Source organism: Microbacterium sp. Y547 (genome assembly GCF_057669785.1).
The window spans coordinates 225,118-335,897 of sequence record NZ_JBYHFN010000001.1 but is presented as its reverse complement, the minus strand read 5'-3'; the positions used below and the strand labels follow the sequence as shown (position 1 = coordinate 335,897).

The following is a 110,780-nucleotide window of genomic DNA, read 5'->3' as shown; positions in this document are numbered from 1 at the left end:
CGCGACTGGTCGAGGGCGACCACGATGTCCCACCACCAGAGCGTAAGGACGGTCATCGCAGGCAGCACGGTGAACGCGAACCCCAGGAACCCCCAGCTGCCATCGTCGTCGGCAACGCTGAACTGGCCGTCGATGAACCACAGCGCCGCGAGCAGGAGCGTCACCGCGCACACGAGGCGCAGGCGGATGCCGGGCGGCCATTTGAGCAGCAGGAGGGTCTGGGTCACGGGCACCACCGCCACCATCCACACGCCCGACGTCAGACCGGCGAGAGCGCCGAACGCGATCGCCAGAGCGAGCGCCGGGATCGTACGGCGCCATCTCGTCGGGACAGCCGCCCCCGCGAGGCTCCGATAGTCCAGCAGCGCGGGGATGGTCGAGAGCACCCAAGCGGCACCGGCGAGCCAGACGGCGACCACGGCGGCGGGGCCCGCGAACGGGGTGATCAGCGTGGTCGCGAGCGGGAAGACGATGAGCGTTTCGAAGACCAGGACGCCCACGAACGTGTACCACCAGGTCGCCGTGATCCGCCGTGACATCTGCACCGACATGCGCGCATCCGCCGCCGGATCTGCCTGCATGAACGGGAGGGGATCAGTGATCACCCGTCCACTGTAGGCGGGTGACAAATGTCACGGATGCCGCGTGAGAAGTGTCCGGACATCGATGACAGCACGACACTTCTGGGGCGAGGGGAACCGCGGTGGACTTGATCCATACCGAATCCCCCGTGTCGGAAGGACACCATGACCGTCATCGAATTCTTCCAGGACCTCGTCTCGCGAGTGCCTGAGCTCCTCCAGCCGCTCATCGTCGCCGCCGCCGGCGCCATTCCGTTCATCGAGGGCGAAGGGGCAGCGGCGATCGGGATCGTCGGTGGCATCAACCCGGTCATCGCGGTGATCGCGGCGATCGTCGGCAACTTCGCGTGCGTGCTCGTCCTCGTGCTGCTCAGCTCCGGGGCGCACCGCGCGGTCTCGGGCCGAATCCAGGCGCGCAAGCGCGAGGCGGTGCTCAGCGGCAGCGGCACCACGTCAACCGTCGACCTCGCCGCCGTCACCATCGACGAGCCCGCGACGCCCCGGCATGAGAAGTTCCAGCGTGCCCTCGTGCGCTACGGCGTTCCCGGGGTCAGCCTGCTCGGTCCGCTGCTGCTGCCGACGCAGTTCACGGCGACGCTGCTCGCCGCGGCGGGTGTCGGCAAGGCTCGCATCCTGATCTGGCAGGGGCTCGCCATCATCCTGTGGACGACGGCCATCGCTCTCATCATCACCGGGGTGCTCTCCGCACTCTCCTGAGGGGCTCACCGGGCCCCGGGCGCCGGACACGCGAAAGGCCGGGACGAATCGTCCCGGCCTTTCGCGTGGGGTGGCTTACTTGAAGGCGTCCTTGACGTCTTCGCCGGCCTTCTTCAGGTTCGCTTTCGCCTGGTCCATGTGGCCTTCGGCCTCGAGGTCCTTGTTGTCGGTGGCCTTGCCGACGTTTTCCTTGGCCTTGCCCTTGATGTCTTCGGCCGCATTCGAGATCTTGTCGTCCAGACCCATGATGTCTCCTTCGTGTCGGACAGCGCGGGGATCTCCTCGCGTGTACTTCCATCGCACACCGTCACCGCGGGAGCAGCCAAGGGGTTGACGCTCCCGCACCCGTGTGCAAGCTCGCGCCGCGAGGGTGGGAGTGTAGTCCGGCCCGTCGCGGAGCGCGAGTGTCTGCCCTGCGTCACGGACGGTGCCTAACCTGACGGCATCCACCATCGGAAGGAGATCGGTCATGGCGCGATTCGATAACAAGGTGGCCCTCGTCACAGGCTCGGGTTCGGGTATCGGCAAGGCCGCCGTCGACCTGCTGCTCGCGGACGGGGCGAAAGTCGTCGGAGCCGACCTCCGACCGGGCGATGAGACTGAGAACTACGTTCCCGTCGTCTGCGACGTCACGAAAGAGGCTGACGTCGTGGCGGCGGTGGCGACGGCGGTCGACCGATTCGGACGCCTCGACGTCGCCTTCAATGTGGCCGGGGCGTCGCGCGCGGGGATGATCATCGACCAGTCCGAGGAGGACTGGGACTTCACCGTCGACCTCGTCCTCAAAGGGGTCTTCCTCTCTGTCAAGCACGAGGCGCGGGCGATGACGGGCGGCGGCGCGATCGTCAACGTCGCGAGTCTCAACTCCCACGTGCCGATGTGGTTCGGGGCGGCGTACTCATCGGGCAAGGCCGGAGCCGAGATGCTGACGAAGTCGGCGGCGCTCGAGCTCGCCGGGCGCGGCATCCGGGTCAATGCGGTGCTTCCCGGCCTCGTTGAAACCCCCCTCACGACGGCGCTGACCGAGAACCCCGGACTGATGGAGGACTTCCGCAACAGCATCGTGCTCGCCCGCGCCGCCGACCCGGTCGAGATCGCGAAGCCCATGCTCTTCCTCGCGAGCGACGATGCGTCGTACATCACGGGTACCTCGCTCGTCGTCGACGGCGGGTGGGAGATCACCGGTTACCCGAATCTCGCCAAGCACATGGGTTCCGCGCCCGGCGAGTGACCTGCGCTCGCCCCGCGAGACGGCAGCGGGCGATGCCGTCTCGGCGCAGTGAGCCGCGATCAGCTTGCATAGGCTTGCAGTGACAGAGCGAGAGAGAGGGGCGGACATGAAGCATCCGCAGACCGGTGAGGCCGTCGAAGACAGGGAGCGGCCGTGGCTGTCTGCCTACGCCGACGGGGTGCCCGCCGATATCGCCCCCGTCACCGAGACGCTCGTCGATCTGCTCGATGCATCGGTCGCGCGCTTCGGCAAGCGGGATGCCCTGGAGTACTTCGGTGCCCGGACGACATACGCCCAGCTCGGCGAGCAGGTCGAGCGGGCGGCATCCGGTCTTCGTGAACTGGGAGTGAAAGCCGGCGACCGGGTCGCCCTCGTGCTGCCGAACTGCCCGCAGCACGTCGTGGCGTTCTACGCCGTGCTGCGCTTGGGAGCCATCGTCGTCGAGCACAACCCGCTCTACACGTCGCGTGAGCTGCGCCACCAGTTCGAGGTGCACGGCGCGGTCGCGGCGATCGTGTGGGACAAGGTCGCCGACGTCATCGCCGCGCTGCCCGACGACGCCCGCCCCGCCAACATCGTCGCCGTCCGGCTCACCGACGCGATGCCCCGCAGCAAGCGTCTGGCTCTGCGGCTACCACTGGCTCGAGCGCGCGCATCGCGTGACCGGCTCACGGCACAGCCGACCGCGAAGGGGATCATCCCGTGGACGCGCGTGACGAAGGCGCGGCGGATCTCGCGCCGCGTCCCGCGTCCGCAGCTGGGTGACACCGCTCTGCTCCAGCTCACGAGCGGCACGACGGGTCAGCCGAAGGCGGCGATGCTCTCGCACGCGAACCTGCGTTCCAACGCTGCACAGGGCCGCGCGTGGGTGCCGGGCCTGCGCGAGGGGGAGGAGGTCGTCTACGCCGTCCTGCCCCTGTTCCACGCGTACGGGCTCACGCTGTGTCTCACCTTCGCGATGTCGATCGGGGCGAAGGTCGTGCTCTTTCCGACCTTCGACGTCGACCTCGTCATCGCCGCTGCCCGTCAGTCGCCGCCCACGTTCCTGCCGGCTGTGCCGCCGATCTATGACGCCCTCTCGCGTGCGAGCGCGCAACGCAGGATCGATCTGCGCAGTGTGAGCTTCGCGATCTCGGGCGCCATGAGCCTGCCGGTGCCGACCGTGACGCGCTGGGAGGAAGCATCGGGAGGGCTGCTCGTCGAGGGCTACGGGATGACCGAGACTTCACCCGTCGCGCTCGGCAACCCCATGGGGCCTTCGCGCCGACCGGGGACCGTCGGTGTGCCGTTCCCGAGTACGGTCGTCCGCGTCGTCGACCCGGACGACCCCACGAGCGAGCGACCCCCGGGAGAGCCCGGAGAGCTGCTGATCCGTGGTCCTCAGGTGTTCCAGGGTTATTGGAATCAGCCCACCGAGACGGCGGCGGTCTTGCTGCCGGGTGGTTGGCTGCGGACGGGGGACATCGTGACGATGTCCGAAGACGGGTTCGTCACCGTCGTCGACCGCGTGAAGGAGCTCATCATCACGGGCGGGTTCAACGTCAGTCCGACCGAAGTCGAGCAGGCGCTTCTGCTGCACCCGGACGTCGAGGCTGCGGCGGTCGTCGGTCTGCCGCGCTCCGCCGGCGGAGAAGAAGTCGCGGCCGCGGTCGTGATGAAGCCCGGGACGGTCTTCGACTCTCGCGCACTCCGCGACTTCTGCCGCTCGCACATCACGGCGTACAAAGTGCCCAAGCGCATCGTCGAGGTCGAGGACCTGCCGCGCTCGCAGATCGGCAAGGTGATGCGCCGCGTCGTGCGGGACGACCTGCTCGCGCAGTCCAGCGGCGGCGAGTGAGCCCCGCGTCACATCTCGCCGCTGCGCGCCTCGCCCGCCCCGCCGGTCGCCGACTCCCCGGGGTCCCTCGCGCGGCCCGAGCCGAGCGAGGTCGTCGCGATGAGTCCCAGCACGAGGAAGCCCGCCGCGGACAGGGCGGCTAGGCGCGTACCCTCCGAGAACGCGGCCTTGGCGTCCTCAGCGGCGTCCGCGGTGGCGGGGGACTGCTCCAGCCCGGCGATCGCGCCGCCGGCACTGTCGACGACCGCTGAGACGACCGTGTCGCGCTCCTCGGCGGGCACGCCGCGGTCGTCTAGCTTCGCGTTGAGCAGGCCGGCGGTGCTCGTGAAGAGGATCGTGCCGAGGATCGCGATGCCCAGCGCCGAGCCGACCTGGCGTGACGTGGACTGCGTGCCCGACCCCTGCCCCGACAGCTCGATGGGAACGTCCTGCAGGATCACGCTGGTCAGCTGGGCCGTGGCGAGCCCCACGCCGAAGCCGTAGAGGAACAGGGCGGGCAGCAGCCAGCCCCACGCGGCGTCCGGCGCGATGACGAAGGCCACCCATATGACGCCGATGATCTCGGCGATGATTCCCAGCCGCACGACCCACACGGGCGCGAGGCGTCCGCTGAGACCGGCGGCGAAGCCGCTCGCGAGGAAGGAGCCGAGCGCGAGGGCGACCAGGACGAGGCCGGTCTGCAAAGCGTCGAAACCGAGCACGAACTGCAGCCACAGCGGCAGCGACAGGATGATTCCGAACTCACCGAGCGATACGACGAGGGCGACGATGTTGCCGTTGCGGAAGCTGGGGATGCGGAACAGCGACAGCTCCAGCAGTGCCGGCCTGTCCACCCGCGCGCGGTGGCGGCTCCACAGCAGGAAGCCGGTGAGCGAGACGACGGAGATCGCGAACGCGACCGCCACGGGTGAGATCGCCCACGGCCAGGTGAATGCCCCGATCTCGATCGTGCCGTCGGCCTGCCACCATCCGAGCGTGCGCCCTTCGATGAGGCCGAACACGAGCGTTCCGAACAGCAGCACGGACAGCAGCGCCCCGACGACATCGAGCCCGCGCTGCGCTGTGTCGCGTGATTCACGCACCGTCAGCATCACGCCGACGAAGATGATGATGCCGAGGGGCACATTGATCCCGAACGCCCAGCGCCACGAGAACGCCGTCGTGAGCCAGCCGCCCAGGAGCGGGCCGACCGCGGCCATGCCGCCGATCGTGGAACCCCACACGGCAAAGGCGATCCCGCGCTCGCGGCCACGGAACGTCGCATTGATGATCGACAGCGTGGAGGGCAGGATCATGGCCCCGCCGATGCCCTGCACCAGACGCGAACCGATGAGCAGGCCGGCCGTGGGCGCGAGGGCGGCCAGCACCGAGGACGCCACGAAGAGCACGACGCCGATGAGCATCAGCCGGCGCCTGCCGACGCGGTCGGCCAGGCTTCCGAACAGCAGCAGGAGTGACGCGAAGACGAGGGTGTAGGCCTCTTGCACCCACTGCACCCCGGTCGACGAGAGGTCGAGGTCATCCACGATCGAAGGAATCGCGACGTTCACGATCGTGGAATCCACGATGATCAACGACACGGCGATGCTGATGAAGACGAGGGCGAGCCAGCGGCGACGGGGAGCGTCTGTCATTTCGTCAGCCTATTTAGCTTTCGGTGGAAAATATCGCCGGCTTTCGGATCGCCCGCCACGCGTCGGATCGGGCTCACCGGCTCGCGACCCGGCGGAGAATCGTGGCAGAGTCGACGAGGACCCTGCCCCGACGGAGAGGTGATGTGCAGATGAGCGACGAATCGATGGAGTTCGGCGAGATCGGTGTGTGGAGAGGGGCCCGCGTGCTCGACTCCGAACTCGCGCGCGGCATCGAGAAGCTCGGATACCGCACCCTCTGGGTCGGAGGCTCGCCTGCCGGAGACCTCGAAGACGTCGAAGCGCTCATCGAGGCAACCGAGAGCATCGTGGTCGCCACGGGCGTCGTGAACATCTGGCGTGACGACGCTGCCGAGCTCGCCGCCTCGTACCACCGCATCGAGAAGCGCCACCCCGGCCGGCTCGTGCTGGGGATCGGCAGCGGACACCGCGAGGCCGACGCGGCGCGGACGCGCCCGCTCGCGGCGATGCGCGAATACCTCGACGTCCTGGATGCCGAGGGGGTGCCGGCCCACCGCCGCATCCTCGCCGCCCTGGGCCCCAAGACCCTGCAGCTCGCGGCCGAGAGGTCCCTCGGCGCGCACCCCTACCTCACGACTCCCGCGCACACCCGCTTCGCGCGCGAGGTCATGGGGCCGGACGCCTTCCTCGCGCCCGAGCAGATGTTCGTCGCGGTCGATGGCCCCGAGACCGCACGCAAGATCGCGCGCGGCACGCTGCGCAGCTACCTGCAGATGTCGAACTATGCCGACATCCTCGTGAAGTTCGACTTCGAGCGCGCACAGATCGAGGGTGAGGCCGACGATGCCGTGATCGACGCCCTCACCCCGTGGGGCAGGCCTGAGACGATCGCCTCCGCCGTCCGTGCGCACCTCGACGCGGGGGCCGACCACGTGTGCATCCAGTCTCTGCCCATGCGCGAGAATCCGCTCGACGCCCTCAAGGCGATGGCCGACGCCCTCGGCGTCACGGCGTCGTGATGGAGTTCGCCGGCCGCGTCCCCGAGGACGCCTCCGACCCGCGGCTCAAGCGGGCAGCCATGCTGGAGGGCATGCCGATCCCCGTGATCGTGTTCGCGCCGCAAGCGGCGGTCGACGGCGCCGACATCAGCGTCGGCACGGGCACGGATGCCACGGGGTGCCACACCATGACGGCGAGCGTCACATCGACGCTGTGGCGCAACCCCGATGACAAGGACGACCCCGTCAATCTCGCCGAACTCGACGAGGTGACCCGACGCTCGATCGAAGAGGCGCCGCCGCGGCCCCGGCCTGCCTGGCTGACCGAGCAGATCGAGCGGATGCGGTATCACACGCTCTGGGAGGCGGTTCAGACGACATGGAACCGCGAGGCATCCGAGTTCACGACCGTCGAGTACCTGCTCGTGCAGCACGCCAACCACATCCTGATGAACCGGTTCCGTGAAGAGCACGTCGTCGGGCTGCACGACTGGGACTCAGCCGCGCTGACGTCCGAGCGCGTGATCCGACGCGGCGTCGATGTCGTGATCGACGGCGAGACCGTCGTCGGCGTCGAGATCGACACCGACCCCTTCGTCTACGCGATCGGCGCCGAGCTCGCCGGCGGGGGAGTGCTCACCGCGGTGATCCCGCGCGAGGACCTTCCCTACCTCGACGTCGCGTTCGCGACGCACGTGCCCTAGCGCTCGTCGAGGAAGCGCTGCCAGCCGTCGGCGTCGGCGTGCTCGAAGACGAGGTTCGTCTCGGTGTGCGCGACGGCGGGGTGCCCTGTGAGATACGTCAGCACGAACTCGCGGAGCTCGCCCGCATCGCGCGCGAGCACGTGCAGGAGGAAGTCGTCGGCACCCGCCATGTGGAACAGACGCACGACCCCGGGGAAACCGGTCGCGGCCCGTCGGAACGCCTCGATCTCGGTGCGCGCGTGCTTCACCAGCCGCACGGCGATGAGCGCCTGCACGGTGGCGCCGAGGCGATCGGTGTCGAACTCGACGCGGTACCCGGCGATAACGCCCTGCGACTGCAGGCGCCGCAGCCGCAGCGACACGGTGGACTCGGCGATGCCGAGTTCGGCGGCCAGGGCGGCACCCGATGCGCGGGCGTTCGCGCTCAGCGCGCGCAGCAGCGCGCGGTCGGTGGAATCGAGGTCGAAGGACCGTGACACTGAGGCATCCCCCCTGCTCATTTCTCGCAGAATCTGCGACTGTTCGGTTGATTCTAGGCGAGGCTGCAAGCCAGCTTGAGGATGCCGCGGGAATCTGCTGTTCTGGCCTCATGCATTCCGAGAACCATCGGTGGGAGACCCGTGCTGTGCACGGCGGCACGGCGGGCCTCCGCGAAGCCGGCACCCACGTTCCCTCCATCGACCTGTCCACGACGAACCCGCTTCCCGACGTCGAGGTCGGCGGCCTGTCGTACGAAGAGCTCGCGACCGGTCATGATCTCGGTCCCGGCCGCAGCGCCGTCTACCAGCGACTCTGGCAGCCTGGCGTCGCGCGCTTCGAAGACGCCCTCGCGGGGCTCGAGGGTGCCGAGGGTGCCGTCGCGTTCGCGAGCGGCATGGCCGCGCTGACGGCGTGCCTCATCGCCACGGTCGCAGCCGGCAAGCCCCACGTCGTGGCGGTGCGCCCGCTCTACGGCGGCACCGACCACGTGCTCGAGAGCGGACTGCTCGGCACCGAGGTCACCTGGTCGGCTCCCGGCGACGTGGCCGCGCACATCCGCGACGACACGGGCCTGGTCATCATCGAGACCCCCGCCAACCCGACGCTCGAGCTGCTCGACATCGCGGTCATCGTCGAGGCGGCCGGAGATGTGCCGGTGCTCGTGGACAACACGTTCGCGACCCCTGTGCTGCAGCGGCCCATCGAGCATGGCGCGACCCTCGTGATGCACAGTGCGACGAAGTACCTCGGCGGCCACGGCGACGCCATGGGCGGCGTCGTCGCCGGCCCCACGGCGTGGATCGAGCGGCTCCGCCAAGTGCGGGCGCTGACCGGCGGAATCCTGCACCCGATGGGTGCCTACATGCTGCACCGCGGCCTGCGCACCCTCGCGGTGCGCGTGCGTGCGCAGCAGGAGACAGCTCAGGCCCTCGCCGAGCGCATGAGCGCGCACGACGCCGTCGCCCGCGTCTTCTACCCCGGTCTTCCCGGGCAGGATCCGCAGGGATTGCTCGGGCGCCAGCTCGCCGGGCCCGGCTCGATCATCGCGATCGAGCTCGCGGGCGGCTATGACGCCGCGGCACGCTTCACCGAGGCGTGCGAACTCGTGACGCACGCTGTGTCGCTCGGTGGCGTGGACTCGCTCGTCCAGCACCCCGCGTCGCTCACCCACCGGCCCGTCGTCGGAGACGCGAAGCCCGGTGCGGGCATCGTGCGCCTCGCGATCGGTCTCGAGCACGTCGACGACCTCGCCGATGACCTGCTCGCGGCGCTCGATGCGACGCTCGTCGGCACGCAGGAGATCGTCGACGAGGGGCTCGTGCGACAGGGCTGACCTCTCGCGCAGCATCCGCCTCGAGGGGATGATGGGGGGATGCTGCACATTCCTGACGTGGTCCTCAACGACGGCACCCGCTTACCGGCGCTCGGCCTCGGGACATACACACTCGAGGGCGACGCCGGTGTGGACGCCATGGTGGCCGCGATCGACAGCGGTTACCGGCTGCTCGACACCGCCGTCAACTACGGCAACGAAGAGGCCGTCGGCGCGGCCGCGCGTCGCAGCGGCGTGGATCGCGATGATCTCGTCATCGAGTCGAAGCTGCCCGGTCGCCACCACGGATTCGACGAAGCGATCGCGAGCGTCGAGGGGTCCCTCGCTGCGCTCGGACTCGAGCGGATCGATCTGCACCTCATCCACTGGCCCAACCCGAGTGTCGGCAAGTGGCTCGATACGTGGCGCGGCCTCATCGCGGCACGCGAGCGCGGGCTCGTGCGGTCGATCGGCGTCTCGAATTTCACGATCCCGATGCTCGAGCGGCTCATCGCCGAGACCGGTGTGACGCCGGCGGTCAACCAGATCGAGCTGCACCCCTACTTTCCCCAGGCATCTCTGCGCGCGTTCCACGCCGCCAACGGCATCCGCACCGAGAGCTGGAGCCCGCTCGCGCGAGGCACGGAACTGCTCCACGAACCGGTCATCACCGACATCGCCGCCGCACGCGGTGTCTCACCGACGCAGGTCGTGCTGCGCTGGCACGTCGAGCTCGATTCGACGCCCATCCCGAAATCGAGCGATCCCGACCGTCAGCGTGAGAACGCCGACGTCTTCGGGTTCTCACTAGACGACGCCGAGATCGAGGCGATCTCCGCCCTGGAGCGGGGGCGACTCTGGGGCGGCGACCCCGACACGAACGAAGAGATGTGACTCACGCGTCCGGGAGTGCATCGAGCCACTCCGGGAACGTCTGACGGCCGCGCACGGCGTCGGGTCCGGCCAGCAGCGCGCCGCTGCGCTGGGCGCGGCCCATCGCTCCGGGAAGGCTGAGGGGCGGCATCCACCCCCGGTGCCCGATCGCTCGCGCGTACGCCCGCATCATGTCGGCGAGGCTCTCTTCGCGGGGGCCGCCGAGGTCGGTCGCTCGGCCTGCCGGCGCTGCTTCGGCGCGGCTGACGAGATGCTCGGCCACCTCGCGCGCGGCGATCGGCTGCGTGCGCGCCCGTAGGGCGAACCGCACCGGTCCGATGGCGGCGCGCACGTACAGCTGCGCCGCGAACTCATGGAACTGCGTCGCGCGCTGGATGGTCCACGGCACGGGCCCCGCCTCGACGAGGCGCTCCTGCGTGAGCTTGCCCGCGTAGTAGCCCTCGGGGGCGGCACCGACCCCGACGATGGACAGCGCGATGTGGTGGGCGACGCCCGCGGAGCGCTCGGCGGCGAGCAGCGACCGCGTCGCGCCGGCGAAGAACGAGATCGACTCGTCGGCCTTGAGGGTCGTCACGTTCGATACGTCGATGACCGTGTGGACGCCGGCGAGGACGCGGGCGAGCCCGGCCCCGGAGAGCAGATCCACGCCGCGGCTGCGCGCCAGCACAACGGTGTCATGCCCGCGCTCGCGGGCGACGTCGACGACGTGCGCGCCGGTGAGCCCCGTGCCGCCGGCCACCGCGATCCGCATGCGAGCCCTCGTCTCTTCGCTGCACTGGCGGCCCCAGCTTACGGTCGGGTGCTCTTGCCGAGCACGACGCGTCGTGCGTCGATGCGCGCCCGTGGGCGTGCGTCAGATACGCGCGCCGTCGTCGTCGCGGTTCTCGATGCCGACGCCGCGGCCACGCCACGACTCGTATGCGATGAGCCAGCCGATCGAGACGGCGAAGGCGAGCAGAAGCCCGAGCCACACGTTGCCCCACACCATCCCGAACAGGATGCCGAGCGCAAACACCAGCGCCGTTCCGAAAGCCCATCCTGTGTGGCCGCGCTGCCACCCTGGTCGTCGATTAGCCATGATGCCCAGCCTAGGGGCTCACGTCGATCGTGACCGAGTCAGCGCGCCCGGTGGTCTTCGGGGTGCAGCCGCGGTCCGCGTCGGGGCTCGTTCGCGCCGCTGACCCGAATGAGCCGGATGACCCGCTGCCGCTGCCCCGGCCACGCCGAGAGCAGCTGAAGCATGCCGTCATCGTCGACGCGCCGACCGGTCAGTGCGAAGCCGACCTCGTGGGCGAGGTGGTAGTCGAAGACGCTCACGGCGTCGGGGTCGCCGAAGGCACGGATGCGCGCTTCGGCGCTCGTCCACAGACCGACTCCGCGCACCGCCGTGAAGACGCTGTCCCGCTCTTGGCCCGTCGCCGCCGCCGTTGCGGCCCGGACGAGAGCGTCGCCGCGGCGCGCCGCCTCGACCACGGTGCGCGACTGCGGGGGCTCGAGCCCCGCGCGATGCCACGCCCACGAGGGGATGCGTCTCCACTGCTCGATCGCGGGCGGCGCGAACATCGGCCGTGGCGTCGGTCCGGGGGCGCGCTCGCCGTGCCACGTGACGATGCGCCGCCACGCGCCGAACGCCTGCAGACCCGTGACCTTCTGCTCGAAGATCGCGCTCGCGAGGGCGTCGAAGACGAGATCGGTGCGGCCGAGGCGCAGGCCGGGGTGACGGCGGTGCGCATCGGCGACGAGCGGATGCCGCGCCGCATCGAAGCCGCGGGAGTCATCGCGCGCCCCGCACAGCGCAGGCAGCTGGTCCAGCGCCCACTCGGCGCCCGGGCCCCACGCAGCCCCGCGGACGACTCCGTCGGTCGACTGCCGCAGTGCGAGCGTCGCGACCCCGAGGGGAGTGCGGGTCGCGCGCCAGACGACGTGCCCCGCGGTCGTCATGGCCGGGTCGTTCGCGCCGTGGCGCTGGTGCAGCACCGTGCGGCGCAGATCGAGCGGATGCCCGGGACGGTACTGGGTCTCGAGCGGCCGGGCCGCCAGGTGCGCGGCGGCAGGGAGAGAAGGACGTGGATCGAGTGGGCGAGGCTTCGGCGGGTTCAGGGCGCGCAGCGGCCGATCGGATCGCTGTGCGGCATCTCTCGGCCCGCGCGTGCGCGCATGGATCGCCGAGGAAGTCGTCACGCGTTCACCCTATGTCGGGCGTCTGACACCGGACTCAGAAGCGGTCGGGCGACGGGGTGCCGTGGCCGAAGCGGATGACGACGTCGGCGTGGCGGTCGAAGCGGTAGCCGACGCCGCGCACCGTGCGCACGATGTCCTCGTGCCGTCCGAGCTTCGCGCGCAGACGGCGCACGTGTACGTCGATCGTCCGCTCGCCGGGTGTCTCATCGTCGGTCGCGGCCTGCCACAGCGACGAGACGAGCTCGGCGCGTTCGATCGTACGGCCCTCGCGCAGCACGAGGTATTGCAGCAGCTCGAACTCCTTGAACGTGAACGCGGTCGACTCGCCGTCGATGAGCACGCGCTTGCGCGAGATGTCGACGACGACGCCACCGGGTGCCGCGGTGTCCTCGTCGGGCTCCTCCTGCTTCGTGCGGGCAATGGCCGACGGCTCATGCAGCGCGCGACGGACGACATCGACATCGCGCCCGCCGGCCCCGGCGGGGGCGAGTGCGACGGTCGCGTACGTCTCGGCGGTGGGGGCGAGTTCGGCGAGCGTGCGGCGCAGGGCGTCCACGAGCACGCCGAGCGAGACTCCCGAAGCATCCACCTTCGCCTCGTCGAAGCCGACGTAGAGGGCGAAGCCGCGCGGAGCCGTGCCCTCAGGCAGGTGCCGCTGTGGAGTGGGAACCGCGGGGGATGGGGTGGGCGGAACGATCGCGACGGGTGACGTGACGGCGCGCAGGTGACGGGCGCGTGCGACGGTTGGGCGTTCGAGAAGAGCAGTGTTCGACATGATGATGCGTGTCCTTGCGGAAGCGAACCCCACGCGGGGTTCTGCGTGTGCGGCGAGGCGGCCCGAGAGGGCCGAGTGCGCGGCATCCGGATCAGATCCGAAGCGGCGGGCGACCCGCGGCCGGCGAGTTTCTTCGCGAACGGCGGGGGTCTGCGGCGGTCAGCGCGTCAGCGGCACATTCGACAACACAGAGCAACGCGGCCGGGCATCATCATGCCGGCAGTTCCGTTCGCCTCCAGGGCGGACAGAGAGCGTGCGTTGTCAGACATGCCGCCGATTATGACCGATCGTGTCGCAATGCGTCAAATCGCTCGGCGTGCGGCCCCGCGGCGTGGTCGAATGACGCAGAGTGCGCAGTGCCGAGCCGTCGCCCCCGCGCGGGGATAGCCTGGCCGCATGACTGAGTTGCGCTTCTCGCACGAACCGGATGCTTCGCGGTACACGCTGCACCGCGGCGACGACCTCGTCAGTGTGCTCGACTACAACGACGACGGCCGGTCGGTCGCGATGACGCGGGCGTACACCGTGCCGACGTTCCGTGGGAACGGGTACGCGGCGGTCATCGTCGATCGCGCCGTGACCCTGCTCGAGCAGAGCGCCGATCGCACCGTCATTCCGGTGTGCTGGTACGTCGCTGACTGGTTCGCCGCCAACCCCGACCGCGCCGGGATCGTCGCGCCCCGCCACAGGGCATGACCGTGGACATGGAACATCTCTTCACGGTCGTCGCGGTCGTCTTCGAGGTGATCGGCGCGCTCGCGATGGTGCTCGGATTCGTCATCGCCGTCGTGCTCGGCATCCGCTCGCTCGCCCGTTCTGAAGGGGGCGGGACGGCCTTCCAAGTGCTCCGCACGACACTCGGCTCGGCCATCCTGCTGGGTCTGGAGGTGCTCGTCGCGGCCGATCTGATCCGCACGATCACATCGAAGCCGTCGATCGAGGACGCCCTGATCCTCGGACTCATCGTGCTCATCCGAACGGTGCTCTCGATGTCGATCCAGATCGAGATCGAGGGTGTGTTGCCGTGGCGGCGCGCCCTGCTCACGAGCGGGGGGCGACTGCTCGGCGAAGCCGTCGCGCGCGACCGGGCAGCGGCACAGCAGAGCTCCCGCACGGATGAGACGCCGCGCGCTGCCGGCGCCTAGTCACGCTTGCCCGTCGCTGTCAACGGGGTGCGCGGTGCGCCCGCTGCGCGCGACGCTGGGGGAGACGAAAGGACTCCACGATGGACCGCGATCTTCCCGACGGCGTCGACGACGCCAATCCGTCGCTCGGCCGTGCGCCGATAACCGACGGAGCAGCGAGCGAGCAGAACGCCGCCGCCGAGGGATCGCCCGATCTCGTGGATGACACGTCCGCAGCCGGGGCCGGTCGGCCCGCCGGCGCCCCCGCTCCGCCCGACGACCCTGTCGCGGGCGAGCGTGTGCGCCGCAACGCCGATCCGGACCTCAGCGCGGACCGAGGAGAGGAACCGTGATGAGCACGACGGGCAACGAGTTCGAGCAGCCGGGCATCAACCACCCCGATCGCAAGGATGCCGACGGCGCGGAGGCGACTCCCGCCGACGGCGAGCCGACGCGTGAGGATGTGCCAGCTCAGAACGAGCCGACGCACACTGCGGTCGGCGTCGGGGCCGTTTCCGACGGCACCGACCACCACGGTCAGGACGGCACGCGCGACACCCTCACGGTGGGCGAAGCCCAACGCGAGAGCGGCGCCCTCGGCAGCGAGCAGACCCAGAACCTGCCCGCGATGGACCAGAACAACGCGTCCGACGTCGAAAAGGTGACGGGCATCGTCGCGCAGACCCGGTCCGACGTCTCGCACCTGCCGCGCGAGCGCATCGTCGAGGTGCTGCACCAGCGGCTCGAGCAGGCCGGCATCCCGCTTCCCGATGACGAAGTCGACGAACTCGCGAATCAGATCACGACAGGGGACGCCGGCTCAGGCACGGGCGCGGCGACAGGGTCAACGACCGGCGAAGTCGAGGATCAGTCGCGCTGACGGGGCGGCATCCCGGATCATCGTCTCGTGACCGTGCCCTTCGATCTCGGCGAGCCGGCCGTTCGGAAGCGTGCGAACGACATCGTGACACCATGACTCGGGCGCGACGATGTCGAGCGCGCCCCGGATCACGAGCGTCGGCGCAGCGACGTCGGGAAAGACGTCTTCGGGTCGGTGGCGCAGCATGGCGCGGAATTTGGCACGCAGCCGTGGACCCGCGCGCACGTACTCACGGGCGCCCACCGCGATGACCTTCGGGCTCTCCACGGCGATGTCGCGCGCGAGGCGCCACAGCTGACGCAGCGGGGTCCGGGCGTCGGGATCGCAGGCCGGACCGAGCAGAACGACGCGGTCTACGAGGCTCGGATGCCGGGCCGCGAGCTCGACGGCGATCTGGGCGCCCATGGAATGCCCCGCGACGACCACCGGACCAGCCGAGCGCGCCCGGAGGAATGCCGCGAGCAGGTCGGCAGCGCGCTGCATCGTGAGGACGCGGGGCGGTTCGGGGGCTTCGCCGTAGCCGGGCAGATCGACGCAGATGACGGTTCCCGCCGCGCTCAGGAGTTCGGCGAGATCGCGGAACGCGCTGCGGCCCATGCCGATGCCGTGCACGAGCAGGAAGGCGGGCCCCCCGGTGGAGGTGCCCTCGTGTGTTTCGGCGATGAGCGTCGCGCCGGAGGAGGTGAAAGATTCCACGAACGGCATATGTCGAGCGTAGCCACTTCCGGCTGGGCGCTCACCGAACGCGCCGATCCGCCTCGCGGGCGATGTCGGAGGGGTCGCCTACCGTCGAAACATGCGCATCCTGCACACGTCGGACTGGCACATCGGCCGGTCGTTCCACGGGCACTCGACACTCGAGGCGCTGCGTGGCGTGCTGGCGACCCTGATCGACCAGGTGCGCGAGCACGGCGTCGACGTCATCATCGTCGCGGGCGACGTGTTCGACTCCGCAGTGCCGGCCGCGCCCTGCTATTCGCTCCTCTCCGACACCCTGCGCGATCTCGCCCAGGCGGGGGCCCGCGTCATCGTGACGAGCGGCAACCATGACTCGGCCGCACGCCTCGGTTTCCAGTCCGCGCTGCTGCGCGACGACATCCGCGTCGTCACCGACCCGCTCTCGGTGGGCGAGCCGATCACGATCGACGACGCGCACGGGCCCGTGCACTTCTATGGCATTCCGTATCTCGAGCCCGCGCTCGTGCGCTCCGTGTGGCCCGGCGTCGAGATCCGCTCGCAGGCCCAGGCCGTCGCGCACGCCATGTCGCTCGTCCGCGCCGATCTCGCAGAGCGCGGCGGTCGCTCCGTCGCGATCTCGCACTGCTTCGCGGCGGGGGTCGAGGCGACCCCCGGCGTCGAGCGCGACATCCAGCAGGGCGGGCTCGACGTCGTGCCGCTGTCGACGTTCGACGGCCCGGACTACATGGCTCTCGGCCACATCCACGGGCGCCAGCAGCTGTCCGAGCGCGTGCGCTACGCGGGAGCGCCGCTGCACTACAGCTTCGGCGAACGAGACAAGCCGCGGGGGTCGTGGCTCATCGACCTCGATGCCGACGGACTCGCGGGCGCCGAATGGCTCGCGCTGCCCGTGCCGCGCCGGCTCGTGCGGGTCACAGCGTCGCTTGACGAGCTGCTCAACTCCGACGCGTTCGCGGAGCACGAAGATGCGTGGGTCGACGCGCAGTACACCGATACCGCTCCCCAGCGCGACGTCATGCGGCGCCTGCAGAAGCGCTTTCCGTTCTGCGCGAAGGTGACGCACGCACCGACCGTGCGGCACACCGACGCGCAGCGCACGTACGCGGCGCGCGTGCGCGCCGCCCACAGCGACCACGAACTCATCGACACGTTCCTCGCGCATGTGCGCAACGGCGTCGGGGCGACACCGCGAGAGGCCGAGATCGTGCGAGACGTGCTCGCCGCGCACGCGTCGGCAGTCCCCGCGGCCGAGCGGCCGAAGGTCACGACATGAAGCTGCACCGCATCGAGCTCGAGGGTTTCGGGCCGTTCCGCGATCGGCAGACGGTCGATTTCGACGCGTTCGACACCGACGGATTGTTCCTCATCACGGGTCGCACGGGTGCGGGCAAGTCCAGCATCCTCGACGGTGTCTGCTACGCGCTGTACGGCACGGCGCCCCGGTACGACGGCGGCGACCGGGGGCTGCGCAGCGACTATGCCGAACCCGACGAGGTTACGGCGGTGCGGCTGGAGTTCACGGCGGCCGCCCGACGCTGGCGCGTGACGCGCACTCCCGAGTACGAGCGACCCAAGGCGCGCGGCACAGGCACGACGGTGCAGAAGTCGACCGTCCTGGTCGAAGAGCTCGCCGGCGATCAGTGGCACGGGCGTGCGACGAAGTACCGCGAGGCCGCCGAGATCCTCGACGAGATCCTCGGACTCACCCGCGACCAGTTCCAGCAGGTCATCCTGCTCGCTCAGAACCGGTTCGCCGAGTTCCTCCTCGCCAAGAACGACGAACGACAGGCGCTGTTGCGCACCCTGTTCGGATCACTGCGCTACGAGGAGTACCAGCGCGAGGTCGAGCGCCTGCGTCGCGACGCGCGCGCCGCGCTTCAGGGCGACAGTGCGACGCTGGACGCGCATCTCGCGCACGCCGAGGCACTCGTACGCGACCACGGGCTCGAGGGAGCGGCATCCGAGTCCGATGACGCTGCCGTGCCGCCGACTCTCGAGCGCATCGAGGCGGTGCACCGCGCCGTGCCGCGCGCCCGCTACCGTGCCGACGAATCAGCCCGGCGCCGCGACGACGCGCAGGCGACGCACGACGCCGCTCTCACCGCATACAGCGCGCAGAAGGCCCTTCGCGATCGCCAAGAGCAGCGCCTCGCCGCGCGGCGTGCCCTCGCCGCGCTCGATGAGCGTGCGCCCCAGGTGAGCGACGACCGTGCCCGGCTCGCCCGAGCGGCAGCGGCAGAGGGTCTGCGTCCACTCCTCGCCGCAGCACGACGGGCGGTGGCTGCGGTCGACCGCGCGGTCGCGCACGAAGCAGCGGCGCGGACGGCGTGGGTCGACGCCGATGCAGACGGGGTCGCTGTGCCCGACGACGCCGCCGCGCTCGCCGCTATCGCCGACGCGCTCTCCGGTGACCTCGCGGTATGGGCCTCGGCCGCCGAGCGCGAGACCGCCCTGCCTGAGCTCGCCGACGCCGTGCGTCGCGCAGACTCCGAGATCGAGCGGCTCGACGACGACCTGGCCCGCGCGAGTGAGCGGGGCACGCTTCGCCAGGCGCGTATCGCGCAGCTCGAGCCCGAGATCGAAGCGCTTGAGGCGGCGGCGCCCGCCGTCGATCCGGCGCGCGACGCCCTCGCGACGGTCGCGGCGCAGCTCGAGGCCGCACGCGACGCCGCGCGACTTGCACCACTCGCGCACACGGCCGAGGCCGAGCACCTGGGAGCGATGCAGACGCTCCAGCAGTGCACCTCCGACGTCCGAGCCCTGCTGCAACGCCGCCTCGACGGATACGCCGGCGAGCTCGCCGCCGCTCTCGTCGACGATGCGCCGTGCGCTGTCTGCGGTTCGCTCGAACACCCGCGACCGGCGCGTTCTGACGGTGAGCCCGTCACCGACGAAGCGATCGCCGAAGCCGAAGCCGCTGTCGAACGTGCGACGGCGGCGGCGGCGACCGCTTCCGCTGCCTCCCGAGCGGCGCGCACGGCACACCACGACGCTGTTGCGCGTGCGGGCGGAGTGTCCCTCGATGAGCTCGTGAGCGCCCACGACGCCGCCCGAGCGCTGCTGACCGAGGCCGAAGAAGCCGTGACGGCGATCGCGACGCTGAAGTCCGACCTGCGCGATCTGCGCGCAGCCGAGGCAGCAGCCGTCGCCGAGCGCACCGAGCTGGCGACCCGACTCGCGGCCGCAAAAGAAGACCGCGCCGCGCAGTCCGAGCGACTCGCCGCGGCGACCCAGGCTGTCGCGGCCGCGCGCGGCGACCACCCCTCGGTCGCGGCACGCATCGACGAGGCGAGCCGGGTGCGCGACGCATCCCGCGCCCTCGCCGCAGCGATCGACGACCGTGTGCGCGCCGAGCAGACGGCCGCCGACGCGCAGCGCGATCTCGACGAACGGCTCGCCGAATCGGCGTTCGACGACGCGGCATCCGTCGATGCGGCGCTCCTCGACGCCGGGGCACGGGAACGGCTCGCCTCCGAGCTGCATCGCTACGACGTCGACGTCGCCACCGAGCGCGAACGGCTGCTCGTCCTCGAGACCGAGCTGGCCGGAGCCCCCGACGAACCGGTCGATCTCGCCCCCGCCGCTGAGGCGGCATCCGTCGCACGCGACGCGTGGAACGCCGCCGTCACCGAAGCCGCGCGCGATGCCGAGGTCGCCGCACGGCTCGGCGAGGCTGCTGAGCAGGCGACCCGCGCGCATGCTGCATCGGCCGAGCGCGATGCCGAGCACGAGATCATCGCGGGCCTCGCCGACGCGCTCGCGGGCCGCACCGACACGCGGATGGACCTCGAGACGTTCGTGCTCGCCGCCGAGCTCGAGCAGATCGTCGACGCCGCCAACCTGAGGCTCGACGTCATGTCGTCGGGGCGCTACCGTCTCGAGCACTCCGACGCGGTCGGCCGCCATCGCGCGGCATCCGGACTCGGGCTCGCGGTGTTCGACGCCTACACGGGACAGTCGCGGCCGACGACGTCGCTGTCAGGCGGCGAGACGTTCCTCGCGTCACTCGCGCTCGCGCTCGGCCTCGCCGAGGTCGTGACGGCGCGCAGCGGGGGTGTGCGGCTGGACACCCTCTTCATCGACGAAGGATTCGGGTCGCTCGACGACGAGACGCTCGATCTCGCCATGCGCACGCTCGACGAGCTGCGCCAAGGCGGGCGCACAGTGGGGCTCATCAGTCACGTCGCGGCGATGAAAGAGCAGCTGCCCGCACAGCTGCGGGTCGAGGCGACGCCGCAGGGGCCGAGCGTCATCCTGCAAGAGACCGCGGTTCCGGCGGCATGAACGACCGAGGCGGCACCCGTACACGGGTGCCGCCTCCGATCTGTCTGCCGATCAGCCGGCGAGGTGCGCCTCTGCCGCGGTGATCACGGTGTCGATCAGGCGCGTCGCCTGCTCTTCGGTGAACAGTCCGCCCGTCGCGGCCGAGAACGACGAGATCATCGCGTCGCGCGCGACGTCGCCGCCCATGAGGGTCGTCTCTCCGAGGGTGATGAGGATCTCATCCGAGAAGGCGCCGTCGATCATCTCCTGGGTCACGCCGGGCTGGGCCTCTTGCATGATCTCGGTGAGCACGGGCCGCACCTCGGCGAGGTAGGCGGCTTCGTCCTCGCTCGTGACGACATCGCCGTCATCGGTGTCGCTGTCGGTGTCGGTCGTGTCATCGCCCGGAGCGGGGGCCTCGGTCTCGACCGCGGCCGGCGGCGAGGGCACGAATTCGCTTCCGGCATCCGCCGTCGAAAGACCGACGAGCACGAGTCCCCAGACGAGCGCTCCGACCCAGGCGGCGCCACCGAGGACCGACACGATGATCGCGCCGATTCCCAAGCCCTTGCCGCCCTGCTTCTTGCTGGCCAGGGCGACGATGCCGAGCACCAGCCCGACGAACAGCAGGATGCCGCCGATGATCGTGAGAACGAGGGAAACCCACAGCAGCGGAATGAACGCGATGAGCACGAGCACGAGACCGCCGATCGCCGTGCCCAATGCGGCCCCGGCGAGGCGCCTGGGGCGCGTGTCGGTCGTCGTGGGGGCGTTGCCGTACGCGGGCGGCTGGCCGTAGGCGGGCTGGCCATACGCGGGCTGGCCGTAGGCGGGCTGCTGTCCGTAGGCGGGCGGCTGCCCGTATGCCGCGGCGGGCGGGCCGGAGGGAGCCTGCCCGTAGCCGGCGGGCGGGTAGACCTCGGTCGGCTGCGCGTCGCTCGGGGAATAGTCCGGGTAAGCCTGCGTGGGCGATTCGTCGGAGGCCGGGTGGGTCTCGCCGGGTGAGCGGTCGTCGTCGCCCGTGGGCTGCGACGGGTCGTTGGGGTTCGACATGATTCCTCGATCCGAGTCGTGGTCGTGTGAAATCGCCACCGGATCGCTATCGCGAGCGGAGCAACAGCGCTGGCCTACCTAGGCTAGTCGTTATGAACAAGGGCACAATCTGGACCATCCTCGGCGTCATCGTCGCCGTGGTCATCGCATGGGTGATCGTGAACGTCCTCTTCTCGCTGCTGTGGTTCGTCGGCAAGCTCGTCGTCGTCGCCGTCGTCGCGCTCATCGTCTTCATCGCGCTGCGCGCCGCATTCTCGCGCCGTGACTGATCCGCAGGCCGCAGCGCGCGGGCGGCTTCAGACGCCGTAATCGGCGCGGATCGTGTCGCGCAACTGCACGCTGCAGGCGGCGACGGTCTCTCGCCAGTCGGTGCGGGCGTCGTCCTGTGCACGGTCGGACACGGACTTCAGCACCCGGATCGGCACGCCGAACTGCTGCGCGACCCAGATGTACGCGTACACCTCCATGTCGACGAGGCTCGCTCCGAGCGGGCGGATCGACTCGAGTGCGACCGCGTCATCGACGAACGAGTCGCCGGTCGCGATCGTGAGGCCTTCGCGCTCGAGGTCGACGCGCGTGGGCAGAGAGACGTGCTCGCCGACGATGCCGTCGAAGCTCGCGACATCGTGCTGCACGGCCGAGGTCACCTCGTACACCGTCGACTCGAGGCGCGGGTCGATCGCACCCGCCGTGCCGACCACGACGATCTCGTCGTAGTCGTGCGCATCGAGCGCGCGGGTCAGGGCGAATGTCGCCATCATCTTGCCGGGGCCGGTAACGAGCCGGTCGAAGCCCGGAAGCTCAGCGGGAAAAGCGACGAGTTCGGCGTCCAGGGCCGCGACGAGGAGTTTCACCCGTCCATTGTCCCTCGTCGGGCGACTAGCCTGGACGCGATGTCGACTTCTTCCCCGTCGCAGCCGGCGACCGCCGCGATCCCGCTCTCCTCCGCTGCCCGCTGGCGCGCGTTCTGGATCTGCGTCTCTGTCGCGGCTATCACGATCCTCGACCTGACGAAGGTCAACGTTGCACTCCCGTCGATCGGCGAGGTCCTCGACGCCAACTCCACCGAGCTGCAGCTGGTCGTCTCGGGTTTCGTGCTCACGTTCGGGCTCGCGCTCGTGCCGTTCGGCAGGCTCGGCGACCAGCGCTCTCGTCGCATGCTCTTCGTCATCGGGCTGTCGCTGTACACGTTGACGAGCATCATGTGCGCCCTGGCGCCGAACGCGACGATCCTGCTGATCGCACGGCTCGCCCAGGGAGTTGCCGCCGGCATCCAGATGCCGCAGGTGCTCGGAATGGCGCAAGAGCTCTTCCAGGGCAAGGAGCGCGGCCGCGCCTTCGGGCTCTTCGGCGCGACCATCGGTCTCGCGACGGCCTTCGGCCCGACCCTCGGCGGCTTGCTGATCGCGATCGGCGGCCCTGAGGACGGCTGGCGGCTCACGTTCTGGATGAATGTGCCGCTCTGCCTCATCGCGATCGCCCTCGTGCTGTGGCTGCTGCCGGCTACGCGAACGCGTTCGGCGCGGCGCGTGCGACTCGATCCCGTCGGGCTCGTGCTGTTCGCGGCATCCGTCATCTGCTTCATGTGGCCCTTCCTCTTCACGACGGGCGCCCCCGACGACAACCCTGCGCGCTGGTGGCTGCTCGTCGGCTTCGTGCTGTTCACGGCGGCCTTCATCGCCTGGGAGCGCCGTTATTCGGCGAAGGGTGGCACGCCGCTCGTACCTCTGCCGTTGTTCGGCATCTCCTCCTATCGCAACGGCACCCTGCTGCAGACGGCCTACTTCACAGCGATGCCGGCGATGTTCCTCACGACGACGCTCTTTCTTCAGCTGGGGCTCGGCGTCGAGCCGGTCTACGCCGGCATGGTCTCCATCGGCTTCGCCCTCGCCAGCGCCGTGACGTCGTGGATCGGCGGCAACCTCGTCAATAGGTTCGGTCGCCCCATCGTGCTGTGGGGGCTCGTCGCGATGCTCCTCAGCGCGGGGGGCCTCGTGATCACTGCCCTGTTCGCCGACCCGCTCTTGACGCCGTACATCATGGCCGCCGTCATGATCGTCGGCGGTGCCGGCGGCGGGTTCGTGATCGCCCCCAACCAGACGCTCACGCTCGCCGATGTCCCCGTGTCGCAGGGCGGCGTGGCGGGCTCGGTCGGTCAGCTGGGCCAGCGCATCGGCACGGCGGTCGGCATGGCGGTCGCCCTTTCGCTCTTCTACGCGACGATCTACCGTGAGACAGGGATCCACGATGACCTCGTGGTCTATCAGGACGCCTACGCGTACGCCATGATCTCGATCGCGGTGTTCCTCGGTCTCGCCTTCCTCGTCTCGATCCTCGACCTCACCGACCGCCGCCGCGCGGGCGGACGCGGCCCCGCGCGGCACTGAGGACCGTCGCAGCACCGCGCGAGCCCGACGCCGGCACCGGTCTCTTCGCCCCGCCCGGACGGATGATCATCGTCCCTTCCGAGGGCGGCCCGACGGGGCCAAGATGAGAGAGCGGCGCCGCCGCGCGCGCGCACGACGAAGGGCGCACCGATGGAATCCGTTCTGCTTGACACCCCCGCCGGAATCTCGGCTCGCTTGGGATGGGACCCCCGGATGAGCGAGCACGACCGCAAGCGCGCCCTCGCGAGGGAGCTCGTCGCCGCGCGCCTCGGCGTCGATGAGAAAGACGTCCGCGTCGAGCGTGAGGCGCCCACGACGTTCGGTGTCCACACGCAGCTGTTCGCCGTCGTCGACGGAGAGGAGGTGCCGCTGCGCATCCGCAACGCGAACGTCCGCGCGGCCTCACTGGTCACCGTCTGCGAGCCGGATATCACCGTCGGGATAGACCTGCGCGACGCGCACCCCGATGAGGTCGAGCTCCACACGATGAAGCGGCACTCGCACCTGATCGACGAGTCCGATCTGAACGCACTGCTCGCGCACTGGACGCGCGTGCAGGCTGTCCGCGACGCCGACGCGCGGGGCACGCGCGTCGCGCCGGAGCACGTGCGGCTGAACTGGACACTCACGAAGGGCTGGGTGTCCGACCGTCGGGCCCAGTACGATCTCGTCGACCTCTCGCGCGACGGGTGGATCATCACCCTCGCCTACGCCACCCCCTGAGGATCACCCGCGGGACGGCACGGGCGGCCGAGACCCCGTGCTCAGTCGGCGCGAGCCGAGGCGGGAAGCGCAGCGTCGAGCTCGGCGAGCCACGCGCGCGCGTTGCCGTCCGACGGTGCGCGCCAGTCGCCGCGTGGTGACAGCGACCCCGCGGGCGAGACCTTGGGACCGTTGGGGATCGCGGAGCGCTTGAACTGGGCGAACGCGAAGTACCGCTGCAGGAAGACGCGCAGCCACCGCGCGACGGTCGACAGGTCGTAGGCGTAGCGGTCGGCCTCGGGGAAACCGGGGGGCCATTCCCCGGCGTCCGGGTCCTCCCACGCGTGCGTCGCGAGGAACGCGATCTTCGACGGGCGCATCCCGAACCGCAGCACGTGGAACAGCGCGAAGTCGTGCAGGGCGTACGGCCCGATGCGGTCCTCGGTGGACTGCAGCTTGCCGTCCTGACCCGCCGGTACGAGCTCGGGCGAGATCTCGGTGTCGAGCACGGACTGCAGCACGTCGGCCGCGGCATCGTCGACGCCCTCGCGGTGTGCGATGACCCAGCGGATGACGTGCTGGATGAGGGTCTTCGGCACCCCCGCGTTGACGGCGTAGTGGCTCATCTGGTCGCCGACGCCATACGTCGCCCATCCGAGGGCGAGCTCGGACAGATCGGATGTGCCGATCACCAAGCCGCCGTTCTGGTTCGCGAGGCGAAAGAGGAAATCGGTGCGCACCCCCGCCTGCACGTTCTCGAAGGTCACGTCGTACAGGGGCTCGCCGCCGGCGAACGGATGCCCGATGCCCTGCAGGATCTCGGTGGCGGCGGGGCGGATGTCGATCGTCTCGATGGACGCGCCGATCGCTTCGGCGAGCGCGATGGCGTTGGATTTCGTGTGGTCGCTCGTTGCGAACCCCGGCATCGTGTAGGCGAGGATGTCGCTGCGCGGGCGCCCCATCCGATCCATCGCGCGCGCCACGACGAGGAGAGCATGCGTCGAGTCCAGGCCGCCTGATACCCCGATGACGGGCTTGGGGTCGCCGATCGCGCTCAGCCGCTGGATGAGACCGGAGACCTGGATGTTGAACGCTTCGTAGCAGTCCTGCGCGAGCCGTGCCGGGTCATCCGGCACGAACGGGAACCGGTCGAGCGGCCGCCGCAGCCCGATGTCCTCGTGCGGCGGCTCCAGGAGCGTCTCGATGCGCAGGAACTCCGGCTCGATCGCTGCGCGGTTGTCGTCGAATGTGCCCTGGCGCAGCCGATCCTGCCGCAGCCGGTCGAGGTCGACATCGGCGACACTGCGCCGGGGCCCGTCGGGGAAGCGCTCGGTCTCGGCCAGCAGCATCCCGCTCTCGTAGATCATGGTCTGGCCGTCCCACGAGACGTCGTTCGTGGATTCGCCCGTTCCTGCCGCCGCATACACGTACGCGGCGAGACAGCGCAGCGACTGCGAGAGGCACAGGGCCCGTCGCTCATCGGCGCGCGCGATCGTGATGGGGCTGCCGCTGAGGTTCACGAGCACCGTCGCCCCGGCCAGCGCGGCCTTGGACGACGGCGGAATCGGCACCCACACGTCTTCGCACACTTCGGCGTGCAGCACGAGGCCCGGCACATCCTGCACGTCGAACAGCAGGTTCGTCCCGATCACGGTCTCGATTCCACCGATGCGGATGCCCTCGCCGGACCACGGCTCGCCCGGCGCATACCAGCGGCGCTCGTAGAACTCGCGGTAGGTGGGCAGGTACGACTTCGGTGCGACGCCGAGCACCGCCCCGCGGTGGATGACGACGGCGCAGTTGTAGAGGCGGTTGCGGTGGCGCAGCGGCGCCCCCACGATGATCACGGGCAGAAGATCCTCGGATGCCACGGTGATCCGCTCGATCGCCGCTTCGACGGCGTCGAGCACGGCATCCTGCATCACGAGGTCTTCGATCGCGTAGCCCGTGAGACACAGCTCGGGGAAGACCGCGACGGCGACGGACTCGTCGTGGCACGCGCGGGCTTCGGCCAGCACGGCGTCGGCGTTCGTGTCGGGGTCGGCGATCGCGACGGGGATCGTGCAGGCGGCGACGCGGGCGAAGCCGTGGCGGTAGGCGCTTTCGAACGGCAGGCTCATCGCTCCAGTGTGGCACCGGGCGGGTGGTGTGGCGAAGGTGCGCGGGGCGGTTTGCGCGATGGGGTCGGGGATCGCCGCGGACGCAACGCGCGGCGACCACGGCGTGGGGGCGCCGCAGACCGTGCGCGACGGCCGGTGTCGGAGGGCGCGGTTAGGGTCGTGGAGGAAAGGGAGGCATGCGGTACATCGAGGGTGAGAATCGGATCGTCTGGAGCGCGAGCGATCTGAAGGCGGCGGCCGAATGCGAGTTCGCCTGGGTGCGTGCGATCGACGCGAAGCTCGGGCGGATCGCCGCGGTCGTCGAACCCGAAGATGAGACCCTCAAGCGCGCCGGCCGCCTCGGCACGGCGCACGAGCGGCGCGTGCTCGACGAGTACATCGAGCGGTTCGGCCGTGATCGGGTCATCGAGATCCCCGAGACCCGGTCGACCGATGCCGCGGCTCTTGCGCACGCGGTCGCACTGACCGACGCGGCGCTGGCCTCTGACGCCGCCGTCGTGTACCAGGCCGCCTTCGCGACCGACGAGTTCGTCGGGTTCGCCGACTTTCTCGTGCGCGACCCGTCGGCAGGCTCGGAGTCGGGGGGCGGGGCCTGGATCGTGCAGGACACCAAGCTGGCCCGGCGCGCGCGCGTCACGGCCCTCATGCAGCTCGCCGCCTACGTCGATCAGCTCGATCGCCTCGGTGTGCCGCGCGGCGACCGCGTCGAGCTGCTGCTGGGCGACGGCACGACGAGCACGCACGACATCGACGACCTGCTGCCCGTCTTCCGCCTGCGCCGCGCGCGACTCGCGGCCCTCATCGCCGACCGCCGCATCGAGCTCGGTGCCGCCGGCGACCCGATCCGGTGGGGCGATGACCGCGGTGACCTGCGCGTCGTGGCGTGCGGGCGGTGCGCGACGTGCGACGCCGAGACGACAGCGGCGCGCGACCTGCTGCTCGTCGCGGGTATGCGACCGACCCAGCGCGAACGGCTGCGCACTACCGGCATCCTGACGATCGACGACCTGGCGTCGGCGGGCGAGGTTCCACCGCGCATGAACGCCGACACGTTCCGGATGCTGCAGACCCAGGCCCGTCTGCAGCTCACGAGTCCCGCGGGTGGGGTCGGCGAGGCTCCGAGCGGCGACGCACCGCTCGTGCCGACGTTCGAGGTCGTCCAGCCGAAGGCGATCGCGGCACTGCCGCGCCCCGACGACGGCGACCTGTTCTTCGATTTCGAGGGCGACCCGCTGTACAGCGAAGAAGCCGACGGCGCCGCCCGGCGGTGGGGCCTGGACTACCTCTTCGGCTGGGTCGATGACCAGGAGCGCTACACCGCACTGTGGGCGCACTCGTTCGACGAAGAGAAGCGCGCGCTCGAGACGTTCCTCGACATCATCGCACTGCGCCGCGCGCAGTACCCCGACATGCACATCTACCACTACGCGCCCTACGAGCCGACGCACCTGCTCGCGATGGCTGCGCGGTATGGCGTGCGAGAGGCCGACGTCGACCGCCTGCTGCGAGACGCGGTGTTCGTCGACCTCTATCCGATCGTCCGACGCGCGCTGCGGGTGGGGTCGCGCTCGTATTCGATCAAGAAGCTCGAGCCGCTCTACATGGGCGACGAGGTGCGCACGAGTGACGTGCAGAAGGGCGACGATTCGATCGTCAAATACGTCGAGGCGCGGGATCTGGCCGCCGATGATCCCGCCGCGGCCGCGCAGATCCTCGATGACCTCGCCGACTACAACCGCTACGACTGCGTCTCGACCCGCCGCCTGCGCGACTGGCTCGTCGACCGCGCCCGCGAGGCGGGCCTGCGGCCGACCCCCAACCCCGAGCCCGACGAGTACGTGTACGAGCCGTCGCCCCGCGCTCTCGCGCTGACCCGCCTCGCGGCGGAGCATCCCGACGAGTCAGCCGAAGCCGTCGCGCTGCGCCTGGGCGCGGCGGCGATCGACTACTACCCGCGCGAAGTGAAGTCGTTCTGGGCGACGCACTTCCTGCGGCTGCGCGAACCGGTGTCGCTGTGGGAAGAAACGCGCGACGTCGTCGTGATCGACCCCGACCGGTGCCGTGTCATCGACGACTGGCACGTCGCCGAGAGCGGGCGCGGCGCCGAGCGGCGCATCGTCGAACTGCGCGGCGAGGTCGCGCCGGGTACGCGGCTCAATGTCGGATCGAATCCGTTCGCGCTGTATGAGCTCCCGGCGCCCTATCCGTTCGAGGCGAAGCCCCGCTGGATCCACTCGGCCCGGCCCGTCCGGGTCGTCGAGGTGCTCGATGACGGGGTCGTCGTCGAAGAGACCGCCGTGGACGGCGTCACGTGGAGCGGGCTGCCGCTCGCCCTGACTCCGGCGGCACCGCCGCACGCAGGCAATCAGCAGTCCGCGATCGACGCGTGGGCGGATGCCGTCATCGCGGCGTCGCCCGCGCTGCCCGACGGCCCCGCAACCGACATCCTTCGGCGACGGCCGCCCCGCGTGAGCGGGGGAGCCCTGCCGCTGTCGAACGGAGACGACGTCGAAACGATCGTGCACGCCCTGCAGGCGCTCGATCACAGCGCCCTGTGCGTGCAAGGCCCGCCCGGCACGGGCAAGACGTACGTCGGGTCGCACGTCATCGAGCGGCTCGTGCGCGAGCGCGGCTGGAAGATCGGCGTCGTCGCGCAGTCTCACGCCGTCGTCGAGAACATGCTCGAGCGGATCATCGCGGCCGGGGTCCCCGCCGCGCAGGTGGCCAAGGCGCCCAAGAACGCCGACGCGGAGACCGTCTTCACCGCGATCCGGAAGAACGGTGTCGCGGCGTTCACCGCCGAGAATGCGGCATCCGGATTCGTCGTGGGGGGCACGGCGTGGGACTTCGCGCACGAGGGTCGTATCCCGCGGGGGAGTCTCGATCTGCTCGTGATCGACGAGGCCGGGCAGTTCTCGCTCGCGTCGACGATCGCGGTCTCGCTGGCCGCGCCGCGGCTGCTGCTGCTGGGCGACCCGCAGCAGCTGCCGCAGGTGAGCCAGGGCACGCACCCCGAGCCCGTCGACACGTCGGCGCTCGGGTGGGTGATGGACGGATCCGATGTGATCCCGGCCGAGCTCGGCTACTTCCTCGCGCGCACGCGCCGTATGCGGCCCGAGGTCGCCGCGCCCGTATCGGTGCTGTCGTATGACGGCGAGCTGGCGGCACACCCTGCAACGGCCATGCGCGTGCTCGACGGGGTCGAGCCGGGCCTGCGCCCCGTGCCCGTGCGGCACCGGGGCAATACGACGCAGTCACCCGAAGAGGCCGAGGCCGTCGTCGCGATCGTGCGCGGTCTCATCGGCGGGCAGTGGCACGACATCCGGTTCGAAGAGGGCGATGGGGCGGGCACGTGCGATCCACGCCCGCTCGACCAGCGCGACATCATCGTTGTGACGCCATACAACGCGCAGCAGGTCATGGTCGAAGAAGCGCTCGCCGCGGCGGGCTTCGCCGAGGTGCCCGTAGGCACGGTCGACCGCTTCCAGGGTCAGGAGGCAGCGGTGGCCATCGTGTCGCTCGCCGCCTCGTCGGGGCGCGATGCTCCGCGAGGGGTCGACTTCCTGTTGCTGCGCAACCGGCTCAACGTCGCGATCTCACGCGCCATGCACACGGCCTACCTCGTGCACTCCCCGGAGCTGCTCGACGATCTGCCGCGCACACCCGAGGGCGTGGCCCGGCTGAGCGCCTTCGCGCGGCTCGTCGGCCGGGGCGACGCGTAGACTCGCCGGACACCCGAAATCCGACGGAGGTACCCGTGGCCGACGACGCCCCACGACAGTTCGAGATCGATCTTCCCCCCGAGCAGATCCCCGGATCGTACGCCGATTTCGCGAACGTCTGGCACACGCAGACCGTGTTCGTGATGGACTTCCTGACCCTCGCCCAGCCGCCGCACGAAGAGGTCGATCAGGCGACGGGCGAGCGCCGCACCGTGGTGCCGGCGCGCGTCGTGGGCCGCATCCGGATTCCTCCGGAGCAGGTGTTCGAGCTCGCGAAGGCCCTCACGCAGCAGCTCGAGTTCTGGGAGCAGGAGACGGGCAAGAGCCCGCCGACCGAACCGGCGCGCTGAGTCAGACGGTGCCGTAGAGACGGTCGCCGGCGTCGCCGAGCCCCGGCACGATGTACGCGTGCTCATCGAGTCGCTCATCGACGGCGCCGAGGACGAGCGTGACGTCGCGGCCCCGGACCTGCTTCTCGATCGCTGCGAGCCCTTCGGGCGCGGCGAGGATGCAGATCGCGGTGACGTCCTGCGCGCCGCGGTCGAAGAGGAACTCGATCGCGGCGCCGAGCGACCCGCCCGTCGCGAGCATGGGGTCCAGCACGAAGCACTGGCGGTCGCTGAGATCGTCGGGCAGCCGTTCGGCGTACGTCGCCGGCTCGAGCGTCTCTTCGTTGCGGGCCATCCCGAGGAAGCCCACCTCGGCGGTCGGCAGCAGCTTGACCATGCCCTCGAGCATGCCCAGACCCGCGCGCAGGATCGGCACGACGAGCGGGCGCGGCTCGCCGATCTTGACGCCCGTCGTCGTGGTCACGGGGGTCCGGATCTCGACCGGCTCGACCTGTACGTTCCGCGTCGCCTCATAGGCGAGCAGCGTCACGAGTTCTTCGGTCAGCTGGCGGAACACCGGCGACGGCGTGCGCTCGTCGCGCAGGACCGTGAGCTTGTGCGTGATGAGCGGGTGGTCGGCGACGTGCAAGCGCATAGGGCAAGGGTAGTCGCTGGGGTGGGCCCGCACCGTACGCTCGTGTCGTGACCTTCGACCCGCGAGACACCGCCGCGATGCAGCGCGCCCTCGCGCGTGCGGCCGAGGCCGCCGCGGCGGGCGACGTGCCCGTCGGGGCCGTCGTGACCGATGGCACGGGCACGATCATCGGCGAAGGCCGCAACCTTCGCGAGGCGACGGGCGACCCCACGGCGCACGCCGAGATCGTTGCGCTGCGCGAGGCTGCGGCATCCGTCGGCACCTGGAACCTCGAGGGCTGCACGCTCGTCGTGACCCTCGAGCCGTGTCTCATGTGCGCGGGCGCCGTGCTGCAGTCCCGCATCTCGCGCCTCGTCTTCGGCGCGTGGGACGACAAGGCCGGCGCGGCCGGCTCGATGTACGACGTCGTGCGCGACCGGAGGCTGCCGTATCGCGCCGAAGTGGTCGGGGGCGTCGCCGAAGAGGCGGCATCTGCTCTGCTGCGCTCCTTCTTCGACGCCCGTCGTTGACGTCTGCCGCTCCCGGTATCAGCGGGGGAGGAGAGGGAGCACCTCTTCGCCGAGGAACGCGACGTGGTCGAGGTCGCGCAGGTCCATGAGCTGAAAGTGCACGCGGTCGGCTCCGAGGTCGCGCAGTCGAGCGACGGAGGCGGCGATCTCGTCGGGTCCGCCGACGAAGCCCGCGCGCTCGCGCGCGGCCTGCACGGTGGTGCCCACGTTGGCGGCACGCCGTTCGAGATCGGCGGGCGTCGCGCCGGCGAGAGTCGGCAGCGCGACCGAGAGCTTGAGGGTCGCGGGATCACGCCCGATGCGCTCGCACGCCGCGCGGACTCCGGCGAACTTCTCGGCGACGACGTCGTCGTGCTGGAACCCGATGTTGAACTCGGTCGCGTAACGCGCAGCGATCGCGGGTGTACGGCGCGGTCCTCCTCCGCCGACGATGACCGGCATGCGCTCCTGCACCGGCTTGGGCAGCGCAGGTGCGTCGAGGAGGGTGTAGTGCTCGCCGTCGAACGAGAAGGTCTCGCCGACCGGGGTCTGCCAGAGCCCCGTGATGACGGCGAGTTGCTCCTCGAACGGACCGAACCGCTTCGCCGGGAACGGGATGCCGTAAGCCCGATGCTCCTCTTCGAACCAGCCCGTACCGAGGCCGAACTCGACGCGTCCGCCCGACATGGCGTCGACCTGTGCGACCTGGATCGCGAGAATCGCGGGCACCCGATGCGTCGCCGAGGAGACGAGCGTTCCCAGACGGATCGTGCTCGTCTCACGGGCGAGGCCGGCGAGGGTCGTCCATGCGTCGGTGGGTCCGGGCAGCGGGTCGCCCGCGCCCATCCGCATGTAGTGGTCGGAGCGGAAGAAGGCGTCGAATCCGAGGCGCTCCGCCGCCAGTGCGAAGGCCAGCTGGTCGTCGTACGAGAACCCCTGCTGCGGTTCGGTGAAGATCGTGTACTCCATGCCGCCAGTCTGGCAGGCGGCTCAATCGACCGAGCGGATGACGAAATCCTCGGTCGGGGGATGCGGGTCGGCGCTCGGGCGGTAGACATCGGGCTCGAGGTAGATGACCCGTGCTGCCGGGACCGCCGCCCGGATTCGTTCCTCGACGATGTCGATGTCGTGCGCGGCGTCGGCGAGCGGCTTGTCCGACGGCAGTGCGATCTTGGCCGCCACGAGCAGTTCGTCGGGGCCGAGGTAGAGCGTCTTGATGTGGATGAGCCGCTGCACTTCGGGCCCCGACTCGATCGCGGCCACGATGAGGTCATGGTCGGTCTGCGTCGCCCCTTCGCCCACGAGCAGACTCTTCGTCTCGATGCCGAGGGTGATGGCCACGACGAGCAGGAGCGCGCCGATCATGAGCGTGCCGATCGCATCGAAGACCGGGTTGTGGGTAATGGCGGACAGTCCCACGCCGATCAGCGCGAAGACGAGTCCCGTGAGCGCGGCGATGTCTTCGAGCAGGACGACCGGCAACTCCGGTGCTTTGGCGTGACGCACGAACGCCACCCAGGACTGCCCTTTCGGGCGCACCAGGTTGCTCTCGCGCACGGCGGTGCGCAGCGAGAACGACTCGAGCCCGATCGCGATGACGAGCACGACAAGCGGCACCCAGACGTGGTCGAGTTCGTGCGGGTGGGTGAGTTTGTCGACGCCCTCGTAGATCGAGAACAGTCCGCCGACCGAGAACAGGATGATGGCGACGACGAAGGCGTACACGTACCGCTCGCGCCCGTGCCCGAACGGGTGATCGCGGTCAGCGGCGCGTCGTGCGCGACGGCCGCCGAGCAGGAGCAGCAGCTGATTGCCCGAGTCGGCGACGGAGTGGATCGCCTCAGCGAGCATCGACGCCGAGCCCGAGATGAACCACGCGACGAACTTGGCCACGGCGATGCCGAGGTTGGCCAGGAACGCCGCGATGATCGCCTTCCCGCCTCCGGACGCGCTCATGGCCTGAAGCCTATGCCCGGATGCCCGGCGGTGTCAGTCTGCCGAGCGCAGGATGATCGCCTCGGTGGGCGGTGCGGGATTGGCGGGGGCCCCGACGTAGCCGATGCGTCGCAGCAGCGCGTGGCGGAACTCCGCCGGGCGCTCGAGATGCAGCGCGTGCCCGATTCCCTCGAGACCGATCTCGGTGACATCTCCGCCGGCCTGGGCGTATGCGCCCAGCACGTCGCGCGTCTGTGCCACCATCTCCTGGGCCGGGGCGACGTCTTCTCCGGGCCAGTCCGCGACGATGCCGAGCTGGCCGAGGTAATTGATGTCCGAGAACGAGGCGTCCGAGATGATCGCATCCGCCGTACCGTGGATCCACAGGATGGGCGGCTTCTTCGCGAGATCGACGATCCCCGACACATTGAAGTGCTTCGGCGCCATCGCGTTGAGGACGCCCAGCGGACCCGCCGCGAACCCGGGCCAATTCTCACTCGGCACGCTGTCGCCCGGGTAGTTGCCCTCGGCCGTCGACGTCGTCAGCATCGATTCGACCCAGACGTCCTCGTGCTCGCTGCGGTAGTCAGCAGAGACATAGCTCGAGCGGAACACGGTGCGCGGCGAGGTCTGAGCCTCGTCGCTGCGGTCGCCCTCGGCGAGCCGTCGGATGAAGTCGGCGCTGGCGACGCCGGCACCGGTGCCCGCGTCGTCGGCGGTGAGGTGCGACCCGTCGCGGCGCGTGCCTCCGAACCCGTAGGGCGAGACGGGCGACTGCAGCGTGAGGCTCAGCGCGGGGTGGTCGAGTGCGTACTGCATCACGACGCCGCCTCCCATGCCCCAGCCGACGAAGTGGGCCGTGGGGATTCCGAGCACCTCGAGGGTCGCGCGAAGGTCGTCGCTGAAGTCGCGCACGCCGCGCGTCGCGTCGACGGGGGCGTGCTCCGTGCCGCCGAAGCCGCGTAGATCGATCGCGATGACGCGCAGGTCGCTCGGCAGGTCCTGCATGATCTCCTGCCAGAACAGGCTCGACGAGACGTTGCCATGCACGAAGACCACGGTCTGATCGGGGGGAGTGCTCGCGCTGTCTCCCGCGCGTTCGAGAATCTGCACGTCGAGTCTCGGCGTTTCGATGACGCGTGAGGTGATGCCGTCGAAGAGGGTCATGAGCGTGCCTCCGGAGTACTGACCGCGCGGAGGCGTCGCGGCCCCCGTCGTGCTTCGACTATATCCGGCGGCGGGGTGCCATCCGGGGCTCGAGAGGCGGCATCCGGATGAGGTTCATAGGATGGCGGAATGGCTTCCGATACGACCGTCCTCCCGCCCATCGCGATCCTCGGCGCCGGCTCGATGGGCGGTGCGATCCTGCAGGGTGTCGCGCGCTCGGGGCTCGCTGCGGAGGTCGTCGCGACCAACCGCACCGCCGAGAAGGCCGCTGACCTCGCCGGTCTCGACGGGGTGACGAGCATCGCGCTCGCCGAGCAGCCGACGGGGAACACGGATGCCGCGGCAGCAGCCGACATCGTCTTGGTGGGCGTCAAGCCCGTCATGGTCCCCGATCTGCTGCGCGAGATCGCTCCGTCTCTGCGCCCCGGCACGATCGTGGTGAGTCTTGCGGCGGGCGTCACGATCGCGACGTTCGAGGCGATCCTCGGCCCGTCGATCCCCGTGCTGCGATCGATGCCGAACACGCCCGCCGTCGTCGGACAGGCCGTGACGGGGCTCGCCGCGGGCAGGACAGCCTCGCCCGCCGACGTCGCGATCGTGCGCCGCCTGTTCGAGACGTGCGGCGCGGTGATCGAGGTCGCCGAATCGCAGATCGATGCGCTCTCGACCATTTCGGGGTCGGGCCCGGCCTATGTGTTCCTGCTCATCGAGGAGCTGACCAAGGCCGCGCGTGGCAAGGGGTTCGACGAGGGCCAGGCGCGCCTGATGGCCGAGCAGACCTTCATCGGGGCAGCCGCACTGCTGGCGGCATCCGGTGAAGATCCCGCCGAGCTGCGTCGTCGGGTCACGAGCCCCAACGGCACGACCGAGCGAGCCATCGGCGTCCTGCAGGCCGCGCGTCTGGACGTCATCTTCGAGACGGCGACCGATGCCGCCCTCGCCCGCGCCCGCGAACTCGCCGCTGGAGCGTAGCGGAGGCCGCCCCGGTCAGCGGTCGAGCGACGCGAAGCGCTCGATGTCGGAGTTCGTCCCCGAGACGATGACGAGGTCGTGGTTGGTCACGACGGTGTCGGCCTCGGCGTAGTGGAAGGGCTTGCCGGGGCTCTTCACGCCCACAACCGTCACCCGGTACTTCGTGCGCACGCCCGATTCGCTCAGTGCGACGCCGCGGATGAGCTTCGGCGGATACATCTTCGCCAGGGCGAAGTCGTCGTCGAAGCGGATGAAGTCGAGCATCCGCCCGCTCACGAGGTGTGCGACGCGCTCGCCGGCCTCGCGCTCGGGGTACACGACGTGATTCGCGCCGACCCGCGCGAGGATCTTGCCGTGCGACTGTGAAACCGCCTTCGCCCAGATCTGGGGGATCTTGAGGTCGACGAGGTTCGCCGTGATGAGCACCGACGCCTCGATCGACGTGCCGACCGCGACGACGGCGATCTGGAAGTCCTGTGCCCCCACCTGCGTCAGCGCATCGATGTTGCGTGCATCGGCCTGCACCGTGTGCGTCACGCGCTCGGACCACTTCTGCACGAGGTCCTGGCTCGCGTCGATCGCGAGCACCTCTCGATCGAGCCGGTCGAGCTCTCCGGCACACGCGGCGCCGAAGCGCCCGAGACCGATGACGAGGACGGGCGCATCGCTGCGGATCTTCTCAACCAACGATGGGCCTCTCGACGGGCAGCGAGTACAGCTGCGAACGGCTCGTCACGGCCACCGCCGCGGCGAGAGTCACTGTACCAACGCGCCCCATCAGGATCGTGACCGCCAGCACGAAAGACGCCGAGTCGGGCAACTCGGCGGTGAGACCCGTCGACAGCCCCACCGTCGCGAAGCCCGAGATGACCTCGAACAGCACATCGCCGAGCTCGGCCTTCGTGATCTGGGTGATGACGATCGTCGACAGCGCGACGATCGTGGCGCCCCACGCGACGACCGACAGCGCGACGCGCAGCACGTCGCTGGGGATCCGGCGGCCGAACACCTGATTGGATGCACGTCCCTTGGCCTCGGACCACACGGCGAGGGCGATGACGGCGAGTGTCGTCACCTTGATGCCGCCTGCCGTCGAGGCCGACCCCCCGCCGACGAACATGAGCATGCACGCGACCAGAAGGCTGGACTGGTTCAGCTCGCCGATGTCGAGCAGCGCGAAGCCGCCCGACCGTGTCATGGCAGAGAGGAAGAACGCCTGGAATGTCGTGTCGAACGCGTCCTCGGCCCCGAGTGTCAGCAGGTTGTCGTACTCGAGGATGAGGAAGACGACGCCCCCCGCGAAGAACAGTGCGACGGTCGTGATGAGGGTGAGCTTCGTGTGCAGCGACCACCGCCGCACGTGCCACAGGTGCTTTCGCAACGTATAGATGACCGGGAAGCCGATCGAGCCGAGGAAGACGCCGGCCATGAGCGCCGTGAGGAAGACGTAGTCGTTCGCGAAGGGCGCCAGGCCCTCGGCATTGGGGGCGAACCCCGTGTTCGTGAAGGCCATGGCCGCGAAGAACAGGGCTTCCCAGATCGCGGTGTGCCACGGGATGCCGGCGAGGAGAAGCCCCGGGTAGAGCAGGACCGCCACCGCGGCCTCGATGACGAGCGTCGACAGCGCGACCGTTACGAGCAGGCTGCCGATCTGGCCGAGCTGGACAGTCTGCCCTTCGTTGACCGGGCCGCCGTGGCTGCGCAGCGGGTTCGAATCGCTCGCGGCCATCAGCTTGGCGCGCAGGCCCAGGCGGCGCGAGATGACGAGCCCCAGGATCGAGGCGAGCGTGAGTACGCCGAGCGCGCCGATCTGCACGCCCAGGAACACCAGCACCTGACCGAACGGCGACCAGTGCGTAGCCATGTCGACCGTCGCGAGCCCCGTGACGCAGATCGTCGACACGGCCGTGAAGAAAGCGTCGGAGAACGACGTCACCTGCCCGTCGGCTGCCGCGATGGGCAGCGAGAACAGCGCTGTGAACAGCATGATCAGCATCAGGTAGATGAGGATCGCGAACCGGGCGGGGGAGCGCTGCGTCAGATCGCGGAAGAACTCCACAACATCGTGTCGCAGTCGTTGGATGCCCGACCTGCCGGACGCGCGCGTCGCGTCGGCCATTCGCGCCCTCCTCATCACCGTCCCACGGTAGGGCCTCATGGTACTCCGCGGGACGCCCGGCTAATCTGAAGCACATGGCGGACATCTTCGACGTGATCGCGGACGGCACCCGCCGCGACATCCTCCGACTCCTTCTCGACCGCTCGGCTGAGAGCGAGCGCGGTACGAGCGTGTCGCAGATCGTCCAAGAACTCGGAGCGAGCCAGCCGACCGTCTCGAAGCACCTCAAGGTGCTGCGTGAGGCCCATCTCGTGTCGGTGCGCGAAGAGGGGCAGCACCGCTTCTACAGCCTCGCGCCCGAACCGCTCGATGAGATCGACGACTGGCTCATGCCGTTCCTCAGCGACGGCACCGAGTACGCCTTCGTGGGGACCTCGACGCTGCCCGAATCCGCCGCGCATGCGGCGGACGTCGTCGGCCGGGCCGCGGCATCGGCTCGGCACGCCGTCGCGAACGCGTTCAAGCGCCTGCCCGGCCGCTAGGCCGGACGTTCGTCCGAGTGTTCGCGCGGGAACCCGCGAGCACTCCCGCCCCACCGTTCACACGGGTCACGCGGGTTTACACGCGTATGCTCGTGACCCTAGAGTGTGCAGGAACACTGGGGAAAGCGATGAGGAGGGGCGGCCAATGGCAGAGCTGCCTGATGTGCGGTTCTTGACCGTCGCGGAGGTTGCGGAGTTGATGCGCGTCTCGAAGATGACGGTCTACCGGCTTGTACACGCCGGAGAGCTTCCTGCTGTGCGCTTCGGTCGCAGCTATCGCGTCCCCGAGTCCGCCGTGACAGCGGCCCTGCAACGTCCTATCGCTGACGTCGGGTAAGCTGTCACGAGGCATTTTTTAACACTGCCCGTTCCTGGGCGCAGGCGAATCTGCGTCCAGACCCCGATCTAGTGAGGTTTCCGTGGGTTCTGTCATCAAGAAGCGCCGCAAGCGCATGGCGAAGAAGAAGCACCGCAAGCTGCTTCGCAAGACTCGCCACCAGCGCCGCAACAAGAAGTAAGCGGCTTCGACACTAAGCGCCCCCGGGCAGGCTTCCGCCTGCCGAAGGGGCGCTTCGTGTCTCGCCGACCGACCGAAGGGCACCCCCATGCACACGATCGACGTCCACGAGCTCAAGAACCGCACCGACCGTCCGCTGATCGACGTCCGCGAAGCGTGGGAGTACGAAGCCGTACGCGTGCCCGGTGCGATCAACATGCCGATGTCCACTCTCGGCGGCCGCCTCGACGAACTGCCCGCCGAGGGCTTCGACGTCATCTGCAAGTCGGGCGTGCGCTCGGGACAGGCCGTCGAGGTGCTCGAAGCCCGCGGCTACGACGCCGCGAACGTCGAGGGCGGCACGGATGGCTGGGTCGAGGCGGGGTACCCCACCGACGAAGGACTGCGGTGACCACCCTCACCCTCATCGGCAAGCCGGACTGCCACCTGTGCGACGTCGCGCGCGAGGTCGTCGAGAGCGTGCTGGCCGAGCTGCCTGACGCCGTCGCCGACACCGTCGAGGTCGAAGAGCACTCGATCCTCGACGACGCGGCGCTGTACGAGCTGTGGTGGGAGAAGATCCCCGTCGTGCTCGTGGACGGTGCCATGCTCGGCCATTGGCGCATCGCCCCCGACCGCCTGCGCGCAGCCCTCACACCCTGACCGGGGCGCGGGCACCCGGCCGCGCCGCCGGGGACGACGGCCTACGAGTCGAGCGTCAGGGTTCCAGACGCGTCGGCCCGCGGAACAGATAGGTCACCTCGCGGATCGAGTCCTGGCCCAGCAGCAGCATGAGAACGCGGGCGAGGCCCATGCCGAAGCCACCGTGCGGCGGGGCGCCGTACCGGAAGAAGTCGAAGTAGAACTCGAGGTGCTCGGGCTCGAGCCCCTTCTCCTTGGCCTGTTCGATCAGCACGTCGACGCGGTGTTCGCGCTGTGCGCCCGTCGTGATCTCGACGCCGTTGAAGAGGAGGTCGTACGACTTGGTGAGCCCGGTCTCCTCGTCGCGCATGTGGTAGAAAGCGCGGATCTCGGGGTGGTAGTCGGTGATGAAGACGAACTGGTGTCCGTACGTCTCCTGCACGTGGGCCGCGATCTGACGCTCGCCCTCGGGGTCGAGGTCGCCGTCGGTGCGCGGGATCTCATAACCGCGAGCCGCGACGATGTCGCGCGCCTCGGCGAGGGGGATGCGCGGGAAGGGAACCGTCGGCACCGCGATCTCGAGCCCGAACAGCTGCTCGATCTCGTCGCCGTGCTTGTCCTTGACGGCCTGGATCGCGAACTGCAGCAGCTCTTCCTGCATCCGGGCGACGTCTTCGTGCGACTCGATCCAGCTGATCTCGGCATCGACCGACGTGAACTCCGTCGCGTGACGCGACGTGAACGACGGGTCGGCCCGGAAGGCGGGCGCGATCTCGAAGATCTTGCCGAAGCCGGCGACCTGGGCCATCTGCTTGAAGAACTGGGGCGACTGGGCGAGATACGCGGTCTTGTCGTCGAAGTACTCGAGCGAGAACAGCTCGGCGTTGGACTCCGAAGCCGACGCCATCAGCTTGGGCGAGTGGATCTCGATGTAGTCGCGCTCGATCCAGTACGTGCGGAACGCGTGCTCGAGCGTCGTCTGCACGCGGAAGATCAGGTTGTTGCGGCGCTGACGCAGGTCGAGGAAGCGCCAGTCCATGCGCTTGTCGAGCCCGCTGTCGGCGGCGATCGGCGTCTCGGGCAGAGCCGCCGCACTGATGTCGAGCGAGCCGATCTTGATCTCGACACCGCCGAGCTTGACGCGCTCATCGTGCTTGAGTTCGCCGTGCACCGTGAGGAACGTGCCCGTTGCGAGGTTCGAGATCGTGTCGGTCAGCGCGAGCGCCGCCGCATCCTGCTCGCCGGCCTCGGAGCCGGCCGCGGGGTCGATCGGGCGCGTCGCCGGGTTGACCAGCTGCACGGCGCCGGTCTCATCGCGGAGGATGACGAACTGCACCTTCTTCTGATCGCGGACGGTTTCGACCCATCCGGACACAGAGACAGGCCCGTCGGGGCGGGAGAGCAGCTGGGAGACGAGGACGCGTTCAGTCACGAGGCCTCAGTCTACGTGTGCGGATGCCGCACACCGAGCGGCGACCGGGCTGCCCGCCCGCGCGGCGCGGGGGTGTGCATCCAGGCTTTGGCCACCTTGATCCCGTACCGTCGAGGTGTCGTGCGCGTCCGGGCCGCGGCATCCCCATCACCACAACAGGCGAAGAGATGACCGACACTGCACACGACGGCTCGTGGCTGACCGCCCTCGGCGAGTGGACCGTTTCCCTCATGGACGTCATCGGCCCGATCGGGGCCGGCGTCGCTATCGCGCTCGAGAACCTGTTCCCGCCCCTGCCGAGCGAGATCATCCTGCCCATGGCGGGCCTTGCAGCAAACCGCGGCGCGTTCACCCTGTTCGAGGCGCTGTTCTGGACGACCGCCGGCTCGATCGTCGGCGCGTTCATGCTCTACGGCCTGGGCGCGTGGCTCGGCATCGACCGCCTGCGGGCGATCGCCACCAAGGTGCCGCTGCTGCACCCCGAGGACATCGACCGCACCGTGGGCTGGTTCCGCAAGCACGGGGGCAAAGCCGTGTTCTTCGGGCGGATGCTCCCCATCTTCCGCAGTCTCATCTCGATCCCCGCGGGGGTCGTGCGCATGCCGCTGTGGCGGTTCGGTCTGCTGACGGCCGCGGGCAGCCTCATCTGGAACACGATCTTCGTGCTCGCCGGCTACCTGCTCGGTGAGGCATGGCCGCTCGTCGAGCGCTACGCGGACATCCTGCAGTACATCGTCATCGCCGCCGCCGTCATCGGGGTCGCGTGGTTCCTCTATGTGCGCATCCGCTCGCTGCTCGCGGCGCGCAGTGCCGGCCGGGCCACCGACGCCGAGCTCGAATGACGCGCTCAGGTGCCCCACAGACACGGCCCCTTTAGACTGGTCGAGTGCCCGCCGATCGCCTCCATCTCGTGCGCCACGGAGAGGTCTACAACCCCCGCCGCGTGCTGTACGGTCGGCTTCCCGGTTTCGGGCTGAGCGCTGACGGACGCCGCATGGCGCGTCAAGCGGCTGAATACGTCAAGGGCCTCGAGCGCCCCCTCACTGCGCTGATCTGCTCTCCGCTGCAGCGCACGCGCGAGTCGGCGGAGCCGTTCACCGAGCTGTTCGGCATCGAACCGGTCATCGACGAGCGGGTCATCGAGCCGACCAACGTCTTCGAGGGCAGGCGCATGTCGCGGACCCTGGTCAACCCGTTGAACTGGCGCCATCTGCGAAAGCCCGCCCAGCCCAGTTGGGGTGAGGCCTACGACGAAGTCGTCGACCGCATGAACGCGGCCATGACCGAGGCCTGGAACGCGGTTCCCACGGGAGATGTCGTGATCGTCTCGCATCAGCTGCCCATCTGGATCACCCACCTCGCCGTCGCGGGACTGCCGCTGCGGCATGACCCGCGCGCGCGACGCTGCGCCCTGTCGAGCGTCACGTCGTTCGAGCTCGAGGAGGGCACGTGGACCCAGGTCGCGTACGCGGAGCCGGCGACGACGGCGGGCGCGATCGACGTGGGGGCGGTGTGATGCGCGATCACTCGGCACGCCGACCCGGCGGACGGTTGCGGACCGCGGCATCCGCTCTGCTGGCCCTGACACTCGCGGCCACACTCGTCGCGTGCAGCAACCAGGACAGCCTCGCCGAGCAGTACCGCGAGGGCAGTAACAAGGGGTTCATCGCGGGGGACTTCCGCGTCGATGTGATCCCCGAGGACGAGCGCTCCGAACCGATCGATTTCGAGGGCGTGCTCGACACGGGCGGCACGACGACGTCCGACGACTACCGCGGCGACGTGCTCGTTGTGAACTTCTGGTACGCCGCGTGCGCCCCCTGCCGGGTCGAGGCGCCGGTGCTCGAAGCCGTGCACGAGGAATTCCAGGCCGAAGGCGTGGACTTCCTCGGCATCAACCTGTACGACGGGGCCGAAGCTTCGCGCGCCTTCGCCGAGACCTACGGCGTCAGCTACCCCAGTGTCCTGACGACCGAGGACGGCTCGATCAAACTCGCCTTCGCCGGGCAGACGCCGCTCAGCGCTGTTCCGGTGACGCTCGTGCTCGACCGTGAAGGCCGTGTCGCGGCGCGGATCGTCGGCATCGTCGAAGAAGAGTCGATCCTGCGCTCGATCCTGCGCGACACCCTCGGAGACGCGTGAACCCGGCGGCCGCCGTCGCCGACGGCTCGTTGCTCGTCGCTGTGCCGATCGCGATCCTCGCGGGCCTCATCTCGTTCCTGTCTCCGTGCGTCCTGCCGCTCGTGCCGGGCTACCTCGGCTTCATCGCCGGCGCTGCGACACCGCGTCGACCGCGCCCGGTGCACGGTGTCGAAGACGGCACGCTCCAGACGACGGTCGAGACCGAGACCGACGCCACGCCCTCACGCGGCCGACTTCTCGTGGGCGTTCTGCTGTTCATCGCGGGCTTCGCCGTCGTCTTCATGGCGCTCAACTTCTTCGCGGGCACCGTGGGGGTCTTCTTCCTGCAGTACGCCGATGTCATCACGCGCATCCTGGGTGTCGTCGTGATCGGGCTCGGCCTGGTGTTCATCGGGGTCTTCGGGTTCGCGCAGCGCATCGCGCGTCCGCAGGTGCGCGGCAACATCGGCCTCGTCGGTGCGCCACTGCTCGGGCTCGCGCTCGGGATCGGCTGGGCGCCGTGCATCGGCCCGACGCTCGCGGTCATCCTCAACATGTCCTTCGATGCCGCATCGGCCGGACGCGGAGCGCTTCTCGGCCTCGCGTACTCGCTCGGCCTCGGCATCCCGTTCGTGCTGCTCACGCTCGGTTTCGGCTGGGCGACGCGCTCGGTCTCGTTCCTGCGCCACCACATCCGTACGGTCAACATCATCGGCGGCGCCCTGCTCATCCTGGTCGGGCTGCTGATGGTGACGGGCGTCTGGTCGATGTGGATGGCTCAGCTCCAGGGGGTGTTCCAGAGTGTCCCGACGATCCTCTGACGTGTCGGATCCGCCGGTCGAGGGGACGCTGCGCCCACCGGACCATGCGGATGCCTCGGGTTCGGACATCCAGCAGCCGTCCCTCGGCTTCGTGGGCTGGGTGCGCTGGATCTGGCGCCAGCTCACCTCGATGCGCACGGCCCTCGTGCTGCTGCTGCTGCTCGCGATCGCCGCCGTGCCGGGGTCGCTCGTGCCGCAGCGCAGCGCAGACCCGAACGGCGTCACGCAGTACTACACCGACAACCCCGATCTCGCGCCGATCCTCGACAGCCTGAGCATGTTCGACGTCTACGCGTCGCCCTGGTTCTCGGCGATCTACCTTCTGCTGTTCGTGTCGCTCATCGGCTGCGTGATCCCCCGCACGAAGCACCACTGGAAGGCGATGCGCTCCCGCCCGCCGCGCACGCCCGCGCGGCTCGAGCGGCTCGCGGGTTACCAGACGACCACGGTCGACCTCGATGCGGGAACGGATGCCGCGGGGGCAGCATCCGCCGCCGTCGACATCGCCGAGGAGCAGCTGCGCAAGAGCGGCTACCGCGTCGCCCGCTACGACGCGCGCGGCACCCAGTCGGTCTCGGCCGAACGCGGCTACCTGCGTGAGACCGGCAACCTCGTGTTCCACTCGTCGCTCGTCGGTGTGCTGCTGGCCGTCGGCATCGGCGGCGGCTTCACCTACACGGGGCAGACCGTCATCATCGAGGGGCGCACGTTCGTCAACACCCTGCTGGACTACACCTCGTTCAACCCGGGACGCTTCGTCGACGCCGACGACCTCACGCCGTACGCGCTCACGCTCGACCGGTTCGATGTGACCTACGTGCCCTCGGACGAGCCGGGCGGCGGTCAGGCGGGCGACTTCGTCGCGAACCTGACGGCGCAGCAGATCGACGGAGAGACCTACCCCGCCGAGGTGCGCGTCAACCACCCCCTCAACATGGAGGGGGACCGGATCTACCTCATGGGCAACGGCTACGCGCCTGCCCTGACGATCCGCAACGCCGACGGCGACGTCATCTTCTCGGAGTCCGTGCCGTTCCTGCCGCAGGATGCCGCCATGACCTCGCTCGGCGTCATCAAGGTGCCGGACGGACTGCCCGAGCAGATCGGCCTCGTCGGCTTCTTCTATCCGACCCAGGTCGAGATGCTGTCGGGGGCGTTCACCTCGAGCTACCCCGCGCTGATCAACCCCGTCGTGACGCTCGAGGTGTACCAGGGAGACCTCGGGATCAACGACGGCGTCCCGAGGTCGGTGTACACGCTGGACACCTCCGAGATGGAGGAGCTCGCGGGGCGCACGAACGGCGATTCGCTCGAGATCGCGCCCGGTGAGACCGTCGACCTTCCGAACGGGCTCGGCACCCTCACGTTCGAGAACGCCGCGCCCGAGGGCGCGGAGGGCTACGAGGGATCGGTCCTGCGCTACGTGTCGCTGTCGATCCATCGTGACGCCTCGGCGGCGTGGGTGCTGGTGTTCGCCCTGCTGGCGACGGCCGGTCTGCTCACGGCGCTGTTCGTGCCGCGCCGCCGCGTCTGGGTCAAGGTGCACCCCGACGGCGAGACGCTGCGCGTCGAATACGCGGGTCTCGCCCGCGGGGAAGATCCGACCCTCTTCACCGCGGTCGAACAGGTCGCCCAACGCCACGCCGCGGCGCTGGCCGAACAAGGGGTCGGCCGGGCTGCGGCATCCACCCCGCACGTAGGATAAAAGGTATGTCCGACTCCATGCTCAGCCTTGATTCGGTTTCGGTGCTCCTGGTCTGGACGGCCATCGCGATCTACGCCCTCGCGTTCATCGCCTACGCTGTCGACCTTGCGCGCCGTTCGTCCTCGACGGTCTCGTCGAAGGAGTCGATGCGTGAACTCGTCGGTGCGGGTGCGGGTGCGGTGTCCACGCCCCAGCCGCCGGCCGCCGAGCCGAAGCGGGACCGCATGCTGCTGGCGCGCATAGGCACGTCGCTCACGGTGCTGGGTTTCCTCTTCCAGGCGGCGGGCACCGTGACGCGCGGAATCGCGGCCGAGCGGGTGCCGTGGGCCAACATGTACGAGTTCGCCCTGACGGGCACGTGCCTCATCGTCGGGGTCTACCTCGTCTCGCTTCTGAAGTACGACCTGCGGTTCCTCGGAACGTTCATCACGGGCCTCGTCGTCGTGCTGCTCGGCGGTTCCACCCTCGCGTTCTACGTCGAGGTCGTGCCGCTCATGGAGCCGCTCAAGTCGGTCTGGCTGGTCATCCACGTGTTCGTCGCGTCGTTGGCGACCGCGCTGTTCGCCCTCGCCTTCGGGCTGTCCGTCGTGCAGCTCATGCAGGCGCGGCGCGAGCGACGGGCGGCATCCGAGACTCGTGGCGGGGTCCTGCGCACGCTGCCGAACGCTGACACGCTCGAGGCGCTTGCGTACCGCTTCGCCATCCTCGGGTTCATTCTGTGGACCTTCACCCTCATCGCCGGCTCGATCTGGGCCAACGACGCATGGGGCCGTTACTGGGGCTTCGATACGAAGGAAGTCTGGACCTTCGTCATCTGGGTGCTCTACGCGGGCTACATCCACGCGCGTGCGACGCGCGGCTGGCGCGGCTCTCGGTCGGCGTGGCTGTCGATCATCGGCTTCACCGCCGTGCTGTTCAACTTCACGATCGTGAACATGTTCTTCAAGGGCCTGCACTCCTACTCCGGCCTCAGCTGAGTTCGGGTCCGGTCGCGCCGGGTGCGCGGACGGCCCGGCTGCGTCGCCGCCTGACGCGCTCTGCTCTCCGATCAGCGCCACTCGGCAGTGCGAGGCCCGGCCCGGGCCGCGCGGTGTGTTTGGTTCGTTTGCCTCGGTTTGCTCGTGCGACCGGGGGTTGGGTGCGTTTTGGGGCATGTGAGCTGGGGTGCGCCCGTGTCCGGTTCGGTTGCCTCAGTTTGCTCGTCAGGTCGGTGCGCGAGCGCACTTTGGGGCAAGCGACACGGGCGATCACAGAGACGGGATGCGGCGCCCGCCCGCCGCCGCATGCCTCACGCTGCCGCGGGGGATGCCTTGAGCAGCGCGCGCGCCGTCGTCGTGCGGCGGGCCGCGACCGCGATCACCGTCGCACCGAAGGCCAGGAGCGTCCACACCACGAGCCCGACGACACCCGCGCCGAGGCCCGCCGCCGAGGTCAGGGCCGCGACCATGCCGTGATAGGCCGGCGACGTAGGCAGCAGTCCCGCGACGCCGGACAGCACGCCGGGCACCGTCGAGACGACCCCCGTCGCGACAGCGACGACGCCGACGAGCGCAGAGACCCAGCGGCCCGCGCCGCCGAACACCGCGACGAGCGCTTGGTTGACCGCGGCGAAGGCGATGCCGGCGACGACGGCGATGCCCACGAAGGCCCACCACTGACCCCAGTCGTACGATGCGGCCAGTTGCACGACGCCCGCCACCAGAAGGCCCTGTGCAGCGCCGATTCCGGCGGCCGGCGCGAAGCCGCGCAGCGCCAGGAGCGCCGACGGCTCGCGCGCCGTGAGAGCGCGGCGCGACACGGCCTGCAGGGCGATGAACGTCCCGAGGCCGCCGAACCACAGCGCCAGCATCGCCAGCAAGGGCACCGCCGAGGCACCGAAGAGCGACGTGCCGACGCCCTCGGTCTCGACGGGGTTCGCGACGACGGATGCCAGGCTCGCGGCCTCGTCATCGGTGTAGGTCGGCACGGCGTCGACGGCGGTGGCCAGGCCCGTGGCGAGTTCGCCCGAGCCGTCGGCCAGCTGACGCACACCGTCAGCGAGCGTCGTCGCCCCGACGCCGGCCTGATCGAGTCCGGCTGTCAGCTGGGACGCGCCGGACGCGAGGGCGCCCGCGCCGGACGAGGACTGCCGGGCGCCGTTCGCGATCTGCGAGACGCCGCCCGCGAGCGATCCGGCTCCTGCCGCCGACTCGTCGAGGCCGCCGGCGATCTGCGAGACACCACCCGCGAGTGAGTCGACGTTTCCGGCGATCTCGCGCAGCTGCCCCGCGAGCTCGACGGGAGCCTGCTGTGCGAGCCCGTCGAGCCCTGCAGCCGTTCCCCCCGCCGCATCCGAGGAGATCTCGGCGAGAGCCAGAAGCTGCGCACACCATGCTGCGTCCGTGCTCTTGGCGGCGCACTCCTGCGCGAGGCCGTACACGCCGTTCGCCGCGGCCGCGGCACCGTTGGCCGCATCTGTCAACTGCCCGGGAACGATGCCGGCCGCTTCGAGCTCATCGGCGCCCTGGTTCACCCCGGCGGCGAGCTGCGTGGCGCCAGCGGCGGCACCGCGTGCGCCGTCTGCGAGCCGCGTGAGCCCCGACTGCAGCCCGCGCGCTCCGGCGGCGGCGTCATCCGCACCGCCCGCGAGCCCGCCGAGTCCCGACTGCAGCGCGGAGGCGCCCGAAGAGAGTGCCGCCGTGCCATCCGTCAGCTGGGGGAAGCCCTCCGCGAGGGCCGTGGCTCCGTCGGCCGCGCCCTGGGCCCCGTCGGCGAGTCCCGCGGCGCCCTCGGCGGCCGTGCCGAGCTCGTCGCCGAGCGTCGTGAAGCCGAGGAAGACGTTCTCGAGGTACACCGACGACAGTTCCGTGCCCATGACGGATGCCGCAGCCGAAGCGACCTGCGCCGTGATGGCGTCGTCGACGATGAGGCTGTCGGGCGGCGTCTGCACCTGGAGCATCGCGCGCTCGGGCGTCTCGCCGGGCCGCGTCGAGAGCGCAGCGGCGGAGAAGTTCTCGGGGATCGTGATGATGGCGGCGTACGTGCCGTCGGCGAGGCCGTCACGGGCGTCGTCGGCGTTCGAGATCGTCCACGACAGGTTGCTGTCGAAGTCGTCAGACCCTTCGACGAGGCCGGCCGTCAGCTGGCGCCCGAGCGGTACGAGCTGCCCGTCGACGGTGACAGCCTCGTCTTCGTTCACGATCGCGGCGCTCATGGCGTCGAGTCGCTCGACGGGGTTGTACAGCGCGGCGACGAGGATCCCGCCGATGAGCACGGGCAGCAGCAGCACGCCGATGAGCGTGACCCACGTGACGGGGCGCCGCGAGCGTGCACGTTCGAGTGCGGGGGAGTGCAGAGTCATGAGATCACCTCGGCGGTGGAGGACGAGCGCGCGTCGGCGCGCAGGGAAAGAGATCGGATGCCCGAGCGGCGGGCATCTGCGAGCACGGCCAGCACGGCACCCTCGTGCTGTGCCGTCGTCACGACGGTGAGGGGGTCGCCGGTGCGGTCGCGCAGGCGCGCGTCGGCGTCGCGCAGGAGCGCGGCGGCCTGATCGCGCTGGGCGGGGTCGAGGCCGTCGATCCCGTCGATCACGACGAGGCGGGTGCGCCCGCGCAGCGCGCGTTCGAGGTCGCGCAGCGGCTCATCGGAGTCGGCCAGCAGGGCGAGCCCGACATGGGCGCGCACCCACGCCGCGCGTCCGGGCAGCAGGTGACCCGCGACTCGAAGCAACCCGTCGCTGGGTGTCAGGCGCCCTGACACCGCGAGCGCGAACGCGCCTGCCGCGCGCGGGTCGCCCGTCGCGATGAGCGTCTCGCCGGGGTCGACGCGGAACGTCGCCTCGTCGAACAGTGTGACGTCGCCCGCCCGCTCGGCTTCGGCGCGGACGACGAGGCCTTCGGCCGCGACGACGGCGCTCGAGCGCGGTTCGGGCCAGTCCGCGAGCGCGAGCTCGCGCTGCACGGCTTCGCCCTCGATGTCGAAGTGCGGCAGCAGCCGGTCGAGCCAGCGCGGCATCCACCAGGCTTTGTCGCCGAGGATCGACATGAGCGCGGGGATCAGCGTCATCCGCACGAGGAACGCATCGACCGCGATGCCCACGGCGAGTCCCAGGGCGATGGGTTTGATCGAGGAGTCCCCCTCGGGCACGAACGCCGCGAAGACGGCGAACATGATGAATGCGGCCGCGGTGACCACGCGCGCCGAGGCGGTGAAGCCCGACCGCACCGCCCCGACGGCGGTGAGCCGGTCGGCGCGCCCGCCGCGAGCGCGCGAGGCGTGCACGAAGTCTTCGCGCATGCGCGAGACGAGGAAGACCTGGTAGTCCATCGCGAGCCCGAACAGCACGCCCATCAGCACGATCGGCATGAAGCTGATGACCGGGCCGACGCGCGCGACGTGCAGCAGCTCGGCGAACCAGCCCCATTCGAACACGGCTGCGACGACGCCGAAGGCGGCCACGACCGACAGCAGGTAGCCGAGGGTCGCCGTCAGCGGCACGGCGATCGAGCGGAACACGATCATGAGCAGGATGAACGACAGTCCCACGACGAAGAGCCCGAACGGCAGCAGCGCCCCACCGAGGCGGTCCGAGATGTCGATCGCGACGGCGGTGAAGCCTGTCACCGTCAGCTCGATCCCGTACTCGTCGTACAGGCGCTCAGCCTCGACGCGCAGGTCGCGCACGAGCTGTGCCGTCTCGGGAGCGTCGGGCGCCGTCTCGGGGACGACCTGGATGATGCCCGTGTCCGCCGTCTCGTTGGGCGTCGCAAGGGCGATCTCGGCGACTCCGGGCACGTTCTCGATCTCGGCGGCGAGGTCTTCCATGAGGCCGAGGGGATCGGTCGAGGTGACGATCGTGCCGGTCAGGATGAGCGGGCCGTTGAAGCCCGGCCCGAACTGCTCGGCCGCGAGATCGTAGCTCTGCCGCGCCTGCGAGGCGACCGGCTGCACGCCGGCGTTCGGCAGAGCGAGGGCGAGGCTTCCCGCGGGGATCGCGAGCACGCCGAGCCCGACGACGACGGCGATGGTCGTCACGACCGGATGCCGCGTGACACCGGTCACCCACCGGTTCGCGAAGCCCCGGCGCGGCCGTGACGGGCGTGCGGGCTTGCGCCGCGGCGTCCGCCCGATGACGCGACCCTTGACGAAGCCCAGCAGGGCGGGCGTGAGGGTGACGGCCACGGCGACGGAGATGGCTACGGCGACGGATGCCGCGATGCCCATCGTCGTGAGGAAGGGGATGTTCGCGAAGCTCAGCCCCACGAGCGCGATCAGCACCGTGACTCCGGCGAAGACGACGGCGGAGCCGGCCGTGCCGGTCGCGCGCGCGATGGACTCCTCGGGGTCGATTCCTGCGCGCACCTGGTCTTGATGTCGTGCGGCGATGAAGAGTGCGTAGTCGATGCCGACCGCGAGGCCCAGCATGAGGGCCAGAAGCGGAGTCGTCGACGAGATCGATGCGACCGCCGTCGCGAGCAGGATGAGCGCCATCGACAGACCGACGCCGATGAGCGCGGTCGCCAGCGGCAGGCCGGCGACGAGGAATGAGCGGAACGTCACCATCAGCACGAGGAGCGCGATCAGCACGCCGATGAGCTCGGTGATGGTGACTCCGGGCACAGACACGGCGAACAGGTCGCCGCCGAGGGCGACCTCGGCGCCGTCGGGGAGCGATGCCGCGAGCGCGTCGGCGACATCGTTCAGCGCGGTCGTGGTCGCCTCTGAGACATCGGTGGACTGACCGTCGAACTGCAGGCGGATGATCGCGGCGCTGTCGTCGTCGTTCACGAGCCCGGACACCATCTGGTCGAACGGGTCGGTGACGCCCAGCACATCGTCGACGGTCGCGAACTCGGCGACGGTGTCGGTGATCGGGCCGGCGTACTCGTCGTCGACGACCCGGTCGCCCTCTGCGGCGACGACGACCAGCTGCGCGCTCGTTCCGCTCACCTGCGGAAAGGTGCGCTCGAGCTGTTCGAGACCGGCTTGGGACTCGGTTCCCGGGATCGTGAAGGCGTTGTCGGTGCCCTTGCTGAAGGCCAGCGCCCCGCCGCCGGCGAGGGCGAGCAGCAGGATCCATGCGACGAGGACGCGCCAGGGGTGCCGGTACGACCAGCGGCCGAGCGAGTAGAGAAGAGTCGACACGGTGTCTCCGGCTTCGTGGGTTCAGGTAAGACGGATACAGCGCTGTATCGGATACACGAATGTATCGTAGAGCGTGCCGGGACTTTCAACCTGGGCAGCGCGTGTGAAGATCACCCGGAGGAGGACGAATGAGCGATGTGACGGTCACTCGGCGCCGTGAGGCGACCCGGCAGAAGCTCCTCGACGCCGCCGCGCAGGTCTTCGCCGAGGTCGGCGTGGACGGGGCGTCCGTCGAGGTGATCTGCGAGCGCGCGGGCTTCACGCGCGGCGCCTTCTACTCCAACTTCGAGACGAAGGACGAGCTCATGCTCGCGCTCACCGAGCGGGTCGCCGAGCGGAAGATCGAACTCGTCACCGACCGCATCCGGCGCCTCGGTGAGACCGGCGAGCAGTTCACGCCCGCCGGCATCGTGCAGCGAGTACTCGATGTCGCGATCGACGAGAAGATGGGCATCCTGCTCACGAGCGAGATCCGCACGCGCGCGCTGCGCGATGACGCGCTCGCGCAGGCCTACCTCGCGTGGCAGGCCGGGCTCGTCGAGCGCGTCGCCGCCGTCATCGCCGAGCTGAGCGCCCGATACACCCTGTCGCTGCGGCTGCCCGAGCGCGAGTTCGCCCAGCTGATCCTGCAGCAGTGGGAGGACAGCGCCGCCTACGCCGTCATGGCGGGCTTGGACTTCACGGCGATGTGTGCGCTCGTCAACGAGCGCACGGCGAACCTGGCCACCGCGCTCGTCGACCCCGCCTGACGCGGGCGGTCAACGGGCGGCGAGCAGGGCGTAGCAGCGCTCGACCCGATCGAGCCACCACGCCCGGCGGTCGGCGGATGCGGCGTGCTTGGCGAGCAGGTCCGGGTCGGCGCTCACGCGCCCGACCGGAAGGAAGCCGCCGCGCGCGGTGAGCGGAACGGCGACGACGTCGGCCGTGAGGAGTGACGCCGTGCCGAGGCCGCAGTCATAGTCCAGTTCGGGCAGCGCCGCGGCGAGGGCAACGCCCATCGCGAGTCCGATCGAGGTGTCCAGGGCGCTCGACACGACGGCGGGGAGCCCCGCGGCGTCGACGATGTCCAGGGCGCGTCTCACGCCGCCGAGGGGCTGCGCCTTGACGACGAGCAGGTCGGCGGCGCCCGCGCGGGCGACCGCGAGCGGGTCGTCGGCTTTGCGCACGCTCTCGTCGGCGGCGATCGGGATGTCCATGTACGCGACGCGCCGGCGCAGCTCGGCGAGCTCATCGACCGTCGCGCACGGCTGCTCGGCGTATTCGAGGTCGTACTCGGCGAAGGCGTGGATCGCGCGCTCGGCCTCGTCGATGGTCCACGAGCCGTTCGCATCGACGCGGATGCGCCCCACGACCCCCAGCGTCTCTCGCGCCGCCGCGACCCGAGCGACGTCGTCGGCCAGCGTGCTTTCTCCGCCGACCTTGACCTTGGCGGTGCGGCAGCCGTCGAAGCGGGCGAGCACGCGGGCGACCGACTCGGCGGGCACAGCGGGCACCGTGGCGTTGACCGGCACGGCGTCGCGCCGGGGTGCGGGCTGCGGGTGCCACCCGTAGTCGAGCGTCGCGGCGAGCCATGTCGCCGCCTCGGCGTCGTCGTACTCGGCGAACGGCGAGAACTCCGTCCACCCCTCGGGGCCCTCGAGGACGACGGCCTCACGCACGTCGATCCCGCGGAAGCGCGTCGCGAGCGGCAGGGAGACGACGTGCGCGTTCACGAGGACGTCGGCGAGGGGAGGCAGGGTCATGCCCCCCATCCTGCCGCGCGGAGCGTCGACAACTCCGGAGGTTCGGACGACTTCGTGGTCTGGGTGGCCCAGAGACGCAATTCGTCCGGAGTTGTCGACACCCCGGCAGGGACACCGCCCGGCCCATAATGTGCCCTTGCCTATAGTGTGCGTCGCACAGTACAGTGTCAGGCGTGAGCGAAACCGAGGCCCTCGAAACACACCGGCAAGAGCTGCGGCGCGGCACCGTCGTTCTCGCCTGCCTGCGCCTGCTCGAGCACCCGGGCTACGGCTACGGGCTGCTCGAGCAGCTCCAGGCCCGCGGCTTCGACACCGACGCGAACACGCTGTACCCGCTCCTGCGCCGACTGGAGAAGCAGGGACACCTGACGAGCGAGTGGAACACCGACGAGGCGCGGCCCCGCAAGTTCTACCGCACGAGCGATGCCGGCAGGCGCCTGCTCGGCACACTCACCGATGATTTCCGCGCGATCGCCGCCGCGATCGACGGACTCCTTCAGGAGGACTCATGAACGCTGCGACCCTGACCGACCGCTACGTCGACGCCGCGATGCGCACGGTGCCCGAGAAGCAGCGTGCCGACCTCGCGGCCGAGCTGCGCGGGTCGATCGATGACCAGATCGACGCCCGCCTCGCGGAAGGTCTCGCGCGCGCCGACGCCGAGCGCGTCGTGCTCACCGAGCTCGGCGACCCCGACAAGCTCGCCGCCGACTACACCGATCGTCCGCTCTTCCTCATCGGGCCGCGGTACTACCTCGCCTGGTGGCGCCTACTCAGGCTGCTGTTCGCGATCGTGCCCGCGTGCGCGGTGGTCGGCACCGTGCTCGGCATGTCGCTCGGGCAGGAGCCGATCGGCGAGATCGCCCGCACGGCGTGGGTCGTGCTCGTGAGCACCGTCGTGAACGTCGCGTTCTGGACGACCCTCGTCTTCCACCTCATCGAGCGCAATGCGCGCGGCGCCGACGTCGGATTGATCGGCGCGTGGACCCTCGACCGTCTGCCGGAGGTGCGCGCGGACGGCGCGAAGCTGAGCGACCTCGTCGCTTCGCTCGTGCTGCTCGCCGCCACCGTCGGCGCCGTGCTGTGGGATCACTTCTTCGGCCTCGTCTACTTCGCGGCCGGTGGGGGATGGATGTCGTTCCTCGCGCCCGCCCTCTGGCCGGGGTGGATCGCGGTGCTCCTGGTGCTGCTCGTGTTCGAAGCGCTGCTGGCGATCGCGGTGTACGCGCGGGGCGGATGGAACCCCCGCCTGGCGACGCTCAACGTCGTCCTGAACCTCGCGATCGTCGTGCCGGCGGTGTGGCTGCTGCTCACCGACCGCCTGCTCAATCCCGAGTTCTTCCCGGCGTTCATCCCCGGCGACGGCCCGCTCGTCACGACGGTCATCGCCGTCATCTTCGGATTCGGCATCGTCGGCGTAGCGGTGTGGGACTCGATCGACGCTTTCCTCAAAACCCGCCGCACGCGTTGACCTCGCCCTCGGGAGGCGGCGGACGTAGGCTGGCGCACATGCTTGTGGACACCCCCGTTCGGCTCGGCGTGCAGCTGCAGCCGCAGCACGTGACCTATTCCGACATCCGCGACGTCGTTCGCCGCCTCGAGGACATGGGGGTGGACATCCTCTTCAACTGGGATCACTTCTTCCCCCTGTACGGCGACCCCGACGGGGCGCACTTCGAGGCATGGACGATGCTCGGCGCGTGGGCCGAGCAGACCGAGCGCGTCGAGTTCGGGTCGCTCGTGAACTGCAACAGCTACCGCAACCCCGACCTGCAGGCGGACATGGCCCGCACTGTCGATCACATCTCCGCCAAGGGCGGCGAGGGTCGCTTCATCTTCGGCACGGGCTCGGGCTGGTTCGAGCGAGACTACGACGAGTACGGCTACGAGTTCGGCACGGCCGGATCGCGCCTGGACGACCTCGCCGACGGACTCGCGCGGATCGAGGCTCGCTGGGCGAAGCTCAACCCCGCCCCGACGCGCCGGATTCCGATCCTGATCGGCGGCAAGGGCGAGCAGAAGACGCTGCGCCTCGTCGCGCGCCACGCCGATATCTGGCACAGCTTCGTCACCGCCGAAGAGCTGCCGCACAAGCTGGAGGTCATCCAGCGCTGGGCCGACAAAGAGGGCCGTGACACGTCGGGCCTCGTCGTCTCGAACGAACTGCAGCGCCGCGACGAAACCGTCGCCGAAGAGCTCTACGCCGCCGGCACGCGTCTGTTCACGCTCGGGTTCTCCGGCCCCGATTACGATTTCGACCTCGTCCGCTCCTGGCTGCGCTGGCGTGACGCCAAGAACGGCGCGTGAGCGGCGGCATCGGTCGGCCTAAGGTGAAACCCATGGTCTCTGAGCTGTTCGACGAGAGCGAATGGATGCCGGCACCCGGCGCCGACGCTTACACCGATGTCACCGCACACGTGTCGAAAGACGGTCGCATCGCGCGGATCGCCTTCAACCGCCCCGAAGTGCGCAACGCCTTCCGACCGCACACGGTCGACGAGATGTACCGGGCGCTCGACATCGCACGGCAGGATCCGCGCATCGGGGCCGTGCTGCTCACCGGCAACGGGCCGAGCCCGAAGGACGGCGGGTGGGCGTTCTGCTCGGGCGGCGATCAGCGCATCCGCGGCAAGGACGGGTACAAGTACTCCGACGACGAGACCGCCGTCGCCGACCCGGGCCGCGCGGGGCGCCTGCACATCCTCGAGGTGCAGCGTCTCATCCGCTTCATGCCGAAGGTCGTCATCGCCGTGATCCCGGGGTGGGCTGCCGGGGGCGGGCACTCCCTGCACATCGTGTGCGACCTGTCGATCGCCTCGGCCGAGCACGGCCGCTTCAAGCAGACCGACGCCGATGTGGGTTCGTTCGACGCCGGCTACGGCTCGGCGTACATGGCGCGCCAGGTGGGGCAGAAGGTCGCGCGCGAGGTGTTCTTCCTCGCCGAGGAGTACTCCGCCGAGCGCGCCTACGAGATGGGCGCCGTCAACCGCGTCGTGCCGCACGCCGAGCTCGAGCGCGAGGCGATCGCGATGGCGCGCACGATCCTGTCGAAGTCGCCCACGGCGATCCGCATGCTCAAGTACGCCTTCAATCTGCCCGATGACGGCCTCGTCGGGCAGCAGCTGTTCGCCGGTGAGACGACGCGCTTCGCGTACGGCACGGACGAGGGAGCTGAGGGACGCGACGCGTTCCTCGAGAAGCGCGACCCCGACTGGTCGCCGTTCCCGTACCACTACTGATGCGTCTCGAACCCGTCACGGGCGACGACCCGCGCGAGATCATGCGGGCGCTGCGGGTCGCGCTGCACGGGGCGGGACCCGCGCTCGGGCTCGGCCACGTCGGCGCGATGCCCGGCGATGTGCGGGCGGGCACGGCCGTCGTCGTGACGACGTCGGGCTCGACAGGCTTTCCCAAGAGCGTCGCGCTGAGCCGCGACGCTCTCACGGCGAGCGCGCTCGCGACCGCCGACCGCATCGGCGACGGGACGTGGCTGCTGGCGCTTCCGGCGGGATACGTCGCGGGCCTGCAGGTGCTCGTGCGCTCGATCATCGCCGACCGCGAACCCGCGATTCTGGCGGGCCCCTTCTCGCCGCGCGCGTTCGCCGATGTCGCCGGCACGATGGTGTCGACCGAGCGAGGCCGGCGCGTGCCGCGGTTCACGTCACTCGTGCCCGCGCAGCTGACGACACTGCTCGACGCGGCCGAGCACGACGCGGATGTGCTCTCGGCACTGCGCTCGTTCGAGCGCATCCTCGTCGGAGGGCAGGCGCTTCCGCCGGTCACGCTCGAGCGTGCCGAGACGGCGGGCGTGCGGATCACACGCACGTACGGCTCGACCGAGACGAGCGGCGGATGCGTGTACGACGGCCGGCGCCTGCGGGGTGTGTCGCTGCGCATCGAACACGGCGAGGTGCAGATCGCCGGGCCGACCCTGGCCGACGGATACCTCGGCGACGCCGAGCTCACCGCCGCCGTCTTCGTGAAGGACGCCGACGGCACGCGGTGGTATCGCACGGGCGACGCCGGCGTGCTCGATGACGGCGTGCTGCGTGTGCGCGGTCGCATCGACAACGTCATCGTCTCGGGCGGCGTGAACATCTCGCTCGACCGGGTCGAGCGCGTGGTGCGCGGCGTCCCCGGGCTCGCCTCGGCCGTCGTCGTCGGTGTCCCCGACGAGCGCTGGGGTGAGGCATCCGTCATCGTCGCCGCGCGCAGCGGTGCGCTGCAGCGCAGTGAGTCGGCGCAGCTCGACGAGGCGCGCGCGGCCGTCGCCGACGAGATCGGCGCGCACGCGCGACCGTCCCGGCTCGTGCTCGTCGATGAGCTGCCGCTGCTGCGCTCCGGCAAGCCCGACCGTGAAGCGATCCGCCGCGCGGTGGCCCTGCCCGGGTGACTAGGATGGCCAGTCGTGGCAGGTACCTCGAGCAAGAAGCGCAACCGTCCGGCGTCCAAGAAGCAGAACGTGCGCGGCAATCCGCAGAAGTCGCGGGAGCAGGGCGATCCGCGCAAGGTCGAACCGGCGACGCTGCGTGACTGGATCGGCGCGGCGCGGTTGCGCACGCTGCCCCTCGCGATCACCCCGATCCTGATCGGCACCGGCGCGGCGATGCTCGTCGTCGACGAGTTCCACTGGGTCATCGCCCTGTGCTGCCTCATCATCGCCGTCTCGCTGCAGATCGGCGTGAACTACGCCAACGACTACAGCGACGGGATCCGCGGCACCGACGATCACCGCGTCGGTCCGGCCCGACTGACCGCTGCCGGCAAGGCCTCGCCGCGCGCCGTGCTCACCGTCGCGCTCGTCTTCTTCGCGATCGCCGCGATCGCGGGGCTGGCGGTGACGATCCGCACGCAGCAGTGGTGGTTCCTCGCCGTCGGTGCGGCGTGCATCGTCGCGGCGTGGTTCTATACGGGTGGAAAGCGCCCGTACGGCTACGCGGGACTGGGTGAGCTCTTCGTCTTCGTCTTCTTCGGGCTCGTCGCGACGCTCGGCACGACATGGGTGCAGGCCTTCGCGCTGCCGCAGGAGGCGTGGTTCGGTGCGGTCGCGGCGGGGCTTCTCGCGTGCGCCGTGCTGCTGGCGAACAATCTGCGCGACATCGACCAGGATCGCGCCGCCGGCAAGCGGACGCTCACGGTGCTGATCGGCCGCACGGCGACGCGCGTGCTGTTCACGCTCTTCGTCCTCGCGCCGTTCGTGATCGCGGCGTTCCTCGCGCTGTTCTATCCGATCGCGTGGCTTTCTCTGCTGGCCCTGCTCGCGGCGTTGCCCGCGATCCTCATCGTGTGGACGTACCGCGACCCGCGCGAACTCGTCGTCGCTCTCGGACTCACCTCGCTCACCTCGGTCGGCTACGGAGCCTTCCTGCTGTGGGCGTTCCTGGGCTGAGCCTCAGCGCTCGGTTTCGTCGGTCGCGGCGTCTTCGACCGCTTCGTCGGTCGCGCTGCGCTGTCGTTCGGCACGCCGCTGCGCGAGACCCGTGGACACATCGGCCAGCGGACGGCGCAGGAACAGGATCGACAGACTCAGGCCGATGAGCGCCGCGAAGATGGCCGCGAGCCAGTAGTACTCGCGGAACAGCGGAATCAGCATGAGCAGGCCGAAGGGCACGAGGAAGGCGAGCAGCCTGAGCATCGTGTAGAGGACGAGCGACCGTGCTTTCACGTGTTCCATCGTATGCGAGGCCATGTCCAGCCCACCTCCAGTGAGCACGCCTAGGATGGAGGCGTGGTCCGGGCATTGTTCATTCTCATCCCGGTGGTGGCGGCCTTCTGGATCTTCACCATCGTGGACTGCGCTGTCCAGCCCCCGAGTCGCCACCGCGGAGTGACCAAGCCCGTGTGGATCGCGATCGTCGTGCTGATCCCCGTGCTCGGAGGCATCCTCTGGCTGGTCGTCGGTCGCGTCCGCCGTTCCGCGGTGCACGTGTATCAGGCGCCCGATGACGATCCCGACTTCCTCGGCAGCATCGGCGCGACCAGCGACCAGGACGAGCGCATCCGCCGTCTCGAAGAAGAACTCGCTCTGCTCGATTCCGAAGACGACGATCCTCGTTGGCAGCAGCCGCACCAGCAGCAGCAGCCGACGACGAACGGCGATGCGCCGGATCCGGCGGCTGAGCCGCCCGCGTCCTCTGACCCGGACGATGACTCGCTCGGTCAGCGCGGGGCGGTCGGCTGACCGTGGCACCGGGCGACAAGACGCCTGTGGCGTCTTGTGCGATGGATGCCGCAGCGGCATTGCTGTGCGGACTGATCGAGCAGGGCGTGCGCCATGTGGTGCTGAGCCCGGGCTCGCGATCGCAGTCCCTCGCCCTCGTCGCCGCTGAGTTCGAGCAGCGCGGCGTCATCCGGCTGCACGTGCGGATCGACGAGCGCGTCGCGGGCTTCACGGCGCTCGGGATCGGGCGCGAGACCGGCACGCCGGCGGCCGTCATCTGCACGTCGGGCACCGCGGTCGCGAACCTGCTGCCGGCCGTCCTCGAAGCCCATCACGCGGGCGTGCCCCTGCTTCTGCTCACGGCCGACCGGCCGCCTGAGCTGCGCGGTATCGGTGCCAACCAGACGACGCGTCAACCCGGGATGTTCGCCCCCCACGTGCGCTTCGACGCCGATCTTCCGACGCCCGACGCGCTCGACCCCGTCGGCGACGCCCCGCAGAGCATCATGCTGCGGGCCGTCGCGACAGAGGCCGTGACCGCCGCGCGGGGGGTGGGGGAGCAGTCCGCCGGCCCGGTGCACCTGAATCTGCCGTACCGCGAGCCCCTCTCCGGAGCCCTGCCCGCGTGGGTCGATGCGCCCGGTCCGGTGGGTGCGGTCGCGGAGCCGATCGAACTGCCCGCGAGCGAGCCGCGGGTCATCGAGCACGGTCCTCGCACGATCGTCGTCGCGGGCGCCGACGCCGGACCCGACGCCGAGCAGCTCGCGCACGAGGGCGGATGGCCGCTCGTCGCCGAGATCGTCAGCGGTGCGCGGTTCGGACGCCACCTCGTGCACGGTTACCGCGCGCTCCTTGCCGACCCCGAGCTCGGGGGCCGCATCGAGCGCGTCATCGTCTTCGGCCACCCGACGCTGTCGCGCGAGGTCGGGGCGCTGCTGTCCCGAACCGATGTCGACGTGTTCGCCGTGCGCGGGCCCGGCGAACATCTCGACCTCAATGGCGTCACCGCTGCGGTCGACGGGGTCACTGTCGCACCCGGCGAGCGCGACCGTGAGTGGCTCGGCGCGTGGATGCGGGCTTCTCGGGCGGCATCCGTCGACCTGAGCCCGCCCGCGCCCGACGCCGAGGGCCTCGCCTCGGTCGAACCCGCGTCACGGCTCGGGGCGATCGCGGCCGAGCTCGAGGTCATCCGCACCCCGGTCGACCGCGAAGCGCTCGTCGACGCGGTGTGGCGCGCGACATGGCCGCACGACCGGCTCATGTTCGGGTCGTCGCGGCTCGTGCGCGTCGCCGACGCGGTACTCGGCGGCAAACGCGTTCCCGTGCACGCCAACCGCGGGCTCGCCGGCATCGACGGGACGATCGCGACGGCGACGGGCATCGCTCTGGCGAGCCAGGACGCGGGCGCGACCGGTGTCACGCGCGTGCTGCTGGGTGACCTCGCGATGCTGCACGACGTGGGCGCGCTCCTGCTGCCGCCGGAAGAGGACGAGCCCCGCATCCAGGTCATCGTCGGCAACGACGGCGGGGGAACGATCTTCGACCATCTCGAGGTTGCGCAGACCGCATCACCGGGCGTGATGAACCGCGTGCTCTACACGCCGCACACGGCGCGACTCGACCACCTCGCGCTCGCGTACGGCTGGGAGTATCAGCGGGTCACGACCCGCTCGGCCCTCGATCAGGCGCTCACGGCGCCGGTGGGCGGGCGCCAGCTCATCGAGGTTCCGCTGTCGCGCTGAACCGAGCCTGACCCGCGTCAGGCGAGGGCGTCGACGATGGGGCGGAACTTCACCCGGGTCTCGAGTAGTTCGGCCTCGGGATCGCTGCCCGCGACGATGCCCGCTCCCGCGTACGCGACGATGGGCAGGGTGTCGCCGCCCGCAGCGAAGCGGCGATCGGGGGCCGATCCGATCTGCGCGCAGCGCAGCGCGATCGCCCACTCGCCGTCGCCGTTCCCGTCGACCCAGCCGACAGGGCCGGCGTAGCGCCCCCGGTCGAACGGCTCGATGCGGTGGATGGCGTCGAGGGCGGCATCCGTCGGGGTTCCTGCCACGGCAGCCGTGGGGTGAAGCGCCGCGACGAGATCGAGAGCGGATGCGTGGTCGGTGATCTCGCCCGCGACATCCGTCGCCAGATGCCACAGGTTGGGCAGTTCGAGCGTGAACGGTTCGGGGTCCGATCGCAGCGCCGACGTATGGGGTGCGAGCGTCTCGAGCACGCTGCGTACGGCGTAGCGGTGCTCGTCGAGGTCTTTCGCGCTCGCCGCCAGGGCGTCGCGGGCCGCGGCATCCTCGGTCGCATCGGCCCCCCGCGGCGTCGTGCCGGCCAGGACACGCGCCGTCACGGTGCCGCCCGACACGGTCACGAGGGTCTCTGGACTCGCGCCGATCATGCCGTCGACGGCAAAGGTCCAGGTGTCGGGATAGTCCGTGGCCAGGGCGCGCACGAGACGCCGCAGATCCGCGCCCGCCGGCACCGTGCCCACGAGGTCGCGCGCGAGCACGACCTTGTCGACCTCGCCGGCAGAGATGGCATCCAGCCCCGCACGCACGGCGGCCTGGTAGCCGGCGCGGTCGAGAGAGCCTGGGCCGAGGGTCGCCGACCAGTGCGGGCCATAGGGGATCGGCTGAGGCGTGCGCTCGACGACGTCGTCGCCATCGACTCGGATGCGGGTGACCCACGCTCGTCCGTCGCGGCGGCCGACGACGATCTCGGGCACGGTGAGCACGCTCGTCGCCTGCGACCGGGCGTCGAAGACGAGGGTGCCGAAAGCGACGAGGCCCGTACCGGGCACGCCCACAGGGTCGTCGATCTCGGTCGCTGCCGCGATGCGCCGCCAGGCATCGGCGGGGGAGGGGGCGTCGGCGGGAGTCTGTCGTCCGTGCTCGAAGCCCACGACCTGCCCGAGGCCGATGAGCCCGTCACCGCGCCGCAGCCACGCAAGCGGATTGCGCGGGTCGGCGAACGGCACGAGATCATCGATCGCGTCGATCTCTCGGGTCTCGACCACCAACGTGAGCGGGCGAGGGACAGGTGTCACGACTCAACTCTAGACTCGCTGCATGGCCACTTCGCGTCCCGTGCCCGGCACGCCTCTGCAGTTTCGCTGGCGCAAGTGGAACGGCGACCCGCACTGGGTGCACGAGTGCATCTACCTCGGCGCCGACGCATGGGGAGAGTGGTTCGGCCAGCCCGTCGGTTCGCGCAGCGCCCGCCCCGGTCGCGAGATCATCACGACAGCGCCCAACGTCACTCTGATGCCCCCGAGCGGCGACTACGCACTCACGGTCAACGTTGCTCCGCCCGCGAGCTATCGCGTCTACATCGATCTCGCGTGGGACGTCCGGTGGGACGGCGGCGAGCCCGAGGGCATCGACATGGATCTCGACGTCGTGCGCGCGATCGACCAGCGCGGCGTGTGGATCGACGACCGCGACGAATGGGACGAGCACCGTGTCGCGTACGGCTACCCGCTCGACATCGTCGCGCGGCTCGAGAGTCTCGCGGTCGACCTGGAGCGCCGCGTCTCACAGCGCGTCGCGCCGTTCGACGATGCGACCGCCGATGCCTGGCTCACGCGGCTCGCCGCGCTCGCGCGCGCTTAGACTCGTCGGGTGAGCGACAACGAGCGCAACCGCGCGGATCTGCACAAGGACCCCGCCCGGGTGAGCGGGATGTTCGACCAGGTCGCACAGCGCTACGACCTCACGAATGACGTCCTGAGCCTCGGCAACGACCGGCTGTGGCGCGTCGCGACGACCCGGGCCGTCGCTCCTCGCCCCGGCCAGCGCATCCTCGATCTCGCTGCCGGAACAGGGGCGTCGAGCGTGGCCCTCGCGCGCAGCGGTGCCGACGTCGTCGCGGCCGACTTCTCGCCGGGCATGATCGCCGAAGGGCGGCGCCGGCACGGCGGCATCCGCAATCTGACGTTCCGCGAAGCGGACGCGACGGATCTGCCGTTCGATGACGACGCGTTCGACACCGTCACGATGTCGTTCGGACTGCGTAACGTCAACGACCCGCAGAAGGCGCTGCGCGAGCTGCTGCGGGTCACCAAGCCCGGTGGTCGCCTCGTCGTCTGCGAGTTCTCGCACCCGCCCTCGCGCGCGTTCGCGGGCCTGTACCGGTTCTACAACGACCGCGTGCTGCCCGTCATCGCCCGTGCCATGAGCTCGAACGCCGAAGCGTACGACTACCTCAACGAATCGATCCGCGATTGGCCTGATCAGGCGCGCCTGGCGACGTGGATCCGTGAGGCGGGATGGACCGACGTCGCGCACCGGAATCTGTCGATGGGGATCGTGGCGCTGCATCGCGCGGTCAAGCCACGCTGAGCGCCACGAGCGCACCTCGTCCGACGGGTAGGCTTGATCTGTGAATCCCTCAGCATCGGGCTCGCGCCTGGCGGGCAAGCTGGGCCTCACCGACCGTATCTTCGGCGGCGCGCGTTCGCGCCGTCTGCTCGCCGAAGTCGAGAGGGGGCTCCAGCGCGTCGACGAGGTTCTGGCCGTCGAACTGCACATGGCCGACCCTCTCGTCGACGCCGCGAGTCGATACCTCTACGAGGCGGGCGGCAAGCGTCTGCGCCCCATGCTCGCGCTGCTCACCGCTCAGCTGGGTGATGGAGCGACCGACGAGGTCGTGAACGCGGCGAGCGCCCTCGAGCTGACGCACCTCGGCTCGCTCTACCACGACGACGTCATGGATGCCGCTGACAAGCGCCGCGGAGTGCCGAGCGCCCACGCGGTCTGGGGCAACAGCGTCGCGATCCTCACGGGTGACCTGCTGTTCTCGCGAGCGAGCCAGATCATGGCCCGCTACGGCGAAGAGGCGATCCAGCTGCAGGCCGACACGTTCGAGCGCCTCGTGCTCGGGCAGATGCACGAGACCATCGGCCCGGGTGAAGACGACGATCCTGTCGCGTTCTACCTGCAGGTGCTCTCCGACAAGACCGGGTCACTCATCGCCGCGGCCGCGCAAGCGGGCGTCGTGTTCTCGAACGGCCCCGCCGAACTGAAGCAGGCGATGGTCCTCTTCGGTGAGAAGAGCGGCGTCGCCTTCCAGCTGCTCGATGACGTCATCGACCTGTCGGATGACCCCGAAGAGACCGGCAAAGTCCCCGGCACCGACCTGCGCGCGGGTGTGCCGACGATGCCGTACCTGCTGCTCACCCAGCGCGACGACGCCGAGTCGCGCGCGCTTCAGGCTGCGATCGATGACGGCGTCGAGCGCATCGCCGCGGGCGACGATTCGTCGATTCTCGACGAGCCGCTGAGGCGGCTGCGCGAGCACGAAGCGACGCAGGCCACCCTCGACCTCGCGAACACGTGGTCGCGCGAAGCGATCGAAGCACTCGCTCCCGTGCCCGACGGCCCCGTGCGCGAGGCGCTCACGCGCTTCGCGAAAGCCGTCGCCGACCGCTCCAACTGACGCTGCGGCGTCCCACACCGACGTCCCGGAAGGAACCCCCATGACCAAGCTCCGCCTCGCCATCGTCGGCGCCGGGCCCGCGGGCATCTACGCCGCGGACATCCTCCTGAAGGCCGAGCGCAAGTTCGACGTCTCGATCGACCTGTTCGAGCAGCTGCCCGCCCCCTATGGGCTCGTGCGCTACGGCGTCGCTCCCGACCACCCGCGGATCAAGGGCATCATCACGGCGCTGCGCGACGTGCTGGACCGGGGCGACATCCGCATCTTCGGCAATGTGCGCTTCGGTGAGGACATCACCCTCGACGACCTCAAGCGCCACTACCACGCCGTCATCTTCGCCACGGGCGCGACCCGTGACACCGACCTCGACATCCCCGGCGTCGACGCGAAGGGCTCGTACGGCGCGGCGGATTTCGTCAGCTGGTTCGACGGGCATCCCGATGTGCCGCGCGAGTGGCCGCTCGAGGCGGAATCCATTGCCGTGCTCGGAAACGGCAACGTCGCGCTCGATGTGTCGCGCATCCTCGCGAAGCACCCCGAGGACTTGCTGTCGACCGAGATCCCCGACAACGTCTACCAGGGGCTGAAGGCCTCGCCCGTCACCGATGTCCACGTGTTCGGACGCCGTGGACCGGCGCAGGTGAAGTTCACGCCGCTCGAGCTGCGCGAACTCGGCGAGCTGCGTGACGTCGACATCGTCGTCTACGACGAGGACTTCGACTACGACGATGCGTCGCGGGCGGCCATCGCGAGCAACAAGCAGGTCATGGTGATCGACCGCGTGCTGCAGTCGTGGCGCCAGCGCCCCTCGGCCAACAACGCCGGCGGCGAGGCATCGCGGCGCCTGCACCTGCACTTCTATGCGCGTCCGGTCGAAGTTCGCAAGGACGCCGACGGTGCTGTGGCCGCGCTCGTCTACGAGCGCACGCGCCCCGACGGTGAGGGCGGCGTCGAGGGCACGGGCGAGATGCGCGAGCTGCCGATCCAGGCGCTGTACCGCGCCGTCGGATACTTCGGATCTCCGCTTGCCGGCGTGCCCTTCGACAAGCGCCACGGCGTCATTCCGAACCACGAGGGTCAGGTGCTGCACAAAGACTCCAACGAGCGGGTGCCGGGCGTCTACGCCACGGGCTGGATCAAGCGCGGTCCCGTCGGGCTCATCGGGCACACGAAGTCCGATGCGATGGAGACGGTGCGCCACCTCATCAACGACCAGGGCTCGTGGTGGGACCCGGCGGATCCCTCCGACGAGGCGATCCCGGCGCTCCTCGCGGAACGCGGCGTGCAGTGGACCGACCTCGACGGCTGGCACCGCCTCGACGAGCACGAGATCGCTCTCGGCGCTCCCCACGAACGCGCGCGCATCAAGGTCGTCGCGCGCGACGAGATGGTCCGGGTCTCGCGGGGCGAGTGAAAGAGCATCGGTGGCTGAGCGCGCATCGCACGAATGGCTCCCCGATGTCCTGGGGGAGCCCTTCGAGCAGGTGACGCTGCCGCTCGGCGACGATGAGGAAGGCCCCGTCGTCGCAACCCTCGTGCGGCTGCGGGCGAAGAGTCCGGTGCTGGGCGGTCTGTTCGGCGATCGCCGCCGGTTCGCGGACGTCGATGTGCTCTACGTGCACGGCTGGTCGGATTACTTCTTCCAGACGCGGCTCGCCCGTTATTGGGCCGATCACGGGGCGAACTTCTATGCGCTGGACCTGCGCAAGTACGGGCGCAGCATCCGCGAGGGGCAGACCCCGGGTTACATCGCCGATCTCACCGCGTACGACGCCGACATCGCGGCGGCGTTCGAGGCGATGGGGCGCAGCGCCGACGGGTCAGGGGAGCGACGCCTCGTGCTCTTCGGACACTCGACGGGCGGACTCACGCTGAGTCTCTGGGCGAGCCGCAACCCCGGCATCGCCGCCGCGGTCATCCTGAACAGCCCGTGGCTCGAATTCCAGCTGAGTGCCGTGACGCGTGCCGCGATCGCCCCCGTGCTGGGCCTGCACTCCAAACTCCGTCCGTTCGACCTGTGGCCGCAGATGGATGCCGGTTTCTATGCCCGCGCGCAGCGCGAAGTCGCGGACCCCGATGACCCCGTGACGATCGAGGCTGCGTGGCGCCCCGACCAGACGATGCCGGTGCACGTCGGATGGATGCACGCGGTCATCGCGGGGCACACGAAGGTGGCTGCGGGGCTCGCGATCGCGGCTCCCATCTGCGTCCTGCTGTCGGCGCGCACCGCGATCCCGACGAGGTGGGGCGAAGACCTCACGAGCGCCGACACCGTGCTCATCGTCGACGACATCGCGCGCGCGTCGCTCAAGCTCGGGCAGTCGGTGACCGTCGAGCGGATCGACGGAGCCCTGCACGACGTGTTCCTCTCGCGACGTGAGGCACGCGCCGAGGCCTACGCCCGACTCGACCGGTGGGCGACGGCGATGCTCTCCCGCCGCTGACCCCGCGCTCGACCCCGAGCGGTGCGGGCGGTACGCCCGTTGCATCGACCATCACCCCCGCCGGGTGACGACCGGCGTGGGCGGGCGCGTTAGCGTGCAGGCGCGATGTCGTACGAGGAAGGCTCGATCGTTGTCGCCTTCGTGATCCCGCTTCTTCCGCTCAGCACTTATGGCCTACGCTGAGTCGTCTTCCATCCTGAGCAGGAGGTCCACAATGGGGCATTTGATCTACGGGGTTGCGCCGGCCATCCGCATCGAGGATCGGGCGCTGGATCACCTGCGTGTGGTGATGGTGACGAAGTTGCGGCGAGACGAGAGCTTCAGCTTCAACTGGGATGACGAGGGTCCGGTCGACGGCGACGACGCGATCCCCGGTGCGGGTCTTCACGGCACCGTGTGGATCTCGAAGAGCACCTCGCTGTACTTCAGCTTCGACGGCGATCGCGATCACACCATGAACAGGAAGTGGCTCGAAGCCCTCGCCATGTCGGCCAACAGCACGGCGGGTCTGCGGCTCGTGCCTGAGCCCGAATCGGACTGACAGCCTCGCTTTAGCGGTAGTTGACGTACTGCAGGTCGACGTCGAGATCGGCGGCCTTCAGCAGACGCTGGACCTCCTGAAGGTCGTCGCGGCTCTTGGACTGCACGCGCAGCTCGTCGCCCTGGATCTGTGACTTGACCGACTTGGGGCCCTCGTCGCGGATGATCTTCGAGATCTTCTTGGCGTTCTCGGACGAGATGCCCTCTTTGAGCGTCGAGACGATGCGGTACTCCTTGCCGCTCGCCGTCGGCTCGCCTGTCTCGAGGCTCTTCAGCGAGATGCCGCGCTTGATGAGCTTGGACTGGAAGACATCGAGCACGGCCTTGGCGCGCTCTTCGCTGTTCGCCTTGATGAGGATCGACTCGCCGCTCCACGCGATGGACGCGTCGGTGCCTTTGAAGTCGTAGCGCTGCTCGACCTCTTTGCGCGCCTGGTTGAGGGCGTTGTCGGCCTCTTGCTGGTCGATTTTCGAAACGATGTCGAACGAGGAATCTGCCATGCCGCGAGTCTAGTCGCGGCTTGCGATGCGCACCCCGGGTGCAAACGCTTGCAAGAGGCGGGTCGATGATGCTCGTTCCCTGCGTGTAGGAGGTCACGAACGTGTATCGAGATCGTTTCGCGAGGTTGCACGGCGTGGCGATCGAGATGACAATGTAAGCGCTTACATTTCTTGTGAGCGGGAAAGCCGGTCTCGCCCGGCGCTTCGCGCCGCGAAGCCGGCATACCCCTACAGCATTTGAGAGAGGCACACCGATGACGGTGAAGAAGAAGGGCGTTCTCGCGTTCGGCGCGCTCGTCGCAGGCAGCGCCATGCTGCTCGCTGGCTGCTCGGGCGACAGCGGCGGCGGCGAAGAGACCGGCGGCGGCGAATCGAAGGCCGGCGAACTGACCGTCTGGGTCGACGCTGAGCGCATCGACGCTCTGAAGGATGTCGCCTCCGAGTACAGCGACAAGACCGGTGTCACGGTGAACCTGGTGTCCAAGGACACCGACACCATCAAGGACGACTTCATCCAGCAGGTTCCGACGGGCCGCGGCCCCGACATCGCGATGGGTGCGCACGACTGGGTCGGCGAGCTGTCGACGAACGGCGTCGTCGCCCCGATCGAGCTCGGCGACACCGCAGAGGGCTACCTGCCCGTCGCGATCCAGGCCTCCACGTACGAGGGCACCACCTACCTCCTGCCGTACGCCGTCGAGAACATCGCCGTGCTGCGCAACGCCGACCTCGTGCCCGACGCGGCGACGAGCTTCGACGACATGATCGCGAAGGGTCAGGCCGCGGGCCTTGACCAGCCGTTCGTCGTCGAACAGGGCGCTGAGGGCAACCCCTACCACCTGTACCCGTTCCAGACGGCGTTCGGTGCACCCGTCTTCGGGCTCGACGCCGAGGGCAACTACGACCCCGCCAAGCTCGAGCTCGGCAGCCCCGGCGGCTTCGAGTTCGCCACGTGGCTCTCGGGTCAGGGTGCGAACGGCACCGGTGTCTTCAACACCGACATCGACGGTGACATCGCCAAGCAGTCGTTCCTCGACGGAACCGCGGCCTTCTGGCTCACGGGCCCTTGGAACGTCGGCACGGCCGTCGACGCGGGCATCAACGTCGCGATCGACACCATCCCCAGCCCGACCGCCGAGCCCGCTGCTCCGTTCGCGGGGGTCAAGGGCTTCTACCTCAGCGCCGAATCCGAGAACAAGGTCGCCGCGAACGACTTCCTCGTGAACTACCTCGGCACCGAAGAAGTCCAGCTGAAGCTGTTCGAGTCGGGCAATGTGCTCCCCGCTCTGACGGCCGCCGCCGACACGGCATCCGCTGACCCGATCGTGGGCGGCTTCGCCGCGGTCGGCGAAGAGGCCGTGGCCATGCCGGCGATCGCGCAGATGGGCTCCGTGTGGGAGTACTGGGGCATCGCCCAGGCCGAGATCATCAACGGTGCTGACCCCGCGGCGACGTGGCAGAAGCTCGTCGACGATGTGACGGCTGCCATCGGCTGACGTCTTGCGTATGCCGGGGCTCGGTCTTCATACGAGGACTGAGCCCCGGCATCCCGCTACGATCACGCATTATCGGCAGAGTCGCCACATCGGACTGCCCGTACGCAACGGAGGCTGCGAGTGACGAGCAACTCGCTCGAAGAACGCACGACGGACCCCGCGGCCGACCCGCGACGCATGAAGCGATCGAAGCAGGCCGCTCGCATCGCGGATGCCGCGTCGCTGGGTGTCAAGGGATGGATCGTCAAGATCGTCCTGCTGGGGATCCTCGACGCGCTCGCCGTGTTCGCGCTCTTCGTGCTGCTGAGCAACCGCGAGTGGCTCGTGGCCGGGCTCGTCGCGGTCACCGCGGCACTGCTCAACTGGATCTACCTGTCGCGTCGCAAGCTGCCGGCGAAGTATCTGGCGCCCGGCGTCATCTTCCTGCTCATCTTCCAGGTCTTCGCGCTCGTCTACACCGGCTACATCGGCTTCACCAACTACGGCACGGGACACAACGGCTCCAAAGAGCAGGCGGTGTCCTCGCTCATGGCCTCGGCGCTCGAGCGCGTGCCGGACTCGCCGACCTACGACGTCACCGTCGTGTCGCAGCTCGGCCAGTACGGCGTCCTCGTGACCGACCCGGACGGCGAGGCGTTCTTCGGCACGAACGAGCAGCCCCTCGAGCCGGCGTCCGGAGCACAGTTCGACGGCGGCAAGGCCGTGGCGCTCGATGGTTGGACGTCGCTCACCTTCGCCGATGTGCTGGCCAACCAGAGCGTGATCGAGGAACTCGCCGTTCCCGTCTCGGACGACGAGAACGACGGCCGGCTCCTCACGCCCGACGGGCAGCGCGGCTACCTCTACACCTCGGCGCTGATCTACGACGCGGATGCCGGCACGATGACCGACACCCGCAACGGCACGGTCTACACCGACACGGGCGTCGGCGCGTTCACCGCAGAAGACGGCTCGCAGCTCATGCCGGGCTGGACGATCGTCGTCGGGTTCGACAACTTCGCCCGCGCCGTGACGGATGAGAGCATCCGCGGACCGCTGTTCTACGTGACGCTGTGGACGTTCGTCTTCGCGATCGTGTCGGTGGCCACGACCTTCTTCCTGGGGCTCTTCCTCGCGATCGTGTTCAACGACATGCGGATGCGGGGACGCAAGTTCTATCGCATCCTGATGATCCTGCCGTACGCGTTCCCATCGTTCCTCTCGGCGCTCGTGTGGGCGGGCATGATGAACGAGAGCTTCGGGTTCATCAACCAGGTGCTGCTCGGCGGGGCCGCGGTGCCCTGGCTCACCGACCCCACGCTGGCGAAGGTCTCGGTGCTTCTGGTCAACCTCTGGCTCGGCTATCCGTACATGTTCCTCGTGTGCATGGGGGCGCTGCAGTCCATCCCCGACGATGTCGTCGAAGCCGCCAAGATGGACGGCGCGCGATCGTGGGGGATCTTCCGGCTCATCAAACTGCCGCTCCTGCTGGTGACGGTCGCACCGCTTCTGATCGCGTCGTTCGCGTTCAACTTCAACAACTTCAACCTGATCTACATGCTCACAAACGGCGGGCCTCGCGACTCGTCCGCCGCGATCAACGTCGGTCACACCGACATCCTGATCTCGATGGTCTACAAGGTGGCCTTCACGGGTCAGAACCGTGATTACGGTCTCGCATCCGCCTTCACGATCCTCATCTTCATCGTCGTCGCGGTGATCTCGATCATCAGCTTCCGACGCACCAAGGCGCTGGAGGAGCTGAACTGATGCCCGAATCCTTCCCCGGCAGCACCAGCGGCCTCTTGGCCGGCGAGGCGCAGGCCCTGCACGAAGACCGCCGCCGCGGTCGTCGATCCCGGCGCCGCGCCGACGCCGACTTCTACGAACGCCCCAAGACATTCGGGCAGTGGTTCCGCGCGACCGGCTGGCGGCACCTCGTCGGCATCGCGATGATCATCTTCTCGACGTTCCCGCTGCTGTTCGTGCTGTCGTCATCGCTCAACCCCCGCGGCACGCTCACCGGCTCCAACGCGCTCTTCTCGACGGTCGGCTTCGAGAGCTACATGCGGATGCTGAGCGACCCCAACAACCCGTACGTGAACTGGTTCTTCAACACGCTCGTCGTGGCCAGCGTCACGGCCGTCGGCACGGTGTTCCTGGGTGGCCTCGCGGCATACTCCTTCTCGCGCATGCGCTTCACGGGGCGACGGATCGGCCTCGTGTCGATCGTCATCGTGCAGATGTTCCCGCAGCTGCTCGCCGTGGTGGCGCTGTTCCTTCTCATGTCGGCGATCGGCGACTGGTTCCCCGCGCTGGGGCTCGACACCCACCTCGGCCTGATCATGGTCTACCTCGGCGGTGCCCTCGGCGTGAACACGTACCTCATGTACGGGTTCTTCAACACGATCCCCGCCTCGATCGACGAAGCGGCCAAGATCGACGGCGCCGGTCACGCGCGCATCTTCTTCACGATCATCCTGCGCCTGGCTGCCCCGATCCTCGCGGTCGTCGCGCTGCTGTCGTTCATCGCGTCGTTCAGCGAATTCGTCATCGCGAGCGTCATCCTCATCGAACCCGAGAAGCAGACCCTCGCCGTGGGTCTGACGAAGATGGTCTCCAATCCCCGCTACGCGGATTGGAGTGCGTTCTCGGCGGGAGCGGTGATGGCCGCCCTGCCGGTCATGGCGCTCTTCCTGATCCTGCAGAAGTACATCGTCGGTGGACTCACCGCGGGCGCTGTCAAGTAGCCGGCGATGCCGCGGATCTGAGGCAGGCTGGCGATCATGACCCTTCAGCCCCACCACGACGGTTCACCGCTCTACGTCTCGAACGGCACACCGCAACTCGGCGAGACCGTGCAGGTGCGCGTTCGCGTGCCGCACGGGTACGGGCCGCTGCGGGCCGTGCGCACGCGGTCGAACCCCGATCACGAACCGAGCTGGACGGTTGCCGCCTTCATCGGCTCATCCGACGGCTGGGACTGGTGGGAGGCACCCGTCACGGTGCACAACCCGCGCCACGGCTACCGCTGGGTCTTCGTGCACGAAGACGGACGGGTGCAGTGGCTCAACCAGACCGGCCTGCACGAGATCGAGACGCTCGACGCCGACGACTTCGCACTGGTCGCCTATCCCGCCCCGCCCGCGTGGCTCTACGACGCGGTCATGTACCAGGTGTTCCCCGACCGGTTCGCGCGGTCGGCGCAGGCGGATGCCCGTGCCGTGCCGGAGTGGGCGCAGCCGGCCGCGTGGGACGACCCCGTCGACCCCGTCTCGCCGGGCCGCTCGCAGCAGTTCTACGGCGGCGACCTCGACGGGATCACCGAGAAGCTCGACCACCTCGTCGAGCTCGGGGTGAACGTCCTGTATCTCACCCCGGTCTTCCCCGCGGCATCCAATCATCGCTACGACGCGTCGAGCTTTCTCTCGGTCGACCCGCTGCTGGGCGGGGATGAGGCGTACATCCGGCTCATCGACGCGGCGCACGCCCGCGGCATCCGGGTCATCGGCGACCTCACGAGCAACCACTCCGGTGACCGTCACGAGTGGTTCACCTCGGCCTTCGGCCACCCCGGCGCCGAGACCGAAGACTTCTACTACTTCCGTGACGGCAACACCCGGTACGAGTCGTGGCTGGGCGTTGCGAGCCTGCCGAAGTTCAACTGGGCGTCGCCCAAGCTGCGGGAAGCGTTCGTCGACGGACCGGACTCGGTCGTCGCGCGATGGCTCAAGCCGCCGTACTCGACGGACGGATGGCGCATCGACGTTGCGAACATGACGGGGCGCCTGCGAGACATCGACCTCAACGCCGAGGTGCGCCAGCTGCTGCAGGCGACGATGCGCGAGATCAACCCCGACGCGATCCTGCTCGGCGAATCGACCAATGACGCCGCGAGCGACCTCCATGGCGACGGATGGCACGGGGCGATGACGTACCCGTCGTTCACGCGGCCGCTGTGGGGGTGGCTGTCCGAGCCGACGGGGCAGTCCTATCTCACGGCCGAGGGTGCGGAGTGCACCGAGCCGTGGTTCTTCACGCAGCCGCTGGGGGGGATCCCGCGCTACACCGCGCGCCAGTTCGTCGACGCCGTCGTGCGCTTCACTGCGGGAGTCCCGTGGCGCGTTCGCCTGGGCAACATGCAGCCGCTGGATACGCACGACACCGCGCGGTTCGCGACGAATGCGGCGCCGGGCACGGTCCCCGTCGCCGTCGGGCTGTCGATGACCCTGCCGGGACTGCCCGTCGTGTTCGCGGGCGACGAGTACGGGCTCGTCGGGGTCGATGGCGAGTCGAGCCGCACACCGATGCCGTGGGGGAGCGAAGACGAACCCGCCGTCGCCGAGCGGCTCGCGCTGTACCGTTCGCACATCGCGCTGCGGCGCGCGCACCCCGTGCTCGGCACGGGCGGGCTGCGATGGCTGCACGTCGACGACGAGACCGTCGTGTTCGCCCGTGAGTCGGCCGACGAGACGGTCGTCGTGCTCGCGACGCGCGGCGACGCCGATGTCGAGCTCGCTCCCGGCGCCGTGCCCGACGCCGCCGCGTCGCTGCTCGTCGGCGAGGCGACGCTCGCACGGGCGGCGGACGGCTCCGTCGCGCTCTCGGCCGAGGGTCCCGCGTTCGCCGCGTGGTCGCTGCCCGGCGTGCGCGTTCCCGCCTGAGCGGCGGAGCGAGGCGGGTGCCCGCGTGCAGAACGCGTGACACCGGGTCGCGACCGGGCGGATGCCGCCGCTGGGCCCCGTTGCCGTCTCATGGCCCCTAGCGGAGCGGCGTTCGTAGACTGAGGGGATGCGCCCGCTCACAGAAGTCGGACTTCGAGCCGCGATGGCCAACGCATCGCACGATGACCTGCGGCTGCTCACGGTGCCGGCAGACTTCGTCATCGCCGACTGGGACCACCTCGACTTCTATGCGTGGCGGGATCCCCGCACGCGCTCGCGTGGCTACATCGTCGCCGAGATCGACGGGCAGCCGCACGGAGTGGTGCTGCGCGCCGCCGAGGGGTCCTCCCTCGCGCGGTCGGCCATGTGCAACCTCTGCCACACGATGCAGCCGGCCGATCAGGTGGCGCTCTTCACGGCCCGCAAAGCGGGCGATGCGGGCGAGCACGGCGACAGCATCGGCACCTACATCTGCTCCGACCTGTCGTGCCACGAGAACGTGCGGCTGGCGGCGCCGCTCGCGCCGAGCGAGATCCGCGCGAGTGTGGATCGCCGGATCGACGGCACCCGCGCGCGGGTCGAGTCCTTTGTCGCCCGAGTGCTCGAGACGGCGGGCTCACGTCGGTGACGGCCGCCGAGAAGTGGGATGCGCTCCTTCGCGATGCGGTGGATGTCGCCGCTGCCACCTGCCGATGCGCGGGCGCGATGCTGCGCACGCCGAGCGCTCTGGGCGGCATGGATCTCAGCTGTATCGGCACCTGAGCGAGTCGATTTCGAACACCGGCAAGATGCGCGTAAGATTATGGATCGCGCCTCCGTTCGCCTGATAAAGCCGGGCGGGTGCGCACCCGGCGAGTTACCCAAGCGGCCAAAGGGATCTGACTGTAAATCAGACTGCTCAGCATTCGGGGGTTCGAATCCCTCACTCGCCACCACATCAAGAAGGCCCGGAATCTCGCAGAAGTTTGCGAGTCCGGGCCTCTGGCGTTGATGGAGGATGATCAGGCCGTCCCCTCCGGAAACCCTCTCGCGGCAGTGTCGGTTGCGACATTCGTGGTGATACGCGTGATCATGGCCGTATGAGCAAGAACGTGCTTGTCGAGGGCAAGCCACGCATCGGGTGGATGATCGACGGCGACCCCGATACGCCTGAGATCGCCGTCATGCTAGAACTAACCGAGGAATCCGTTCAGCTCACAATCGCGACCAAGGGGCTGTTCGGCCGAGATGACCCCTACGCCAGGTGGTTTGGCAGCGGCGTAATGTACGGCGACGATCCGGAACAAACCAAGTATCGCTATGCGCCACCGCCCAACATCTTGTTCTACGACCACCTGGGCTCGGTCGTATTGGTCGGATGCAGACCGACGGCATCCTCATCTAACTCGAACGGAGCCGGGTTCGGACGGGTCGTGGCCAACTATGCAGTTCTCGGCCAGCGCCAAATGGACATCGACAAGATCAACGGCGTGCGGACCGAGATGCCGGGACTGGCCGCGTGGACCAGCATCAGCAGCACGACGACCGAGGTCAAGACTGACGCTGTGAGTCGGTCGCGCGAGTACAACATCACTCTGCGCTCCCCAGACGCAACACGCCTAGCTAGAGCCAAGAATCTCTCCTTGCAACCATCGTGGCGGACGTCAGTGCCGACTCCCGGAACGATCGCAACACACGACGTCATTCAACTCGTTACCGAGACGGTGCGAGCAGAGCCTTGGGAAAACCATCTGGCACCGCATCGCGCCGTGCAGGATCTGCTCTCGCTGTCCGCCTGGAGGCAATTTGGGTACTCGCGAATCGAGGTTGGAAAGGTTCGGCCGCTCGATCCCGACACCAACAGGAGGGTTGCTCCAGGCTCCGACATGGAATGGAACGAGGTCGTGACACATCGTCTACGGCTGCACGAGCCGTGGAAGTCGGAACCACGATTCCTGTTCACATTTGATGACATTGGGTCAGCTGGTGTAGAGCGCTGGATACGGATTCGGCGGGAGTACGAGCGCTCGATGCTCCCTCTTACCGGCGTCATCGACCAGCGAGGGATGTTTGCGGAGACCCGCGTAATGCAGACCGGGATTGCCGTGGAGGCCTTGGGCTTTCAACTCGCCAGCGAGCAGACGCCTTCTGGGTTGAACTCACGAGGACAGATCAGTTACAACGACGCGATGGATGTCATAGTCGCGGACATGTCCGTCGTCCCCGTGCCAGATGTGGAGGCATGGAAGACGAGATCGAGACTGAGCTACATGGGCGTGAAGCACGCCGACAACCCGACTCCGGACATCCTGACGATCGCAAACGCGTATCGCGAGAACGCTTTGATGCTCAGATATTGGCTCGCCTCAAAGCTCGGATGCAGCCACCAGGTGTTGCGGGACCGTCTGGATAGGGACCCGCTCAGCGGAGAGTATCGCCCCGCCTAGTCCGAGCGACGCTCAGGCTGCGATCTCTTTCTGGGCGGGCGCGTTCATCTCGTCCGCGTACTGATAGTCGATGATGTGGCTGCTCGAGAACTTGATCTTCGCACCGGCGTGCAGGTGAATCCACACTGCCGGATGTTGTCCAGCTTGCCTTCGAATCTCTCGCCTTCGACTTCCCTCGAAAGGTACGTAGAAGGTGCCACCCCGGAACTGTCCAACGCTCAGAGCACCGAGCACATCCGCAAGAAGTTCGGGCACAACCTCAGCAAGCTCCACATCAAGAAGGCTCGGAGCACTGGAGAATCCCAGCGCCCGGGGTTCTTCTGTCTGCGCCACCGGCCAGTTGTCGCAGCCGGAGAGCGCTTCGCGCCGCGCGGCTGGTCCCGCTCAGGGGTGCAGGTGGTCGCGGAGCGTCGGTCCCGAATACTCGGTACGGAAGACACCTCGTCGCTGAAGCTCGGGCACCACACCGTTCACGAAGTCTTCGAACGACGAGTGATAGAGCGCGGGCATGACGATGAATCCGTCGGCGGCACCGCTGCGGAACAAGTGCTCAAGTTCGCTCGCGACGCTCTCGGGTGAGCCCACGAGCTGAGGATGCAGCTGGTTCATGGCCTGCTCGATGGCGAGATCAGCGACGGTGTAGCCGCGCTCGGCGCTGACCGCGGCGAGCATGTCCTCGAACGCGACGCTTCCTGTCGCTCCCCGATGCGCCCTCAGCACTTCGAGGGCGGATGCCGTGGGATCGAGTGACTCGGCGTGGAGCAACCGCGCGAGCTTGACCAGGGCGTCGTCGAGCGAGATCTGTGCGCGGAGCCCAGCGAGATTGGTCCGGGCATCGGCATCGGTCCATCCGAGTACGGGCTGCACGCCCTGCAGGACGCGGATGGCGTCGGGATCGCGGCCGTGATCCCGCTCGGCGCGACCGCGCAGCTCTTCGCGGAAGGCCCGCATCTGCTCTTCGGAGTCCCCGATCGCGAAAACGACCTCCGCCCAGCGCGCCGCGAAATCGCGCCCGCGCGGTGAGGCGCCCGCCTGCATGAGCACGGGGCGGCGCTGGGGACTCGCGGGCACCGTGAGCGGCCCGCGCGCCAGGTCGGCGCCCCGCGGCGGCACGCGGTGTACGCGCTGCGCATCCGCGAACCTGCGTGCTTCGCGATCGAGCACGAGGGCATCCGGATCCCAGCTGTTCCACAAGTCGATGACCGTTGCAGTGACGCGGTCGGCGTTGTCGTAGCGAGCGGCCGACCCCGCGATGGAATCGCGCCCATGATTGCGGGCCTCGGCATCCGTCGTGGATGTCACGATGTTCCACGCAGCGCGTCCGCCCGAGAGCTGGTCGACGGTCAAGAGCTGGCGGGCGATCGTGTACGGGGGCGCGAAGCTCGTGGACACGGTGGCTCCGAGTCCGATCCGACTCGTCACTCCCGCCACGAGCGAGATGAGCGAGATCGGGTCGAGGTAGATGCTGCCCTTCCCGCCGGTCGCCAGGGTCGTGTCGACCCTGCCGTCTGCGTCTTCGGGGACCGCCAGAGCATCGGCGAAGAAGATCATGTCGAACCGGCCGCGTTCGAGCATCCGGCCCAGATCAGCGAAGAATTCGCCTCGTAGCCAGTCGGCTCTTCCGAGCGGATTGCGCCAGTTCTCGGCGTACTGGCTCGTCGGCGGATTCACCATCGCGACGAGGTGCATGCGCCTGGACACGTCAGCTCGCCGCGAGCGTCGGACTGTTGAGCGAGATGGTGACGTGGGTCGTCACATGCTGCACGGTGCGTCCCACCGCGATCCAGGCGTTCGCGACGGTCGTCAGCACGTCGGCGAGATCGCCGTCCAGACGCGTCGCGTAGTGGTCTGAACCCGAGTACACGCCCACCTGCTTCGCCTGCTCGATCGCGTCGTAGATCGCCGTCATGTGGTCGCCGTCGGTGCCCCCGTCGAGCAGGGGATACAGCGACCAGTGGGCGCGCGCACGGATGCCGGTGGCCTCGAGCTGCACGGGCTCCGCGCCGAGCGCATCCACACCCGCCGGCAGCTCGCACTGCAGTTCGCCCGGGCAGCCTCGGGAGAGCAGGATCGCCGCCGAGACGTGTGCTCCGCCAGAGGCCGCGGCGGCGATGACGTCGCGCAGATAGCGCAGCACATCGGCCTCAGCACCGCCCACGAAGGTCGAGATGTCGTTCGTTTCGACGGTCACGGCGCTCGCGTCGGCTACGGAGAGCGCCCCGAGGATCACGTCGACATAGGCGGAGTCGTAGACCGAGAGGGTGAAGCGCGCGCCCACCCCGTACTCGGTCGGAGTGAGCGGGTTCTGATCCGTCGTGGGGGGCATGACGCACCACCATAGCCGCTGCCGGGAATCGGCTACGCTCGTCGTGACACGGGAGCTCGGTAAGCCGGGCTGAGAGGAAGGCTCCAACCTTCGACCGTCGAACCTGATCTGGGTAATGCCAGCGCAGGGAGGCATCTCTTCTTCACCCGTGCCCGATCAGAGGGGCACACCCATGCGGAAACACCACGCCTTCGTGGCATCCACCCTCGCGCTCGCGCTCGGCCTCGCCGGGTGCGCCACCGGGTCGGCTGCCTCGCCCGATGACCCCGAGAAGGTCACGTTCGCGCTCGACTGGGCGCCGAACACGAACCACATCGGGGTCTACGTCGCCGACGCGCTCGGTTACTTCGACGACGCGGGCCTCGACGTCGAGATCCTGCCCTATGCCTCGACCTCGGTGCCCGAACTCGTCTCTGCCGGTTCGGCGGACTTCGGGCTGGCAGGTCAGGCGGGCGTGCAGCTCGCTCGCACCGCCGGCCGCGACGTCGTGTCGGTCTTTCAGGTGACGCAGTCCGACACGGGTCGGCTCGTGATCCTCGGTGACCGCGACGACGTCGAGCGACCCGCGGATCTCGACGGCGGAGTGTTCGGCGGCTTCGGCTCGCCGCTCTACGGCGCATTGGCGCGCGCCGTGATCCAGGGCGACGGCGGCGACGGCGACTTCGAAGAGGTCGTGCTCGACACCGGTGCCTACGAGGCGTTGAGCCAGAACCGCATCGATTTCACGCTCTCGGTCTCGACGTGGGAGGACATTCAAGCGGACATCGACGGACACCCGTATCGCGCGTTCCGGTACCAGGACTACGGCGTACCCGATCTGCACTCGACCGGGATCATCTCCAGCGACGCCTACCTGGAGGCGAACCCCGAGACCGCCCGGGCGTTCGTCGCAGCCCTGCAGCGCGGGTACTCGTACGCCGCCGCCGAGCCCGAGAAGGCGGCCCGCATCCTGATCGAGGCCAATTCGGACACGCTCGCGGCCGCCGAAGAGCTCGTCACCCGCAGCGCGAAGCTGCTCGCAGAGCAGTACTTCGTCGCCGAAGGCGTGGCTATCGGCGAAGTCGTGCCCGAGAAGTGGGAGGACTTCGGCGCGTTCCTCCTCGACAACGGCATCCTCACGGACGCATCGGGTGAGACCGTGACCGAGGCGCCCGACTGGTCGGAGTACTACTCCACCGACTACCTCGAGTGAGCAGAATCCGCGGCTCGGCCGCCGTCGTTCTTCCGCCGGTCATCGCCGCCCTGGCGATCCTGATCGTGTGGCAGTCCGTCGCGAACGCCGGCCTCGTCGCGGGTGGAGTGCTTCCGTCGCCGCTCCGGATCCTCGAGCAGGGGTTCGGCGAGCGCGACGTGCTGCTGCGGCACACTCTTCCCACCCTCACAGCCACGGCGCTGGGGTTCACGCTGTCGATCACGCTCGCCGTCGTCACCGCGACCACCCTGGACTTCTTCGTGCTGGGGCGCCGAGCGGCGATGCCGCTGCTCATCGTGAGCCAGACCCTGCCGCTCATCGCGCTCGCACCACTGGTCGTGCTGTGGTTCGGGTTCGGCCTGCTTCCGAAGGTGCTGCTCGTCGCGTTCGTCACGTTCTTCCCGATGGTGGTGGGACTCATGCGCGGTTTCGCATCAGCCGATCCCGACGCCGAGCACCTGCTGCGATCGATGGGGGCGGGCAAGCGCACCGTTTTCCGCATGGTCCGACTGCCGTCGGCGATGCCGTCGTTCTTCTCGTCGCTGCGCATCTCGATCACGTACGCCGTCGTAGGGGCGATCTTCGCGGAGTACGCCGGCGCAGTCGCGGGCTTGGGCGTCTACATGCAGAGTGCCAAGAACGTGTTCCGCACCGACCTCGTGCTCGCCGCTGTCGCGGTCAGCTCCGTGCTGACCCTGCTTCTCTACGGTCTCGTCGGGCTCATCGAGCGCCTCGTGCTGCCGTGGCTGCGCGTCGAGAAGGGAGCAGCGCGATGAGTGCCGGCGGCCTGGAGCTCACCGGCATCCGCAAGAGCTTCGACGGGGTGCCGGTTCTCGATGATCTGACCGTGTCGGTCGCGCCCGACGAGATCGTGAGCCTCATCGGCCCGAGCGGCAGCGGCAAGTCGACGCTCCTCTCGCTTCTGACGGGGGAGCTCGCCGCCGATTCCGGCCTCATCCTCTTCGACGGCGCTCCCGTGTCGGCGGGGGAGCGACCGTTCGCTTTCATGCCGCAGCGAGATGCCCTGCTGCCGTGGCGGCGCGCTCTGGACAACGCCGCGATCGGTCTCGAGGTGGCAGGCGTCGGGCGGCGCGAAGCGAGGCGTCGCGCCGGTGAGCTGTTCGACGCCTTCGGGCTGTCCGGCAGCGAGCGGCGCTATCCCCGGCAGCTGTCGGGCGGCATGCGGCAGCGGGTGTCGCTCGCGCGCACCGTGGTGCAGGGCCAACCGCTGCTGCTGCTCGACGAGCCCTTCGGCGCGCTGGATGCGATCACCCGGGACGAGATGCAGGAATGGCTGCTGGCGGTGTGGGCGACCCACCGGTGGAGCGTTCTGCTCGTGACCCACGACATCCGCGAGGCGGTTCGGCTGTCCGACCGCGTGTACGTCATGTCACGCCGCCCTGCGCGGATCGTCGGTGAGACGGTCGTGACGCGGGACATCCCGCGTGGCGAAGGGTTCGTCACCGACCCGCGCGTGCCCGCCCTGGAAGAGAGGTTGCGCGACCTGCTGCGTGCGGGCTAGGTGCGTAGGCTCGCGTCATGAGCGTCGATACCTATCTGAACCCCGTCGCCCGTCACTGGCGGACCGAACGCTCGCCCGACATCCGCGGCTTCCACGCCTCGCTCCCGGGGTACGCCGTCACGAGGCTCGTCGAGGTGCCCGACCTCGCGCGTGAGCTCGGCGTGGCGCGCGTCTTCATCAAAGAGGAGGCCTCACGCCTGGGGCTTCCCGCGTTCAAGATCCTGGGGGCCTCGTACGCCGTGTCCCGGGCGCTGACCGAGCGGGTCGGAGAGCGAGGGGCGCTGCCTCTCGCCGACCTCGAGCAGCGCCTGCGGGCGTCGGGGCCTGTGCGCCTTGTCGCTGCGACCGACGGCAACCACGGCCGCGCGGTCGCCCACATGGCACGCCTGCTCGGTATCCCCGCCCGCATCCACACGCCGGCCGACATCTCACCGGCGGCGAAGGGGGCGATCGAGTCCGAAGGGGCGCAGCGCATCGAGCGGGATGCACCCTACGACGACGTCGTCGCCGCAGCCGCGGCATCCGTGGGCGATGCTGACGTGCTCATCCAGGACACGTCGTGGCCGGGCTACGAGCAGGTTCCGCACTGGATCGTCGAGGGGTATTCGACACTCGTCACCGAAGCCGACGCGCAGCTCGCAGCTGTGGGAGCCCGCGCAGATGTCGTCGTCGTGCCCGTCGGCGTGGGCTCGCTCGCCGAGGCCGTCGTGCGCCACTACCGCTCGGGTCAGACGGCTCCCACGGTGCTCAGCGTCGAGCCGACGGCGGCGCCGACGATCCTCGAGTCGCTGCGTGCGGGGCGCCCCGTGACGGTCGAGACGGCGTCGACGATCATGGCGGGGCTCAACTGCGGCACTCCCACGACCGGTGGCTGGCCCGTTCTGCACGCCGGCCTTGATGCGGCCGTGACGGTGACGGATGCCGCCGCCGCGCGCGCCGTGCGCGACCTCGAGGCGCTCGGGGTCGATGCGGGGCCGTGCGGTGCCGCGACCCTCGCGGGCGCACGCGCGCTCGCCGCTGCATCTTTCGCGCCCGGCGAGACCACGCCCCTCACGGCCGAGGCGACGGTGCTGCTGCTCAGTACCGAGGGCCGAGCAGCGAACCCACTGCCGGACCTCGACGCTTAGACGCCGACGCGTTCGAACGCGTCGAGGCTGATGCCGTCGTCGAGGACGACCTTGGCCCACTCGCGTGCCGAGTGCAGCGAGTGATCCCGGTAGTTGCCGCATTCGATCGCTGAGACGGCCGGCACATCGGATTCGACGGCCTCGTCGGCGATGAATCGCAGGGCACTCGTGAGGGCCGCGACGACGTCGGCGACAGCCGGCTCGCCCCACATGAGCAGGTGGAAGCCGGTGCGGCAGCCGAACGGAGAGATGTCGATCACGCCGTCGATGCGGTCTCGCAGCAGCCCCGCGAGCATGTGCTCGAGCGTGTGAAGCCCCGCCGTCGGGATCTCTCCCGCGTTGGGCTGCACGAAGCGCACGTCGAAGTTCGTGATCGTGCCGCCCGAGGGGCCGTGCTCGACCCCGATCCGACGCACGTACGGCGCCTTCACGGCGGTGTGGTCCAGGGTGAAGCTCTCGATCTCGGCCATCAGGTCCTCCTCGCGATGCGGTGTGTCCATCCCATCAGATCTTCTTCGATCCGGATGCCGCGGGGCGGGGGATGGGCGAAACTCCCCACCGCGCCGATGGGTGGTGCGTGCCAGGATGGGGGCGGGCCCCGCCCGTGAGAAGACAGGAGCGACGATGACCGTGTCCGGGTATCCGACCGAAGAGCCGACGCGTTCCGGTTCGCCTTCATCGCTTCTCCGCGCCGCGATCTGGGTCGCCATCGGCGCACTCATCGCCGCCGCGATCGTGTGCGTCGTGTGGATCTTCCTCGGCGAGCAGAACGGCATCGTGGGGCGCGCGTTCCTCACGATCCTGCTGCTGGTCGGCTTCGCCGGCGTCGCGATCCTCGACGCACACCTCGCCGAGCGCCGCCCCGCATGGTTCGCGCTTTCCAGCATGGTCGGTTGGGTCGTGCTGCTGCTCGTGGGCGCCGTCATGATCTGGATGCCCGAGCGCTACGCGTACTCGGGGATCGGCCGGTTCGTGCAGTACCTCGTCATCGTGCTCATCGTGCAGCTCGCCCTGCTGCACATCCGCCTCTATATGAAGGCATCCCGCCGCTACGTGACGGGCTTCACGCAGGTCGTCACGGTCATCACCATCTCGCTCGTGGTCGGCCTCGCGGCGCTGCTGTCGGTACCGCTCGTGCTGTGGGAGTACGTCACCTTCACCGATCTGTACTGGCGCGTCATCGTGGCCGTCGCGATCCTCGCCGCCGTCGGCACTGCGCTCGTGCCGCTGGTCAACGTGCTCTTCGCTCCCAAGAAGGCGCCCGCGCACGACGTCTATGGCTCGCCGGCCCACCACCCCGCGCAGCTCCCGCCCGCGCCCGGGTACGGCGAGCAGCAGCCGCAGGGCCAGCCCCCGCAGCTGCCGTGGCCGACGTTCATCGACGGCGTCACGCCGCTGCCGATCATGCCCGACGGGCAGCCCGACTGGGGTGCCTACTACTCGGGGTACCCCTCGCCGGGGGCGCACATCGTGGGACACCCCGCGCCGGCTCCCGAGCCCGCTGCGCCGCAGGCCCCGCCTGCCGGCTACGAGGGCTTTCCGCCGCCCCCGCCGCTGCCTCCGCGCGGCTGACGCCCGCGGCATCCGTCGTCAGCGCGCGAGAAGCTCCAGGGCGGCCATCGCGGCGTTGTGGCCGCCGATGCCGCTGACGGCACCGCCGCGTCGCGCCCCCGAACCGCACAACAGCACGGCGGGGTGTGGCGTCGCGACGCCCCAGCGCTGCGCGGGCGTGTCAAGGGGTTCGTCATCGCCTGCCCACGGCCAGGACAGCGGCCCGTGGAAGATGTCGCCGCCGGTCATGCCCAGTGCATCCTCGAGATCGGCCGTGGTCTTGGCCTCGACGCACGGCGTGCCGTCGGGCGCTTCGTAGACGAGGTCGGAGATCGGCTCGGCCAGCACCGAGTCGAGCGAGCGGGTCGCGGCGTCCAGAAGCTCGGTCCGAGCGGTGTCGCGATCGGCGTCGTCGATGATGCGATGCGGCACCTGCAGCCCGAACAGCGTCAGGGTGTGTGCGCCCGATTCGCGCAGCTCGGCGCCCAGGATGCTCGGGTCGGTGAGGGAGTGGCAGTAGATCTCGGCGGGAAGAGGATGGGGGATGCGTCCGCCCAGCGCTGCCGTGTGCGCGGCATCCAGCTGGCTCATCGTCTCGTTGATGTGGAACGTGCCGGCGAACGCGGCCTCGGGCGAGACATAGTCGTCACGCAGTCGCGGCAGCCGGCGCAGCAGCATGTTGACTTTGATCTGCGCCCCCTCGGGCTGCGCGGGCGAAACGGGGCGGAGCAGCTCGGCGCCGCCGGCGGCGAGCAGGCGGTCGAGCACGGCGGGGCCGACGCCGCTCAGCACGAGCCGGCCGCGCAGGCTCTGCCGCACACCGCTCATGTCCACGTCGACCTCGCCATCGGGCGAGACGGAGACGACATCGGCGTTCGTGCGGATGTCGGCGCCCGCGTCGCGCGCCGCGCGCTCGAGTTCAGCGCTGACGCGCCCCATGCCGCCGACCGGGACGTCCCAGTCGCCCGTGCCCCCGCCGATGACGTGGTACAGAAAGCAGCGGTTCTGGCGGAGGCTCTCGTCGTCGGCGCTTGCGAACGTGCCGATCAGGGCGTCGGTCAGGGCGATGCCGCGGGTGATGTCGGTCTGGAGCGAATCGCGCAGCAGTGTGCCGAGCGGGGTGTCGACGAGCGCCGCCCACAGATCGTCGTCGCTGATGAGGCGGCGGGCGTCCGCACGCCGGGCGAGCGGCTTGAGAACGGTCGGGAAGATCCTGCGGGCGAAGGGTTCGATGCGGCTCATGAGGGCGCCGTAGCGTTCGGCCTCGACGGCGTCGCCCGTGGCCCGCAGGAACGATGCGACGGTCGCCCCGGCATCGCCGTTGTCGATCAGGATGCCGCGTGCCGGGTCGTCGGGAACCGGCGTGTACGACGAGTAGCGTCGCCGGCGCAGCTCGATCGAGAGGCCGAGGTCGGCGATGACGCGCGGTGGCAGCAGGCTGACCAGGTACGAGTAGCGCGACAGGCGGGCATCGACCCCGGCCCACGGGCGTTCCGAGACGGCGGCACCGCCGACACCCTCCAGGCGCTCGAGGACGACGACGCTGTGACCTGCCCGCGCGAGGTAGGCGGCGGCGACGAGGGCATTGTGGCCCCCGCCGACGATCGCGACGTCGTGCGTGAAGGAGTGGACTGCATCGGCCATCCCTCCACGCTATCGGCCCGCACGCGCCGGGTAGCGTGGAGGGATGCCCTCGGTCATCGAACTCCAAGACCTCGCCATCGCGATCGCCCAGGAGGCGGGGGAGCTTGCTCGACTCCGCCGTAGTGAAGGGGTCGCGATCGCCGCGACGAAGTCGGCGCTCGCCGACATCGTCACCCACGCCGACCGCGAAGTCGAGGCGCTCATTCGGCGTCGCCTGGCCGAAGCCCGGCCCGACGACGGGTTCTTCGGAGAGGAGTCGGGCGTCGAGTCCGGCACGTCGGGGATCACCTGGATCGTCGATCCGATCGACGGCACGGTCAACTACGCCTATGGCGTGCCGACCTACGCCGTCAGCATCGCCGCGGTCCAGGGCGAACCCGACCCCGCCTCGTGGAGCGCCCTCGCCGGCGTCGTCTACAACCCGGCCGGTCGCGAGCTCTTCCGCGCCGCGCGGGGAGAGGGGGCGTGGCTTGGCGACGTGCGACTCGCGGTCGTCGCCGACCCGCCCTCCGCAGGAGCACTTCTCGCCACCGGTTTCGGCTACAACCCCGAAACGCACGTCGGGGACCTCGCGCGGGTGGACCGCGTCATGCCGATCGCCCGCGACCTGCGCCGTGCGGGGGCTGCGTCGCTCGACTTCGCCTATGTCGCCGCCGGTCGCTACGACGGCTATTTCGAGCGCGGACTGCAGCCATGGGACCACGCCGCCGGCGCGCTTCTCGTGCAGGAGGCCGGGGGCCTCGTGGGCGGATACGACGATGTCGATCCGTTCGATCGGCACCTGTTCGTCGCGGCCGGACCGGGGCTGTTCGGGCCTCTTCTCGAGCGCGCGCGGGGGTGAGCGGCAAACCCGTCCATGGCATTCCCAGGCGGCGGGGGGTAGTGTTTACCCGATCGTTACCTTCGCGCGTTCGCGGGCGGGGGTGCATGAAGCCCGTTCCGCCGCCTTACCCGAGGCGACACGATCCGAAAGTCCCCGACTCTGTTGCAGCCCGACACGCCCTTGGCTCTGCCTGCGTCCACGCGCCGGTCGAACCGCTCCACGTTGACGTCCGGCCCCACGGCCGAAGCGACCGCGGCGGACCCACGCGATGAGGCTCAGCGCCGTTCGGTAGCAGCCGCGCTGGTGTGGAGCGTGTCGACCGCGGCGACGGATGTCGCCACCCCCGGCACCGACGTCGATCAGGCCGCGCCCCTCTCTCGGCGCGCGCTGCGCGCCACTCGGGCCACTGTCGTATCCGACGTCTTCGAGCTCATCGAGCCGCCCGTCGCTGAGGACGAGGTCGACGAGGTCCCTCCGCTCGATGAGCGGGTCGAGACCGCAGCCGATGACGAGTTCGAAATCGCCGCGCGGCTCTTCTCGTTCACGGGTGAGACCCCGGTGATGACCGTCGACGAGCCCGAGCCCGAGCCCGAGCCCGAGCCCGCCGAGGCCGAGCCCGGCGCCACGCACGCGGCGCCCCGCGGCGCACGCCGCCGCCGCGCCGTCCTCTCGCGCGTCGCCGCGACGTCGTTCTCGGCAGGCGTCATGGGCGTCGTCGGACTGCTCACGATCGGACTCACGACCCCGGCCGAAGCCGTCATCGCGGCCGGTGGCAGCAGCGCCGCGGCGATGTCGGTGCGCACTCCGGCCGAGCCGGCCGAAGACGAGCCCGCCACCGAGATCCAGGCCTACGTCGCCCCGTCGAGTGTGCTGCACGCCGACGTGACCCGCGAAGAGAGCTACTCGACGATCACGATGGCTGAACTGGCGTACCAGTCCGGCATCAAGAACATCTCGGACTTCTTCGTCAACGACGCCAACTCGGCCATCCAGTGGCCCTTCGCCGTTGGCGTGCCGATCAGCTACGGCTACGGTCCCCGCTCGGGCAGCATGCACCAGGGTGTCGACTTCACCCCCGGCGCCGGAGCGCCGATCCAGGCGATCGCCGACGGCACAGTGCGCGTCGCTTCTAACGCGGGTGGCGGATACGGCGTGCATGTCGTGATCGATCACGAGATCGACGGCCAGATGATCTCGAGCCACTACGCGCACATGATCGTCGACTCGATTCAGGTCGTTCCGGGCCAGAAAGTCGAGGTCGGAACCGTTATCGGCCGCACCGGAAACACCGGCCGTTCGTTCGGGGCGCACCTGCACTTCGAACTGCTTCTCAACGGAACGACGCACATCGATCCGCTTCCCTGGCTGCGCGAGCACGCGGGAGGCTGATCACGATTCAGACGGATGCCTCGGCTCTGGTATTCTCGTCTAGTTGCCCGGTGACGGGTGGCACGCCCCGATAGCTCAGTGGCAGAGCACTTCCATGGTAAGGAAGGGGTCGTCAGTTCAATCCTGACTCGGGGCTCGCAACATCCTCTCGGCGACGATCGGATGCACGCGGCAGGGTAGCTCAGTTGGTGAGAGCGCACGACTCATAATCGTGAGGTCGCGGGTTCGAACCCCGCTCCTGCTACAGATGAAAACCCCCGATTTATCGGGGGTTTTTGCTTTCGCTCGAACGCCGAGACCGGTGCGTCCCACGGATCCCGTCACGCGGGCACATCGACGATGCGCTGCGTTCCGTAGCGGGGCACGAGCTCGCCGCCCGATGCCGCCGCGATGTCCGCCGTGAAGGTCTCGACGAGGTGCGGCGCCACCCAGATCTCGAAGGTCGTCTCGTGCGCGTAGTCCGTGTCGCCGAGGCGGGCGTCGTGTCGCGCGGCCCAGTCACGAAGCAGGTGATCGATCCGGCCGGCGTCGGCGTGGCCGACGGCGAGCGTGGCCTGCGTCAGCACTTCGCGCCGCACCAGCGACGCACGGTCCAGCGCCTCGGAGGCCGCCGACGAGTAGGCACGCACGAGCCCGCCGGCGCCGAGCTTCACTCCGCCGAAATAGCGCGTCACGATCACGAGGACATCGGTGAGGTCCCGTCGGCGCAGCACATCGAGGATCGGGGCGCCGGCTGTGCCCGACGGTTCGCCGTCGTCTGAGGAGCGGGCGTGCTCTCCGGAGACCCCCGTGACGAGGGCGAGGCAGTTGTGGTTCGCGTCCCAATGCCGCTTGCGGGTCGCAGCGATGAGCCCGTCGGCGTCCTCCGGGGCCACGAGGGGGAAGGCGTACGTCAGAAAGCGCGACTTCTTGATGATCAGCTCGTGCTCGACCGGTGCGGCGATCGTGCCCGGGTAGCGCGGAAGAGGAGTCACGGGTCAAAACTATCCAGCCGCAGGGCAGACGCCGAAGCGGGCGAGTGGCCTTCGTCCAGGCGTCGCTCGCGTAAGCTCGTTCTTCGCCCGTTTGCGCGGTGCGTCCTCCGTCACCACCCGAAAAGAGCCTCGTGACCCTCGAGAAGCAACCGTCCACGGCACCCGTCGGCACATCGGCCCCCGCGCCGCGCACCGGCCCTGTGATCGCGCTGTTGGTGGCCTCGGCGTTCGTCGTGATCCTCAACGAGACCATCATGAGTGTCGCTCTGCCCCGCCTCATGGTCGACCTCGACATCACGGCCAGCACAGCACAGTGGCTGACGACCGGATTCCTGCTCACGATGGCCGTCGTGATCCCCCTCACCGGGTATCTGCTCGAGCGCTTTCCGCTGCGGAACATCTTCTTCGCCGCGATGACGCTCTTCTCAGCGGGCACCCTCATCTGTGCGGTCGCACCGGGATTCGACCTGCTGCTCGCCGGACGCATCGTGCAGGCATCCGGCACGGCGATCATGATGCCGTTGCTGTTCACGACCGTGCTCAACGTCGTACCCGCCACGCACCGCGGACGCATGATGGGCGTCATCTCCATCGTCATCGCGGTCGCTCCCGCCGTCGGCCCGACCGTGTCGGGGATCATCCTGTCGTCGCTGGACTGGCGCTGGATGTTCTGGATCGTGCTGCCGATCGCCCTTCTCGCGCTCCTTCTCGGCGCCCTCTGGGTGCGCAACGTCACCGCGACGCGCGACGCGCGGTTCGACGTGCTCTCGCTCGTGCTGTCGGCCTTCGGTTTCGGCGGCCTCATCTACGGTCTGAGCTCGATCGGCGAAGCCGCGTCAGGACGCACCCCCGTGCCCGTGTGGATCCCGCTCGCCGTCGGTGCTGCCTCGCTCGTGCTGTTCGTGCTGCGTCAGGTGCAGCTGCAGAAGACGGATGCTGCGCTGCTTGACCTGCGGACGTTCATGTCGCGGTCGTTCTCGCTGGCGATCGCGCTGGTCGTCATCGTGATGGGAGCCCTCTTCGGCTCGCTCATCCTGTTGCCGATCTACCTGCAGCAGGTGCTCGGGCTCGACACCCTCACGGTCGGGCTCATGCTGCTGCCCGGCGGTATCACGATGGGTGTCATCGCTCCCATCGTCGGGTCGCTCTTCGACCGGTTCGGCCCGAGGCCGCTCGTGCTGCCCGGCATGATCGTCGCGGCGGCTGCCCTGTGGGGCATGACGACATTCGACGCACAGGCCTCGATCGCCTGGATCGTCGCGGTGCACATGGCCCTCAACCTCGGTCTCGGCTTCGTGTTCACCCCGCTGCTGACCTCGGCCCTCGGGTCGCTGCCGCGATCGCTCTACCCGCACGGCAGCGCGATCGTCGGCACGATGCAGCAGGTGGCCGGTGCAGCCGGCACGGCGCTGTTCATCACCCTGATGGCCGTGTCGGCGGCGGCTGCAGCCCAGGACGGCGCCGGTGCCGTGGCATCCACCGCAGCGGGTGTGCACAGCGCCTTCCTCATCGGCGCCCTCATCGCCTCTGCCGCAGTCGTCCTCGCGGTGTTCGTGCGCAAGCCCGCGGTGCCCGTCGAAGCCTGACCTCGCGGACGCTCGGGGCGGTCAGCGCAGGAAGTCGCCGAGCGCCTCGATGAGCCGGTCGATCTCGGCGTCGTCGTTGTAGGGCGCGAGGCCGACGCGCACGCCCGCCTCTTTGCCCGTGTTCAGCGCACGGAAGGGCTCGTGCGCGTAGAAGCTCCCCGCCGGGGCGGCGATGTCGCGCGACGCGAGGAAGCGGCCTGCTTCGGCGGCATCCCGATCGTTGAACGTGAAGAACAGCGTCGGTGTGCGATCGGCGGCGACCGAGTGCACGACCAGACGGTCGCCGTGCGCGGCGAGTGCGTCTTCGACCCGGTGCCGCAGTCGCATCTCGTGCTCGTGGGTCAGCTGTGCGGCGGCGGCGAGCCGTTCGCGGCGCGCGCCCTCGGCGGGAGCGAGGCTCGCCATGAAGTCGACCGCGGCCGTGGCGCCGGCCATGAGCTCGTACGGCAGCGTGCCGAACTCGAAGCGCTCGGGCACGGTGTCGGTCGAAGGCAGCAGCTTGTCGGGGCTGAGTTGGTCGAGCAGGTCGGGGGAGGCCGCGAGCGCCGCGCAGTGCGGACCGAAGAACTTGTACGGCGAGCACACGAAGAGATCGGCCCCGAGCGCCTGCATATCGACCAGGGAGTGCGCGGTGTAGTGCACGCCGTCGACGTACACGAGTGCGCCGACTTCGTGCGCGCGCTGCGCGATCCGCGCGATCTGCGGCTTCGTGCCGATGAGGTTGGAAGCGCCCGTGACGGCCACGAGGCGCGTGAGCGGGTTGATCACCTCATCGAGGTCGTCGAGGCGCAGGTCGCCCGTCGCAGGATCGAGTTCGAGCCACTTCACCGTCACGCCCGCCCGCGCAGCGGCCTGTACCCACGGGCGCACGTTGGAATCGTGATCCAGTTCGGTCACGACGATCTGGTGGCCCGGATCCCAGGCCTTGGCCAGGTGCCGAGAGAAGTCGTACGTCAGCTGTGTCGCGCTGCGACCGTAGACGATGCCCTCGGGTGCCGCCCCGAGCAGGTCGGCGAACGCCTGGCGGAAGGCCGCGACGGCATCTTCCGCGTTCTGCTCGCTGCGCGTGCTGGTGCCCCGGTTCGACAGCGGTCCCGTCAGGGTGCGCGCGACGGCATCGCCGACGACGCTCGGGGTCTGCGTTCCGCCGGGCCCGTCGAAGTGGGCGATGCCCGAGGTGAGCGAGGGGAACTGTGCGCGGATGGCGGCGACGTCGAGCATGCGGACTCCTTCGGGTGATGGATTCCTGCCGACGATATCGCGCACCGTGCGCACTCGTGCGGTGCGGCTAGCGACGGCCCGCCGCGTGGTCGAAGATGAGGCTCGTGTTCGTCGCGGCCACTTCTTCGCGCAGGCTCAGGGTGTCGCTGACGAGTTCTCGCATCGCGGCGGCGTCGCGCACGGCGACGTGCAGCAGAAAGTCGAGGTCGCCCGCGACGAAGTAGACGTGCCGCGTCGCCGGCAGCCGCTCGAGATAGGTCTGGAACCGCCGCAGGTCTCCGCGTGCGTGCGCGTGCAGCCGGATGCCGATGAGCGCTTCGAGGTCGAGGCCTGCCGCAGCGGGGTCGACGTCGGCGTGCACGCCCCGGATCGCGCCGGATGCCACGAGGCGGCGTACGCGCTTGTGGCAGGTCGACTCGGCGATGCCCACGCGAGCCGCGAGTTCGCTGTTCGAGATCCGGCCGTTGCGCTCCAGTTCGCGAAGGAGCGACAGGTCGACGTCGTCGACGTCGAACGTCCGCGAAGATTCCTCTGTCGGCATCAGCCCTCCCCGTCATCTGAGAAGGATTCTTCCGGGATATAGCGCCGAACACAAGGAATCTGCCCGCGGATGCATGCAAGGCGCGTGATTCTGCATACTTATCGACAGGTAGCCCAATCGAGGAGGGTCTTGTGGCGCGTTCGATCGTCATCGGTGCGGGGATGGTGGGTCTCGCGACCGCCTGGCATCTGCAGGAGCACGGCGTCGAGGTCACGGTGCTCGACCGTGCGGGCGTTGCGGCCGGGTCTTCGTGGGGCAACGCGGGCTGGTTGACCCCGGGCAAGACCATCCCGCTCGCCGATCCCAGTCTGTGGACGTACGGTCCCAAGGCTCTGCTCGACCCCGATGCGGCGCTGCACGTGCCCTTCCGGGCCGACATCGGACTGTGGTCCTTCCTCGCCCGCTTCGCCTCGAACGGCACGATGCGCGCGTGGAACCGCACGATGGCCTCGCTCACGCCCATCGACAAGATGGCGCTCGCCGCGTTCGACGAGCTCGCCGACGGGGGAGTCGACGCCTGGACGAAGAAGGGCCCTTTCATCGTCGGCTTCACCGACGAGCCGCACTCGAAGGGCTTTCTGCGCGAGGTCGAGGGGGTCATCCGCCACGGCCAGGACGTGCCATTCGAGCGACTCTCCGACCCCCGGGCCCTCGTGCCCCAGCTCTCCGACGCCGTGACGGTCGCCTATCGCCTCGATGAGCAGCGATTCCTCGAGCCCGGCCCCTACGTCGAAGCGCTCGCCGACGCCGTCCGCGCACGCGGGGGCATGATCCGCACCGATGCCACGGTCACGGCCGTCGGCTCATCCGGACGCCCGAGCGTTACCCTCGCGAACGGCGAGCGACTCGACGCCGACTCCGTCGTCGTCGCGACGGGCGCATGGATGCCCCAGCTCGCTCGTCCTCTCGGGGTCAAGGTGCGCGTGCAGGCGGGGCGCGGATACTCGTTCACGGTCGACACCGACGAGCCCATCGATCACCCCGTGTACATGCCGTTCCAGCGCATCGCCTGCACGCCCTACCAGGGCCGCTTCCGCATCGCGGGCACGATGGAATTCCGCCGCCCCGATGAGGCTCCGCAGCCGCGACGCATCCAGGCGATCGTCAATCAGGCGCGCTCCCTCTTCACCGGTATGGACCTCGACGACCGGCACGACGAGTGGGTCGGCTCGCGCCCCGTCACCCCCGACGGGCTGCCCCTCGTGGGCGCCACCCGGGCGCCGGGCGTCTTCGTTGCGGGCGGTCATGGCATGTGGGGGATCGTCCTCGGTCCCGCGACCGGCAAACTGCTCGCCCAGCAGATCGTGACGGGTCGCGTCGACCCCGCCATCGCCCCGTTCGACCCCTTGCGCTGAGCGGGCCACCCGTCGTCTCCTGACCCCGGTGTACCCGGCCCGCGGGGCGGCGCGCAAGGCCTTGCCGCGCAGCCGCGACGCGGGAAAGACTCGCCGGCATGGTTTTCATCGGGTACCACGCATCTCACGAACAGGTCGATCCGAGTGCCCTGCTGAGCGCCGTCGTGCGCGCCGAGGCTGCCGGGTTCGACGGCGCGATGTGCTCGGATCACCTGGCGCCGTGGGGACTCGCGCAGGGGGAATCGGGGCATGCCTTCAGCTGGCTCGGCGCGGCGCTCGCCTCGACGCGGTTCTCGCTCGGTGTCGTCACGGCGCCCGGACAGCGCTACCACCCCGTCATCGCGGCACAGGCCATCGCAACGCTCGAGCAGATGTTCCCGGGTCGATTCTGGGCGGCGCTGGGCAGCGGCGAGGCCGTCAACGAGCACGTCACGGGCGACCCCTGGCCACCGAAGCCTCAGCGAGAAGAGCGACTCGCGGCATCCGTCGATGTCATCCGGCGCCTCTTGTCGGGCGAGGAGGTCTCGCGCACGGGCGCCATCGACGTGCACCGGGCGCGCGTGTGGTCGCGCCCCGCCGAGCCGCCGCCCCTTCTCGGGGCCGCTGTCAGTGCCGAGACCGCCGCGTGGGTCGCGGGATGGGCCGACGGCCTGGCGACGGTCGCGCAGTCGCCCGCCGTCCTCGACGAGGTGCTCACCGCCTTCGCGGATGCCGGCGGGTCTGGCCCGCGCGTCCTGCAGATGCACGTCTCGCTCGAGGATTCGATCGACGAGGCGCTCGCCGTGGCGCGCGACCAGTGGCGGCACAGCGTGATCGACGACTCGCTGTGGGACATCGAGCAGCCCGAGGAGTTCGACGCGCGGGCGGTCGATCCGAGCGATGACGATCTGCGGGCGGGTGTGCTCATCGCCGACGATGCGGACGAGCTGGCGTCGCGCATCCTGCAGCACGCCGCCCTCGGTTTCGACCGCGTCTACCTGCACGGGGTGGGGAAGGACCAGGAGCACTTCCTCTCCCGAGCCGAAGACGAATTGCTCCCGGCGCTGAGGAGGCTGATGTGAAGATCAGCGACACGAGCGACCTGTGGTGGAAGCACGCCGTCATCTACTGCCTCGACGTCGAGACCTACATGGACAGCGACGGTGACGGCACGGGCGACTTCGCCGGCCTCGCGCAGCGCATCGACTATCTCGCCGACCTCGGCATCACCTGCCTCTGGCTCATGCCGTTCTACCCGTCGCCGGGCCGCGACGACGGATACGACGTCAGCGACCTGTACGGCATCGATCCGCGGCTGGGTAACCACGGTGACTTCGTCGAGGTGCTGCGAACGGCCCACGACCGCGGCATCCGGGTGATCGTCGATCTCGTCGTGAACCACACCTCCGATCGTCACCCGTGGTTCATCGCGGCGCGACGCAGCCGCTCCTCGCCGTACCGGGACTTCTACATCTGGCGTGACGAACCGCCCGCGACGCAGCAGGAGACGGTCTTCCCCGGTGAAGAGGCGAGCGTGTGGGAGTACGACGAGCGCACCGAGCAGTACTTCCAGCACGTGTTCTACAAGCATCAGCCCGACCTCAACATCGCCAACCCGCGCGTGCGCGACGAGATCGTCAAGACCATCGGATTCTGGCTGGCGCTGGGTGTTTCGGGCTTCCGGCTCGACGCCGTGCCGCACCTTCTCGACGTGCCCGGCGACGCCGATCTCGCGGATCCGCACGGGTTCTTGCGCGATGTGAAGCGGTTCCTGCAGCGTCGCGCGGGTGATGCCGCGCTCCTGGGCGAAGTGAACCTTCCCTTCGATGAGCAGCTGCGCTTCTTCGGCGGCGAGCGGGGCGGTGAGCTCGACCTGCAGTTCGACTTCGTCTCGATGCAGTCGCTGTACCTGTCGCTCGTGCGCAACGATCCCGCGCCTCTCATCGAGTCCCTCTCGGCGCGCCCCGCGATTCCGTCCGAGGCGGGGTGGGCCAACTTCGTGCGCAACCACGACGAACTCACCCTCGACAAACTCACCGAGTCCGAGCGCGACGAGGTGTTCGCCGCGCTCGCGCCCGATCCCGCACAGCGCGTGTACGGGCGAGGGATCACGCGACGCCTGCCGCCCATGCTGTCGGGCGATCCACGGCGCATCCGGATGGTTTACAGCCTGATGTTCTCGCTGCCGGGCACACCCGTGCTCTTCTACGGGGAAGAGATCGGCATGGGAGAGAATCCCGCCGTGCCGGGTCGTGAGTCGGTGCGAACCCCCATGCAGTGGACCGACGGCAAGAACGGCGGTTTCTCGGATGCCGCGCCGAGCCGGCTCACCGCCCCGCTCCCCGGCGACGGCTACGCACCCGAGCACGTCAACGTCCGTCAGCAGCGCAACGACGATGACTCGCTGCTCATGTTCGTGCGGGCCCTCATCGCGCGCTACCGCGCGTGCGTCGAACTGGGCTGGGGTGAACTCGAGTTCCTCGACCACGACGCGGACGGCGTCATGGTCCACGCCGTCACGGCCGAGGTCGGGCGCGTGATCGCGCTGCACAACTTCACCGCCGTCCCCGTGCGCGTGACCGTCGATGTCGGAACAGTCGACGACGGTACGGTGCTGCGGGATCTGCTCGGACCCGACCATCTCACGATCGACGATCGGGGGAGGGTCGAGTTCGCGCTCGACCCCTACGGATTCCGGTGGATGCGCGTCTCACCGCCGGGCGACTCCGCCATCGCCTGAGTCAGAGGTCTTCGGGGGCGAGGTCGCCGTTGCCCTCTTCGCCGAGTTCGGCCAGGAGCGGGCTCATGCCCTGCGTCTCGGGCTGTTCCGCGGCATCCGGAAGATCGGACGCGGGGATCTCGCTGTCATCGACGGCCCGTTCGTCGTCGTCGGCTCTCCTGCCCTCCCACTCAGCCTGGGCCGGGTCCTCTGCGGGGTCCGACTCGACCGAGCCGTCGCGGTCGCCGAGCGGCTGCAGGTCCTCCTGCGGTGCATCCGGAGTGGTGTTCATGTCGTGCTCCTTTCCGGTTTCAGCCTCGCGGGGTGCGCCCGGATCATCGACCCGGTTGCGCAGGAGTCCGCCGCCCGCTATCTCCGAGTGACTAGCGCCGCAGGTCGTCCGGCGCAACCCCCTGGCTGTTTCCGGTTTCCCGACCGACCCTTGAAAGAACTCGCCATCGTGTGCGGGAGAGCAGGAGCGATCATGACTGCGGCGCCCGTCTTCGATCTCGTCCCCTCGGGAGACGGTGCGTGGCGACTCCATAACCGCCACGCCGGTGAGCTCGTCGCCTACGTGGAGCGCATCGCGCTGGGGTACGAGGTGGTCTGGATCGCGGGGGCGCACGGCGTCCAGCTGTTCGAAACGCGGGATGCCATCATCCGCACGGCGACCGCGATCTTCTCGGTGGACGACCGCCATCCGTCGACGAAGCCCGCGCCCATCCCGCACCGCAAGCCCTTCCACGCGCGTCCGAACGTCGCGTAGTCCGGGTGTGCGACCGTCCGGCGACGGGGCGCAGGGGTATCGTGGCCGGATGACCTCGAAGCCCCCGGGCTGGTACGACGACGGCCGTGGCGCGATGCGCTGGTGGGACGGCTCGAGCTGGACCCCGCATATCGCCGTGCCCGACTCTGCGCCAGGCGACGACGGGATCGACGCTCTGCCCCCTGAGCTTGCCGGGCTCGCCGATGACGACGACGACACATCGGGGGCGTTCAGCGCCGCGACCGGCGACCGCCGCTCGGGGCCGTGGATCGTGTGGGTCGTGCTCGGCGTGCTGCTGCTCGCCGTCGTGATCGCCTTCGCCGTGGCGATCCCGCTGCTCTTCCTGGGCGCCGCGACGGCGCTTCCGGTCGGGGGCGGAATCGGAATCGGATGAGGTCGGATGCCGCGGCTCGCCCGCGTGACCTTCGCTACGTGCTGACGTGTATCGGCATCGGCCTCGCGTCGGGGCTCCTGTCCGGACTGTTCGGGGTCGGGGGCGGCACGGTCATCGTTCCGTTGCTCGTCCTCATCCTCGGATTCAATCAGCGGCTCGCCGCCGGAACATCGCTCGGTGCGATCGTGCCGACCGCTGCCGTGGGGGTCGTGTCGTACGCGGTGAGCGATTCGGTCGCGTGGATCCCGGCGCTCATCCTCGCCGTCGGCGCCGTCATCGGCGCCCAGATCGGCACCTGGCTGCTGCCGCGGATGCCCGTGACCGTGCTGCGCTGGGGTTTCGTGGGATTCCTCGCGGTCGTCATCGTGGGCCTGTTCCTCGTCATCCCCTCGAGAGATGCGGGTCTGCCGATCACCGTCGTCACGGTGCTCGGCCTCGTCGCACTGGGCCTCATCACGGGCGTGCTCGCGGGACTGCTGGGAGTCGGCGGCGGTGTCATCGTCGTACCCGTGCTGATGCTGCTGTTCGGGGCGAGCGACCTCGTAGCGAAGGGCACGTCGCTGCTCATGATGATTCCGACCGCCCTGTCGGGCACGATCGGCAACATCCGCCGATCCAACGTCGACCTCGTCGCGGCGCTGCTCGTGGGCGGGGCAGCGTGCACGACCACGGCACTGGGCGCGTGGCTCGCCACGATCATCGACCCGCTCACGGCGAACCTCCTGTTCGCGGCCTTCCTCACCGTGATCGCCGTGCAGATGGCGGTCAAGGCGATCCGCGGTCGCCGGGGCTGAGCGACCCGCTCGGTAGGATGTGACGGTGCCAGTGAACCCCGAGCTCGTCGGTCGAGAGTTCCCTCCGACCCCTCCGTATCTCGTGGGCCGTGAGAAGGTGCGCGAGTTCGCGCGCGCGGTCTTCGCCGACGACGCGCCGTATGTCGATCCGGACGCCGCGCGGGCCCTCGGGTACTCGGACGTCATCGCGCCGCCCACGTTCGCCATGGTCGTGCAGGACCTCACGCTGCAGCAGCTGCTCGCCGAGCCCGACTCGGGCATCGAGCTGTCGCGCGTCCTGCACGCCGAGCAGCGGTTCGCGTACACGCGGCCCATCGTCGCGGGCGATGAGCTGACGGCGCAGCTCGCGATCACCGGCATCCGCACCCTCGGTGGCAACGCCATGGTCACGAGCGATGCGACCATCACCGATGCCGACGGAGCCCATGTCGTGACGGCCACATCCGTGCTGCTGGTGGGGGGCGACGCGTGAGCGCGCTGATCGTGGGCGACGTCATCGCCGAGCGCTCGGTGCACCTGACCCGTGAATCTCTCGTGCGCTATGCGGGGGCATCCGGAGACTTCAACCCCATCCACTACCGTGACGACGTGGCCGCCTCTGTGGGTCTTCCGGGCGTGCTCGCACACGGCATGCTCACGATGGGCATCGCCGTGCAGACGATCACGGGCTGGCTCGGCGACCCCGGCCGCATCCTCGACTACGGCGTGCGCTTCACACGACCCGTCGTGGTCGATCCCGAGACGGGGGCCGACCTCACGATCGTCGCCAAGATCGGCGCCGTCGACGACGAGACCGCGCGTATCGACCTCACCGTGACGCACGCCGGGACGACCGTTCTGGGCAAGGCGCAGGTGCGCGTGCGCCTCGCCTGACGCCATGCCCGAGATCACCCCCATACCCCTGGCGCAGCTCACGACGCTGCGCACCGGTGGAGCGCCCGAGCGCATGATCGACGCCGACACGACCGACGAGCTCGTCTCGGCCCTGCGCGAACTATGGGCGCACGATGAGCCCTGGCTCGTGCTCGGCGGGGGATCGAACATGTTCGTCGGCGACGAGCCGATCGAGGGCACGGTGGTGCGCGTGCGCACTCGAGGCATCGAACAGCTGCCGTCGCCGCGCCCGGGTCACGTGCGACTGCGGGTGCAGGCAGGGCACGACTGGGACGCCCTCGTCGCGTATGCCGTCGAGCACGGTCTCGCCGGGATCGAGGCGATGTCGGGGATCCCCGGCACGGTCGGCGCGGCGCCCGTGCAGAACATCGGCGCGTACGGCCAGGAGATCGTGCAGACGCTCGTCGAGGTCGACCTCATCGACGAGGCCGACGGCGAGGTGCGGACCGTTCCCGCCGCCGATCTCGGCCTCGGGTTTCGGACATCGGTGCTGAAGAAGCACTACGGCTCGGTTCCCGCTCGCTCTGCGGTCATCCTCTCGGTGACGCTGGAGCTGGCCGAGGTCGGGTCTGCGGAACGCCCCATCCCGGGGGCGCAGCTGCGCTCGGCCCTCGGTCTCGACGAGGGTCAGGCAGTCTCCCTCGCCTGGATCCGCGACCACGTGCTGGCCACACGCGCACGCAAGGGCATGGTGCTCGCCGACGCCGACCCCGACACGCACAGCGCGGGTTCGTTCTTCCAGAACGCGATCGTGTCGGCCTCGGTCGCGCGCACGCTGCCGCCGGAATGCCCGCGCTGGGAGATGACACCCGACCTCGACTCGGTGCTGGTCATTCCGCTGGCGAGTTTCGACGGATACGTGCCGCCGCCGGCCGCGCGGGAGTCCGAGGTCAAGGTGAGCGCCGCCTGGCTGATCGAGAACGCGGGCTTGGGCAAGGGCTACCGCATCGGCAGGTCGCGCGCGGCGCTGTCGAGCAAGCACGCGCTCGCGCTGACGAATCGGGGCGGGGCGACAGCGGCCGAGCTCGCGCAGCTCGCGCGCTTCATCCAAGCCCGCGTGCAGTCCGAGTTCGGGCTCCTGCTGCAGCCCGAGCCCGTGCTCATCGGCGTCGAGCTCTGACCCTTCCCGACCGGCGTGTTTCCGCGGCGCTCGGCCTGGCTGCCGATATGTTCGCAGAGCACGGAAGGAACCGCGAACATGGCCGCGCGCTCAACGAAATCGAAGGCTCTCCCACGCCACGGGCGTGCGCTCGTCACGGTCTCCGTCCGCGACTCGAACGGCTTCCTGCACCACTTCGGCGACATCGACACGAGCACCGGGGCCGTACACGAAGCGCTCGCGATCCTGCAGCTGCAGTCGGCCGAGATGGATGCCGCGCACCGCGATGGTGCGAGCGCCTGAGTCAGTCTGACGTCGTCCCGTCGGGGCGTTCGAGACCGAGGAACGGCTCGATCTCCCGCGCGTAGGCGGCCGAGTCGCCCGCGCGGACGACCGTCGCGCCGTACCCGATGGCGATGCTGGCCAGCGGCCAGCCGAACTCCTCAGCCTCGCGTAGGGCGTGCCCCGAAGGATCCAGCGACGTGTCCTGGATCGTGAGAAAGAGCCACTGATACCCGTCGAAGAGGGTTGCCGAGACGTGCCAGCATTCGCCGTCGGGAGCCGTGCAGTACCTGTCGCGGTACTCCGCGTCGGCTGGATCGCCGTCGCGGGTGAACTCGCCCACGCCCGCGTCGGAGGCCGCGCGGCTCGCCGCGGCGATGACGGCATCCCACTGGGCGCGCGGCGGGACCGTGTCGGACTGCAGTTCGCAGCAGTTGACCGTGGTCAGCATCGAGTCCCCGCCGTAGCCGTTGCCGGCCTGCGGGTGCCACTGGTCGTCGCCGAACCAGGACCGCTCGGGCTCGCCCGCTGCGAGGGCGATGCCCGACTCCGCCTCGACGGCCGTGCGGATCCGCTCGACGAGCTCTCGGGCGGGCTGTTCGAGTTCGGCCTGATCGGGAGCGCCGAGCAGGGCTTCGCCGTCGATCCCGGCATGGGCGGGATAGTCCGCCCAGTCGATGACGATCGACTGGCCCGCGGCATCCGTATAGGTCGATGTCGGCGACGCACCGGCGCCCATGCACCCCGCGAGAAGCAGCGTGGCAGTGATGAGCAGGCTCGCGCGGCGCACGCGGGTGAGGGCGCAGACATCGGAGGTCATGCCGTGCTCCTCTGGACCGTGGACGGGAAGGTGGCGGAGCGGCGTGACTATTCGCTGAAGAGGTCCTGCAGGCGCCGCACGCCCTCGAGGAGCGCGTCGTCGCCGAGAGCGTACGACAGTCGCAGATAGCCGGACGGGCCGAATGCCTCGCCGGGCACGACGGCGACCTCGGCCTGCTCGAGGATGAAATCGGCGAGCTCGAGCGTCGTGTCGATGCGCGTGCCGCGCCACTCACGGCCCAGCAGACCGCGCACGTCGGGGTAGACGTAGAACGCCCCGAGTGGGGTCGGCACCGTGACACCGTCGATCGCGGCGAGTTCGGACACGATGAGCTTGCGGCGCCGATCGAAGGCGAGGCGGAATTCCTCTGCCTCGGTCTGCGGACCCGTCAGGGCGGCGAGCGCCGCACGCTGCGCGATGTTGTTGACGTTCGACGAGAGGTGTGACTGCAGGTTCGCAGCGAGCTTGATGGCGTCGGCGGGGCCGACCATCCAGCCCACGCGCCAGCCGGTCATCGCGTAGGTCTTCGCGACGCCGTTGACGAGGATCGTCTGACCGGCGACCTCGGGCACGGCCTCGACGACCGAGACGGCGCGGACGCCCTCGTAGACGAGGTTCTGATAGATCTCGTCTGCGATGATCCAGATGCCGTGCTCGAGCGCCCACTCGGCGATCGCCTTGGTCTCTTCTGCCGTGTAGACCGAGCCGGTCGGGTTGGACGGCGAGACGAACACGAGCGCTGTCGTCTTGTCGGTGCGGGCCGCTTCAAGCTGCTCGACGGTGACCTTGTACTCCTGGTCGGCCCCCGCGAAGACCTCGACCGGGGTGCCCCCGGCGAGAGCGATCACTTCGGGGTACGTCGTCCAGTACGGCGCCGGCAGCAGCACCTCGTCGCCCTGGTTCACGACCGCCTGGAAAGCCTGGTAGACCGCCTGCTTGCCGCCGTTGGTGACGACGACCTGCGACGGGGAGACCTCGAGGCCCGAGTCGCGCAGGGTCTTTCCCGCGATGGCTTCGCGCAGAACGGGAAGGCCCACCGCCGGGGTGTACCGGTAGTTCGCGGGATCCTGCAGTGCGTTCTCGGCGGCTTCCACGACGAACGACGGCGTCGAGAAGTCGGGCTCGCCGGCGGCGTATGAGATCACGGGCCGTCCGGCGGCCTGGAGGCTCTTGGCCTTGGCGTCGACCTTGAGGGTCGCCGACTCGGCGATGGCGGTGAGCTTGCGGGACAGGGGAGCGCGTTCGGTCACGCCTACGAGCGTAGTCGGCCGGTATTCCCACCGGGAGATGAATTTCGACCGCGGCATCCCGACACGACGAAGGCCCGGATCTCGCGGACCCGGGCCTTCGTCAGCGATCAGTTCAGCCGAACTGGTTCATCGTGTTGTTCGTGCCGCCGGCTTTGAGGGCCGCGTCTCCGGCGAAGTACTCCTTGTGGTTGTCGCCGATGTCGCTGCCGGCCATGTTCTGGTGCTTGACGGTGGCGATGCCCTCGCGGATCTCGCGCCGCTGCACCCCCTTCACGTAGGCGAGCATGCCCTCGTCGCCGAAGTAGCCCTTCGCCAGGTCATCGGTCGACAGGGCGGCCGTGTGGTAGGTCGGCAGCGTGATGAGGTGGTGGAAGATGCCGGCGCGGGCCGAGCCGTCCTTCTGGAAGGTGCGGATCTTGTCGTCGGCGAGGCGGGCGAGCTCGGTGTCGTCGTACGAGACGTTCATGAGGTCGGCGCGGTCGTACGCGGAAACGTTGGCGCCCTGCTCCACGAGCTGGTCGTATGCCTGCTGGCGGAAGTTGAGCGTCCAGTTGAACGACGGGCTGTTGTTGTAGACGAGCTTCGCGTTCGGGATCACCTTGCGGATCTCATCGACCATCGCGCCGATCTGATCGACGTGAGGCTTCTCGGTCTCGATCCACAGCAGGTCGGCGCCGTGCTGGATCGACGTGATGCAATCCAGCACGCACCGCGCCTCTCCCGTGCCGGAGCGGAACTGGTACAGGTTGCTGGCGAGGCGCTTCGGGCGCAGCAGCGTGCCGTCGCGCTTGATGACGACGTCGCCGTCGCCGAGGTCGTCGGCGGCGATCTCTTCGACATCGAGGAACGCGTTGTACTGGTCGCCGAGATCGCCCGGCGCGTGCGAGACGGCGAGCTTCTGGGTGAGACCCGCGCCGAGCGAGTCGGTGCGGGCGACGATGACGCCGTTGTCGATACCGAGCTCGAGAAACGCGTAGCGCACGGCGTTGAGCTTCGCGATGAAGTCGTCGTGCGGCACGGTGACCTTGCCGTCCTGGTGGCCGCACTGCTTCTCGTCCGACACCTGATTCTCGATCTGGATGGCACAGGCGCCCGCCTCGATCATCTTCTTCGCCAGCAGGTAGGTCGCCTCGGGGTTGCCGAAGCCGGCGTCGATGTCGGCGATGATCGGCACGACGTGGGTCTCGTAGTTGTCGATCTGCGACTGGATGAACTCCGTCGCGGTCTCGTCCCCGGCGACGCGGGCTTCGTCGAGCCTCGTGAAGAGCAGGTCGAGTTCGCGGGCATCGGCTTGGCGGAGGAAGGTATAGAGCTCCTCGATGAGCGCCGGCACAGAGGTCTTCTCGTGCATCGACTGGTCGGGGAGAGGCCCGAACTCCGACCGGAGCGCCGCGACCATCCAGCCCGACAGGTAGAGGTAGCGCTTGTTCGTGGTCTTCAGGTGCTTCTTGATCGAGATGAGCTTCTGCTGCCCGATGAAGCCGTGCCAGACGCCGAGGGACTGGGTGTAGAGCGACGCATCGGCGTCGTACTCGGCCATGTCCCTCCGCATGATATCGGCCGTGTACTGCGCGATGTCGAGGCCCGTCTTGAACCGGTTCTGCGCGCGCATGCGGGCGACGTACTCGGGGTTGACGGCATCCCAGCTGGGCCCGTTCTGGTCTTTCAGCGCCTGGATGGCGGCGATGTCGTTCCTATAAGCGGTCATGTCAATCCTTGGTCTCTGTGCCGAGGGCTCGAAGGAGCCGAAGGAAGCGGTTCACTCGCTGTCGCTGAGGTACTTCGCGTACGCGGGGAGCGTGAGGAAAGCCGGGAAGTCGATGCCGAGAGCGACCTCGCGGAAGATCGCTGCGGCGTCGTCGAAGCGGTCCCCGTCGCGTCGGTCGACCTCGCCCAGCACCCGCGTGATGAGGCCCTCGATGTATTCGCGCGTGATCGGCGTGCCGTCATCGGTCGTGCGGTCCTGGTGGATCCACTGCCACACCTGTGAGCGTGAGATCTCGGCGGTGGCGGCATCCTCCATCAGGTTGTCGATCGCGACGGCGCCGAGGCCGCGCAGCCATGCTTCGAGATAGCGGATGGCGACAGAGACGTTGCCGTACACGCCCGCCGCCGTGACCGGCCGGCCGATGTGCACGTCGATCAGGTCGCTCGCACGCACCTCGACGTCGTCGCGCCGGCGGTCGACCTGGTTGGGGCGGTCGCCGAGCACGGCATCGAACTCGGCCATCGCGACGGGAATCAGGTCGGGGTGGGCCACCCAGGTGCCGTCGAAGCCGTCGCCGGCCTCGCGCTTCTTGTCGGCGGAGACCTTCTCGAACGCCTGCGCCGTCACCTCCGGGTCGCGGCGGTTCGGGATGAACGCGCTCATGCCGCCGATCGCGAATGCTCCGCGCTGGTGGCAGGTCTTCACCAGCAGCTCGGTGTATGCCCGCATGAACGGCACCGTCATCGTGACCTGGCTGCGGTCGGGGAGGACGAATCGCGCTCCGCGACCGCGGTAGTTCTTGATCATCGAGAAGATGTAGTCCCATCGACCCGCGTTGAGCCCCGCGATGTGATCGCGCAGCTCGAAGAGGATCTCCTCCATCTCGAACGCAGCCGGCAGCGTCTCGATCAGCACCGTCGCACGGATCGTGCCGTGCGCGATGCCCATGTACTGCTCGCTGAAGGTGAACACGTCGTCCCACAGCTTCGCCTCTTCGCTCGACTCGAGCTTGGCGATGTAGAAGTAGGGGCCCCGGCCGCTGTCGATGAGGGCCTGGGCGTTGTGGAAGAAGTACAGTCCGAAGTCGACGAGCGACCCCGACGCCGCCAGGGCACGGCCGGTGCGGTCGGTGAACGAGATGTGCTTCTCGGTGAGATGCCAGCCGCGCGGACGCATCACGATGGTGGGTGTCTGCTCGGCGGTGACCTCGTAGACCTTGCCCTCGGGGCTCGTGAACGACAGCTCGCCGCGAATCGCGTCGCGCAGCGACAGCTGACCCTCGATCACGTTGCGCCACGTCGGGCTGGTGGCGTCCTCCTGGTCGGCGAGCCAGACCTTCGCGCCGGAGTTCAGCGCGTTGATCGTCATCTTCGGGTCGGTCGGCCCGGTGATCTCGACGCGGCGGTCCTCGAGGCCCGGTCCTGCGCCGGCGACCTGCCACTCGGTGTCCTCACGGATGTGCCGCGTGTCATCGCGGAACTGTGGGTCGTGTCCGTTGCCGATCTCGAACCGACGGCGCAGGCGGTCGGCCAGCCGGTCGTGGCGGCGTCCGCTGAAGCGGAGGTGCAGCTCGGTGAGGAAGGCGATCGCCTCGGGGGTGAGGATCTCGTCGTAGCGCGGGCGGACCGCGCCGAGGATCTCGATCTGCGGTTCGTGGGTGTGGGCGGGGATCGCAGCGGTGTGGGTGCGCATCGGCGTCGCGGTCGCAGGTGTCATGGGTCCTGGCCTCTCTGTGCGGAACGTGGAAGGTGGGGGACGGATGGCGGTTCGTTGTGCGAAAGCCGGGCGGTGTGTCGTGGCATCCACTTTGGGTGAACTTTCGGGGCACGCCATGCGAATGTAGCTGTGAACTTTGCGCGATCTTCTGCGTTCGTGACAGAATCCGGTCATCGCCACGCGCAGAAGGAGTCGGTATGGACGGGATCGTCGACATGACCGAAGACGTGGACGCCCTCACGATCGGTCGCCGTATCCGGCAGCTGCGCACGCAGCGCGGGATGACGCTGGACGAGCTGGCGACGGCCGTTGACCGCGCTCCCAGTCAGCTGTCGATGATCGAGAACGGTCGCCGCGAGCCCAAGCTCACGCTGCTGCGCGCGATCGCCCGCGCGCTCGGCTCGACGCTGGATGCGCTGCTCGAATCGGAGCCCCTCGACGAGCGCGCCACGCTAGAGATCTCCCTCGAGCGCGCCATGCGCGGGTCGACATTCCAGGCGCTGGGCATCGAGCCGTTCCGCATCGGCAAGTCGGTCCCCACCGAGGCGCTCTCGGCGATGATCGCGCTGCAGGGCGAGATCGAACGGCTGCGCGATGAACGTGCCGCGACTCCCGAAGAGGCGCGCCGTGCCAACGTCGCGCTGCGCAAGCTCATGCGCACGCAGAACAACTACTTCGCCGACCTCGAGGCTCACGCACGGCGCATCCTCGACGCCGTCGACCATCCCGGCGGTCCGCTCACGCAGCGCACCGCGTCGAACATCGCGGCGCACCTCGGGTTCACGCTCCACTACGTCCCCGATCTTCCGCAGACCACCCGCAGCGTCGCCGACATCAAGAACGGCAGGCTCTACCTCTCGAGCCGCCTCGCGTCCAAGGGCGATCCGCGCACCGCCGTGCTGCAGGCTCTGTCCAGTCGCATCCTCGGACATCGGGAGCCGACGTCGTACGCCGAGTTCCTGCGCCAGCGCGTCGAGACGAACTACCTGACAGGGGCGCTGCTGATCCCCGAAGCGCACGTCGTGCCCGCACTGCGCGAAGCCAAGAAGGACCGCGCGATCTCGATCGAAGACCTGCGCGATGCCTATTCGGTGTCGTACGAGACGGCCGCGCACCGCTTCACGAACCTCGCGACGATGCACCTGGACATCGCCGTGCACTTCCTCAAGGTGCACGAATCGGGCACCATCACGAAGGCCTACGAGAACGACGACGTCAACTTCCCGACCGACCGCCTCGGCTCGATCGAGGGGCAGATGTGCTGCCGCAAGTGGACGTCGCGCGTCGTCTTCGACGAGGACGACCACTTCAACCCGTACTACCAGTACACCGACACCGGCAACGGCACGTATTGGTGCACCGCCCGCGTAGAGCTGTCGAGCGAGGGTGCGCACTCCGTGTCGGTGGGTGTGCGCTTCGACGACACGAAGTGGTTCATCGGGCGGGACACGGCCCACCGTGGCACGTCGACGCACTCCGTCGAAGCGTGCTGCCGCCGTGCCCCCGCCGAGCTCGAGTCGGCCTGGCGCGAGCATTCGTGGCCCAACGTCCGCACCCCCCGGACACTGCTCGCGACGCTGCCGACGGGTGCGTTCCCCGGCGTCGACACGACCGATGTGTACGAGTTCCTCGAGGCGCACGCGCCGCGTTGAGATCGATCAGCGGCCCGCGATGAGGTCGGCGGCTCGCGCGAACCCCGACGTGCCCGTCGACGCCCCGGATGCCTCGGCCCGGTCGGCTGCGCGATACGCCGTGTAGATGGCGTTGACGGCGAGCCATCGCAAGGGCTCGGGCTCCCACTTCTTCGCGCGGCGGCCGACCCAGGGCAGCCGCGTCAGGTCGGTGTCGCGCTCGAGCACGAGGTCGGCGAGCGTGCGGCCGGCGAGGTTCGTCGCTGTGACCCCGGTGCCCACGTAGCCCCCCGCCCAGCCGAGGCCCGTGCGGCGGTCGAGGCCGACGGTGGCCGCCCAGTCGCGCGGCACACCGAGCACGCCGGCCCACGCGTGCGCAATCGGCACACCGGCGGCATCCGGGAAGAAATCGTGAAGCAGCGCCGTGAGCGAGGCGATCGTGCGCTCCTGCGTCGTGCCGTCGGTGTCGACGCGCGACCCGTAGCGGTACGGCACGCCGCGGCCGCCGAACGCGATGCGGTCATCGGCCGTGCGCTGGGCGTACATGTACACGTGCGCGAGGTCGCCGAGCGTCTCGCGGCCCGTCCAACCGATCTGGTTCCACACCGCCGCGGGCAGGGGATCGGTCACGATCATCGACGAGTTCATCGGCAGCCAGGTGCGGTGCTCGCCGTGCAGATCCGCCGTGAACCCCTCGGTCGCGCGCAGCACGTGCGCGGCCCGCACGGTGCCGCGGTCGGTCACGGCGCGGCCGGGCTCGATCCGCTCGACGCGGGTGTGCTCGTAGATCGCGACGCCGTGTCGTTCGACCGCCCCAGCGAGGCCGGCCACGAGCTTGGCGGGGTGCAGGCGGGCGCAGTGCGGATGCCACATGCCTCCGAGCGCACCCGAGACGCGCACGCGCGAGGCCGCAGCAGCGGCATCCATCATCGTGACGTCGGTGTGCGGCCAGGCCTGCTCTGCGGCCGCCGCCGTGCGCAGACGGGCGAGCTGTGCGGGCGTGCGGGCGACGGTGAGCTCGCCGCCCTTGACGATGTCGGCGTCGATGCCCTCGCGCACGGTCACCGCGATGACCTCGTCGACGGTCTCGGTGAGGGCCCGCTGCTGCCGCGCGCCGCCGTCACGGCCGTAGCGTTCGCGCGCGCCCGTGACGGAGTTCGTGAGCCAGCCGCCGTTGCGGCCCGAGGCTCCGAACCCCGCGAACCGCTGCTCGACGACGGCGATGCGCAGATCGGGTTGCCGGGTCGCGAGGTAATACGCCGTCCACAGGCCCGTGTACCCGGCTCCGACGATGGCGACATCGACCTCGATGTCCCCCGGCAGCGCTGGGCGCGGCGGGGGAGTGCCCCCGAGATCGCGCCACCACCACGACACCGCTCCGTTGCGCATGCACCCATCATGCCGCGCGCGTCGTCCGGACACATCGCCCGGTTCCGGGGGGTCAGGCGCGGGGAGGGAGCACCTGCAGGGCCGCCCAGAGCTCGGCGCGGGTGGCGAACGAGGCGAGGTCGCGATCGAGCAGGCGCGCGACGTGCGCGAGGCGCGTGCGGACGGTGTGCCGGTGCACCCCCAGTGCGCGGGCGGATGCCTCATGGGAGCAGTCGTTGTCGAGCCAGGCGGCGAGCGTCTCGACGAGCCGCGAACCCTGTGCGTCGTCATGCTCGATGAGCGGGCTGAGTTCAGCGCGGGCCAGGGCCTGCGCGTCGGCCGAAAGGGCTGACAGCACCCCGGACCGCGCGATGTCGGCGAACGCCGTCACGGCTGCGCCCCCGCGGTCCCGCGCAACGCGCGCCTGGTCGACGGCTGCGCGGAACCCGTCGTAGCCAGCCGGGTCGGACACACCGAGCCGCACCTCGAATCTGTCGACGACTTCGTGCAGCACGCGCGGGTCGTCGGCGGGTACGACGATGACCAGGCCGTCGTCGCCCGCTCCGAAGAAGAGTGTGCCCCGCCGCTCGTCGGCTCGAAGTTCGAGCAGTTCGGCGATCGCGGCGGCGCGGATGCCGGTGGCATCGGTCATCGCGACGACGACGGGCGCGGGCGGCAGAGAGCCCCCGAGCTCGCGCGCGATGCGCCGCGCGAGGGCCGTGTCCCCCGACAGCAGCATCTGCACGAGGCCCGAGCGCAGGGCGTTTCGGGCCCGCGCGAGTCCGTCGTTCTGTTCGAGGGCGAGGCCGGCCATCGCGATGACGGCGGTCACGACGCCGCGGCCTTCGCGGTCGAGGTCGCCCGCGGCGATCGCGATGACGCCGCGCAGATGTCCGCCGCGGCCGAGTGTCTGCAGGGTGAAGGGCAGGTCGCCGATCCGCAGCGCCGAGGCCGCCCGTGCG

111 protein-coding genes, 3 tRNA genes and 1 riboswitch (2 of these 115 only partly in view) are annotated in these 110,780 nt (G+C 69.4%); of the genes, 75 read left to right on the top strand and 39 right to left on the bottom strand.

What is annotated here, in order from left to right; translation table 11 throughout:
• Positions 1-605 carry the 5' portion of a sensor histidine kinase gene (locus AC25Y0_RS01730; protein WP_488134082.1) on the bottom strand. The gene continues 607 nt to the left of window position 1, outside the view, so only the first 605 of its 1,212 coding nucleotides appear in the window; its start codon is at positions 603-605; its stop codon lies off the left edge, out of view.
• Between the two features lie 141 nt (positions 606-746).
• On the opposite strand from AC25Y0_RS01730, the gene AC25Y0_RS01725 reads away from it, so the two are divergent.
• Positions 747-1,298, top strand: a complete 552-nt coding sequence (locus AC25Y0_RS01725; RefSeq protein WP_488122629.1) for a small multidrug efflux protein — start codon at positions 747-749, stop codon at positions 1,296-1,298.
• Positions 1,299-1,373: 75 nt separating this feature from the next.
• On the opposite strand, the gene AC25Y0_RS01720 is transcribed toward AC25Y0_RS01725, so the two are convergent.
• Positions 1,374-1,544 (bottom strand): CsbD family protein, encoded by a 171-nt coding sequence (locus AC25Y0_RS01720; RefSeq protein WP_488122628.1) that lies wholly within the window; start codon positions 1,542-1,544, stop codon positions 1,374-1,376.
• Positions 1,545-1,767: 223 nt separating this feature from the next.
• Here AC25Y0_RS01720 and AC25Y0_RS01715 point away from each other — a divergent pair, with 223 nt between their 5' ends.
• Both AC25Y0_RS01715 and AC25Y0_RS01710 read left to right on the top strand, forming a co-directional pair.
• Positions 1,768-2,529, top strand: coding sequence for an SDR family NAD(P)-dependent oxidoreductase (locus AC25Y0_RS01715; RefSeq protein WP_488122627.1), 762 nt, complete (start codon positions 1,768-1,770; stop codon positions 2,527-2,529).
• Between the two features lie 106 nt (positions 2,530-2,635).
• Positions 2,636-4,366, top strand: a complete 1,731-nt coding sequence (locus AC25Y0_RS01710; RefSeq protein WP_488134081.1) for a long-chain-fatty-acid--CoA ligase — start codon at positions 2,636-2,638, stop codon at positions 4,364-4,366.
• 8 nt (positions 4,367-4,374) lie between these two features.
• Here the strand turns inward: AC25Y0_RS01710 and AC25Y0_RS01705 are convergent, their stop codons facing one another.
• On the bottom strand, positions 4,375-6,000 hold the full coding sequence (locus AC25Y0_RS01705) for a DHA2 family efflux MFS transporter permease subunit (RefSeq protein WP_488122625.1): 1,626 nt from the start codon (positions 5,998-6,000) through the stop codon (positions 4,375-4,377).
• 149 nt (positions 6,001-6,149) lie between these two features.
• On the opposite strand from AC25Y0_RS01705, the gene AC25Y0_RS01700 reads away from it, so the two are divergent.
• Together AC25Y0_RS01700 and AC25Y0_RS01695 are read left to right on the top strand one after the other, a co-directional pair.
• The gene (locus AC25Y0_RS01700; RefSeq protein WP_488122624.1) at positions 6,150-6,998 is read left to right on the top strand and encodes a TIGR03620 family F420-dependent LLM class oxidoreductase; all 849 of its coding nucleotides are present in this window, start codon (positions 6,150-6,152) and stop codon (positions 6,996-6,998) included.
• Entirely contained in the window at positions 6,998-7,681 is a 684-nt protein-coding gene (locus AC25Y0_RS01695) for a hypothetical protein (RefSeq protein WP_488122871.1), read from the top strand. The genes AC25Y0_RS01700 and AC25Y0_RS01695 overlap by 1 nt, the downstream gene beginning before the upstream one ends.
• On the opposite strand, the gene AC25Y0_RS01690 is transcribed toward AC25Y0_RS01695, so the two are convergent.
• Positions 7,678-8,160 (bottom strand): Lrp/AsnC family transcriptional regulator, encoded by a 483-nt coding sequence (locus tag AC25Y0_RS01690; RefSeq protein ID WP_488122623.1) that lies wholly within the window; start codon positions 8,158-8,160, stop codon positions 7,678-7,680. The two genes, AC25Y0_RS01695 and AC25Y0_RS01690, sit on opposite strands and share 4 nt — an antisense overlap.
• A gap of 110 nt (positions 8,161-8,270) precedes the next feature.
• On the opposite strand from AC25Y0_RS01690, the gene AC25Y0_RS01685 reads away from it, so the two are divergent.
• Positions 8,271-9,494 (top strand): trans-sulfuration enzyme family protein, encoded by a 1,224-nt coding sequence (locus AC25Y0_RS01685; RefSeq protein WP_488122622.1) that lies wholly within the window; start codon positions 8,271-8,273, stop codon positions 9,492-9,494.
• Positions 9,495-9,533: 39 nt separating this feature from the next.
• Positions 9,534-10,367 (top strand): aldo/keto reductase, encoded by an 834-nt coding sequence (locus tag AC25Y0_RS01680; protein WP_488134080.1) that lies wholly within the window; start codon positions 9,534-9,536, stop codon positions 10,365-10,367.
• A 1-nt stretch (position 10,368) separates the two neighbouring features.
• Here the strand turns inward: AC25Y0_RS01680 and AC25Y0_RS01675 are convergent, their stop codons facing one another.
• The 4 genes from AC25Y0_RS01675 to AC25Y0_RS01660 form a co-directional block, all read right to left on the bottom strand.
• Positions 10,369-11,118, bottom strand: coding sequence for an SDR family oxidoreductase (locus tag AC25Y0_RS01675; protein ID WP_488134079.1), 750 nt, complete (start codon positions 11,116-11,118; stop codon positions 10,369-10,371).
• Between the two features lie 102 nt (positions 11,119-11,220).
• Positions 11,221-11,445, bottom strand: coding sequence for a hypothetical protein (locus tag AC25Y0_RS01670; protein WP_488122619.1), 225 nt, complete (start codon positions 11,443-11,445; stop codon positions 11,221-11,223).
• 38 nt (positions 11,446-11,483) lie between these two features.
• Positions 11,484-12,467 (bottom strand): DNA-3-methyladenine glycosylase family protein, encoded by a 984-nt coding sequence (locus AC25Y0_RS01665; protein WP_488122870.1) that lies wholly within the window; start codon positions 12,465-12,467, stop codon positions 11,484-11,486.
• 115 nt (positions 12,468-12,582) lie between these two features.
• Positions 12,583-13,323: a winged helix-turn-helix domain-containing protein gene (locus AC25Y0_RS01660; RefSeq protein ID WP_488122618.1), complete on the bottom strand. Its 741-nt coding sequence runs from the start codon at positions 13,321-13,323 to the stop codon at positions 12,583-12,585.
• Between the two features lie 396 nt (positions 13,324-13,719).
• Between AC25Y0_RS01660 and AC25Y0_RS01655 the strand changes: the two genes are divergently transcribed.
• The 4 genes from AC25Y0_RS01655 to AC25Y0_RS01640 all read left to right on the top strand — a co-directional run bounded on the left by AC25Y0_RS01655 (position 13,720) and on the right by AC25Y0_RS01640 (position 15,327).
• On the top strand, positions 13,720-14,019 hold the full coding sequence (locus AC25Y0_RS01655; RefSeq protein WP_488122617.1) for a GNAT family N-acetyltransferase: 300 nt from the start codon (positions 13,720-13,722) through the stop codon (positions 14,017-14,019).
• A gap of 8 nt (positions 14,020-14,027) precedes the next feature.
• Positions 14,028-14,468, top strand: a complete 441-nt coding sequence (locus AC25Y0_RS01650) for a DUF1622 domain-containing protein (protein WP_488122616.1) — start codon at positions 14,028-14,030, stop codon at positions 14,466-14,468.
• An 80-nt stretch (positions 14,469-14,548) separates the two neighbouring features.
• Complete coding sequence (locus tag AC25Y0_RS01645; RefSeq protein ID WP_488122615.1) at positions 14,549-14,800, top strand: hypothetical protein; 252 nt, start codon at positions 14,549-14,551, stop codon at positions 14,798-14,800.
• Positions 14,800-15,327, top strand: coding sequence for a hypothetical protein (locus AC25Y0_RS01640; protein ID WP_488122614.1), 528 nt, complete (start codon positions 14,800-14,802; stop codon positions 15,325-15,327). The genes AC25Y0_RS01645 and AC25Y0_RS01640 overlap by 1 nt, the downstream gene beginning before the upstream one ends.
• On the opposite strand, the gene AC25Y0_RS01635 is transcribed toward AC25Y0_RS01640, so the two are convergent.
• A complete protein-coding gene (locus tag AC25Y0_RS01635; RefSeq protein WP_488122613.1) occupies positions 15,292-16,032 on the bottom strand; it encodes an alpha/beta fold hydrolase in 741 nt (246 codons plus the stop codon). The genes AC25Y0_RS01640 and AC25Y0_RS01635 overlap by 36 nt on opposite strands.
• Positions 16,033-16,123: 91 nt before the next feature.
• Here AC25Y0_RS01635 and AC25Y0_RS01630 point away from each other — a divergent pair, with 91 nt between their 5' ends.
• On the top strand, positions 16,124-17,299 hold the full coding sequence (locus tag AC25Y0_RS01630) for an exonuclease SbcCD subunit D (protein ID WP_488134078.1): 1,176 nt from the start codon (positions 16,124-16,126) through the stop codon (positions 17,297-17,299).
• Positions 17,296-20,310, top strand: a complete 3,015-nt coding sequence (locus AC25Y0_RS01625) for an AAA family ATPase (RefSeq protein WP_488134077.1) — start codon at positions 17,296-17,298, stop codon at positions 20,308-20,310. Before AC25Y0_RS01630 ends, AC25Y0_RS01625 begins: the two co-directional genes overlap by 4 nt.
• Before the next feature lie 51 nt (positions 20,311-20,361).
• Here AC25Y0_RS01625 and AC25Y0_RS01620 read toward each other — a convergent pair whose 3' ends face one another.
• Positions 20,362-21,342 carry a hypothetical protein gene (locus tag AC25Y0_RS01620; protein ID WP_488122610.1) on the bottom strand — a complete coding sequence of 327 codons (981 nt, stop codon included), beginning with the start codon at positions 21,340-21,342 and terminating at the stop codon, positions 20,362-20,364.
• A 92-nt stretch (positions 21,343-21,434) separates the two neighbouring features.
• On the opposite strand from AC25Y0_RS01620, the gene AC25Y0_RS01615 reads away from it, so the two are divergent.
• Entirely contained in the window at positions 21,435-21,611 is a 177-nt protein-coding gene (locus AC25Y0_RS01615) for a hypothetical protein (RefSeq protein ID WP_488122609.1), read from the top strand.
• A gap of 27 nt (positions 21,612-21,638) precedes the next feature.
• On the opposite strand, the gene AC25Y0_RS01610 is transcribed toward AC25Y0_RS01615, so the two are convergent.
• On the bottom strand, positions 21,639-22,196 hold the full coding sequence (locus AC25Y0_RS01610; protein ID WP_488122608.1) for a phosphorylase family protein: 558 nt from the start codon (positions 22,194-22,196) through the stop codon (positions 21,639-21,641).
• Between the two features lie 39 nt (positions 22,197-22,235).
• Here AC25Y0_RS01610 and AC25Y0_RS01605 point away from each other — a divergent pair, with 39 nt between their 5' ends.
• A complete protein-coding gene (locus AC25Y0_RS01605) occupies positions 22,236-23,729 on the top strand; it encodes an MFS transporter (protein ID WP_488122607.1) in 1,494 nt (497 codons plus the stop codon).
• A gap of 213 nt (positions 23,730-23,942) precedes the next feature.
• On the top strand, positions 23,943-24,452 hold the full coding sequence (locus tag AC25Y0_RS01600) for a hypothetical protein (RefSeq protein ID WP_488122606.1): 510 nt from the start codon (positions 23,943-23,945) through the stop codon (positions 24,450-24,452).
• 41 nt (positions 24,453-24,493) lie between these two features.
• Here AC25Y0_RS01600 and AC25Y0_RS01595 read toward each other — a convergent pair whose 3' ends face one another.
• A complete protein-coding gene (locus AC25Y0_RS01595; protein WP_488134076.1) occupies positions 24,494-26,551 on the bottom strand; it encodes an NAD(+) synthase in 2,058 nt (685 codons plus the stop codon).
• 176 nt (positions 26,552-26,727) lie between these two features.
• Between AC25Y0_RS01595 and AC25Y0_RS01590 the strand changes: the two genes are divergently transcribed.
• On the top strand, positions 26,728-30,273 hold the full coding sequence (locus AC25Y0_RS01590) for a TM0106 family RecB-like putative nuclease (protein ID WP_488134075.1): 3,546 nt from the start codon (positions 26,728-26,730) through the stop codon (positions 30,271-30,273).
• A gap of 35 nt (positions 30,274-30,308) precedes the next feature.
• Positions 30,309-30,623 carry a DUF3467 domain-containing protein gene (locus AC25Y0_RS01585; protein WP_488122603.1) on the top strand — a complete coding sequence of 105 codons (315 nt, stop codon included), beginning with the start codon at positions 30,309-30,311 and terminating at the stop codon, positions 30,621-30,623.
• Position 30,624: 1 nt separating this feature from the next.
• On the opposite strand, the gene upp is transcribed toward AC25Y0_RS01585, so the two are convergent.
• Positions 30,625-31,257, bottom strand: a complete 633-nt coding sequence (upp, locus tag AC25Y0_RS01580) for a uracil phosphoribosyltransferase (protein ID WP_488122602.1) — start codon at positions 31,255-31,257, stop codon at positions 30,625-30,627.
• A gap of 77 nt (positions 31,258-31,334) precedes the next feature.
• Here upp and AC25Y0_RS01575 point away from each other — a divergent pair, with 77 nt between their 5' ends.
• Positions 31,335-31,766, top strand: a complete 432-nt coding sequence (locus AC25Y0_RS01575) for a nucleoside deaminase (protein ID WP_488122869.1) — start codon at positions 31,335-31,337, stop codon at positions 31,764-31,766.
• An 18-nt stretch (positions 31,767-31,784) separates the two neighbouring features.
• On the opposite strand, the gene AC25Y0_RS01570 is transcribed toward AC25Y0_RS01575, so the two are convergent.
• Genes AC25Y0_RS01570 through AC25Y0_RS01560 form a run of 3 tightly spaced genes read right to left on the bottom strand, consistent with a single transcriptional unit; the run spans position 31,785 to position 34,847 of the window.
• The gene (locus AC25Y0_RS01570) at positions 31,785-32,714 is read right to left on the bottom strand and encodes an LLM class F420-dependent oxidoreductase (protein WP_488122601.1); all 930 of its coding nucleotides are present in this window, start codon (positions 32,712-32,714) and stop codon (positions 31,785-31,787) included.
• A 21-nt stretch (positions 32,715-32,735) separates the two neighbouring features.
• Positions 32,736-33,701 (bottom strand): cation diffusion facilitator family transporter, encoded by a 966-nt coding sequence (locus AC25Y0_RS01565; RefSeq protein ID WP_488122600.1) that lies wholly within the window; start codon positions 33,699-33,701, stop codon positions 32,736-32,738.
• Positions 33,702-33,734: 33 nt separating this feature from the next.
• Entirely contained in the window at positions 33,735-34,847 is a 1,113-nt protein-coding gene (locus AC25Y0_RS01560) for an alpha/beta fold hydrolase (protein WP_488122599.1), read from the bottom strand.
• 129 nt (positions 34,848-34,976) lie between these two features.
• On the opposite strand from AC25Y0_RS01560, the gene proC reads away from it, so the two are divergent.
• Positions 34,977-35,819, top strand: coding sequence for a pyrroline-5-carboxylate reductase (gene proC, locus AC25Y0_RS01555; protein ID WP_488122598.1), 843 nt, complete (start codon positions 34,977-34,979; stop codon positions 35,817-35,819).
• Positions 35,820-35,834: 15 nt separating this feature from the next.
• Here the strand turns inward: proC and AC25Y0_RS01550 are convergent, their stop codons facing one another.
• Together AC25Y0_RS01550 and AC25Y0_RS01545 are read right to left on the bottom strand one after the other, a co-directional pair.
• Positions 35,835-36,506, bottom strand: a complete 672-nt coding sequence (locus AC25Y0_RS01550) for a potassium channel family protein (protein ID WP_488122597.1) — start codon at positions 36,504-36,506, stop codon at positions 35,835-35,837.
• Positions 36,499-37,938 carry a TrkH family potassium uptake protein gene (locus AC25Y0_RS01545; RefSeq protein WP_488122596.1) on the bottom strand — a complete coding sequence of 480 codons (1,440 nt, stop codon included), beginning with the start codon at positions 37,936-37,938 and terminating at the stop codon, positions 36,499-36,501. Before AC25Y0_RS01545 ends, AC25Y0_RS01550 begins: the two co-directional genes overlap by 8 nt.
• 74 nt (positions 37,939-38,012) lie before the next feature.
• Between AC25Y0_RS01545 and AC25Y0_RS01540 the strand changes: the two genes are divergently transcribed.
• The 5 genes from AC25Y0_RS01540 (at position 38,013) to AC25Y0_RS01520 (ending at position 39,579) form a co-directional block, all read left to right on the top strand.
• Positions 38,013-38,420, top strand: coding sequence for an ArsR/SmtB family transcription factor (locus AC25Y0_RS01540; protein ID WP_488122595.1), 408 nt, complete (start codon positions 38,013-38,015; stop codon positions 38,418-38,420).
• 145 nt (positions 38,421-38,565) lie between these two features.
• Positions 38,566-38,757 (top strand): helix-turn-helix domain-containing protein, encoded by a 192-nt coding sequence (locus AC25Y0_RS01535; RefSeq protein ID WP_179519823.1) that lies wholly within the window; start codon positions 38,566-38,568, stop codon positions 38,755-38,757.
• Between the two features lie 82 nt (positions 38,758-38,839).
• Positions 38,840-38,938, top strand: a complete 99-nt coding sequence (locus tag AC25Y0_RS01530) for a 30S ribosomal protein bS22 (protein WP_003792170.1) — start codon at positions 38,840-38,842, stop codon at positions 38,936-38,938.
• Positions 38,939-39,025: 87 nt separating this feature from the next.
• Positions 39,026-39,328 carry a rhodanese-like domain-containing protein gene (locus AC25Y0_RS01525; protein WP_488122594.1) on the top strand — a complete coding sequence of 101 codons (303 nt, stop codon included), beginning with the start codon at positions 39,026-39,028 and terminating at the stop codon, positions 39,326-39,328.
• Positions 39,325-39,579: a glutaredoxin family protein gene (locus AC25Y0_RS01520; protein ID WP_488122593.1), complete on the top strand. Its 255-nt coding sequence runs from the start codon at positions 39,325-39,327 to the stop codon at positions 39,577-39,579. Before AC25Y0_RS01525 ends, AC25Y0_RS01520 begins: the two co-directional genes overlap by 4 nt.
• A gap of 55 nt (positions 39,580-39,634) precedes the next feature.
• On the opposite strand, the gene aspS is transcribed toward AC25Y0_RS01520, so the two are convergent.
• A complete protein-coding gene (gene aspS / locus AC25Y0_RS01515; RefSeq protein ID WP_488122592.1) occupies positions 39,635-40,990 on the bottom strand; it encodes an aspartate--tRNA(Asn) ligase in 1,356 nt (451 codons plus the stop codon).
• 167 nt (positions 40,991-41,157) lie between these two features.
• On the opposite strand from aspS, the gene AC25Y0_RS01510 reads away from it, so the two are divergent.
• The 6 genes from AC25Y0_RS01510 to ccsB are packed head-to-tail and all read left to right on the top strand — an operon-like array spanning position 41,158 to position 46,614.
• Positions 41,158-41,832 (top strand): DedA family protein, encoded by a 675-nt coding sequence (locus tag AC25Y0_RS01510; protein WP_488122591.1) that lies wholly within the window; start codon positions 41,158-41,160, stop codon positions 41,830-41,832.
• Positions 41,833-41,876: 44 nt separating this feature from the next.
• Positions 41,877-42,506: a histidine phosphatase family protein gene (locus AC25Y0_RS01505; RefSeq protein ID WP_488122590.1), complete on the top strand. Its 630-nt coding sequence runs from the start codon at positions 41,877-41,879 to the stop codon at positions 42,504-42,506.
• A complete protein-coding gene (locus AC25Y0_RS01500) occupies positions 42,506-43,132 on the top strand; it encodes a TlpA family protein disulfide reductase (protein ID WP_488122589.1) in 627 nt (208 codons plus the stop codon). Before AC25Y0_RS01505 ends, AC25Y0_RS01500 begins: the two co-directional genes overlap by 1 nt.
• Positions 43,129-43,932 carry a cytochrome c biogenesis CcdA family protein gene (locus AC25Y0_RS01495; protein WP_488122588.1) on the top strand — a complete coding sequence of 268 codons (804 nt, stop codon included), beginning with the start codon at positions 43,129-43,131 and terminating at the stop codon, positions 43,930-43,932. The genes AC25Y0_RS01500 and AC25Y0_RS01495 overlap by 4 nt, the downstream gene beginning before the upstream one ends.
• A gap of 1 nt (position 43,933) precedes the next feature.
• A complete protein-coding gene (resB, locus tag AC25Y0_RS01490; protein WP_488122587.1) occupies positions 43,934-45,637 on the top strand; it encodes a cytochrome c biogenesis protein ResB in 1,704 nt (567 codons plus the stop codon).
• A gap of 5 nt (positions 45,638-45,642) precedes the next feature.
• Positions 45,643-46,614: a c-type cytochrome biogenesis protein CcsB gene (ccsB, locus tag AC25Y0_RS01485; RefSeq protein WP_488122586.1), complete on the top strand. Its 972-nt coding sequence runs from the start codon at positions 45,643-45,645 to the stop codon at positions 46,612-46,614.
• 311 nt (positions 46,615-46,925) lie between these two features.
• Here the strand turns inward: ccsB and AC25Y0_RS01480 are convergent, their stop codons facing one another.
• Positions 46,926-48,977: a YhgE/Pip family protein gene (locus tag AC25Y0_RS01480; RefSeq protein ID WP_488122585.1), complete on the bottom strand. Its 2,052-nt coding sequence runs from the start codon at positions 48,975-48,977 to the stop codon at positions 46,926-46,928.
• On the bottom strand, positions 48,974-51,763 hold the full coding sequence (locus AC25Y0_RS01475) for an MMPL family transporter (RefSeq protein ID WP_488134074.1): 2,790 nt from the start codon (positions 51,761-51,763) through the stop codon (positions 48,974-48,976). The genes AC25Y0_RS01480 and AC25Y0_RS01475 overlap by 4 nt, the downstream gene beginning before the upstream one ends.
• A gap of 128 nt (positions 51,764-51,891) precedes the next feature.
• Between AC25Y0_RS01475 and AC25Y0_RS01470 the strand changes: the two genes are divergently transcribed.
• Entirely contained in the window at positions 51,892-52,512 is a 621-nt protein-coding gene (locus AC25Y0_RS01470; RefSeq protein WP_488122583.1) for a TetR family transcriptional regulator, read from the top strand.
• A gap of 9 nt (positions 52,513-52,521) precedes the next feature.
• Here AC25Y0_RS01470 and AC25Y0_RS01465 read toward each other — a convergent pair whose 3' ends face one another.
• On the bottom strand, positions 52,522-53,505 hold the full coding sequence (locus AC25Y0_RS01465) for an o-succinylbenzoate synthase (RefSeq protein WP_488122582.1): 984 nt from the start codon (positions 53,503-53,505) through the stop codon (positions 52,522-52,524).
• A 173-nt stretch (positions 53,506-53,678) separates the two neighbouring features.
• Here AC25Y0_RS01465 and AC25Y0_RS01460 point away from each other — a divergent pair, with 173 nt between their 5' ends.
• The 6 genes from AC25Y0_RS01460 to AC25Y0_RS01435 are packed head-to-tail and all read left to right on the top strand — an operon-like array spanning position 53,679 to position 58,894.
• Positions 53,679-54,017: a PadR family transcriptional regulator gene (locus AC25Y0_RS01460; protein WP_488122581.1), complete on the top strand. Its 339-nt coding sequence runs from the start codon at positions 53,679-53,681 to the stop codon at positions 54,015-54,017.
• Entirely contained in the window at positions 54,014-54,976 is a 963-nt protein-coding gene (locus AC25Y0_RS01455; RefSeq protein WP_488122580.1) for a permease prefix domain 1-containing protein, read from the top strand. The genes AC25Y0_RS01460 and AC25Y0_RS01455 overlap by 4 nt, the downstream gene beginning before the upstream one ends.
• Positions 54,977-55,014: 38 nt before the next feature.
• Complete coding sequence (locus AC25Y0_RS01450) at positions 55,015-55,812, top strand: LLM class F420-dependent oxidoreductase (RefSeq protein ID WP_488122579.1); 798 nt, start codon at positions 55,015-55,017, stop codon at positions 55,810-55,812.
• 32 nt (positions 55,813-55,844) lie between these two features.
• Entirely contained in the window at positions 55,845-56,744 is a 900-nt protein-coding gene (locus AC25Y0_RS01445; protein ID WP_488122578.1) for a 1,4-dihydroxy-2-naphthoyl-CoA synthase, read from the top strand.
• Complete coding sequence (locus AC25Y0_RS01440) at positions 56,744-57,898, top strand: AMP-binding protein (protein WP_488122577.1); 1,155 nt, start codon at positions 56,744-56,746, stop codon at positions 57,896-57,898. The genes AC25Y0_RS01445 and AC25Y0_RS01440 overlap by 1 nt, the downstream gene beginning before the upstream one ends.
• Positions 57,899-57,913: 15 nt before the next feature.
• Entirely contained in the window at positions 57,914-58,894 is a 981-nt protein-coding gene (locus AC25Y0_RS01435; protein WP_488122576.1) for a 1,4-dihydroxy-2-naphthoate polyprenyltransferase, read from the top strand.
• Positions 58,895-58,897: 3 nt separating this feature from the next.
• Here the strand turns inward: AC25Y0_RS01435 and AC25Y0_RS01430 are convergent, their stop codons facing one another.
• Positions 58,898-59,170 carry a DUF4229 domain-containing protein gene (locus tag AC25Y0_RS01430; RefSeq protein ID WP_488122575.1) on the bottom strand — a complete coding sequence of 91 codons (273 nt, stop codon included), beginning with the start codon at positions 59,168-59,170 and terminating at the stop codon, positions 58,898-58,900.
• A 63-nt stretch (positions 59,171-59,233) separates the two neighbouring features.
• On the opposite strand from AC25Y0_RS01430, the gene AC25Y0_RS01425 reads away from it, so the two are divergent.
• Both AC25Y0_RS01425 and menD read left to right on the top strand, forming a co-directional pair.
• A complete protein-coding gene (locus AC25Y0_RS01425) occupies positions 59,234-59,686 on the top strand; it encodes a PLD nuclease N-terminal domain-containing protein (protein WP_488122574.1) in 453 nt (150 codons plus the stop codon).
• Between the two features lie 41 nt (positions 59,687-59,727).
• Entirely contained in the window at positions 59,728-61,407 is a 1,680-nt protein-coding gene (gene menD / locus AC25Y0_RS01420) for a 2-succinyl-5-enolpyruvyl-6-hydroxy-3-cyclohexene-1-carboxylic-acid synthase (protein WP_488134166.1), read from the top strand.
• 17 nt (positions 61,408-61,424) lie between these two features.
• Here menD and AC25Y0_RS01415 read toward each other — a convergent pair whose 3' ends face one another.
• Entirely contained in the window at positions 61,425-62,708 is a 1,284-nt protein-coding gene (locus tag AC25Y0_RS01415) for an isochorismate synthase (protein WP_488122573.1), read from the bottom strand.
• 22 nt (positions 62,709-62,730) lie between these two features.
• Between AC25Y0_RS01415 and AC25Y0_RS01410 the strand changes: the two genes are divergently transcribed.
• The 6 genes from AC25Y0_RS01410 to AC25Y0_RS01385 all read left to right on the top strand — a co-directional run bounded on the left by AC25Y0_RS01410 (position 62,731) and on the right by AC25Y0_RS01385 (position 68,083).
• A complete protein-coding gene (locus tag AC25Y0_RS01410; RefSeq protein ID WP_488122572.1) occupies positions 62,731-63,273 on the top strand; it encodes a DUF402 domain-containing protein in 543 nt (180 codons plus the stop codon).
• A 69-nt stretch (positions 63,274-63,342) separates the two neighbouring features.
• The gene (locus AC25Y0_RS01405) at positions 63,343-64,002 is read left to right on the top strand and encodes a class I SAM-dependent methyltransferase (protein WP_488122867.1); all 660 of its coding nucleotides are present in this window, start codon (positions 63,343-63,345) and stop codon (positions 64,000-64,002) included.
• Positions 64,003-64,042: 40 nt separating this feature from the next.
• Positions 64,043-65,098 (top strand): polyprenyl synthetase family protein, encoded by a 1,056-nt coding sequence (locus AC25Y0_RS01400; protein ID WP_488122571.1) that lies wholly within the window; start codon positions 64,043-64,045, stop codon positions 65,096-65,098.
• Between the two features lie 40 nt (positions 65,099-65,138).
• Complete coding sequence (locus AC25Y0_RS01395; RefSeq protein WP_488134073.1) at positions 65,139-66,512, top strand: FAD-dependent oxidoreductase; 1,374 nt, start codon at positions 65,139-65,141, stop codon at positions 66,510-66,512.
• Positions 66,513-66,522: 10 nt separating this feature from the next.
• Positions 66,523-67,542, top strand: a complete 1,020-nt coding sequence (locus tag AC25Y0_RS01390) for an alpha/beta hydrolase (protein ID WP_488134072.1) — start codon at positions 66,523-66,525, stop codon at positions 67,540-67,542.
• A 214-nt stretch (positions 67,543-67,756) separates the two neighbouring features.
• Positions 67,757-68,083, top strand: a complete 327-nt coding sequence (locus AC25Y0_RS01385) for a DUF7882 family protein (protein WP_488122568.1) — start codon at positions 67,757-67,759, stop codon at positions 68,081-68,083.
• 10 nt (positions 68,084-68,093) lie between these two features.
• Here the strand turns inward: AC25Y0_RS01385 and AC25Y0_RS01380 are convergent, their stop codons facing one another.
• Positions 68,094-68,582, bottom strand: a complete 489-nt coding sequence (locus AC25Y0_RS01380; protein WP_376125032.1) for a YajQ family cyclic di-GMP-binding protein — start codon at positions 68,580-68,582, stop codon at positions 68,094-68,096.
• A gap of 254 nt (positions 68,583-68,836) precedes the next feature.
• On the opposite strand from AC25Y0_RS01380, the gene AC25Y0_RS01375 reads away from it, so the two are divergent.
• From AC25Y0_RS01375 to AC25Y0_RS01340, 8 genes are all read left to right on the top strand, one after another.
• Positions 68,837-70,078 carry a sugar ABC transporter substrate-binding protein gene (locus tag AC25Y0_RS01375; RefSeq protein ID WP_488122567.1) on the top strand — a complete coding sequence of 414 codons (1,242 nt, stop codon included), beginning with the start codon at positions 68,837-68,839 and terminating at the stop codon, positions 70,076-70,078.
• A 177-nt stretch (positions 70,079-70,255) separates the two neighbouring features.
• Positions 70,256-71,827 carry an ABC transporter permease subunit gene (locus AC25Y0_RS01370; RefSeq protein WP_488122866.1) on the top strand — a complete coding sequence of 524 codons (1,572 nt, stop codon included), beginning with the start codon at positions 70,256-70,258 and terminating at the stop codon, positions 71,825-71,827.
• A complete protein-coding gene (locus AC25Y0_RS01365) occupies positions 71,827-72,807 on the top strand; it encodes a sugar ABC transporter permease (RefSeq protein ID WP_488122566.1) in 981 nt (326 codons plus the stop codon). Before AC25Y0_RS01370 ends, AC25Y0_RS01365 begins: the two co-directional genes overlap by 1 nt.
• A 36-nt stretch (positions 72,808-72,843) precedes the next feature.
• Entirely contained in the window at positions 72,844-74,721 is a 1,878-nt protein-coding gene (locus AC25Y0_RS01360) for a glycoside hydrolase family 13 protein (RefSeq protein WP_488134071.1), read from the top strand.
• 127 nt (positions 74,722-74,848) lie between these two features.
• Positions 74,849-75,349 carry an FBP domain-containing protein gene (locus AC25Y0_RS01355; RefSeq protein WP_488122564.1) on the top strand — a complete coding sequence of 167 codons (501 nt, stop codon included), beginning with the start codon at positions 74,849-74,851 and terminating at the stop codon, positions 75,347-75,349.
• Entirely contained in the window at positions 75,346-75,483 is a 138-nt protein-coding gene (locus tag AC25Y0_RS01350; protein ID WP_488122563.1) for a hypothetical protein, read from the top strand. Before AC25Y0_RS01355 ends, AC25Y0_RS01350 begins: the two co-directional genes overlap by 4 nt.
• Positions 75,484-75,571: 88 nt before the next feature.
• Positions 75,572-75,656, top strand: a tRNA-Tyr gene (locus AC25Y0_RS01345).
• A gap of 144 nt (positions 75,657-75,800) precedes the next feature.
• Positions 75,801-77,147, top strand: coding sequence for an ApeA N-terminal domain 1-containing protein (locus AC25Y0_RS01340; protein ID WP_488134070.1), 1,347 nt, complete (start codon positions 75,801-75,803; stop codon positions 77,145-77,147).
• Positions 77,148-77,531: 384 nt separating this feature from the next.
• Here AC25Y0_RS01340 and AC25Y0_RS01335 read toward each other — a convergent pair whose 3' ends face one another.
• Both AC25Y0_RS01335 and AC25Y0_RS01330 read right to left on the bottom strand, forming a co-directional pair.
• Positions 77,532-78,848 (bottom strand): NtaA/DmoA family FMN-dependent monooxygenase, encoded by a 1,317-nt coding sequence (locus AC25Y0_RS01335; protein WP_488134069.1) that lies wholly within the window; start codon positions 78,846-78,848, stop codon positions 77,532-77,534.
• A gap of 1 nt (position 78,849) precedes the next feature.
• Entirely contained in the window at positions 78,850-79,473 is a 624-nt protein-coding gene (locus tag AC25Y0_RS01330) for a YkoF family thiamine/hydroxymethylpyrimidine-binding protein (RefSeq protein WP_488134068.1), read from the bottom strand.
• A 38-nt stretch (positions 79,474-79,511) separates the two neighbouring features.
• Positions 79,512-79,620, top strand: a riboswitch (TPP riboswitch).
• Between the two features lie 25 nt (positions 79,621-79,645).
• On the opposite strand from AC25Y0_RS01330, the gene AC25Y0_RS01325 reads away from it, so the two are divergent.
• The 4 genes from AC25Y0_RS01325 to AC25Y0_RS01310 are packed head-to-tail and all read left to right on the top strand — an operon-like array spanning position 79,646 to position 83,314.
• Complete coding sequence (locus AC25Y0_RS01325; protein WP_488134067.1) at positions 79,646-80,665, top strand: ABC transporter substrate-binding protein; 1,020 nt, start codon at positions 79,646-79,648, stop codon at positions 80,663-80,665.
• Positions 80,662-81,441 carry an ABC transporter permease gene (locus AC25Y0_RS01320; protein WP_488122560.1) on the top strand — a complete coding sequence of 260 codons (780 nt, stop codon included), beginning with the start codon at positions 80,662-80,664 and terminating at the stop codon, positions 81,439-81,441. Before AC25Y0_RS01325 ends, AC25Y0_RS01320 begins: the two co-directional genes overlap by 4 nt.
• Complete coding sequence (locus tag AC25Y0_RS01315) at positions 81,438-82,187, top strand: ABC transporter ATP-binding protein (protein WP_488122559.1); 750 nt, start codon at positions 81,438-81,440, stop codon at positions 82,185-82,187. Before AC25Y0_RS01320 ends, AC25Y0_RS01315 begins: the two co-directional genes overlap by 4 nt.
• 17 nt (positions 82,188-82,204) lie before the next feature.
• Positions 82,205-83,314 carry a diaminopropionate ammonia-lyase gene (locus AC25Y0_RS01310; RefSeq protein ID WP_488122558.1) on the top strand — a complete coding sequence of 370 codons (1,110 nt, stop codon included), beginning with the start codon at positions 82,205-82,207 and terminating at the stop codon, positions 83,312-83,314.
• Here the strand turns inward: AC25Y0_RS01310 and AC25Y0_RS01305 are convergent.
• Positions 83,311-83,784, bottom strand: coding sequence for an S-ribosylhomocysteine lyase (locus tag AC25Y0_RS01305; protein ID WP_488122557.1), 474 nt, complete (start codon positions 83,782-83,784; stop codon positions 83,311-83,313). The genes AC25Y0_RS01310 and AC25Y0_RS01305 overlap by 4 nt on opposite strands.
• A 154-nt stretch (positions 83,785-83,938) precedes the next feature.
• Between AC25Y0_RS01305 and AC25Y0_RS01300 the strand changes: the two genes are divergently transcribed.
• Entirely contained in the window at positions 83,939-84,886 is a 948-nt protein-coding gene (locus AC25Y0_RS01300) for a hypothetical protein (protein ID WP_488122556.1), read from the top strand.
• Positions 84,887-84,904: 18 nt separating this feature from the next.
• Here AC25Y0_RS01300 and AC25Y0_RS01295 read toward each other — a convergent pair whose 3' ends face one another.
• On the bottom strand, positions 84,905-86,509 hold the full coding sequence (locus AC25Y0_RS01295) for a phytoene desaturase family protein (protein WP_488122555.1): 1,605 nt from the start codon (positions 86,507-86,509) through the stop codon (positions 84,905-84,907).
• Between the two features lie 43 nt (positions 86,510-86,552).
• Here AC25Y0_RS01295 and AC25Y0_RS01290 point away from each other — a divergent pair, with 43 nt between their 5' ends.
• The 4 genes from AC25Y0_RS01290 to AC25Y0_RS01275 all read left to right on the top strand — a co-directional run bounded on the left by AC25Y0_RS01290 (position 86,553) and on the right by AC25Y0_RS01275 (position 88,965).
• The gene (locus tag AC25Y0_RS01290; protein ID WP_488122554.1) at positions 86,553-87,350 is read left to right on the top strand and encodes an inositol monophosphatase family protein; all 798 of its coding nucleotides are present in this window, start codon (positions 86,553-86,555) and stop codon (positions 87,348-87,350) included.
• Positions 87,351-87,554: 204 nt separating this feature from the next.
• Positions 87,555-88,721: a M23 family metallopeptidase gene (locus AC25Y0_RS01285; protein WP_488122553.1), complete on the top strand. Its 1,167-nt coding sequence runs from the start codon at positions 87,555-87,557 to the stop codon at positions 88,719-88,721.
• Between the two features lie 64 nt (positions 88,722-88,785).
• Positions 88,786-88,857: transfer RNA gene (locus AC25Y0_RS01280), tRNA-Thr, on the top strand.
• Between the two features lie 34 nt (positions 88,858-88,891).
• Positions 88,892-88,965 (top strand) — tRNA-Met (locus tag AC25Y0_RS01275).
• A gap of 76 nt (positions 88,966-89,041) precedes the next feature.
• Here AC25Y0_RS01275 and AC25Y0_RS01270 read toward each other — a convergent pair.
• Entirely contained in the window at positions 89,042-89,695 is a 654-nt protein-coding gene (locus AC25Y0_RS01270) for an IMPACT family protein (RefSeq protein WP_488134066.1), read from the bottom strand.
• Between the two features lie 131 nt (positions 89,696-89,826).
• Here AC25Y0_RS01270 and AC25Y0_RS01265 point away from each other — a divergent pair, with 131 nt between their 5' ends.
• Positions 89,827-91,281: a DHA2 family efflux MFS transporter permease subunit gene (locus AC25Y0_RS01265; RefSeq protein ID WP_488122551.1), complete on the top strand. Its 1,455-nt coding sequence runs from the start codon at positions 89,827-89,829 to the stop codon at positions 91,279-91,281.
• Between the two features lie 21 nt (positions 91,282-91,302).
• Here the strand turns inward: AC25Y0_RS01265 and AC25Y0_RS01260 are convergent, their stop codons facing one another.
• Together AC25Y0_RS01260 and AC25Y0_RS01255 are read right to left on the bottom strand one after the other, a co-directional pair.
• Positions 91,303-92,502 carry a cysteine desulfurase-like protein gene (locus tag AC25Y0_RS01260; protein WP_488134065.1) on the bottom strand — a complete coding sequence of 400 codons (1,200 nt, stop codon included), beginning with the start codon at positions 92,500-92,502 and terminating at the stop codon, positions 91,303-91,305.
• A 67-nt stretch (positions 92,503-92,569) separates the two neighbouring features.
• Positions 92,570-93,043, bottom strand: a complete 474-nt coding sequence (locus tag AC25Y0_RS01255; RefSeq protein WP_488134064.1) for an Lrp/AsnC family transcriptional regulator — start codon at positions 93,041-93,043, stop codon at positions 92,570-92,572.
• Positions 93,044-93,174: 131 nt separating this feature from the next.
• Between AC25Y0_RS01255 and AC25Y0_RS01250 the strand changes: the two genes are divergently transcribed.
• The 3 genes from AC25Y0_RS01250 (at position 93,175) to AC25Y0_RS01240 (ending at position 97,117) form a co-directional block, all read left to right on the top strand.
• Positions 93,175-94,398: an NAD(P)/FAD-dependent oxidoreductase gene (locus tag AC25Y0_RS01250; protein ID WP_488122548.1), complete on the top strand. Its 1,224-nt coding sequence runs from the start codon at positions 93,175-93,177 to the stop codon at positions 94,396-94,398.
• Between the two features lie 98 nt (positions 94,399-94,496).
• Entirely contained in the window at positions 94,497-95,459 is a 963-nt protein-coding gene (locus tag AC25Y0_RS01245) for a TIGR03885 family FMN-dependent LLM class oxidoreductase (protein ID WP_488134063.1), read from the top strand.
• Positions 95,456-97,117: an alpha-amylase family protein gene (locus tag AC25Y0_RS01240; RefSeq protein ID WP_488122546.1), complete on the top strand. Its 1,662-nt coding sequence runs from the start codon at positions 95,456-95,458 to the stop codon at positions 97,115-97,117. The genes AC25Y0_RS01245 and AC25Y0_RS01240 overlap by 4 nt, the downstream gene beginning before the upstream one ends.
• Before the next feature lies 1 nt (position 97,118).
• Here the strand turns inward: AC25Y0_RS01240 and AC25Y0_RS01235 are convergent, their stop codons facing one another.
• Positions 97,119-97,388 (bottom strand): sugar ABC transporter ATPase, encoded by a 270-nt coding sequence (locus AC25Y0_RS01235; protein ID WP_488122545.1) that lies wholly within the window; start codon positions 97,386-97,388, stop codon positions 97,119-97,121.
• A gap of 192 nt (positions 97,389-97,580) precedes the next feature.
• On the opposite strand from AC25Y0_RS01235, the gene AC25Y0_RS01230 reads away from it, so the two are divergent.
• From AC25Y0_RS01230 to AC25Y0_RS01200, 7 genes are all read left to right on the top strand, one after another.
• Positions 97,581-97,862 (top strand): hypothetical protein, encoded by a 282-nt coding sequence (locus tag AC25Y0_RS01230; protein ID WP_488122544.1) that lies wholly within the window; start codon positions 97,581-97,583, stop codon positions 97,860-97,862.
• Positions 97,863-97,911: 49 nt separating this feature from the next.
• Positions 97,912-98,256, top strand: coding sequence for a DUF2510 domain-containing protein (locus tag AC25Y0_RS01225; protein ID WP_488122543.1), 345 nt, complete (start codon positions 97,912-97,914; stop codon positions 98,254-98,256).
• Positions 98,253-99,050, top strand: coding sequence for a sulfite exporter TauE/SafE family protein (locus AC25Y0_RS01220; RefSeq protein ID WP_488122542.1), 798 nt, complete (start codon positions 98,253-98,255; stop codon positions 99,048-99,050). Before AC25Y0_RS01225 ends, AC25Y0_RS01220 begins: the two co-directional genes overlap by 4 nt.
• 25 nt (positions 99,051-99,075) lie before the next feature.
• Entirely contained in the window at positions 99,076-99,522 is a 447-nt protein-coding gene (locus AC25Y0_RS01215; protein WP_488134062.1) for an FAS1-like dehydratase domain-containing protein, read from the top strand.
• On the top strand, positions 99,519-99,923 hold the full coding sequence (locus AC25Y0_RS01210) for a MaoC family dehydratase (protein WP_488122540.1): 405 nt from the start codon (positions 99,519-99,521) through the stop codon (positions 99,921-99,923). The genes AC25Y0_RS01215 and AC25Y0_RS01210 overlap by 4 nt, the downstream gene beginning before the upstream one ends.
• A 4-nt stretch (positions 99,924-99,927) precedes the next feature.
• Positions 99,928-101,064: a UDP-N-acetylmuramate dehydrogenase gene (locus AC25Y0_RS01205; RefSeq protein ID WP_488122539.1), complete on the top strand. Its 1,137-nt coding sequence runs from the start codon at positions 99,928-99,930 to the stop codon at positions 101,062-101,064.
• Between the two features lie 78 nt (positions 101,065-101,142).
• Positions 101,143-101,346 carry a hypothetical protein gene (locus tag AC25Y0_RS01200; protein WP_488122538.1) on the top strand — a complete coding sequence of 68 codons (204 nt, stop codon included), beginning with the start codon at positions 101,143-101,145 and terminating at the stop codon, positions 101,344-101,346.
• Position 101,347: 1 nt separating this feature from the next.
• Here AC25Y0_RS01200 and AC25Y0_RS01195 read toward each other — a convergent pair whose 3' ends face one another.
• The 4 genes from AC25Y0_RS01195 to aceB form a co-directional block, all read right to left on the bottom strand.
• On the bottom strand, positions 101,348-102,145 hold the full coding sequence (locus tag AC25Y0_RS01195; RefSeq protein WP_488134061.1) for a hypothetical protein: 798 nt from the start codon (positions 102,143-102,145) through the stop codon (positions 101,348-101,350).
• 47 nt (positions 102,146-102,192) lie between these two features.
• Complete coding sequence (locus AC25Y0_RS01190) at positions 102,193-103,395, bottom strand: pyridoxal phosphate-dependent aminotransferase (RefSeq protein WP_488122536.1); 1,203 nt, start codon at positions 103,393-103,395, stop codon at positions 102,193-102,195.
• Positions 103,396-103,507: 112 nt separating this feature from the next.
• A complete protein-coding gene (locus tag AC25Y0_RS01185; RefSeq protein WP_488122535.1) occupies positions 103,508-105,103 on the bottom strand; it encodes an isocitrate lyase in 1,596 nt (531 codons plus the stop codon).
• A 51-nt stretch (positions 105,104-105,154) separates the two neighbouring features.
• Positions 105,155-106,819 (bottom strand): malate synthase A, encoded by a 1,665-nt coding sequence (gene aceB / locus AC25Y0_RS01180; protein WP_488122534.1) that lies wholly within the window; start codon positions 106,817-106,819, stop codon positions 105,155-105,157.
• Between the two features lie 197 nt (positions 106,820-107,016).
• Between aceB and AC25Y0_RS01175 the strand changes: the two genes are divergently transcribed.
• The gene (locus tag AC25Y0_RS01175) at positions 107,017-108,471 is read left to right on the top strand and encodes a helix-turn-helix domain-containing protein (RefSeq protein ID WP_488122533.1); all 1,455 of its coding nucleotides are present in this window, start codon (positions 107,017-107,019) and stop codon (positions 108,469-108,471) included.
• Between the two features lie 6 nt (positions 108,472-108,477).
• Here the strand turns inward: AC25Y0_RS01175 and AC25Y0_RS01170 are convergent, their stop codons facing one another.
• Complete coding sequence (locus tag AC25Y0_RS01170) at positions 108,478-109,839, bottom strand: NAD(P)/FAD-dependent oxidoreductase (protein ID WP_488122532.1); 1,362 nt, start codon at positions 109,837-109,839, stop codon at positions 108,478-108,480.
• A gap of 52 nt (positions 109,840-109,891) precedes the next feature.
• On the bottom strand, positions 109,892-110,780 hold the 3' portion of the coding sequence (locus tag AC25Y0_RS01165) for a helix-turn-helix domain-containing protein (protein WP_488122531.1). 521 nt of this gene lie beyond the right edge of the window; only the last 889 of its 1,410 coding nucleotides appear in the window; the start codon falls outside the window, past its right edge — the gene reads right to left on this strand; the stop codon is at positions 109,892-109,894.

What these genes read in the sequence shown, in the direction of transcription:
- AC25Y0_RS01470 (WP_488122583.1), top strand. Translation starts at nt 51,892, where the DNA reads ATGAGCGATGTGACGGTCACTCGGCGCCGTGAGGCGACCCGGCAGAAG.
- AC25Y0_RS01575 (WP_488122869.1), top strand. Translation starts at nt 31,335, where the DNA reads ATGCAGCGCGCCCTCGCGCGTGCGGCCGAGGCCGCCGCGGCGGGCGAC.
- AC25Y0_RS01595 (WP_488134076.1), bottom strand. Translation starts at nt 26,551, where the DNA reads ATGAGCCTGCCGTTCGAAAGCGCCTACCGCCACGGCTTCGCCCGCGTC.
- AC25Y0_RS01560 (WP_488122599.1), bottom strand. Translation starts at nt 34,847, where the DNA reads ATGACCCTCTTCGACGGCATCACCTCACGCGTCATCGAAACGCCGAGA.
- AC25Y0_RS01405 (WP_488122867.1), top strand. Translation starts at nt 63,343, where the DNA reads ATGTTCGACCAGGTCGCACAGCGCTACGACCTCACGAATGACGTCCTG.
- AC25Y0_RS01620 (WP_488122610.1), bottom strand. Translation starts at nt 21,342, where the DNA reads ATGTCGAACCCCAACGACCCGTCGCAGCCCACGGGCGACGACGACCGC.
- AC25Y0_RS01480 (WP_488122585.1), bottom strand. Translation starts at nt 48,977, where the DNA reads ATGACTCTGCACTCCCCCGCACTCGAACGTGCACGCTCGCGGCGCCCC.
- AC25Y0_RS01230 (WP_488122544.1), top strand. Translation starts at nt 97,581, where the DNA reads ATGACTGCGGCGCCCGTCTTCGATCTCGTCCCCTCGGGAGACGGTGCG.
- AC25Y0_RS01565 (WP_488122600.1), bottom strand. Translation starts at nt 33,701, where the DNA reads ATGAGCGCGTCCGGAGGCGGGAAGGCGATCATCGCGGCGTTCCTGGCC.
- AC25Y0_RS01635 (WP_488122613.1), bottom strand. Translation starts at nt 16,032, where the DNA reads ATGCCGTTCGTGGAATCTTTCACCTCCTCCGGCGCGACGCTCATCGCC.
- AC25Y0_RS01500 (WP_488122589.1), top strand. Translation starts at nt 42,506, where the DNA reads ATGCGCGATCACTCGGCACGCCGACCCGGCGGACGGTTGCGGACCGCG.
- AC25Y0_RS01370 (WP_488122866.1), top strand. Translation starts at nt 70,256, where the DNA reads ATGAAGCGATCGAAGCAGGCCGCTCGCATCGCGGATGCCGCGTCGCTG.
- AC25Y0_RS01175 (WP_488122533.1), top strand. Translation starts at nt 107,017, where the DNA reads ATGGACGGGATCGTCGACATGACCGAAGACGTGGACGCCCTCACGATC.
- AC25Y0_RS01330 (WP_488134068.1), bottom strand. Translation starts at nt 79,473, where the DNA reads ATGCCCCCCACGACGGATCAGAACCCGCTCACTCCGACCGAGTACGGG.
- AC25Y0_RS01545 (WP_488122596.1), bottom strand. Translation starts at nt 37,938, where the DNA reads ATGGCCGACGCGACGCGCGCGTCCGGCAGGTCGGGCATCCAACGACTG.
- AC25Y0_RS01220 (WP_488122542.1), top strand. Translation starts at nt 98,253, where the DNA reads ATGAGGTCGGATGCCGCGGCTCGCCCGCGTGACCTTCGCTACGTGCTG.
- AC25Y0_RS01455 (WP_488122580.1), top strand. Translation starts at nt 54,014, where the DNA reads ATGAACGCTGCGACCCTGACCGACCGCTACGTCGACGCCGCGATGCGC.
- AC25Y0_RS01540 (WP_488122595.1), top strand. Translation starts at nt 38,013, where the DNA reads ATGGCGGACATCTTCGACGTGATCGCGGACGGCACCCGCCGCGACATC.
- AC25Y0_RS01380 (WP_376125032.1), bottom strand. Translation starts at nt 68,582, where the DNA reads ATGGCAGATTCCTCGTTCGACATCGTTTCGAAAATCGACCAGCAAGAG.
- AC25Y0_RS01625 (WP_488134077.1), top strand. Translation starts at nt 17,296, where the DNA reads ATGAAGCTGCACCGCATCGAGCTCGAGGGTTTCGGGCCGTTCCGCGAT.
- AC25Y0_RS01375 (WP_488122567.1), top strand. Translation starts at nt 68,837, where the DNA reads ATGACGGTGAAGAAGAAGGGCGTTCTCGCGTTCGGCGCGCTCGTCGCA.
- AC25Y0_RS01365 (WP_488122566.1), top strand. Translation starts at nt 71,827, where the DNA reads ATGCCCGAATCCTTCCCCGGCAGCACCAGCGGCCTCTTGGCCGGCGAG.
- AC25Y0_RS01675 (WP_488134079.1), bottom strand. Translation starts at nt 11,118, where the DNA reads ATGCGGATCGCGGTGGCCGGCGGCACGGGGCTCACCGGCGCGCACGTC.
- AC25Y0_RS01300 (WP_488122556.1), top strand. Translation starts at nt 83,939, where the DNA reads ATGACCGTGTCCGGGTATCCGACCGAAGAGCCGACGCGTTCCGGTTCG.
- AC25Y0_RS01235 (WP_488122545.1), bottom strand. Translation starts at nt 97,388, where the DNA reads ATGAACACCACTCCGGATGCACCGCAGGAGGACCTGCAGCCGCTCGGC.
- AC25Y0_RS01615 (WP_488122609.1), top strand. Translation starts at nt 21,435, where the DNA reads ATGAACAAGGGCACAATCTGGACCATCCTCGGCGTCATCGTCGCCGTG.
- AC25Y0_RS01700 (WP_488122624.1), top strand. Translation starts at nt 6,150, where the DNA reads ATGAGCGACGAATCGATGGAGTTCGGCGAGATCGGTGTGTGGAGAGGG.
- AC25Y0_RS01185 (WP_488122535.1), bottom strand. Translation starts at nt 105,103, where the DNA reads ATGACCGCTTATAGGAACGACATCGCCGCCATCCAGGCGCTGAAAGAC.
- proC (WP_488122598.1), top strand. Translation starts at nt 34,977, where the DNA reads ATGGCTTCCGATACGACCGTCCTCCCGCCCATCGCGATCCTCGGCGCC.
- AC25Y0_RS01640 (WP_488122614.1), top strand. Translation starts at nt 14,800, where the DNA reads ATGAGCACGACGGGCAACGAGTTCGAGCAGCCGGGCATCAACCACCCC.
- AC25Y0_RS01440 (WP_488122577.1), top strand. Translation starts at nt 56,744, where the DNA reads ATGCGTCTCGAACCCGTCACGGGCGACGACCCGCGCGAGATCATGCGG.
- AC25Y0_RS01325 (WP_488134067.1), top strand. Translation starts at nt 79,646, where the DNA reads ATGCGGAAACACCACGCCTTCGTGGCATCCACCCTCGCGCTCGCGCTC.
- AC25Y0_RS01650 (WP_488122616.1), top strand. Translation starts at nt 14,028, where the DNA reads ATGGAACATCTCTTCACGGTCGTCGCGGTCGTCTTCGAGGTGATCGGC.
- ccsB (WP_488122586.1), top strand. Translation starts at nt 45,643, where the DNA reads ATGTCCGACTCCATGCTCAGCCTTGATTCGGTTTCGGTGCTCCTGGTC.
- AC25Y0_RS01195 (WP_488134061.1), bottom strand. Translation starts at nt 102,145, where the DNA reads ATGACCTCCGATGTCTGCGCCCTCACCCGCGTGCGCCGCGCGAGCCTG.
- menD (WP_488134166.1), top strand. Translation starts at nt 59,728, where the DNA reads ATGGATGCCGCAGCGGCATTGCTGTGCGGACTGATCGAGCAGGGCGTG.
- AC25Y0_RS01510 (WP_488122591.1), top strand. Translation starts at nt 41,158, where the DNA reads ATGACCGACACTGCACACGACGGCTCGTGGCTGACCGCCCTCGGCGAG.
- AC25Y0_RS01655 (WP_488122617.1), top strand. Translation starts at nt 13,720, where the DNA reads ATGACTGAGTTGCGCTTCTCGCACGAACCGGATGCTTCGCGGTACACG.
- AC25Y0_RS01395 (WP_488134073.1), top strand. Translation starts at nt 65,139, where the DNA reads ATGACCAAGCTCCGCCTCGCCATCGTCGGCGCCGGGCCCGCGGGCATC.
- AC25Y0_RS01645 (WP_488122615.1), top strand. Translation starts at nt 14,549, where the DNA reads ATGGACCGCGATCTTCCCGACGGCGTCGACGACGCCAATCCGTCGCTC.
- AC25Y0_RS01535 (WP_179519823.1), top strand. Translation starts at nt 38,566, where the DNA reads ATGGCAGAGCTGCCTGATGTGCGGTTCTTGACCGTCGCGGAGGTTGCG.
- AC25Y0_RS01660 (WP_488122618.1), bottom strand. Translation starts at nt 13,323, where the DNA reads ATGTCGAACACTGCTCTTCTCGAACGCCCAACCGTCGCACGCGCCCGT.
- AC25Y0_RS01410 (WP_488122572.1), top strand. Translation starts at nt 62,731, where the DNA reads ATGGCCACTTCGCGTCCCGTGCCCGGCACGCCTCTGCAGTTTCGCTGG.
- AC25Y0_RS01710 (WP_488134081.1), top strand. Translation starts at nt 2,636, where the DNA reads ATGAAGCATCCGCAGACCGGTGAGGCCGTCGAAGACAGGGAGCGGCCG.
- AC25Y0_RS01340 (WP_488134070.1), top strand. Translation starts at nt 75,801, where the DNA reads ATGAGCAAGAACGTGCTTGTCGAGGGCAAGCCACGCATCGGGTGGATG.
- AC25Y0_RS01695 (WP_488122871.1), top strand. Translation starts at nt 6,998, where the DNA reads ATGGAGTTCGCCGGCCGCGTCCCCGAGGACGCCTCCGACCCGCGGCTC.
- AC25Y0_RS01670 (WP_488122619.1), bottom strand. Translation starts at nt 11,445, where the DNA reads ATGGCTAATCGACGACCAGGGTGGCAGCGCGGCCACACAGGATGGGCT.
- AC25Y0_RS01205 (WP_488122539.1), top strand. Translation starts at nt 99,928, where the DNA reads ATGCCCGAGATCACCCCCATACCCCTGGCGCAGCTCACGACGCTGCGC.
- AC25Y0_RS01725 (WP_488122629.1), top strand. Translation starts at nt 747, where the DNA reads ATGACCGTCATCGAATTCTTCCAGGACCTCGTCTCGCGAGTGCCTGAG.
- upp (WP_488122602.1), bottom strand. Translation starts at nt 31,257, where the DNA reads ATGCGCTTGCACGTCGCCGACCACCCGCTCATCACGCACAAGCTCACG.
- AC25Y0_RS01225 (WP_488122543.1), top strand. Translation starts at nt 97,912, where the DNA reads ATGACCTCGAAGCCCCCGGGCTGGTACGACGACGGCCGTGGCGCGATG.
- AC25Y0_RS01525 (WP_488122594.1), top strand. Translation starts at nt 39,026, where the DNA reads ATGCACACGATCGACGTCCACGAGCTCAAGAACCGCACCGACCGTCCG.
- AC25Y0_RS01465 (WP_488122582.1), bottom strand. Translation starts at nt 53,505, where the DNA reads ATGACCCTGCCTCCCCTCGCCGACGTCCTCGTGAACGCGCACGTCGTC.
- AC25Y0_RS01355 (WP_488122564.1), top strand. Translation starts at nt 74,849, where the DNA reads ATGCGCCCGCTCACAGAAGTCGGACTTCGAGCCGCGATGGCCAACGCA.
- AC25Y0_RS01680 (WP_488134080.1), top strand. Translation starts at nt 9,534, where the DNA reads ATGCTGCACATTCCTGACGTGGTCCTCAACGACGGCACCCGCTTACCG.
- AC25Y0_RS01385 (WP_488122568.1), top strand. Translation starts at nt 67,757, where the DNA reads ATGGGGCATTTGATCTACGGGGTTGCGCCGGCCATCCGCATCGAGGAT.
- AC25Y0_RS01450 (WP_488122579.1), top strand. Translation starts at nt 55,015, where the DNA reads ATGCTTGTGGACACCCCCGTTCGGCTCGGCGTGCAGCTGCAGCCGCAG.
- AC25Y0_RS01260 (WP_488134065.1), bottom strand. Translation starts at nt 92,502, where the DNA reads ATGCTCGACGTCGCCGCCATCCGCGCACAGTTCCCCTCGCTCACCTCG.
- AC25Y0_RS01590 (WP_488134075.1), top strand. Translation starts at nt 26,728, where the DNA reads ATGCGGTACATCGAGGGTGAGAATCGGATCGTCTGGAGCGCGAGCGAT.
- AC25Y0_RS01315 (WP_488122559.1), top strand. Translation starts at nt 81,438, where the DNA reads ATGAGTGCCGGCGGCCTGGAGCTCACCGGCATCCGCAAGAGCTTCGAC.
- AC25Y0_RS01705 (WP_488122625.1), bottom strand. Translation starts at nt 6,000, where the DNA reads ATGACAGACGCTCCCCGTCGCCGCTGGCTCGCCCTCGTCTTCATCAGC.
- AC25Y0_RS01255 (WP_488134064.1), bottom strand. Translation starts at nt 93,043, where the DNA reads ATGCCGACAGAGGAATCTTCGCGGACGTTCGACGTCGACGACGTCGAC.
- AC25Y0_RS01290 (WP_488122554.1), top strand. Translation starts at nt 86,553, where the DNA reads ATGCCCTCGGTCATCGAACTCCAAGACCTCGCCATCGCGATCGCCCAG.
- AC25Y0_RS01295 (WP_488122555.1), bottom strand. Translation starts at nt 86,509, where the DNA reads ATGGCCGATGCAGTCCACTCCTTCACGCACGACGTCGCGATCGTCGGC.
- AC25Y0_RS01445 (WP_488122578.1), top strand. Translation starts at nt 55,845, where the DNA reads ATGGTCTCTGAGCTGTTCGACGAGAGCGAATGGATGCCGGCACCCGGC.
- AC25Y0_RS01310 (WP_488122558.1), top strand. Translation starts at nt 82,205, where the DNA reads ATGAGCGTCGATACCTATCTGAACCCCGTCGCCCGTCACTGGCGGACC.
- AC25Y0_RS01685 (WP_488122622.1), top strand. Translation starts at nt 8,271, where the DNA reads ATGCATTCCGAGAACCATCGGTGGGAGACCCGTGCTGTGCACGGCGGC.
- AC25Y0_RS01200 (WP_488122538.1), top strand. Translation starts at nt 101,143, where the DNA reads ATGGCCGCGCGCTCAACGAAATCGAAGGCTCTCCCACGCCACGGGCGT.
- AC25Y0_RS01600 (WP_488122606.1), top strand. Translation starts at nt 23,943, where the DNA reads ATGAGCGAGCACGACCGCAAGCGCGCCCTCGCGAGGGAGCTCGTCGCC.
- AC25Y0_RS01715 (WP_488122627.1), top strand. Translation starts at nt 1,768, where the DNA reads ATGGCGCGATTCGATAACAAGGTGGCCCTCGTCACAGGCTCGGGTTCG.
- AC25Y0_RS01570 (WP_488122601.1), bottom strand. Translation starts at nt 32,714, where the DNA reads ATGGAGTACACGATCTTCACCGAACCGCAGCAGGGGTTCTCGTACGAC.
- AC25Y0_RS01605 (WP_488122607.1), top strand. Translation starts at nt 22,236, where the DNA reads ATGTCGACTTCTTCCCCGTCGCAGCCGGCGACCGCCGCGATCCCGCTC.
- AC25Y0_RS01305 (WP_488122557.1), bottom strand. Translation starts at nt 83,784, where the DNA reads ATGGCCGAGATCGAGAGCTTCACCCTGGACCACACCGCCGTGAAGGCG.
- AC25Y0_RS01630 (WP_488134078.1), top strand. Translation starts at nt 16,124, where the DNA reads ATGCGCATCCTGCACACGTCGGACTGGCACATCGGCCGGTCGTTCCAC.
- AC25Y0_RS01170 (WP_488122532.1), bottom strand. Translation starts at nt 109,839, where the DNA reads ATGCGCAACGGAGCGGTGTCGTGGTGGTGGCGCGATCTCGGGGGCACT.
- AC25Y0_RS01360 (WP_488134071.1), top strand. Translation starts at nt 72,844, where the DNA reads ATGACCCTTCAGCCCCACCACGACGGTTCACCGCTCTACGTCTCGAAC.
- aceB (WP_488122534.1), bottom strand. Translation starts at nt 106,819, where the DNA reads ATGACACCTGCGACCGCGACGCCGATGCGCACCCACACCGCTGCGATC.
- AC25Y0_RS01245 (WP_488134063.1), top strand. Translation starts at nt 94,497, where the DNA reads ATGGTTTTCATCGGGTACCACGCATCTCACGAACAGGTCGATCCGAGT.
- AC25Y0_RS01720 (WP_488122628.1), bottom strand. Translation starts at nt 1,544, where the DNA reads ATGGGTCTGGACGACAAGATCTCGAATGCGGCCGAAGACATCAAGGGC.